The organism is Sphingobium sp. TA15 (genome assembly GCF_037101235.1).
In the GTDB taxonomy this organism is placed as follows: Bacteria; Pseudomonadota; Alphaproteobacteria; order Sphingomonadales; family Sphingomonadaceae; genus Sphingobium; species Sphingobium indicum.
Genome location: NZ_AP025355.1, coordinates 1287609 through 1400888 on the forward strand (window position 1 = coordinate 1287609; position 113280 = coordinate 1400888).

Here is a 113280-nt window from a genome sequence, read left to right on the forward strand (position 1 = left end):
CGGGCTGTCCGCCGGCGCGCGGCGCGAGATCGACGACGCCGGTCTCATGTCCGTCACGGACAAGCTGGCGATCGAGCTGGGTCCAGCGCTCGGCCCCGATCTGGCGCTCAAGCGTGCGGCGAATGTCGAGATCGGTGCGCGGCCCCAGCTCCTGGGTGATGAGGTCGCGCGCCCGATCGCGCATGCCTTCCTTGATGTAGTCCCGCGCGATGACGAGATCCTGGCCGTCGTCGCGCACACCGCGCACGATCAGATGGATATGCGGGTGTTCGGTGTTCCAATGATCGACGGCGACCCAATCGAGCCGGGTGCCGAGATCCTTCTCCATCTGCGCGGCGAGATCTCGGGTGAAGGATTTGAGGTCCGCCATCTCCAGGGCGTCGTCGGGCGAGACGATGAAGCGGAAATGATGTCGATCATCGCTGCACCGTTCGGCGAAAGCGCCGGCGTCCGCATTCTCGGTCTCCGGCCCGAACAGCAGGGCCTTTTCTCCGTCACGGGTCACGCCCTCGCGGCGCAGATAACTCAGGTGGGTGCCGAGCGGCGCAACCCGCGCTGTGTGGCGAACGACACGAGCCTTGATGACGGCGCCGCGAGAGCGCGAGGTGATGAAGCGGTTCGCCTGAATACTGGCGCGCTGGCCGTGCCCGAAGCGCGAGCGGTTTCCGGGCACGACCCGGCCTGAGCGCGATACGCCCCCACCCGCCTTCTTCGCGGCCGCCAGGGCCTGGGCGATGAACGGCCTGGCGCGCTGTGCGCTGGAGGATCGGATGCGGCCCGGTCGGACGCGGAAGTCGCGCTCATCGCTCATGACGCGCCCTTGCAATGTGCGAAAGGTCTTTGCGATACAGAGGCTTGAGCCCCCGGAGCACATTGCCGCTGAAGAGCGCAATGTGAGAAAATCGCCAAAAAACCCAGTAAAAACAACCGACCGACCGACGCACAATGTGCGCGCTTTTATCCTGCCCTCGATCGGTCGTGTTGCTTGTTCCCCACCTGCCAGCACTCCAAACTGCGCCAGTGCCCGCTATCGTGCGATCAGGAACCTGCGCGCTCATCGCATGGTCCCTTCACCGGCACGGGCGACGAAGAGGCCACCCGACTGCGGCACGATGGCGGAAACATCGCGCACCATCGGCGCCGAGATCGCATCGTCCGGCGCGGGCCTCGAGGTCACGGGATCGGTAGCCGGTTTGCGGTCGGCCTGCGCGATGAACAGCGGCGCGCGGGTCCATGCCAGTGGATCGGCCACCGCAACCAAGACGGGGTTTGCGACGTCACCGCTGTCGATCGCGGGCGCCACTGTCGCGACATAGGCGCGCGTTTCAGACGGTAGCGGACGGCCCTTCAGCGATGCTTCGTAGCGGCCGGGACCGGCATTGTAGGCCGCGATCCAGCCGGGAGATCCATAGCGATCGAACAGCTCGCGCATATAAGCCGCGCCCGCGATGATGTTGTCATGCGGATCGTAAGGGTCGCTGCCCAGCGACAAGCGAACGCGCAGGAGCACCCATGTGCTGGGCATGATCTGCATCAACCCCATCGCACCTTTGGGTGAGATCGCGCGTGCATCGCCGGCACTTTCGGCGCGCAGAACCGCCCTGATCCATGCCGCCGGCAACTCGAAGCGCCGCGCCGCCTCGGCGATATGGTCTGCATAGGGCGCACCCGGCGACGACCGTGTGATCGGCGCTGGCTGTGCAAGGACGCAGACCGGCGCGAGCGCGGCGAAGGACAGGCCGGAAAGGAGGAGGAGAACGGTTCTGCGCATCGGATCAGTCCTTCCCGTCGCGCTTGGCCGGGCGGCTCCAGTGCAGCGACCAGTCCTTTCCGGTATCGTCATCGCGGAACAGGTTGGCGCGGATCGAGTGCGAGAAGCTCGGGTCGTCGAACAGGATCGCGATGTATTCGCCGGCCTTCTCGCCGGTGTGTTTCCATCCGGCGCCGATTTCGGCGGCGGTTTCATTGTTGATCGCGTCGAAGAGGTGGACGCGATAGTCAGGGGCGTTGTCGGCGTCGGACGGTTCGGCGCCGACGATGATAATGTCCTGGTTCAGTTTCAGGGTCGTCAGGTGCCCGATGAAGCCGCTTTCGTCGCGGATGAACGTACCGATCTGTGGCATGGTGGTTTCCTTGGCGGTGGCGTTGGGAACCCCATCGGCGAGCACCGCTCCCGCCGATGGGGATGCGGTCAGCGCGTGGCGGCTCGCCAGACGAAGCGGCCGTCGTCGGCTTCGTCGGTGTAAAGCGGCGTCGCCCTGCCAATGACGGCGCGCACCGGGATTGGGCCGAAATAGCGGCCATCCAAACTGTCCGGCACGGACGGATTCATGAGAAAGACCTGGCCGGCGCCGATGCGCTGGCAGCCCTGCCAGACCGGCAGCGGACGGCCTCGTTTGTCATGGTCGAGCGCGTCGCCGAGCGGCACGGCATCTACGGTCACGGCGTTGCCCTTACGGCAAACTTCCTGTCCCGGAAGTGCGGCCACACGCTTCATCAGTGGCACGCCGCGACCGATATAGCCGCGCTCGACCATGAAATCGGCGAGCGGCTTGTCCGGCATGACGGCGACCAGATCTCCTTCATGGAGAGCACGCGGCGGATCGATGTCGTAGAGGCCGATCGGCACACTGGCCGAGGCGTTCCAGACAAGACGCAGCGGTGTCGGAATGAACGAGGCGATGGCGACGCCCATCACCGAGAGATACGTCGCCATGACGTAGCCGAAGCGGGTCATTGCTCGATCTCCCGCCGCTTGAGCCACGCCTGATGGCGCTCCATCGTGTACGCACGAGGCTCGTGGCCGACGCTCATCCGGTTGGCGACATGCCGCCAGTGATCGGGAGCGGTGTCGCAGGCGTCGATACCGGCGGCCTCCACCGCGTCGATGTGGCGAAGCACCTGCTCCACCTTCGGCCAGCCTTCGACCTTGAGAAGGATGTCGCCGCCGGGACGCACGAAAGGCAGCGTCTGGTAAGATTGACCTGGCTTGACGGCGCGCACGATGTCGATGCACGAGATGATCGTGCCGAAATCATTCGCCGCCCAGCGGACGAAGGCGAAGACGCTGTCCGGACGATAGGACAAGACCCGCCGCCGGCGATCGAGCATCTGTTCGTGGGCTTCGCGACCGAACCTGATCCAGTTCTCGATCCGCTTCTCGATGTGCGTCAACTCGACATGCGTGAGGTTGTCGGTCTGTTGTGCGAGCGGCACAGGGCCGCGCGCGCGGTGAACTGCGGCGCTGGTCATGACTGGTCTCCTTCGGTGCTCGGGGGAAATTCGCGCGCAAGCAGGTCGCGCAGCATGTCGGCGACGGTCTGCCCGCGCCGGAAGGCTGCAATCTTGATGCGGGCGCGCTGGTCGGGCGTCACGTCGATCGTGAGCCGCGCGGTGAAGCCGGCGGCATCGCCTTCGCGCGACGGGCTATTGGCGGCCTTGATCCAGCGTTCGGGATCGGCTGGACGGGCAGCGAAACTCTTGCGGGTCGGGTGCTCGCTCATCGGCGCGTTTCCCCGAAGCCGAGAGCGTCAATCTCATCCGTCAGCGCCGCGATCTCGCGGGCGGCGGGTGTGTCGTCGTTCAGCTCGGACACCAGCCGGCCTGACTGTGCGGCAACCGCGAATGCGACCCGCTGGCCGATGGTGGCGCCGAGTACCGGCGGATCGTGCTCCGCCAGCGTCTCGGCTGTCTCGCGAGCGAGCACGGTGCGCGCGCCGCAGCGGTTCAGCACGAAGCGTGCGGCCAATTCCGGCCGGTAGATGCGCGCCTCGGCAAGGAGCGCCAGCATCTCGGCCGAAGCCCAGCCGTCGAACGGCGAAGGCTGTACGGGGATCAGCACCAGGTCGGCGGCGAGCAGCGCCGAGCGCATGAGGCTGGCGACGCGCGGCGGGCCGTCGATGACGATATGATCGGCGTCGCGGGCCAGTTCGGGAGCTTCCCGGTGGAGCGTGTCGCGAGCCAGGCCGACGACACCGAACGCGCGGGCAAAGCCTTCGCGGCTGCGTTGCTGCGACCAGTCCAGTGCGGAACCTTGCGGGTCAGCGTCGATCAGGGTGACGCGCCGTCCCCGCCGCGCCCATTCTCCGGCGAGATTCAGCGCCAGCGTCGTCTTGCCCACGCCGCCCTTCTGATTGAGGAGCGCCACGATCATCGCGCACCTCCCGAACTGTCGTCGAAAGGAAGTTTTGGAGTATCGGATGCCGCCCGCTTCGAGGCATTCGCGGTGCCGAAAGCCGGACGACGCCGGTGCGTTTTCGATGAGACACTGAGGGCATCGGCCGCCCCTCGAATGAGGTTCTCCACCTCGCGCGCGCGCTCTTCAAAGTTAGATTCTTGGTTAGACTCTAAGTTAAGGGCGCGAATTCTTGTTTTGGCACCGTGGGTTAGACCGTGTTTCGGTTCCCGATGGCACGAGGGGCCGGTTCCTGATGGCACGCGCTTGACGGTTCCCGATGGCACGACGCCATCCACAGCTTGTCCACAGGGCGGCGTTGGCTCGAAAGCAAGCAGCGTCCGCCCGCCGATTTCGACCTCGAGGAAGAGCGTATAGCCAGGCAGGGGCTGACGGCGGATGATGTCGCGGAGTTCAAAAGCGAAGCGCTTGAACGGCGACAGGCTGCCTGATTTCTGATGCAGATGGCGGAAGTCGAACCGCCAGCCATTGCGCTGACGACCGCCGTGCTTGCGCACGAGACGGTAAAGCCACCGATCGAGCCCGCCTGTGAGATCGAAATAGGCGCGGTCGATGGTCAGCACGAGCGCGTTGTCGAGGACCGCCCTGTAAAACCAGTCGGGCACGATCATCTCGATGCCGTCGGGCTTGCCGTTCCGGTCGGTGCGCTCCTTCCACTCGTTGATCCATGAAAAGCGGTGTCGCCGGCCCTCGGCCGGCTGGCGGATCGATGTTGCGACGGTCGTGGACTGGAGGCGGTCGAGCGCGGCTTTCAGGCGCTGGTAGTCGCGCATGCTGGTGCCGCGACCGATGAACTTCAGGATTTCATAGGGCGTGGCGACCATGAGACGGGACGTGAGGAGTCCTGTGTCGCGCGCCTCGACGATCTGGCTCGCCGCCCAGATCAGGATGTCGGCGTCCCATATGGTCGCCATGCCGTGATCCGGCACGGCTTCGACGCGGATCGTCACATTGCCGGAGACGAAATCGATCGGCGCGATGCGATGGGATTTGGAGAGGGAGAAGAACGGATAGGCCATGAGATCCTGCGCGTCTCTTGGCGCGAAATCGCCGGGGAGCGCCCGGAACAGATCGAGTTGTCCGCGCTCTGAAGGGGACCGATGCCGCGCCGCCATTTGGAAGCCGCCCGCGATCAGCGCGCGTGGCGGCCGGGTTGCGGCACGGCGGGCAGTGTCTGCCGTTTGGCCGGCAGGACGGCGCCGCGCGGATCGGAGGTCGAGGTGACGGCGCCGCGCGCGGCCCAGGCTTCGAGGTCGTCCACCGCATAGACGACACGCCCACCGAGCTTGCGATAGGCAGGGCCGGTTCCGTAAGTGCGGTGTTTCTCCAGTGTGCGTGCGGAAAGGCTTAGAAACTCGGCGGCTTCCTTGGTGCGCAGGAAGCGCGGCGGCAAAACGGCAAGATCGGGTCGCATGGATCGGCCTTTCGTGGGGTTGCGGGCGACCGCTGCTGGTCAGCGGCGGACGAGGGCCACGATGGCGAAGGGGAGCCTGCGAGTTGCCGTGCGAAGTTGGGGGGCGCCAAAATCCCACACCATCACCAAGAGGGACGGGTCAGCGAGAACGGCGATGGCGGAGGAGTTTGCGATAGTCCCCGGCGATCATGGCGCGGGCATCGCGCAAGAGGGACATGACGGTGTGGCGAACCGACGAGACCTGCCACTCGTCTCGTGTGACGCGGCCGATGCGGAAGATGACCTGCGCAATTTCTAGTTGGGTAGCGCCGTCGCGCGCACCGTCAATGGCTTGCAGCATACGGCGCGCTCGCGCCCGTTGCTGACGGGTCAGGCGTGTGTCCGGCGGAATGGCCCGGTCATGCAGTGCGGCGAGGAGACGGCCGACCGCCTCCAGGCGATCAAAGCCGGCAATGCCGAGCGGCACAATGGCGGCGAGCGGAACGTCACCCGCAGCTGCGTCAATGCGTAGAATTTGGATTTTCTGGGAATTGCCGAGGTCATGAAGGCTGTGGGCGTCTTGCCCATCAGAATCTGACCTGACTTCTGAAACGCCTCGGCTGTTGTCAGTTTCCCTGGCCAGAACATCGGGCGCGGATGCCAGAATGACAACGCTCGTATCTTCTTGGGGCAGCCAGAAGACCGGCGCTGTTGCGGGAGCCTGGAGCGGGTCCACCGGGAAATCGTAACCCCCAGCGCTGCTGGATCATGTCCGCCAGCGGTGTCGGGTCGGCAATATTTTGAGTCACCGCCTCGAAGTCCTTGTCATAGGCTTCGTTGCGGCGAAGCCATTCCCAGGCCAGGCTGGATGCGGTCAGATCCTCGACATGGTCATAGCTTGCCGAGAAGCGCCACTGGGATGAATCGGGCGTCACGCTCTCCTCCGTCGCCTTGTTGCAAAGACTTGCGGAGGATCGAGAATTCCCGGTTAGGTTGCTTTTCGGAAGACCGGCTCCGGGCAACAGGTGATGCCCTTGCGGCATCACGGAGGTCAGGAGCGCTGACTCTCCCGAACCAGTTCGCGATAGCCCTGCTGTGTCATCCAGCGCGCGCGCGCCAGGTGGGTCTCATGGATATGCTGGCATCGCGCGGGATCGTTGCGAGGGTCGAGGCCGAATAGAATCTGGACAGCCTCCCGCCAGTCCGCGCCATCACGCGCAGAGTCGAGCAACCGCAGATAAAGGACCATATGTTCGCGATCATAGGGCGTGAGCGTCTGGCCTAACGGCGGTTCATCCAGAAACTGTGGGGTCATTTGTCCCATTTCGGCACCTTATACCTCCTGTTAACTATTTCGATCACCAGCACGACACAATGGCATGACGGGAACGAAAATAGTCGGGTCAGGCGGGCCGCGCCATATGGTTACTATCGTCTCGATGGATGAGACCGCTCATGTAGCAGCAGCACGCCTTCGCCCTTATCCGTGGACAGCAGAACGATACCCGCAGCTTCAAGCACCCGGCGGACCTGATCGCGCGTAGACTCATACACCTCGAAGCCATTTTCTGATTCGAGGCGCTTAAGCGCAGTCAATGATACTCGGGCCTTGTCTGCGAGCGTCTCCTGTGTCCAAGCCAGCAAGGCGCGCGCGGCCCGCGATTGTCGGGCGGTGATCATCCATGACCAGCTCCCACACGGACCTACGTGAACGCCAAAACTACGACTATAATAGTCGTTCTTACATCAATTGGCCAGCCACAACAGGCCATTGGCGGGAGGGCAGAGCGCAAATGGAAGGTTGCGAGTCGCATCGGGGGTACCTGCCGATGGCGGCCTTCACCCCGTTATGGGGCGAAGGGATCGACCTCGTGGACGATCTGCGAAGTATCGCCATCATATTCGGTGGCAAGCATCACGCTGATGGTGCCGTCCCCGGCGCGGAAGATGACGATCGAAACCATCAGGGTGGCGGCAAGGCTGAAAGCGAAAGCGTGAGCATCTGCAAGGGACATTTTCCGGCTCCTGTTTGGAGGCGGGGACCACTCCCCGCTCGACAGGCGCAGATGTGTTTCGGTCTCGACCGCGATCACCGCGCAGGCGCAGCCTCGCGCGGCGGCATGCTCCGCATAGTCCGACCCTTTATGGGTTGATCGTGGAAGGTCGGGATTGAAACCAAGGATGAGCCTCCAAGAGCGGGGTGGTGCCCGGATCTCCGAAGCCGAAATCCGTTGCCATGCCTCGCGCGGAAGTCTGCTGCCACGCAGTTGGTCTCATCTCCCCCCTGGTGCTGTGGAAAGCCGCCGCGATGCCAGCCGTGAACATGAGGGACGGACAGATTGCGGCCTGCCATGTCCTGAATTTGAGGGAGCCTCCGGCAATATCGAATAGGCGCGGTGTGCGAAGCTCTGTCTGCGAACATGAGAAAACCCGGCGGCCGGAACCGCCGGGCCTTCGATCTCCCGCTCAGAACGGGATCTCTTCGTCTTCGACGAACTTGCCGTCGTCGTTTTCGGTCTGCTTCGCCCGGCTCAGGAAGTCCACGGTCTCGGCGATGATCTCGCAACCGTAGCGGTCATTGCCCTGCTGGTCGGTCCATTTCGTGTAGTGGATGCGGCCGCGAACCAGAACCTTCATCCCCTTCTCGCAATACTGCTGGATCGTCTTGCCGAGGCCGTTGAAGGCGGTGATCCGGTGCCATTCCGTATCTTGGACCCGGTGGCCGTTTTCGTTCCGCACGACCCGGCCTTCCGAGTAGCGGGGGCGCGAGGTCGCCAGGGTGAAGTGGGTGATGCCGGTGCCGCCGTTCGTGGTGCGGGTTTCAGGGGCCTGACCGATGTTGCCGGCGAGAATGACGATGTTCTGCATTGCAGGTCTCCGTTGCTTCTCGGAGGGACCATCCCTCCGACGAGACCCGGCCAAGGCCGTCGGGAGACGCCTGCACTGACGCTTCGGCGTCAGCTCGACCCCCAAGGTCGGAGTGGTGCGGGCAGGCGCTTAGCGCCAACTCGGTCCGAAACCGCGGGGGTTGCGGTCGGAAACCGAACGGACTTAGGGGATCAGTCAGTCGGAGGGATTGGTGCCTCGGGGAGCTTCGACGGAGATACACAGCCGAACCCCCGTCCTTGCAGGCAACCATGTTTCTCAGACCCGATCTGAAAACTCGCCACGCCGGGCGCGTCCGCAAGGCTCCCGCATTGGCCACACTCTCGCATCTCGGGTCGGAAAGCGCGGAGTGAGACAGAAACAGCTATCGGCTCCAGCCAATGGCAACGTGTCCGGCCCAAGGCCGAACGCGCGGCCAAAGCCATTGCGAGAATGCAAAGCGAAGGCGTGCGCCGCCGCCCCGATACGAATTGACGCCATAGTTGGGCGCGCTGATTGCGTCGCAGTTTGCCGGATCGTCGTCCGATGCCGCCCTGCCAAGCCGGGCGGAGCGATCAAAGACACCGGGCATCCCGACGCGACGTGCTCGTCCTATGGCTGAGCCGGGTGCCGAAGGTCCGGCGGCTCTGGCCACCGTGGATTTTCATGGGAGCAGCGCATCACGGCGGCAATCTCAGCGCGACAGGGCAGCCGTGCCAAGAGCGTTGAGATTGAGCATCGCCGCAACGCCGATGAGCAAACCGCCCAGGCCGCCGAGCAGGTTCAACGCAATCGTCGAGTCGACGAAATTCTTCGTGACACCATGAACGAGCGCGTAGCCGGCGATGGTCGCCGGCACAGCGAAAATGGCGAGCGCGAGCAGCCGCCAAGCCGGGTTCTTCGCAAAGCCCAGGACGGCGATGACGACGACCACGCAAAGTAATGCCGCAGCGATGGCGGCAAGCCCCGACATCAGAAAACCACCACCCGTTCCATAGACATATTGGAATGCGGTCAGCCCAACCATGAACGGCAATGCGTAGATGGCGAAGTTATAGGCGATGACGCAGAGCGCTATCGTCAAAGTGATGGCAAGCAGGATCAGCGTCATGAAAGCCTCCGCATGAACGGTTGAGGATCACGACAGGCTACGGGATGATACGCTCCGCCTGCGACTATGCTTCTGTGCCGTTTCTGCAAGGATGCTTCAGTTGAGCCAGACTCTCTGGCCGCAGTCAAGTAATAGCGGCTGGAACAGCGGCCTGACGGCGGCGCTTCACGCGCCGCCGTCGAACTTCATTACCGGGATGCCGAGCTTACGAGCCTTGTCGCCGAGGTTCTCCTGAATCCCGGTGCCGGGGAAGACCAGGACGCCGACCGGCAGGACGTCGAGCATGGCGTCGTTGCGCTTGAAGGGTGCAGCTTTGCCGTGCTTCGTCCAGTCGGGCTTGAAGGCGACCTGCGGCACCTTTCGGGTGTCGGCCCAGCGGGAGGCAATCAGCTCGGCGCCTTTCGGCGTGCCACCGTGCAAGAGCACCATGTCGGAGTGCTTGGCATGGACCTGATCGAGCTTCGCCCAGATCAGGCGATGGTCGTTGAAGTCCGCACCCCCGGTCACGGCGACCTTGGGGCCGGCGGGCAACATCACTTGCGTCTCAGCCCGGCGTTTTGCGGCAAGGAAGTCGCGGCTGTCGATCATCGCCGAGGTCAGATGGCGATGGTTGACCTTCGAGCCGGTGCGCTGCCGCCAGGGTGTGCCGGTGTGGTGCTCGAAGGCGTCGGCGGAGAGATCGCGGAAGAGTTCCATGCTGTCGCGCCGCTCCAGAAAGGTCTGCCCCTCGGCGGTGAGGCGCTCGAGTTCGACCGACTTCACCTCGCTGCCATCCTGCTCCCGCTGAAGGCGGCGCTGCGCCTGCTCATTGTCGTCCAGTTCGCGCTCCACCCTTTCGGCGGCGCGGTGGAAGAGATTGACGGCACCCCAGAGCAGATCGTCGAGGTCGGGTTCAAGGCGGGTGTCGCCGAGTGTGGCGATGAGGGCGTCAAAGATGTCGGAGACGGCGGCGGCAACCATGTTGCCTTCGGGCAGCGGTCTCGGATCGGGTTCGTCCTGAAACGGGCGCCAGCCATAGAGCTGGAGTTCGTTGAGGACATGATCGGTGGGAGATGAGGTGTGGTCCGGCTCGTAACCTGCATCGTCATGGTCGTTCGTCATCGGGAGCGTCCTTCTGTTCAGGAGACCGCGCCCATCGCGGCCTTCACAGGCGACGAAAGCCCATGGGCGGAACGGACCTGCATCCGCAGCGAAGCGAAGGGCCGAAGCGTCAGCGCAGGATGGCGGAGGCCAGCGATTTTGCTTCGCGATGCAAAGCACGGCTCGACCGTGCGGCGGAAAATCGTTGGCCGCAGCCATTGCCGGGTCGGGCCGCCTATGGGCCGATCGCCCTCTCAGAAGGCCGTGGACGCGGGACTCTCCGACATCAAAGGTTGCTCCCGATACTGGATGAACAAGGCAGGAGAAGAGGCACCGGGTGGCACCTTGTCCCCCCAATGCCCTCACATTGCCATGAAGCGGCTGACATCTTCAGGGCGAAGCTGATCCCGTAGGGCCACCCCCAGAGCGGCCTTGCCGCGCCGGCGCAGATCGTCGTTGAAGTCCTCTTCGACGGGCGACACCGAAACCGCCTCGATCCCGGCGCTCTCCGCTCGGGCGATCAGGTTGTCTCTTGCTCCATCGCCCGCCGGATCGCGATCACGAAGGACATAGAGTCTTCGCAGCGTCGCCGGGAACAGGATGGCGGCGAGGTGCGCGGCCGAGAGCGCCGCCAGCATCGGCATCCGGGGCAGCGCCATGCGCACCGACAGCACGGTCTCGATGCCTTCGCCCGCCGCCAGCACCTCGCCGGCCACGCCGAAACGGACGCCGTGCCCGAGAAGGTTGCCCATCGCTCGCCTCGGCGTCTCGACAGGCGCTTTGCCCGAACCATCCGGGGCAAGCCAGGTGCGGTGCGCGCCGGTCTGCCGTCCGGCGAGATCAGTGACGGACGCGACCATCGCCGGCCAGATCTCGGTGGGCGAATGCTCGTCGGGCCGATAGTAGCAGCGCGGGTGATAGCGCAGGGCCGTGACGCCGGAGAGTGGCGTGATCGCCCGCCCGCGAAGATAGGTCGCCGCGAGTGTGCCGCCGATCGGCTGCGACATGGCGAACAGCCGGAGTGCCGCTTCGGGTGAACCGACGCTGCCGCCGATCTCCCTGCCGGACGGCACCCTCGTTCTTTCCGGTTCGGGATGCGGGAGCGACAGAAATCGACGCGCTTCTGCGGCCACATCCTTGAAGTCGATCAGGCCCTGCGTCTCGCGGATGACGTCAAGCAGATCGCCATGCTCGCCATTGGCCGCGTCGGTCCATTTCCCCGCTGCACCCTTGCCGGTTTCCGGCCCGTTGAGGCGCACGAACATGGAGCGGCCGGGCGAGTTCTGCGCGTCACCCACCAGCCAATATCGTCCGGCGCGGTGGCCGCACGACAGATAGTGGCGGCAGACCGCCTCGGCATTGCGGCCGAGACGGATTGCCAGATCGGAAGCATCGTGACGGGACATCAGGCGGCCTCCCGCTCGCCGATCCGCACGATCGGATAGGTTTCAAGCAGCTTGCCGAGCATGGTCACGCCGGCAGAATCGACGGATAAGAAGAAGCGCAGCTTCCACGAAATGATCTCGGTGAAGAGACCGTAGGCGCGCAGGCGTTCGCGCATGGCTTCGGTAAAGCCGGACAGCTCGATCCGGTTGGCGCCCATGACGCGGACCCGGCGAAGCTGGAGGCCCTCGGCGAGGTCGAGGATGGTCTTGCCGTCGATCAGCGCGGCATGGGCTTCCGCCGCCGACAGGCTGGTTGTTCCAGCCACGGTGGCGTTCGCCGCCCAGGCCGGCGAGACGCGGCGGCCGATGATGCGCTCGCCGCCATCGGTCTGAAGCCGATAAACGCGCGTCGATTCATTTGGCAGGCGCTTCCACACCGGCAGAAGAAGGCCCGCGACGATGTGGATGGTGCTGTCGGCGAAGGCCGGGACCTCGGAGATTTCACGGTCCCAAACAGCGGCGAAGGTTCCGCGGTCGGTTTCCTCCCAGTGGCTTTCCGCCATCATCTTCAGTGAAGCGTGATGATGCTCCATCGGCCGGATCAATCGCACGCGCCGCTCGATCTCGCCGTCGTCCAGCATCAAGGAAGGCGCAGCGACCCGCACGGCGGCACGGCCTGACTTGGTGTTGACCAGCAGCTTGCCGAGGTCATCCTTGGCATAGGCAAGAGCGTCCGCCAACGCCATCGGCCGGTTGCGCCGCCGCTCGGTGATGGTGAGCAGCCGTGTTTCCGCGCCCGTTGCTGGATGGGTGTAGATCGTCTTGCGGTCGCTGACGACGAAGCTCTCCGCCGTCAGCGTCTCCAGTCCGACATCATAGATGCCACTGGCAATAGCCCCTTGCACCTTGGCGTCGAGGAGTTGCTCGAAGGCGGTAAAGAGGATGCCCTGAAGCTCGATTGTAAGCGCCAGAAGGCGGTTCAGGAAGGTTGTGATGGGCGGCAATTCATCCTTGATGCCATTGCTGTCCATCAGCTTGAGGCCGGTCGCCGTCTCGAAGCGTTCCAGCGAGCAGCCCTCGATCCTGCCGCGAACGAGCAAGAGATAGAGCTGGCGCAGCGCGTCACGGGCGTAGCTGCTCTCCAGATTGTCCTCGGGTCGGAACAGGCCCTGGCCGCCGGTCTGGCGTTGCCCGCGCGTGATCGCGCCCAACGTGTCGAGACGCCGGGCGATCGTGCTCAGAAAGCGCTTTTCCGCCTTCACGTTGGTCGCGATCGGCCTGAACAAAGGCGGCTGCGCCTGGTTCGTCCGGTTGGTGCGACCGAGTCCCTGAATGGCGGCGTCGGCCTTCCAGCCCGGCTCAAGCAGATAATGGACACGCAGGCGCTGGTTCCGCGCCGAGAGTTCGGCATGGTAGCTGCGCCCGGTGCCACCGGCGTCGCTGAACACCAGCACGCGCTTCAGGTCGTCCATGAAGGCGGCTGTCTCACCCAGGTTCGCCGACGGCGCGCGGTTCTCGACACTGAGGCGTTCGCCCTTGCGCACGATGCGGCGCGAGCGGCCTGTCACCTCAGCCACCATGTCGGTTCCGAAGCGCTGGACGATCTGGTCGAGCGCGCCGGGCACAGGCGGAAGCGCGGCAAGATGCTCGATCAGCTCGTCGCGCCGGGCGACGGCTTCCCGGCTCTCGACGGGTTGGCCGTCGCAAAAGACCGGGCGTGAGGAGAGATTGCCCTCGCCATCGCTGAATGGCTCGTAGAGCTGGACCGGGAAGGAATGGGCGAGGTAATCCAGAACATATTCGCGCGGCGTTATATCCACGCGGACGTCGTTCCATTCCTCGGTCGGGATTTCGGCGAGACGCCGTTCCATCAGGGCTTCGCCGGTTGAGACGATCTGGATTACGGCGGCATGGCCATCCTGAAGATCGCGGTCGATAGAACGGATCAGGGTCGGCGTTTTCATGCTGGTGAGCAGATGGCCGAAAAAGCGCTGCTTCGCCGACTCGAAGGCTGAGCGGGCGGCGGACTTGGCCTGCCTGTTCAGCGTGCCTTCGCTGCCGGTGATGTTGGCCGCCTGCATCGCCGCGTCGAGGTGGTTGTGAATGATCGCGAACGCCCCGGCATAGGCGTCGTAGATGCGGTGCTGTTCGTCCGTGAGCCGGTGCTCGATAAGCTCGTATTCGACCCCGTCATAGGACAACGAGCGCGCGGTATAGAGGCCGAGCGAGCGCAGATCGCGCGCCAGCACCTCCATCGCCGCGACGCCGCCGCCCTCGATGGCCTCCACGAATTCGGCACGGGTCGCGAACGGGAAATCCTCACCGCCCCATAGACCGAGCCGCTGGGCGTAAGCGAGATTGTGAACGGTTGTGGCGCCGGTCGCAGAGACATAGACGACGCGGGCATCAGGAAGAGCATGTTGCAGCCGAAGGCCCGCGCGCCCCTGCTGCGAGGGGGCGGCATCGCCTCGTTCTCCCTTGCCGCCGCCGGCATTCTGCATCGCATGGCTCTCGTCGAAGATCAGCACTCCGTCCCAATCGGAGCCCAACCATTCGACGATCTGCCGGACGCGCGAAACCTTCTCGCCACGATCGTCGGAGCGTAGCGTGGCATAGGTTGTAAATAGGACGCCTTCCAACAGCGTGATCGGGCGTCCTTGCGGGAAGCGCGACAGCGGCGTGACCAACAAGCGCTCCATACCGAGCGCCGACCAGTCGCGCTGAGCGTCCTCGATCAGCTTGTCGGACTTGCTGATCCATACGGCCTTGCGACGGCCCCGCAGCCAGTTGTCGAGAATAATGCCAGCCGACTGGCGGCCCTTGCCCGCGCCGGTCCCGTCGCCAAGCATGAAACCGCGGCGGAAACGAACGGCGCCCGTGGCGTCATCGGCAGCGGCCTGGACGAGATCGAAGGTCTCATCGACCGCCCACGAACCGGCGAGATGGTCGGAATGCGCCTCGCCAGCATAGATGACGGTTTCAAGCTGCGCGTCGGATAGCAGGCCAAGGACGTTCGCCGGCAGCATCGGCCGATAGCTTGGCTTCGGCGGCGCGATGCTGGCCATGGCCGCCGACTGTACCAGCTTGGTGGGATGAGGCACCGATCCGGGAATGCGGATCGACTGCAACCAATATTCTTCATAGATGACGTCGGTCAGGCGTGTGCCCTCGGCCGGCGTCCAGTCCATCGTCTCATAGGTCAGTTCGACACCCTCGGGATCGGCCGCGACGGCGGCAATCGGGCGTGAGGCAGCCGAGCGCGCGAGATAACCGCGCACGGCTCGCGGCATCGCCATCGGACGCGGCGCCGAAAACTCCGGCAGCATTACCGGCAACCGCGGCGGCACCTGCGCCCCGATCCAGTCGAGCAGTGTGCCAACATTCGGCGCGATGCCCGGCGAGACCGGGAACGCGGCCGGATCGGCAGCGGACAACTTGTCGATGATTGTGAGGCGCGTTGAAACGGTCGTCCCGTGCTTGGCATAGACAGCACCGTCGATAGCGGCGGAGAACACGACGCGGCCACGCTCTTGCAACCGGGCGAAAGCGTCGCGCCAGTCGGGAAGTTCGGGACCTACATTGGCGCCGGTGATCGCCACCAGCCGTCCGCCTGGCGCGAGGCGGTTCAGTGCCGAGGCGATATGACGGAAGCCGGCGTCGGCCACATGGCCGGAGACGTTCGCCAGCGTCGAAAACGGCGGATTCATCAGCACGACGGAAGGCACTGCGTCCGGCGCGAGATGATCGTCGATCTGGGCCGCATCGACGCGCGTGACATTGATGGCCGGAAAGAGAGAGGCGAGCAGATCGGCGCGGACCCCGGCCAGTTCATTGAGGAGGAGCGTGCCGCCGCTGATCTCGGCCAGGATGGCGAGGAGGCCCGTGCCGGCCGAAGGCTCCAGCACGACGTCGCCGGGCATGATGGCTGCCGCGGTCATCGCGGCAAGACCAAGGGGAATGGGTGTCGAAAATTGTTGGAGCGCCTGGCTCTCCTCCGAACGGCGCGTGTGCGTCGGCAGGAGACCGGCGATTTTGGCCAAGGCGGAAAGCCGTGCAGCCGGAGACGCGGCTTTACGGAAAAGCGCAGGTCCATATTTGCGCAAGAACAGAACCGTCGCGACCTCACAGGCGTCGTAGCCGGATTTCCAGTCCCAGGCGCCGACGGAATCCGTAGCGCCGAAGGCTGTCTCCATGGCCGAGCGCAGCGCGGCGGCGTCGATGCGTTCGCCGCGTTCGAGAGACCCGAAAAGATGGTGGGCGGCCGCGAAGATGACGGGGGCATGGGAAACGGGCGTGACCGGATTGGCCACAGGCAACATGATGGTCATGGGAGAAACCCTCGGGAGAGCGGGAACGGAAAAGCCCGATCAGCGCTCTCTCTCGACCGCCCGGACTCAACCCGTCCCGGCGGCCCTCTCCCTCTCAAGGCGTCGCGATAGCCAACATGAAAAAAGCGCCCGGCCGAAAGGCGGGGCGCTTGTCAGGATCAGCCAAATCGACGGCCGGTGTCGGTGAAGGTGTAGTCGTTGGCCATAATCGACTCGTCCACCGCCTCGTCCGACGTCTGCGATTTGTATTCGCGTTCGAGTTGCCGGTAGAGCCAGCGAGCCAGGTCGCGCAGCACCTCGCTCACGGCGTTCTCAGCGTCGGCACTCATATCCTGACCGGTTGGACTGTCGCGCTCGACCGAAATCGCCATGCTATATTCGTGATAGTAGTGACCGCGATGACTGGCCTCCGCGCGAAGCTGGTAGAAGTTGCGGCGCTGGATCGCCTGAAGCGCATCGGCGATGCGGTGAAGCTCGGTGTCATGGGGCGCATGGTCCCTGATGCGGCGCGCAGCTTCCTTCCGGTAGGAATAGAAGGTGTCGAAGAAGGCGCCATCCCCCTGGCCCCAGAAACCGCGAAACCAGATGCAAGGTTCCTGGCGGATGCCACCGCCGTAGAGGCGCACGGCACGGGTCTTGAGGCGAAGACCGAGGATTTCGGCGATGCGCTGGAAATCCTCATAAACGAACTCAAACCAGTCGTGGTCGAAGCCGCCTTCGCGATACCAGGCGCGAGCCTTCTCCTTGGCCGTGCCCGACAGCTCGTCGAGCTGATAAACCGTGGTTTCGACGACCTTACTCATCGGGGTCGCCTCCATCCAGAACCTGGGCGAGCCAGCCGCCTGTATAGGTCCATGCCACCGTCTCGCCGGTGGCAAGATCGAGGACATGCGCGCCTCCACCGAAACCGTCGAGACGCGGACGCGAGCAAGTATTGGCGTATTGGAAACCCCACCTGCCCTTCAGGCTGAACTCGGCGGCGCAGCGCTTCACGAACTCGATCAGCCGCTCGGGGTCTCCGGTGACGTCATCGCGCATCCAGAGCTGGCTGCCGCCATGCTCGGGCTGGATCGAGAGAAGGAACCCCTCCGAGGGCGGTTCCTCCGAGGGCGGTTCCTCCGAGGTGCCTTCTTCCGAGAGCGCGTTGTAGAGGGCGAGTGCGCGGGCTGCATGGTCGGGGGTGCCGACATCAAGCAGGCAAGAAAAGTGAGTGAAATAGTCGGCCATGTCAGGCTCCTGAAACGAAGAAGCCCGGCCCGCGCGGCATAGCCGCGCAGACTTTTGACCATGGGGCCGGGCTGATTTGGGTGAATGGCGGTGATCAGGCCGCAGCTGGATCGAGGGCGGGCTGCGGTGGAGGATCTGGGTCCGGTTCTGCTTCCGGCGGCGTCGCGAAAGGATCGACCAATTTGTGAATGGGCTGGGCGCGTCCCATCCAGGGCTGGGGCCGGATGCAGCGCACCCAATCGGCAAAGCTCGGAATGAAACCGAGATCTTCCAGCACATGCTGCTCGCCGATCAGCCGAACCGGCACGACGCGGCCGGTCGAGATGGTGATGGTCGCACCGAAGGTCCGTTCCAGCTCGAATATGCCCTGCGCATGATGGCGCAGCGCACGATGCCGGAAGTCGGCGGTGATCTCCTTCGATTCGTCGAACCATTGGTGCAGAGGGAGGTAGTCTTCCGCCGTACCGCCCCATTTGCGCGCCGAGGACAGCGCGTGGTGATAGCAATGTCCCATCGCGACCTCCTCAAAAGCTGTGGGTGTGGTTTTCGGTCGCGGTGTAACGCTCGTTATAGTCGAGCGTGATCGTGTGAGCCGCGATGTCGAAGACGATGTTGCCATACGCGCCATCGTTGTTTTCCCAGCCGCAATGCGTTCGTTCGAGAACGTCATAGGCCAGGCTTTCAACGGCTGCGGCGATGCTGACGGTTGAACGCTCCGGCTCAGTCTGGCCCCAGACGGCTGCCATGATTTCAATCACGGAGCCGGGCATCGTTACGTCGCCGTCGCCGGCTTGGGCCTGCACATCCTCGATCTGGCCGGAGTCGCCATAACCGTCAAAGGTGACGACGATCTTGGTGACGCCGGCGACGTCCAGGGCTTGGAACAACGTCGCCTTGTTGGTCTGGAAAAGATCGGCTTCGAGTTGGGTCCGCAGGGCGGACAGCGTTTCCCATTCCGAGAGCTGCGGCTTGGGAACGGCATTGGCATCGGATGTCGCGGACATCGTGATCTCCTGAAACGAAAACGCCCGACGCGATGGCCGGGCTGATGGATGGATTGAGGAAAGGTGCGGGGCGGCCGAAACCGCCCCGCGTCGAGGGGCTATTCGGCGGCGATGGTGTGCTGAGCTTCGTCCTCTTCGTCCGAAAGCTCGTCTTCGTCGTCGGCGAGGAAAGCCGGAAGCGCCTCGTCGCGTTCGCCATCCGCCACCTCGTCGGACTCGATCAGGCGCAGCGGTTCGGGCAGCCAGCCGGTATCAGCCAGCAGGCGCTCGGCTTCTTTTGCCATGTCGCCCTTCTTCAGATGGCCGATGAGCTGGGCGGAGCGCTCGCCGGCGCCTTCGCGAACGGCTTCGAGAATGCGGGGTTTGGTGACACGGCCGAGATAGTTGCCGACGGTCGGCTTCCAGCCCGCCGCCACCATGTCGAGGCCGGTCGTGCGCGCCAGCCGGTCGGCCTGCGACAACCGCACGTCCAGCCCATGCTGGCTGACGCCTGAGCCGTAAGGGTTCGGGCGCTCGAACAGCGCGTTCACGCCGTAGCTGACGCAATGGGCGAGCAGATCCAGGCGTGTGCCATCGTCGAGATTGGTCAGCCAGTCCCACAGCGCCTGGTCGTCGGCCGGAACATGATCGCCCCAGCGCTCATGCCGCTCGGCCACCTCACGCGCGGACACGCTGTCCTTCAGCTCCTCCGACTGGGCGGAAAAGAAGACATGGCGGACGCACGCCTCGAGGCAGCCGGCCGGTGCGGTGTGCCGGAAGGTGTCGCTGACCAGCTTGTGCAGCAACATGGTCATGGCGACATCGGGATGTTCCGCGACCGCATTGCGCAGCGCCAGGGTGCGATGTGCGGTCAGCTCAATGACGAGGCGCTCCGGCAGCGGCTTGATTCCGTCATCCTCGTCGTCTTCCGGCTCCGCGGTCTGGCCGCCGATGGTGACGACGGTGCGTTGAACGGCGGGCGCGGCCGGGTGGTCGGTGCCGCTCTCGGCCTTCGGCGCATCGTCACCTTCGGGCTTGGCCGGGCGCTCGTCGTCAGGGCGGACATAGCCGCGATCCACCGACAGCGAGCCGTCGGCATCAAGGCTGACAAAGACGCCAGCGATGGCGATGTCGGCCGGATCGTAGACCGTCGGGCGCTGCTCGAAGGCGTCGAGCGCCTGTTCGATCTCGCCGAGACGCGCATCAATCTCGTCCGGCAGTTCGTCGGCTTCGGCATATTCAGCTTCGAGCCGGTCATATTCGTTACGCAGCGCTTCGCGTGTGGCGTGTTCCTCGTCGGTCAGATTGACCGTGACGCCAGCCAGTTCGCGAAACCCGTGCTGGTGGCCGTATGGAAAGCTCAAGGCGGCCTCGACCCATTTCCAGCCTTCGCCCGCGATCTCGTCAGCGACAACCTTGAGCTTCTCAGCCACCAGGCGGTCGAGCAGAGCCAGGTCTTGCAGCCAGCCGCCATCGTCGGACTGAAAAAGGTCGCGCAGAATGATGCCGCCGGCCGCCTCGTAAGCCTCGACGCCGACGAACATGGCCCGCTTGTCGGAGGCGCGCACCGTGGTCTCGGTCAGCATCCGGCGGATGTGATAGGGTTCCTTCTGCCAGCCATCCTTGATCGTCTCCCAGACCTGTTGCTGACGGGCATGGTCGGCGCTGACAGTGAAGGCCATGAGCTGTTCGAGCGTCATGCCGTCGTCGGCATAGATTTCCAGCAACGCCGGCGAGACCGCGACGAGGCGCAGGCGCTGCTTCACGACGTTGACGCCGACGAAGAAGGCGGCGGCGATGGCCTCCTCGGTCATGCCCTTATCGCGCATGGCCCGAAAGGCGCGGAACTGATCGAGCGGATGGAGCGGCGCGCGTTCCATGTTTTCGACCAGGGAGACCTCGTCGACGAGGATGCCGCTATTGGCATCACCGACCACGCAGGGCACCGGCGCGGTCTTCGCCAGGCGCTTTTGCTTCACCAGCAGTTCGAGCGCGCGATAGCGGCGGCCGCCGGCGGGCACCTCGAACATGCCGGTCTCGGCGCCATCGCCATCGAGGACCGGACGAACGTGGAGGGATTGAATGAGGCCGCGCCGGGCGATGGACTCGGCCAGTTCCTCGATCGAGATGCCAGCCTTCACGCGCCGGACATTGAACTGGCTCAGCACCAGCTTGTTGAAGGGGATGTCGCGCGCCGACGACAGGATGATCTTCTGAACGGCAGTTGCCATGTTCATTACTCCGCGACGGGCGCCGAGAGCCTCTCTCTCGACCTCAAACCCGTCACGAAGCGAAGCGCCGCCCTCTCACTCTATGAGGGCAGCGCCAGAAAACCGATGAAACGGAAAAGCACGAACGCGCAAAGCCGGAGATACGGAAATCCGCATCCCCGGCTTCACGGCTTTCAGGCCGCCCGATCGAGCAGCTTCTTGGCCTTTGCCTCCATGTCGAGGCGGGCATCCTGATGGGACTTATCGCGGGCGACGGCGGTGATGCCCTGCACGAAATCGAAGATGCTTTCTGGTGCCCGGCCTTCCTCCGCCAACACCGTGTCGATGATCTTGCCCGTCTCCGCCTTCGAGAATCCGCGCCGCCGCAGGAAGTCGGTGCGATCCTCATCGGTCCTTGCCACGATCCGCTCGCGGGCGGCCTTGATGCCGTTGACGAAGGGCATCGGTGAGGAGTTTGCGAAGTTCAGCAGCGCCGGCGCCGCCTCGTGAGCGAAGCGATTGGCGGCATATTTGGAGTGGCGGATGGTGATCTCCTCGAAATCCTCCACGCCCCACAGGTTTCGATTTTGGCATACCGCTCGCAGATAGAAGCTCGCCATACCGAGCGTCCGGGCGCCGACTTCCGAATTCCAGACATAGAAGCCCCGGAAATAGAGGTCCGGCGAACCATCGGGCAGGCGACCGGCCTCGATGGGGTTGAGGTCATCGACGAGGAACAGGAACACATCGCGGTCGGAGGCGTAGAGCGTCGTTGTGTCCTTGGAAATATCGACGCGGGGATTGTAGATCCCGGTCGACCAATCGAGAACGCCCGGCACCTTCCAGCGGGTGTCGCCGGTGCCGTTGCCTGCGATGCGCTGCACGGCCTCGACCAGTTCGTAGTCGAAGATCCGGCCATAGTCGGGGCCGGTGACGGCGCGCAGCTCGACGCGGCCATCGTCGGTCTCCAGCGTCTTGATCTGTTCGGCGCGATTGGATGTCAGACCGTATTGCAGGTTGATGCCGGCGAGCGCCGCCGGGAGCTGGCGTAGATAGGCAGCCGGTGCGCCGACTTGGGCAGCCAGTTGGCCGAAGCTCCAGTGCGTTGGTGCGGCTGGCGTGTCGGAGCCAGGCAACATCAAGGCAAGTCGCTCGGGATCGGTGCGACTCGCCTCGACATGGATGAGCGCGCTCTCAACCACCCGCGTCCGGCTGCGGTCGGCACGATCTCGCACCGAGCGGGCCAGCTCGTTCAAAGACAGATAGCGCTCATCCGCTGGGCGCGAGAACCACTCCGACGACACGCGGCCGATCCGCTCGCCACGGGTCACATCCACCTTGTAGCCGCCGCTCGCGTCACGGCGGCCATCCAGAACCTGTACATTCATGGGACCAATCTCCACGACGGGCGCCGGAGACCTCTTCTCCAGCCCTCAACCCGTCACGGAAAACCCTCCGCCCTCTTACTCTCAGGGGGCGTTGCGGGGTCTCCCCGCAGAAGGGGTCGGCAGAGACGCAAGACTCGGCCGCAGGGGAAGGCTTTCCCCCTGCCCAGCCTTCCAATCAGCGGGCCATTGACTCCCAATCAGCCGAGCCTGATCGGGATTAATTTCTGTCAGAAACTCGTATATATTTCTGACAGAAGAATGATGATGACACGGCTGACCCAACAGGTTCTGGCGCATGCAACGGGGTTGCCCGAAGGCGTACCTGTGTCTGCCAAAGGGTTGCTCCACCTCGGAAATCGGGCGGCCGTGGATCAGGCATTGTCGCGCCTGACCGAGCGCGGGCAGCTTATCCGCGCCGGCCGCGGCGTCTATCTGCGCCCCGTCGCCAGCCGCTTCGGCACGCGAACACCCTCGGTCGAGCTGGCCGTCAAGGCCCTCGCAACCCAACGGGGGGAGATCATCGTCTCGAACGGCGCCGCTGCGGCAAACGCTCTTGGCTTGATGACGCAGGTGCCTGTCCGGTCGGTCTATCTGACGTCCGGGCGCAGCCGAAAGATGCACCTCGGCAAGCAGGTCGTGGAATTGCGGCACGCGCCGCGCTGGCAATTGGCCCTGGCCAACCGGCCGGCCGGCGAGGCTGTCAGGGCATTGGCCTGGCTCGGCCCCGAGAAAGCGGAAGCTGCGCTCACGACATTGAAGCGGAAGATGGCGCCTGGCGAATTCGGTGAACTGGTCGCCGCCGCGCCGCAGCTTCCGACATGGCTCGCGCAGAGCGTCGTCAGGGCAGCCTATGGCTGATGCCTTTCTTCAGGCGGTGAAGATACGCTCGGTGGCGATCGAAAACTTTCGCGGCATCCAGTCGGTTAGGCTGGTGCTGCCTTAACACTTCGTACTGTTTGGCTAATTGGCTCGGCAGTAGGGATGCTTGCCCGAATTGGGGAAAACCCGCTTCGGGGATTCAGCGAAGCCAGCAGCTCGGCCTGAAGGACGACCGTTGCAAGAGAGGCAATCTCGGGCGCGGTTTGATATGCTCCGTTTTATGCCTACGAAAGATAGGTGAGATGGGCACAATCATAAACTTGCCGCCGGTTTGCGAATCTGCTATATTTACCTACTTATGGTAGCTCAAAAGAATGAAAAGATAAACCAACTGAACCGTCTGCTCCCCGAGGGGTTGGTGGTCGATACGCCTTGGCTTGAAGGCCATGGATACCGGCGCCAGTGGCGTGAGAAATATGTTGCCCAGGGACGGCTCGAAAGCGTCGTCAGAGGTGTCTATCGACGCCCATCGGCAAGTCTTGAAACGACGGTCCCTTGGCAACGGATAGTCATATCGCTCCAGCGGCTGCTCGAAAAGTCGGTGCATGTGGGCGGTCGGTCGGCTCTGGAGTTGCACGGGCTGGCCCATTACCTCAGGCTTTCCGGAACTGCGACTATCCATCTTTACGCTTTTGAGGCCTTGCCCGGCTGGGTGCAGCGCATCGCGAGCGATGCCCGACTGGTCGAGCATAAGGGGGGACGGCTTTTCGAGCGCGGCGCTCCGGGTCTCGCACAAATCGAATGGGGACATTGGGGCTGGAAGCTTGACGTGTCCGCGCCGGAGCGCGCGCTTTGCGAGCTTCTCGATGAACTGCCTGATCGTGACACCTTCCATCAGGCCGATGTGCTGATGGAATCGGCGAGAACGCTCAGTCCCCGGCGAGTTCAGGCGGTTCTGGAGGCGTGCAAGAGCGTCAAGGTAAAACGGTTGTTTTTGTGGTTCGCGGAGCGCCAGGGACATTCGTGGTTTGGCCGACTGGATCTCAGTCGGATCGAGCTTGGCCATGGCAAGCGCCAGATCGTCCCGGGTGGCCGGTATGATCCAAAATATCAGATCACGGTGCCGGAGAATCTCGATGCCGGCGGCTGAAGGTTATCAAACACAAGTCGGTCTGCTCGTTCAGACGCTACCGTTCGTCGCCGCGGAGGGCGCATTCGCGCTTAAGGGCGGAACCGCAATCAACCTGTTCATCCGCGACTTACCCCGGCTGTCGGTCGATATCGATCTGACCTACTTGCCGGTCGAGGACAGGGCGGCTTCGCTTTCGAACATTGACGCAGCCATGCGTCGGATCGCCCGGACCATTGAAGCCGGTATCCCGCGCAGTCGCACACAACTCGTGCCGCTCCACCGTGAAGGGAGCATCGCCAAGATCCTGGTCGGTGCTTCGGGCGTTCAGATCAAGATTGAAGTAACGCCGGTCATGCGCGGCTGTGTCTATCCACCCGAGAAGCGCGGCGTGCGCGAGCATGTCGAAGACGCATTCGGCTATGCCGAAATTGCGGTCGTATCCTTCCCGGATCTCTACGCGGGCAAGATAGTGGCCGCGCTCGACCGGCAGCATCCCCGCGACCTGTTCGACGTGCAAGGCTTGCTGGCCAATGAGGGAATCTCCGACGAACTGCGCCGCGCCTTCATCGTCTACATGCTGAGCCACAATCGGCCGATGGCCGAAGTCCTCGCGCCACGGCGGAAGGATTTGCAGCATGAGTTCGACACTGGCTTTGTCGGAATGACGCAGGACGAGGTCGCTCTTGATGGGCTTTATGCAGTCCGTGAGGAACTGATTTCCCGGATCGTTGGCGAAATGCCCGAACCTCACCGCCGCTTTCTTCTCTCCTTCAAGGCTGGTGAACCGGATTGGGCGCTTTTGGGCGTGCCGGGAGCCGACACGCTGCCGGCGGTTCGATGGAAAGTCGATAATCTGGCCAAGCTCCCCGACGCCAGGCGCGCGGCGCTTCTGGCCGATCTCGAAAAGGTATTCGCGCGATGATGTGGGCTGATGTTGGACAGCGCATTGGATCGGTGCGGCATGAAGGATGGAGGGGCAATTGGTAACGCCACTCAGAAAAAAGAGGCTCCGCACAGAGGAACTCTATACGCGCGTTCCGGAGATCGAAGCCAAGTTGGTCGAGTTGGAAGGCCTATCGCGGGATGATCTCCTGGCCCGCATTCAAATTCTCCGCCGCGATGATCCCGGCTATGTACCAAGCGAATGCTTGGTCTATTTCGTGCGGGCCAGCCGCGCGGACAATTCCACTGCCGGGTTCGACCGGCTGTACAAGGTTCTAGCCGAGCGGGTTTTGCGATCTCTGCCGAGGGCTGAGAGTGCGGACGGCACGACAACGTCACTGACCAACAGCGTCATTCGTGACAGGGTGTTCGGGCGATTTATTGAGCTTTTGTCGGCTGATCGCAGCGAATATTCTGAAAAACTGGACTATTTTGAAGTGCGCTTCGATGGCGCGCTGGCAAGCTTGCGACGCGATGCCCAGGAGCAGGCTTGGCGCGACGAAAACCGGTCAACTTCACTGGAATTCGACGAGGAGACAGGTGAGCCTTCTGAAGAGGTTGAGAGGGCGGCGGGCAGTTTCGATTGGTCCTCGGATTCGGAAATCGACGGCGCGGATTACCGGTTTCGTCTGGATGCGGCGATTGATGCTCTACCACCGGAACAAATGAGGATCATCGAAATGTTGCGAAAGGGCGTCCCCATCGACTCCAAGGAGGCCGATGCTGTCACTATCGCCAAGGCGCTCGGCAAATCGGAGAAAACTATCCGGACACATAGAGACAAGGCCTTTGCGGCAATTCGAGCGGCCATGTCAGGAGAAGAGCCATGAATCCCAACGCTCATCAACCATCGCGGGAAGATGTGCTCGACGCTTTTGCGGTCGAACCCAACCATGGCCGCGAAATCCTTGAGCGCTACCTGCGTGAGTACCCGCATTTTTCGAACGAGTTGGTGGACTTATCGAGAGAGTTATCTCGCGTTCCTCATGGAGCCGAGAGGCCGATGTCTCTCCAAGAGCAGGCCATGGTTGAAGCGGCATGGCAGCAGCATATGCCGATCGAAACGAAATCTGCGAAAGATCCTCTGGCAGATTTGTCGGTTGCCCAACTTCGCGAGATCGCCGTGCAATTGGATGTGCCCCGGCAAGTGGTGACAGCCTTTCGGGAGCGTCGCGTTGTGGCAACTTCTGTCCCAAGGCGCTTCCTCACGCGCATGGCAGCTGCTCTGAATTGTACGGTTGATTTGTTGGTGAGCACGCTCACCCTGCCATCAGGGGCTGTGCTTGCGCGCAGCTACAAGTCAGACGGAAAGCCGTCGGCGGAAACTGCTGCAACATTTGAGCGGCTGCTGATCGACGCTGGCGTGTCTGAAGAAAAGCGGACGGCCCTGCTGGCGGACGGCAACTAGGATGGACGCGGTCGAGCTGGCGAGACAGATTGCAGCCGACCTTCACCGGCAGGCCGTTGTGAAGGGCCATGATCCTTGGCAACCTTATGAATTTGCCATTGCCGAAGCTCAGCGGCGCGGATTGGATGTCGAACCGACCGCTGCGGGTTCGGTAATGCTTGACGGCGGCCGGGCAACCGTCGTTGCCGCAGACTGCCTCATCCTGCATGAAAATATTGGGACGGTGTTCGAGCGGGCATTTCTCGTCGCCCATGAAATAGGCCACATCGAACTTGGTGACGATGTTGCCGATGAGCCGGCGCGCGACATCGATCTGGCAAGGGCGGCAGAACCTTCGCCCGTCGGCGTTGATCGGGTTGTTGACTATGGACGCCGGCAGAGGCGCGAGGTCCAGATGGATCTGTTCGCGCGCGAGTTTCTTCTGCCGCGCGGACTCGTCCGCAAACTTCACCTTGAAGATGGTCAGACCGCGACCGAGATTGCAGCGCGGATTGGGGCACCGTTCGATCTGGTTGCCCAGCAGCTCTTCGACGCTCTCTTGCTGCCAGAAATAGTAGCTGCGGCCGAAACTGAAACCATCGAACGTCCCCTGAATCCGCTTCAGGCGTCCGCAGCCGCGCATCGTGGCGAGGCATTTCTGCTCGAAGCAGGACCAGGCACCGGCAAGACCCAGACGCTGACTGCCCGTGTCGAGGGACTGCTGGCAGAAGGCGTCGATCCACGACGGATATTGCTCCTCACTTTCTCCAACAAGGCCGCCGGTGAGATGGCGGAACGGATTGGCCGCAAGCACAAGGTTGCCGCCGCGGCGATGTGGATCGGCACGTTTCATGCCTTCGGTCTCGATATTATCAGACGGTTTCACATCGAACTGGGCCTGCCAAAAGATCCTCGGATGATGGATCGGACCGAGGCGGTCGAGCTTCTTGAAGCCGAATTTCCGCGTCTTGGCCTCAACCATTATCGCAACCTTTATGATCCGACACAGATCATCGCCGACATGCTGGCGGCGATCTCCCGCGCCAAGGACGAGGTAGTCAACGAAGTACGCTATGCCGAACTGGCAGAAGCGATGTTTGTGAGCGCAGTAACGCCAGAGGATCGCGAGGCCGCTGAGCGGGCAGAGGAGGTCGCCCGCGTCTACGCGGCCTATGAGGGATTGAAGCGGCAGGCGCATTGTGTCGATTTTGGCGACCTTGTCTCGATGCCCGTGCGCCTGCTCGAAGGGAATCTGGAGATCCGCGCGCATCTTCAAGCGCAATATGACCATGTGCTGGTCGACGAATATCAGGACGTGAATCGCAGCAGTGTCCGCCTGATTACGGCCCTGCGAAGTGATGGACGCAATCTCTGGGTGGTCGGAGACGCCAAGCAGTCAATTTATCGGTTTCGCGGTGCGTCATCGTTCAACATGACGCGCTTCGGAACGTCCGATTTTCCCGGTGGTGCGCGTGGCCGCCTGAAGCGCAATTATCGTTCGGCCGATGAAGTGGTGCAGGCATTCTCAGCCTTCGCCATTCGCATGAAGGCTGGAGACCAAGATAGCGGCCTCGAATCCGAACGTGGCCGGTGCGGGGCATCTCCTCAACTCCGCACGGTCGATCAATCGCCACAGCAGACGGTGGCGCTTGCCGATGCAATCGAGGAAATGCGCCAGGCCGGGCACACCTATCGTGACCAGGCTGTGCTTTGCACAGGAAATGAAAAGCTCTCAGAGCTTGGGCAGGATTTGGAACGGCTTGGCGTTCCGGTTCTTTTTCTGGGCAGTCTTTTCGAGCGGCCAGAAATCAAAGAGCTTTTGTCGTTGCTGACAATTCTCACCGATCGGCGAGCGATGGGTTTGGTTCGTGCAGCGTGCATGTCCGAGTTCGCGATGCCGCTTTCCGATGTTGACGCGCTATTTGATCACCTGCGCGCGGTGGACTCTATTCCGGGGGCATGGCTGGGCGAATTAGGTGGGATCACCGGCCTGTCAGAGACGGGGAGCGTGGCATTGGGGGCTGTTGCAGCCGCGATGCGCGGCTTCGACCAGAGCGCCTCGCCCTGGACGGTGTTGGCCACGCTGTTGCTCGATCGGACCCGTATCACGGCACGTATCGGTGGTTCGAATGACATCGCCGAGCGCACCCGTGGCCTTGCGATCTGGCAGTTCATGAATTTCCTGCGCGTGCAGCCCGGTGGTCAGGGACTCCCCATTGTTCGGCTCCTTGATCGGGTGCGCAGGCTTGTGCGGTTGGGCGACGATCGTGATCTGCGGCAGCTGCCTGCCGCCGCACAGGGGCTTGATGCTGTAAGGCTGATGACCATTCACGGGGCAAAGGGACTTGAGTTTCCCGTCGTGCATGTGCCTGGTCTCAATGGCGATACCATTCCCAGGACGCCACAAGCACCGCCGTGCCCGCCGCCAGATGGAATGGTCGAAGGAGCTGAGGGCCGTGCGCTCGATGTTTTCCGCGCAGGTCATGCCGAGGAACAGGAGTGTCTGTTCTATGTCGCGCTGTCTCGTGCGCGCGACCGCCTGTTTCTGTACGCACCGACCCAGAAATCAAATGGCCATAACCGGCCGTTGTCGAGTTTTCTTGATAGGGTGGGATCGGGGCTGGCGCGAACGAAGGTCAACCCGGCAAAAACCTTGCCGCCCGCACCTGAGGCAGGTGACGTCACGCTTGTCGTCGATGGTGCCCTTCGATTTACCGGGGCGCAGATTGCGCTCTACGAACGCTGTCCAAGGCGATTCTTCTACACCCACGTCCTCCAGGTCGGCGGGCGTCGGACGGCAACGGCCTTCATGCAGATGCACGAAGCGGTCAGAACCGTCTTCCAGACCGTGATTGCTGACGCGCGCATCATCGGCGGAGAAGGCGACTTGGAAAGGCAGATCGCCAATGCGTTTGCTGCGCATGGACTGGCGGATCACGGTTATGTCTCGGAGTATAAGGGGTTCGCCACCTCAATGATCCAGTATTTCCTCGCGGCGCGCGAGGGCCACACGCCAGAGGCGCCTGCGGCTCTCAGCATTGCGTTTGGCACCGAGGAAATTATCGTGCGCCCAGATGAGGTTTTGGTGCAGTCTGATGGCAGCCGCACGCTTCGGCGGGTTCAAACAGGACATTTTCGCGCCGCCGAAATGGATGACGTGGGCGTTGCTGCCTTCCTCCTGGCGGCACAAAGGGCTTTTCCCGGCGCCAGTGTCGAACTCGTCCATCTATCCGATCAGACCATTCGCGCCGTCGATCTAACGGCCAAGAAGCTTCAGAATCGGCAAGAGAAGCTCTCTGGATTTCTGGGACGAATTCGTGCTGGTAATTTCCCGGCCGCCCCCTCCGGCCGGACATGCCCGGGTTGCCCGGCATTTTTCATATGCGGCCCAACACCGGCGGGTACTCTCAGAAAAAATTTCGGCTGACCTTACCGGTCGGCCATTGTCGCACCGATTGATCCCTTAGAGGCCGGCGCCGCCAGGCCAAACTCTAAGGAATAACGACAATGAATACCGAAGAACCTCTCGATTTTGACGACCTGGGCGAAGCCCTGCGCGAAGGCCGGGCACTGCGCCCGGCGCGGGGCTATCGCATCCGCTTCGCACAGGACGGCCTCAACTTCCGCGACCTCGATGTTGCCGATCCCGTGCCGCTGGGCCGTCAGATTCTGGCTGCTGCCGGGCGCGATCCGCATGATGGCTACAGTCTTTTTGCTATCCTGCCGTCCGGTGATTTCGAGGATGTCCGGCTTGATGAGCCGTTTGATCTGCGCGAGCGGGGTGCCGAACGGTTCGTCGCCTTCCAGACCGACCGCGACTTCAAACTGACGCTGAACGATCATCAGCTCGAGTGGGGCAAGCCGGCGATCGGGGGCGTTATTCTCTATACGCTGGCGAATATCGGCGAAGATGAAGCGGTCTTCCTGGAGGTGCGTGGAGGCGAAGATCGGCTGATCGAGCCCGCCGATCTCATTGATCTCACTGCTCCTGGCATCGAACGGTTCATTACCGCGCCCCGGCCTCCTAAGACGTTCGAGATCATCGTCAATTCGCGGCCACGCGAAGTCGACGAGAAGCAGGTGACGTTCGAGCAAGTTGTGCAGTTGGCCTTTCCCGGTCCGCACGAAACCAACGTCGTTTTTCGATGACCTACCGCCACGCCGCCTCGACGCCGCATGCCGGCGAACTTGGTGCCGGGGGCAGTGTCGAAGTGAAAAAGAAGGGAACCGTGTTCAATGTCACCCGCACCGTTCAGTCGTAACGCCGACCTCAAGCGTCTTCGCGACGAGGGCTACTTCGTGCAGATCCGGGGCGGGTTCCTGGTGATGCGGGAGGTGCCCTACGTCAATGCTCAACGGGAGGTGCGAACCGGAACGCTCATCTCCAGCCTGACGATGGCTGGAGATGAGACTCGCACCCCCGATACCCATGTGATCCATTTTGACGGCGACTTTCCCTGCCGTGCCGATGGGACGCCCATCCAGCAGATTTCTCACCAGTCTGGGGATTTCAATCTCGGGCACGGACTGAAGGCGAAGCATTCGTTTTCGAGCAAGCCGGAAGGCGGCTACACTGACTACTTCCACAAGATGGCCACTTATGCCGCGATCCTGTCGGGGCCTGCGGAGGTTCTGAAGCCGGAGACATCACCGCGGACATTCAGGACGCCAGAGGCGGAGGACGACAGTGTCTTCAACTACACCGAAACAGCCTCGGACCGCGTGGGCATCGGCGCTCTGACCGAGAAGCTGGAGGACGAGATTGTAGCGATTATCGGCCTCGGTGGCACTGGGTCCTACATTCTGGATTTTGTCGCCAAGACCCCGGCTCGTGAGATCCGGCTCATTGATGGCGATGAATTCCTGCAACACAACGCCTTCAGAGCCCCTGGTGCACCGAGTATCGAGGAACTTCGCGAAGCCCCCAAAAAGGTCGATTACTTGAAGGGTATCTATTCAAGGATGCGCCGAGGGATCATCGCCCATGCCGAGGCGCTGAGCGCAGACAATCTGCATTTGCTCGACGGTATTACCTTCGCATTTCTCAGCATGGATGCAGGCGAGGAGAAGCGTCTGGTTGTCGAAAAGCTGGAGACTTTGGGCGTGCCCTTTGTCGATGTGGGCATGGGGCTGGAACTCGACGAAGGTTCATTGGGCGGCATTCTGCGGGTCACTACCAGCACGCCGGAAAAGCGTGATCACGTCCATCAGGGTCGCATTTCCTTCGTCGGCGGCGGCGAAAAGGATATTTATGCGTCAAACATTCAGGTCGCCGACTTGAATGCGCTCAATGCGGTGCTGGCGGTAGTCAAGTGGAAGAAGCTGCGCGGATTCTACCGTGACCTGGAGCAGGAACATCACTGCACCTATACGACGGACGGCAATATGCTGCTCAATGGTGACGTCCCATGATGCGGCACGGCCATCTCGAACATCGGTTCGTGCAACACATTCCCGATAGGCTTGAACCCGGCGTACTCTATATTTCGATGGAATATGGAACGGCCGCTCATAGCTGTTGTTGCGGCTGCGGCGAGGAGGTGGTGACGCCATTCACGCCGACCGACTGGAAGATGACGTTTGACGGCGAAACGGTGTCACTCAATCCGTCCATCGGAAATTGGACACTCGCTTGCCGCTCTCACTATGTAATCAAGCGGGGGCGGGTGATTGAGGCAGGGCCATGGACGGACGAACAGGTCGAAGCCGAACGCCACCGGGATCGCGCGGCCAAGGCGCGCTTCTACGGCGTGACTGAGCCGCATGCACCAGTTGCGACATCGCTTGAAGCAAAGCGATCCAAAGCGCCAGAGGGCGTTGTGGGTCGCATTGTGCGCTGGCTGACAGGGGCCAGACGCTGAAGCCGACAATGCGCCAAAGAGAACCTCGGGATTTAAGCTCAAATTTCGAGGTTCTCCCATAACGCTCAATGATTATTGGGCATGACACTCACACATGACGTATTTCATGCCGCGACGCGCTCATCGTTATTTCCGTTGATTGCCCGCGAGAGGAACCGCTCAAGCGCCGCCTTCCTGGAATCGCGATCGAGCGCATAGGCGGTTTGTTTGAATGCCTTTCCGTCGAGCAAGCCTTGGATGTAGCCTGCGATAGTATCGGCCGCCATGACGAGGGCGGTGTCGAGCGAATGAATATATTTGCTCGTGACCGACCCTTTTGCGTGCCCGACTAACGCTGCGATCGTGACCTCGGTGAAGCCGAGGTCGTTTGCGATGCTGGCAAAGCTGTGGCGCAAGACGTGCGGCGTGACGTCGGCGAGCGCCGAATTCCTGAAAATCTGCTCCCAGTGGTTCGGGAAGCCTCCGAAGGCGCCGTCTTCCGCGCGAGGACCGGGGAAGACATAGGTTCCCACGCTACCATCCAGCACCTTGCGCCGTTCATCGAGAAATTCGACGACGGGAAGCCCGATTGGTCGAACAGATTCGCCTTCCTTGCTGTCGGATAGGCGAAGGCAACTGGATGCCGTATCCGCCTCTGCCCATTTCAGACCGATGATCTCGCTTCTCCGGCACCCGGTTAGCGCGATCTGGCGAATGATTTCCACGGTCGTCGCGTATTTCTCGGTCTTTACGGCCTCCCGCAGCATTTCTCCGAGCGTGCGATACTCATCCTCGGTGAGCCGCCGGGTTCGGATTGCGTACTTTGGCTTTTTCACCCCATGGGTCGGATTGGTCTCGATGATACCAGCATCGACAGCATAGGTGAGGATGCCGCCGAGCAGACCGATCGTGCGTGTGGCCGTGCCAGGACCGCCGCGAACGATCGCGCGGCCACGCAACTTCTTCGTTTTCACCGAGATTCGGCTTTTGCCAGCGATGATGTCCTTCATGAGCTTGTTCACATCCGCCTTGGTCAGGTCTTTCACCCTCCGCGCCCCGAGAAGCGGGATAATGTGGCGTTCTATGCGCCCTGAATCGGTGACGATGGTTGTCTGCTTCTTTGGCCTCCCGCCCTTGCCGAGAATCAGGCCGGCATTCAGGTCCGCGACGTAGAGGGCGCAGAGTTCCTTGATAGTAAGCGCCTTGTGATCAAGCTGACGTTCCTCGGCGGGATTATCGCCGTGTGCGATCCGGCCGAGTTGCACTTTGGCTTCCTGACGGGCCGTCTCTGCCGTCCATACCCCGTGCAGTCCGATCGTGTAGCGTCTGCTGCGTCCACCGGCGCGGTACTGGACGAGGTAACTGCGTTTGCCGGAAGCAAAGACGCGAAGCCCGAAACCAGGCAGATCGTCGTCCCAGATGAAATAGTCCTTGTCGCTAACCTTGGCGGCATCGACGGTCCGTTTTGTGAGCTTCACCATCACCCAATCCTTCGCTATCGGACTGCTTCCGCGGAAGCACCACGGAAGCAGTCAAGGGGAAATCGCAGCGAAATTGCGGATATAGGTTTCGGCGCAAATTCGAGAAACATCTAGTGGTTTCAGATGCTTATCGTAGTGTGGCGTGCCCTATCGCATTTTTCGGATGCTTGGGTTAAATTGCTCCGAAGGCAAAGGCCAGAGGTTCGAATCCTCTTGGGTGCGCCATTTTCCCGCCATTTCCCCGATGGATCTCACGGAAATCTTCTTTCCAGGCCAAGCAGATAGCGCTTGGCCTTCAGACCGCCAGCAAAGCCGGTCAGCGCGCCATCGGCGCCGACCACCCTGTGGCAGGGCGCAATGATGGAAATCGGGTTTCGTCCATTGGCGGCTCCCACGGCGCGGCAGGCGGACGGCTTGCCGATCTGGCGGGCGATGTCGGCATAGCTGCGGGTCTCCCCGAAGGGGATGGTCAGCAGGGCAGCCCAGACGCTTTTCTGGAAATCCGTGCCGCTGAAATGGAGCGGCAGGTCGAACGCTTCCCGCTGTCCGGAGAAATATTCGCCGAGTTGCCGCCCGGCTTCCTCCAGCACCGGATGATCGCCCCGCTCGATCCGCGGCCCCAGGCGCACCCGCCGGGGATCGTCATCCTGCCACAGCACCGCCGCCAACCCCGCCTCGCCCGCCACCAGCGTCAATTCGCCGACAGGGGAATCCATCGTCCGATATGCGTAGGTCATGCCTGTCCTTCCACCCTTGGGCGCGCTGAGTTGAGGGCGCGCGCTCCAGGATTTGCTATCGCACCCTTCTAAGCGGATGCTCCAGAAAGGCACCATGGACCATGCCCGCATGGCCGCCTTCCCGCCGCTTGCGGCCAAAAAGTTATTTCAGGCCGCCACCCATAGCGCGATAAAGTTCGACCATGTTCGCGGCGCGGCTCAGCCTTGTCGCCAGCAGGCTCCGCTCCGCATTGTAGAGCGTCCGCTGCGCGTCGAGCGTGGTCAGGAAAGGGTCGATGCCGGCGCGGAACCGCGCTTCGGACAGGCGATAGCTCACCCGCGCCGCATCCCGCAGCGATGTCTGCGCCTCCAGTTGCTGCGTCATCGTGCCGCGCCGGGCAAGCGCGTCGGCGACTTCGCGAAAGCCCGTCTGCACGCTTTTCTCATAGGTCGCGACCATCGCGTCATAGGTCGCCCGCGCATAGCGCAGATTGCCCCTGTTGCGGCCGAAGTCGAAGATCGGCAGGCTGGCGGAAGGCGCCACGGACCAGGTGTCGCTGCCGGATTTGAACAGATTGGATAGGCCGAGGCTCAATGTTCCGAACGCAGCGGTCAGCGAGATGTTCGGGAAGAAAGCTGCCCGCGCCGCGCCGATATTGGCGTTGGCGGCCAGCAACTGATGCTCCGCCGCCATGATGTCCGGACGGCGCAGCAAGGCCGTGGAAGGCAGGTCGGCCGGAAGGCCGGAGAGCGTGACGTCGCCTTCCGGCATCGCCGCCGGCAAGTCCTCCCCCGCCACGGTCGCGCCGGCCAGCAGGTTCAGCGCATTCTGGTCCTGCACCACCAATGTCGTCGCCTCGGCAATGTCCGACCGCGCCTGGTCATGGCTGGTCTGCGCCTGCCGCACTTCCAGTTCCGACGCGATTCCCTTGGCGAAGCGCGCCCTGGTGAGGTCAAGCGTCTGTCCGAAGGCCTTTTCCAGATCCCGCGCTATCCTCAACCGCTCCTGATCCGCCGCCATCGTCAGCCAGGCATTGGCGACCTCCGCGATCAGAGCGGTCTGCGCCGCGTTGCGGTTCTCGACCGATGCGAAATATTGCTCCTGCGCAGCCCTGCTCAGGTTGCGCAACCGCCCGAACAGGTCGATTTCCCAGGCGGACACGCCGACCGACGCCGAATAGATGTCCGTCCGGCCCGTCCCGACCTGGGAGAAGGGCGTATCCTGATAGGTGGCGCTGCCGTTGGCGCTCAGCGTCGGGAAAATATCCGCCCGCCGCACCCGATATTGCGCCCGCGCCTGCTCCACATTGGCCAGCGCCACGCGCAGGTCGCGATTATGCGCCAGCGACGTTTCGATCACCCGCGCCAACCGGGGATCGACGAAGAAATCCCTCCAGCCCGTGTCCGCCGGGACGATCGCCTGCCCCTGCCCAGCCGGATAGGCGGGCCCCTGCGGGCTCGCCCCCGCCACCGGCAGGGCCGGCCGCACATATCGGGGCGCCATGTCGCAGGCCGCGAGCGTCAGCGCCAGGGCAGCGGCGGAGAACGGCTTGATCTTGTTCATCGTCCTCATGCCTCCTGCGGACCCGGCAAGGCGCTGCCCTGATGCCCGCTTCCCTTGCCATGATGTTCGCGGAACAGGCGCTTCACGAAGGTGAAGAAGACCGGCACGAAGAAGATGGCGAGCACCGTCGCGGACAGCATGCCGCCGACCACAGCCCAGCCGATGGCGTTCTGGCCACCCGCCCCTGCACCCTTCGCCAGCGCCAGCGGCAGAACGCCGAAGACGAAGGCGAAGCTGGTCATCAGGATCGGCCGCAGGCGCAGCTTGCCCGCCTCCAGCGCCGCCCGCGCGGGCGGCAGGCCTTCGCGCATCTTCTCCTCGGCGAATTCGACGATCAGGATGGCGTTCTTGGCCGACACGCCGATGGTCGTGATCAGCCCGACCTGAAGGTAGATGTCGTTGTTCAGCCCGACCAGCATCGCCGCCAGCACCGCGCCGAACACGCCCAGCGGCACCACCAGCATGACCGCGATCGGCACCGACCAGCTTTCATACAGCGCGGCCAGGCAAAGGAACACGATCAGCATGGACAGCGCATAGAGCGCCGGCGCCTGCCCGCCGGAGGTCTGCTCCTCATAGGAAATGCCGTTCCATTCATAGCCGACGCCGGCCGGCAGCTTGGCCGCGATTTCCTCCATCGCCTTCATCGCCTCGCCGGTCGAAACCCCCGGCGCGGGCGCGCCCATGATCTGCATCGACGGCACGCCGTTGAAGCGTTCCAGCTTGGCCGGACCACGCGTCCATTCGGTCGTCGCGAAGGAGGAGATCGGCGCCATCGCGCCGCTGCTGCCCCGAACATGCAGCACGCCGATCGAATCCGGCGTGGTGCGGAACGGCGCATCGGCCTGCACATAGACGCGCTTCACCCTGTCGCGGTCGATGAAGTCGTTGATATAGCTGCTGCCCATCGCCGTGCTGATCGTATCGTTGACGTCGGACTGGGCGATGCCCAGCGCGCCCGCAGCCGCCTGATCAACGTTCAGCTTGAGCTGCGGCGTGTCCTCCAGGCCGTTGGGGCGCACCTGCGCCAGCCGCTTGTCGGCCATGGCCATGCCCAGCAACTGGTTGCGCGCTTCCAGCATCCTGTCATGGCCCAGGCCGCCCACGTCGACAAGCTGGAAGTCGAAGCCGGTGGCATTGCCCAATTCCTGCACGGCCGGCGGCACGAAGGCGATCGCCATGCCCGCCGCAATCTTGCGGAAGGCGCCATTGGCGCGCAGGGCGATGGCTGAGGCCCTGTTCCGGGCGCCCTCGCGCTTCGACCAATGCTTCAGCCGGACGAAGGTGATGCCGACATTCTGCCCCTGTCCCACGAAGCCGAAACCAGGGACGGTGAAGACGGCGGCGACGTTCCCCTTCTCCCCGATCATATAATGATCGCGGACCTTGGCCAGCGTGCGTTCGGTTTCCTCCAGCGTCGATCCCGTGGGAAGCGAAACCTGGTTGATGATGACCCCCTGATCCTCATCGGGCAGGAAACCGCCGGGCAGGCGCAGGAAGATCAGCCCCATGCCGAAGACGATCAGCGCATAGACCAGCATCGTCCGCCCCCAGTGGCGTTCGACCTTCTCCACGGTCGCGCCATAACGCGCGACATTGCGGTCGAAGGTCCGGTTGAACCAGTCGAAGAAGCGGCCGAAGCGCGACCCCAAAGGGCCGGTCCAGACATGGCTTTGCCCCTTGGGCCGAAGGATCGTCGCGCAGAGCGCCGGAGTCAGGATCAACGCGATCAGCACCGACAGCACCATCGCGGACACGATCGTGATGGAAAATTGGCGGAAGATCACGCCGGTCGACCCGCCGAAGAAGGCCATGGGCAGGAACACAGCCGACAGCACCAGGCCGATGCCGACCAGCGCCCCGCTGATCTCGTCCATCGACTTCCTGGCCGCCTCCCGCGGACTGAGCCCCTCCTCCTGGATGATGCGCTCCACATTTTCGACCACGACGATGGCGTCGTCGACCAGCAGGCCGATGGCCAGCACCATGCCGAACAGCGTCAGCGTGTTGATAGTGAAGCCCGCCGCATAGAGGATCGCGAGCGACCCCAGCAGCACCACCGGCACCGCGATGGTGGGGATCAGCGTGGCGCGCCAGTTCTGCAGGAACAGGAACATCACCACGAAGACCAGCAGGATCGCCTCGAACAGGGTGTGGATGACCTGTTCCACCGACAGCTTCACGAAGGTCGAATTGTCCACCGGGAAATCATATCTGACCCAGGCCGGAAAGGTTTTGGACAGTTCCTTCACCCGGCTCTTTACGCCCTCGACCGTATCCAGCGCATTGGCGCCGGGAGCCAGCTTGATGGCGAAGCCGGCGGCGGGATGGCCGTTGAACCTGGATCGGAAGCTGTAATTTTCCGCGCCCAGTTCCACCTTGGCGACGTCCGACAGATAAACGACGGACCCGTTGCCGTTGCTGCGCAAGCGGATCTGGCGGAACTCTTCGGGCGTCTTGAGCCGCGACTGCGCCGTCACGGTGGCGTTCATCGCCTGGCCGCGGGGCGATGGCGCGCCGCCGATCTGCCCAGCCGAAACCTGCGCATTCTGCGCGCGGATGGCCGATTTCACATCGCCGGCGGTGATGCCCAGATTGGCCATCTTATAGGGGTCGAGCCAGATGCGCATCGCATATTGCGACCCGAATAGCTGGGTGTCGCCCACGCCGTCGACGCGGCTGATCGGATCCTGGAGCGAGGAGGCGATGAAGTCGCCCGCATCCAGTTGGTCGTGAATGCCGTCATCGGAATAGACCGCCATCACCATCAGGAATGTGGCGGTCGATTTGGTGACGCGAAGCCCCTGCTGCTGCACTTCCTGCGGCAGCAGGGGGGTGGCCTGGGCCAGCTTGTTCTGCACCTGGACCTGCGCGATGTTGGGGTCCGTGCCCTGCTCGAATGTCAGGGTGATGGTCAGATTGCCGGCCGAATCGCTGCTGGAAGAGAAATAGCGGAGATGGTCGAGCCCCTTGAGCTGCTGCTCGATCACCTGCGTCGTCGTGCTTTCCAGCGTTTGGGCGTTCGCGCCGGGATAGCTGGTGGACACGGTCACCGCGGGCGGCGCGATCTCCGGGAATTGCGCCACGGACAAGGACCGCAGCGCCAAGGCACCGGCCAGCATGATGACGATGGCGATGACCCATGCGAAGATGGGCCTGTCGATGAAATAGCGCGCCATCGCTCAGTTCGCCCCGCCGGCATTCGCCTGCTTGTCGACGGCCGTCACCTGCTGCGGCGCGCCCGGCTTCACGACCGTTCCGGGCCGCAGGTTCACCAGGCCCTCGACGATCAGCCTGTCTCCCGCCTTCAGCCCCTTGGTGACGATCCACCTGTCGCCCACGGCCCGGTCGGTTTCGACCTGGCGAAGCTCCACCTTGTTGCCCGCGCCCACGACCATGGCGGTGGCCCGGCCCCGCGCGTCGCGCGCAATGCCCTGCTGCGGCGCCAGGATCGCCTGCCTGCGCTGGCCCTCGACCAGCCTGGCGCGCACATACATGCCCGGCAGCAACAGCCCGTCCGGATTGGCGAAGGTCGCCCGCAAAGTCACCGCGCCGGAACTGGGATCGACCGTCACTTCGGAAAATTGCAGGCGCCCCTCGATCGGATAGACGCTGCCGTTGGGAAGCAGCAATTGCACCCGCGCCCCATCGGCCGCACTGACGCCGCCCGCCTGCATCGCCTGCTTGAGGTCGATGATCTGCGCGGCCGACTGGGTCAGGTCGACATGGACAATGTCGGTCCGCTGGATCGTCGCCAACGGGTCCGCCTGCCCCGCCTGCACCAGCGCGCCCGGCGTGAACAGCGAACGGCCGATCCGTCCGGAGATCGGCGCCCTTATGCGCGTGAAATCCTGGTTCACCTGCGCCGCCTGCACCGCCGCCCGTTGCGCCGCGACATCGGCGCGGGCCTGCTGGGCGGCGGCGGCGGCATTGTCGGCCTCCTGCCGGCTGACGGCGTTGATGCCCACCAGGCCCTGATAGCGCTGCGCCTGAAGGGCGGTCGCCCGGATCGATGCCTGCGCCCGCGCCAAGGCGCCCTGCGCCTGGGCCACAGCCGCGCGATAGGGTGCGTCCTCGATCTCGTAGAGCAATTGGCCGGCACGCACCAAGGCGCCCTCGGTAAACAGGCGACGGCGGATGACGCCATTGATCTGCGGCCGGACCTCCGCCGTTTCCACCGCCGCGATGCGACCGGGAAGCTCGGCCGTGAGAGGCGCGTTTTCCACCGAAAGTTTCACCACGCCAACCGCAGGCGGCGGCGGCGCGGGCGGCTGCTGCTCACCACAGCCGCCCAGCCTCAGCACAGACGCGCAGACGAGCAGTCCGACAAATATCCCCTTTTGCATCGGTCGGCGCTCCGTTTCCAATGATGGCATTCTTTTTGGAATGAACGTTCATTCCAGTTGCGGCGCAGGTAGGAACATGCCACAATTTGTTCAAGGGTAAAAAAGGGCCAGGGTGAATATTTTTGGTTGCATTGCAACATGAAGGCGGCGCCAGGGACCGCATATTGAATGCGGCCCGCGAGCTGTTCGCCGCCAAGGGCTTTCATCAGAGCGCGGTGGCCGAACTGGCGGCCGCGGCCCATGTGTCGATCGGCCAGATCTATCGCCTGTTCAAGGGCAAGGAAGACATCATCGAGGCGATCGTGAAAGGCGATGCGCGGGAACGGGAAGCCACGATATTGAGCTTGCGCAAGCGGCTCGACGCCGGCGAGATCAGCATAGAGCGGACCTTCGAACTGCTGCTGCTGGACGTGATGGACAATCCGCATGAAGCCCTGTCCTTCGACATCATGGCTGAGGGATTCCGCAATGCACGGGTCGCGGACATGATTACGGACATGTGCCAGGGCTTTCGCGATTCCCTGGCCGATTTCGCCTGCGCCGCCAATCCCAGGCTATCGGGCGAAGCGCTGAAAAGCGCGGAGGAAATGATGCTCGCCTGCCTGTTCGGCCTGGGTCATCGCAGCCTGTCCGGGCCGGTCATCAGCGCCGAGCGCACCGCCAAATGCACGGCCGTCATGATCGTCGCAGCGCTTCGCGCCATGGATTGAAGGCGCTCCCTTCGGTCCGGCTCGGCCTGGGCTCATTCCGCCGCGTTGCAACAGATATGCCGATGCAGCGCGGCAACTTTCGGCACCCAAGAACATTCTCGCCTCCAAATCGCTTCGGGAGGCAGAAAATGAACATCGACACGGCATTCAACCGCAGCTATTTCGAGGCGCGGCTGGATCGCAATCGCAGGCTCGCGGCCCGTTCCCGCAATCCGGAGATTCGCGCGATCCACATGGAATATGTGCGCCTCTACAGCCAGTTGCTGGAACAATCGGGACGCGCCCAGGCCCCGGCCTGAGCCTTTATTCAGCGCGAACGCCGTCGGGCAGCACGACCGCCGACCAGCTTCTGCCCGGCACCAGATATTTGGCCGCAAGCGCCTGAATATCGGCCGGCGTGACGGTCAGCATGTCCTGCGCCATGGTCTGCATCGCCTGCACATAACGCGGATCGTGGGTGGCGCCCTCCATCTGGTTCATCCAGAAGGCGTTGCCTGTCCCGGCCCGCATCAGCAACTGCCGCATCGGCGCGACGGCGCGCTGCAATTCGTCCTCGCTCACCGGGTTCGCGGCGAGGTCCGCCGCCGTGTCCTTCACCACGCCGTAGAAATAATTGACCCGATCCGGACGCACCTGACTCGTCACCAGGATGTAGCCGCCGCTCTCATAGGAGAAGGGCCAGCTATTCTGGACGCTGGGCGAATAGGCCGCGCCCTCGGTCGAGCGCAGCTTGTCGAACAGCCGATCGTTGAATATCTGCGTCAGGATTTCCAATTGCCGCGCTTCCTTCGTCAGCTCGAAACCGCCCGCCGTGGGCCAGGCCATGACCGCCGCCGCCTGTTCCTTGTCGCCCTTGTGCCGCAGGATCACCGGCGTCTCCACATGGGCGGGAAAGCGCATGAGCTTGTTCGCGGCAGGCACCGGCAGGTCGGTCCGCTGCGGCAGCGCGCCGAAGGTCGCCGCCACCGCGGCGATGGCGTCGTCCGCCTTGACCTGGCCGAAAATCTGGATTTCGATGGGGCCGGACGCCAGCAGCGGTTCCCATGTGGCGCGAAAGGCCTGCGGCGTCAGCGCGTCGATCTCTGCCCGCGACGGGGTGCGGAACCGCACGTCCTTGTCATGCAGCAACCAGTTGAGGTCGCGCGCCAGCACGGAATCCGGCGCCCGCTCCATGGCGTCATAGGCGACCCCCGCCCCCGTCTTGACCCGCGCGATCGGCGCCGGATCCCATCCGGGCGCGAACAGCTTGGTCGCGAACAGCAGCAACTGGTCCTTATAGTCCGCCGGCCGAGTCACGGCCTGCATTTCGAAGGCATCGTCGTCGATGGAGAAATCCATGCCCATGCGACGCCCATTGGTCAGGTCGTCCAGTTCCCGCTGGCCGAGCTTTCCGATCCCGCTCGCCACCAGCGCATAATCGGCCGCCCAGCCCGGCGCGGGCCGGGTCGGGGAGAAGGCCTGCTGGCCATGGCCGAAGCGGACGTTGATCCGCACCTTCTCCGTCTCTGCGTCATTGGCGAACAGGGTCAGCTTGACGCCGTTGGAAAAGGCGATGCTTTCCATCCCCGGCAGGCCGATGGGCGCGCGCGACACGACCTTGCCCGGCGCGCCTAGCTTCGGCAGGTCGGCCATGGTCACGGCCTTGTCCGCCAGCCGGGCATTGGTCGCCGCCTTTACCGGCGCGGCGACGGCGGCGGCCAGCTTCGCGTCCACGCCCGGCTGAACCTTGCCGCTGATCAGGTGGGCGCGGAAGACGCCGGCGGAAAAGAGCCGCCGCGTCGAATCCCATATCTTCTGCGGCGTCATGCCCGGCTTGCCGGATCGGAAGATGTCCAGCGCGGCCTGCGGGCTGACCGTGGTTTCGCGAATGTCGACCGCGCTCACCAGGTCGCTCGCCTGCTTGGCGCCCGCCTCCGTATCGGCATTTTCGACCTGGATCGCGAGCGCGGTGTCCATCTGGGCATATTCGCGGTCGATTTCGACCTGGCTGGGCGGCGCGGCCTTGGCGTCCTCTATGATCGCGCGGACGTCGCCCAGCGCCCTTTCCCAATTATCCCCCGTGGGCACGATGGTGACGAAGGTACCGTCGGCGGACCGGCTGACGTCCTGCTGATCCGCGTTGGCCTGAAGGAAACTGCCGCCGCTGCGCGCCGCCTGTTCCAGGCGGCGGCTGATGATCTGCAGCGCCAGCATGTCGGTCAGCTTGTCCTGATTGTAGACGATGGTGTCGGCACGCGGCCTCCACGGGCGCAGCCAGGCCATGGTGAGGCCTGTCGGCGCGCCCGGCTCCACCGTCACCCTGGTGGCGGGCGCGCTGGGATCTGGCTCCCCGAAATTGGGCAGCGGCGCGCCCTTTCCGGGCACTGTCCAGGAACCGAAATTATCCTTGATCAACTGTTCGGCCATAGCCGGATCGATGTCGCCCGCGATGGAGATCACCGCATTTTCCGGGCGATACCAGCGCTGGTGAAACGCCTCCATCTTCGCCGCCGTGACCGCGTTCAGCGTCGCCACCGTGCCGATGGGGCTGTGGTCCGCCAGCGGCTGGCCGGCGAAGAAATGCTGTCTGGTCGCATCGGAAATCCGCATCTGCGGCCCGTCGCTTTCCCGCTTTTCCGCCAGCACCACGGCCCTCTCGGCATTGACGGCGCCCTCGACGATATTGGGATCGGCCATCATGCCGGCCAGGATCTTCATGCTTTCGCCCAGGCTGGCCTGCGTCGCCTGCGGCAGGTCGAGCGCATAGGTAGTGCCGGTCGGCGTCGTCTGCGCATTGCTGTCGCTGCCGAAGGTGACGCCCAGCCGCTGCCAGATGCGCTTGGACTCGCCGTCCGGCACGTGTCGGGAGCCGCGGAAGGTCAGATGCTCCATGAAATGGGCATATCCCAGCTCGTCGGATTGCTCCATCAACGAGCCGGCGTCTATCCGCAGCCGGACCGACACCTGCCCGGGAGGCACGCCGTTGCGCCGCACCGCATAGCGCACGCCGTTGGAGAGCGTGCCGAAACGCCAGGCCGGATCGATCGGCACATCGCTGTTCTCATAGAGCCATGGCCTGACCTGCGCCTGGCTGGAACCCGGCGTCGGGGACGCGGCAGTCGGGTCCGTCCTCGCCCCGAGGGGCGCAGACATTCCCGAAAGCAGCAGGGCAAGGACGGACAGCGAAGCGGCGGAACGCCGGAAAGGAAAGCTCATGGCCGGGCAGCCTAAAGAGATTTTCCTGAATGGCCACTGACAAAGAGCAGACCGACCCTGTGAAGAGAGGCCGGTGTTCCTGCGCAGGCAGGAACAGTTCGAACGATAGAGCGGCAGGTCAACGGCGGGACTGGGTTCCTGCCTGCGCAGGAACACATCGGATGTCATTCAACCAGCGGTCCTTTCAGCCAACCCGCCGGTTTTCACCTCACCGTCCGCCGGTCTTCTGGACCGCGCCCTTGTGCGCGCCGACAGCGCTGCCGCCGCGGCGGCGGCGAAAATTCTTCCTGGCAGGGTTCGCCGCCTCGCCGTCCGGCCGATGCGCCCGTTCGGCATTGCCGCGCGGCTGCTTCTGCTGGTCCTGATAGCGGCGCTGGCCCTCGGCGCGTCGCGTCTTCTGTTCCGGCGTCTGTTCCCGGCCCTTGCGCTGCGGCGCGGCCTTGGGAAGGTTGCGCACCGCCTCCACGAAATTCTCCGGCAGCGGCACGACGTCGAGCTTCACCTTGGTCGTCCGCTCGATGGCCTTCAGATAAGGCCGCTCGTCGTCCGCCACGAAGCTGATCGCGACGCCCTCCGCCCCGGCCCTCGCCGTGCGGCCGATGCGGTGGACATATTGTTCCGGCACATTGGGCAGTTCGAAATTGATGACGTGGGACACGCCCGAAACGTCGATCCCCCGCGCCGCGATGTCGGTCGCCACCAGCAGCTTCACATGGCCGTGGCGGAAAGCCTGGAGCGCCGTGGTCCGCTGCGCCTGGCTCTTGTTGCCGTGGATCGCGACGGCCTGAATCCCCGCCCCTTCCAGGAATCGCACGACCCGGTCGGCGCCATGCTTGGTCCGGGTGAAGATCAGCGCGCGGTCGATATCCTCGCTCCGGATCGTCAGGTTCAGCAGAGCCTGCTTCTCCATCTGGTTGACGAAGGTAGCCTGCTGCCGGACCCGCTCCGCCGTGGTCGACTGCGGCGCGACGCTCACCTTGACCGGATCGTGCAGGAACTGGCTGGCCAGCGCCTCGATCTCGCCCGGCATGGTGGCGGAGAAGAAGAGGTTCTGCCGCTCCTTCGGCAGCAGCTTGGCGATGCGCTTCAACGGGTGGATGAAGCCCATGTCCATCATCTGGTCGGCTTCGTCGAGGACGAATATCTCGGTGTCCTTGATGGTGAAGGCGCGCTGGTCGATCAGGTCGAGCAGACGGCCCGGCGTCGCCACGACGATGTCGACGCCGCGCCCCAGCGCCCGGATCTGCCGGTTGATCGGCACGCCGCCGAACACGACCTCCACGGACAGCTTCAGGAAGCGGCCATAGTCGCGGAAGCTCTGCGCGATCTGCGCGGCGAGTTCGCGCGTCGGCGACAGCACCAGCATGCGGCAGCCCTGGAGCGGCGTCGGCTTGGGATTGCGGGCGAAATGGTCAAGGCTGGGCAGCGCGAAGGCAGCGGTCTTGCCGGTGCCGGTCTGCGCGATGCCGCACAGGTCCTTGCCCTTCAGCAGCACGGGGATGGCCTGCGCCTGGATCGGCGTCGGCGAGGCATATTTCTTGGCGGCCAGCGCCTTCAGGATCGGCTCGGCAAGGCCAAGGTCGGTAAATTGCATGGATGATAACTCACGAATGGGCCCCGGCGTCTTCCGGCACGGCCGGGACGCAAGGCGGGTTACGAAACGACCCGCGTGAAAAGGGAAGCCTCAAAGCTTGGCGCAGACTTTCATTGGCCGGCCCCGATGCCCGTTCGGGCCGAAGCGATCACGCTGCCAATCGCTGGAAGGGGCGTGAAGCCCACTGCTGCGTTGCAGCGCATATGGCGGGAATGCCGGGAAAAAGCAAGGGGCGCCTTTCGCCTCTTCGCTACAGCGTCAACTCCACATGCTTGCTTCGCATTTCCTCGCGCACGTCTCCGCCGAACATCTGCCGGAACATGCCGCGCAGCGACATGTCCGCGCGCCAGATTTCCGCGCGGCCAAGATCGAAGCGAAGCATCATCAGATGCGGGTCCTGCCGTCCGCCGGGGTACCAGCTCGCCACGTCACGGGTCCAATATCGGTCGATCACCGCCGGGTCCGTCTCCTCGACCAGGGTGCCGTCGATGCAGGCGAACAGGAAATGCCCCTTGCCCACGAACTGCGCCATGGCGGGTCCGCCCCTTGCCAGCCGGTTCTCCCGCGTCGTGTAGAACCAGAAACAGTGGTTCGCGCCGGGGTCGAGCTGCGCCGTCATGGGCATGCCGTGATCCGGCGACCCTTTCAGCTCCACCATCAGGAACGGGCTTTGCGACAATTCCGTCCAGAAGCGGTGGCGAATGTCGGCTTCATTGTTCATCTTCTCTCTCCCTTCGATCTCAGGCGGGACTCAATCGAGGGCGCCAAGGGATTTGCGCGAGTCAATTTAGCACGAATGCTTGATCTTGCGCAGTCTTCTCTCCACATAGCGCGCATGTTGATCGAGACAGAAGCGACGCCCAATCCGGCCACCGTCAAGTTCATCCCCGGCCGCGTGGTCATGGGCATGGGCACCCGCGATTTCGCCACGCCCGAAGAGGCGGAGGCTTCGCCGCTGGCCGATGCCCTGTTCGGCCTGGGCGACGTGACCGGCGTCTTCTTCGGCGGAGACTTCATTTCCGTCACCATCGCGCCCGGCGCGCAGTGGAGCGATGTGAAGCCCGACATACTTTCCATCCTGCTCGAACATTTTTCCGCCAACATGCCGCTGTTCAGGCCCGGTTCCGCCGGTGAAATCTTCGTCCCGCAGGAGGAGGAGTTCGCCGACGACCCGGAGGATGAGGAGATCGTCGCGCAGATCCGCGAGCTGATCGACACCCGCGTCCGCCCGGCCGTGGCCAATGACGGCGGCGACATCATCTATCGCGGCTTCGACAAGGGCACCGTCTATCTGCGCATGCAGGGCGCCTGCTCGGGCTGCCCGTCCTCCACGGCGACGCTGAAGAACGGGATCGAACAACTGCTCAAGCATTATGTGCCCGAAGTGACGGAGGTTCGCGCCGTCTGAGCGGCGAACAGTTGGCCGGGAAGAATTGGCAAAGCCGTGCCGATCGATTAACCGCAGAACCGGGCATCGCGTCGGGCGAGCGGTCTACAGGGGTTTTCTTTGCGCATATTGGTCATCGACACCGCGACACAGGCGCTGTCCGTGGCGCTGCTCGATGACGGCGCGCCCATAGGCCATTTTCATGAAATCGTCGGGCGCGGCCATGCCGAAGCGCTGCTGCCCGCCATCGCCGCCTTGCCCGACGGCGGCCGGGCGGATGCGATCGCGGTGGATGTCGGCCCCGGCAGCTTCACGGGCGTGCGCATCGGCATCGCGGCCGCGCGGGCGCTGGCGCTGGCCTGGGGCATTCCGCTGCACGGCTATGGCGCGCTCGCCATGATCGCGGCCAGGGCCATGGCCGGGAATCATGAGGGCGGGCCGGTGACCGTCACCATCACGGGCGGCCACGGCGAACTGTTCTGGCAGGTCTTCTCAGCGGAACTCGCGCCGCTCACCCCGCCCGCCTCCACGCCGATTGCGGAACTGGCGCAGCAACTCGCGCAGCCCACGCTCTACGGCACCGGCGCCGAAACGCTGGTGACGGCGCGCGGGCATGGCGCGGCGATCAGCCTCTATCCCGATGCCGCCGACTATCCGCTGGTCGCCGGGCTTCCCCCGCTCCCGCCCTCCCCCATTTATTGCCGCGGCGCCGATGCGCGGCCGATGACGGAACGGTCCGCGTCATGACGCCGGGCCTGACGCTCAAGACCTATGAGGAGGGAGAGCGCAACGCGATGAGCGACGCCATGGAGATCATGGGGCGCGCCTTCGACCCGGCCTTCGGCGAAGCATGGACCCTGCCGCAGCTCGCCGGGGTGATGACGATGCCGGGAACCTGGCTCACCATCGCAAGGATCGACGCCGCGCCCGTGGGTTTCGCGCTCGTGCGGTCGGTGCTCGACGAATGCGAATTGCTGCTGCTGGCCGTCAGCCCGCTGTGGCGCGGACGGGGCATTGGGGAGGCCCTGCTGCTCGACAGCCTCAGGACAGCGCGCAGGCGGGGCATTACGTCGATGAATCTGGAAGTTCGCGCGTCGAATACGGCAATAAGGCTATATGAAAAAGCCGGGTTCGAATATGTACATCGCCGCCCTGGTTACTATCGCGGCAACGATGGACAACTTCATGATGCGCTCAGCTTTCGTATCGACATGCTCAGATGATTTAAATCCGCCCTTGCAAAACAGAAACCATCGGTATAGCTGACCTGTACCGCTCCTGAAATGATTTTCCTTGGGCGGGTCGCGCAACCAATAGCCTCCGCAGGGAAAAGAAATGGAAATCGAATCAGCGCAGAGCGAACTGCTCATTACTTTGACGTCGGATATTGTCGCGGCCCATGTCTCGAACAACAGCGTCGCCGTCTCAGACGTATCTACCTTGATCCAGAATGTCCACGCAGCGCTTTCAGGCCTGGCGACGCCGGCGGCCGCCCCGGAAGTGAAGCCCGAACCCGCCGTTTCGGTCCGTTCTTCGATCAAGCCCGACTACATCATCTGCCTGGAAGACGGCAAGAAGCTGAAGATGCTCAAGCGCCACCTGATGACTCATTATCAGATGACGCCGGAAGATTATCGGGCCAAATGGGGCCTGCCGGCGGACTATCCGATGGTGGCGCCCAACTATGCCGAACAGCGCCGCAGCCTGGCCAAGAAGATCGGCCTGGGCACCAAGCGCCGCCGCGTCCGCGCGCCAAAATAAGCGCTCCGGATACAATCAAAAGTCCATGAAAGGGGTGCGCCGGCTGCGCGCCCCTTTTATAGTGGGAGGAAAGCCGCTAGGTTCTTTCCGGTCCACATGAATTCCAGCCAAGTGAGCCTGCATGAACCGCAAGATCGACGTCGAAGCCCTTTGCCATGAAAAGGGCCTGCGCATCACCGAACAGCGCCGCGTCATCGCCCAGGTGCTGAGCGATTCCACCGATCACCCGGACGTGGAGGAACTGCACAGGCGCTCCGCGGCCATCGATCCGGGCATTTCGATCGCCACCGTGTACCGCACCGTCCGCCTGTTCGAGGAAGCGGGCATATTGGACCGGCACGATTTCGGGGACGGCCGCGCCCGTTATGAGGCGGCGCCCGAATCCCATCACGACCATCTGATCGATGTCGAAACCGGCAATGTCATCGAATTCGTCGATCCCGAACTGGAGCAGCTTCAGAAGCAGATCGCCGAAAAGCTCGGCTTCCGGCTGGTCGACCACCGGATGGAATTGTACGGCGTGGCGCTCGACCGCAAGAGCTGAGACAGCTTGGCCGCACTTCGCCGCATCATGCGCCTGGCGGCCCTGGGCGCCAGCCTGCTGCTCTGTCTGATCCCGCATCTGCTGTGGCGCGCGGCCGGCCGCCGTTCGCCCTGGCCGCCGCGCTTTCTGGCGCTGGCGGCACGTTCCGTCGGCGCCCGAGTGCGGATAGACGGCCATCCTTTTGAAGGCGACAGCTTCATCATCGCCAATCACGTCAGTTGGGTGGACATATTGGCGCTTGGGGGCGCGACCGGAGCAGCCTTCGTCGCGCATGACGGCATTGCGCGCTGGCCGGTCATCGGCTGGCTTGCCGCGCAGAACTACACGCTTTTCATCGCCCGCGACCGCCGCGGCGCGCTCTCTTCGCAGCTCGACGCCCTGCGGGCCGCCTTGGCCGGGCATCAACCCGTGGCGCTTTTTCCGGAAGGCACCACCAGCGACGGCGCCGGCGTCCTGCCGTTCAAGCCGTCCCTGCTCGCCGTCCTCCTGCCCCCTCCGCGATCGGTGCGAATCCAGCCCGTCCATATCGACTATGGCCCGGCGACCGCCGAAATCAGTTGGCACAGCGACGAACCGGCGGGCGCGAACGTGAAAAGATTGCTGGAACGCAAGGGCAGGCTGGACCTAACCTTGCGCTTCCTGGAGCCGTTCGATCCGGCAATCTGCCCTGATCGCAAGGCTTTGGCCGCGATGAGCCGGGAAAGAATAGCTGCCAGCATCGCCGCCCACCTGCCGCCTTTTACTTGAGGCGCGCGCCTTGTATAGCTGGATCGCATGAATCGGTACGACGCCCAAAAGACTCCAGCGACATTCCACGTCAAATCCTTCGGCTGCCAGATGAACGTCTATGATGGCGAGCGCATGGCCGAACTGCTGGGCGAGCGCGGCATGACAGCCGCGGCCGACGGGGCCGAGGCGGATCTGGTCATCCTCAACACCTGCCACATCCGCGAAAAGGCGGTGGACAAGGTCTATTCCGACATCGGCCGAATGACCCGCGAGGACGGCAGCCGCCCGATGATCGCGGTCGCCGGCTGCGTCGCGCAGGCGGAGGGCGGCGAAATCCAGCGCCGCGCCCGCAATGTCGACATCGTCGTCGGACCGCAGGCCTATCACCGCCTGCCCGACCTGATCGACCGGGCGGGTCGCGGCGAGCAGGCCGTCGACACCGACATGCCGCTGGCATCCAAGTTCGGCGCCCTGCCCTCGCGGTCCAGGCAGGCGCGGCCCACCGCTTTCCTGACGATCATGGAGGGCTGCGACAAATTCTGCACCTATTGCGTGGTGCCCTATACGCGCGGCGCGGAGATCAGCCGAAGCTGGTCCGCCATCCTGGACGAAGCGAAGGCGCTGGTCGACGGCGGCGTGGGGGAGATCACGCTGCTGGGCCAGAACGTCAACGCCTGGACCGGCGAGGACGACAAGGGCCGGATGCAGGGCATGGACGGCCTGGTCCGCGAACTGGCGAAGATCGACGCGCTCAAACGCATCCGCTACACCACCAGCCATCCCAACGACATGAGCGACGGGCTGATCGCCGCCCATGGCGACGAGGCCAAGCTGATGCCCTTCCTCCATTTGCCGGTGCAATCGGGCAACGACCGGGTGCTGAAGGCAATGAACCGCAGCCACAGCGCCGACAGCTATCTGCGCATCATCGAACGCGTGCGCGCGGCGCGGCCGGACATCGCGCTCTCCGGCGACTTCATCGTCGGCTTTCCCGGCGAAACCGACGCCGAGTTCGAGGATACGCTGAAGATCGTGGAGCAGGTCCGCTACGCGCAATGCTACAGCTTCAAATACAGCCCGCGTCCCGGCACGCCCGCCGCCGACATGGACGGGCAGATCCCGGCGGAGGTCATGGACGAGCGGCTCGCCCGGCTCCAGTCGCTGATCAACCGCCACCAGGCGGAATTCAACGCGGCCACCGTCGGCCGCCGCACGGACATCCTGCTGGAGCGCAAGGGCCGCCATCCCGGCCAGCTCATCGGCAAGACGCCCTGGCTCCAGTCCGTCCACGTCACCGCCCCGGAACTTTCCATCGGGGACATGGTAGAAGTCGATATCATCAGCGCCGGTCCGAACAGTCTGGCCGGCCAACCCAGCAGGAGGAAGGCCGCTTGAACCCAAACCCAGTCGTTCCCGTGGCAACGGGAACCCATCTCCGAACCTGTCCGCCAGGCTGGAAGAAGAGGAGATGGATACCCGATCACACGGGTAGGACGCATGGAAAGGGAGGCTGCTGAATGTCGAAAAAACCCCATCATAACCACCGCGCCGATGTCGCCGAACGCGCGCGGCTGGAAGTAACCTTTGACCGCCCCCATCTGCTGGGCGCGCTTTTCGGCCAATATGACCAGAATCTGGTGGCCATCGAAAACCGCCTGGGCGTCTATATCGCGGCGCGCGGCAACAAGCTGCAGATCGAGGGCGAGGCGGAAGCCGCCGCCAGGGCCCGCGACGTCATGACCGGCCTCTACAACCGCATCGTCGCCGGCCAGGAAATCGACGCCGGCGCGGTGGACGCGGTGATCGCCATGTCCGCCGAACCCACGCTGGACGGCATCATCCGCCATGACGTGGCCGAACCGCCCAAGGTCATGATCCGCACGCGCAAGAAAACCATCGTCCCGCGTTCCGCGACGCAGGTGACGTACATGGAGGCGCTGACCCGCAACGACATCATCTTCGCGCTTGGCCCGGCGGGCACCGGCAAGACCTATCTGGCAGTCGCGCAGGCGGTGAGCCAGCTCATCACCGGCAGCGTCGACCGCCTGATCCTCTCCCGCCCCGCCGTGGAAGCGGGCGAGCGCCTCGGCTTCCTGCCGGGCGACATGAAGGAGAAGGTCGACCCCTATCTCCGCCCGATCTACGACGCGCTCTACGACACGCTGCCGGCCGAGCAGGTCGAACGCCGCATCGCATCGGGCGAGATAGAGATCGCTCCCCTCGCCTTCATGCGCGGCCGAACCCTGTCCAACGCCTTCATCGTGCTGGATGAGGCGCAGAACACCACCGTCGCCCAGATGAAGATGTTTCTGACCCGCTTCGGCGAGGGCAGCCGCATGGTCATTTGCGGCGACCCGCGTCAGGTCGACCTGCCGCAGCCTGGCATTTCCGGCCTGGCGGACGCCGTCGCGCGGCTGGAGGGGGTGGAAGGCATTTCCGTCGTGCCCTTCGGCATCGGCGATGTGGTGCGTCACCCGGTCGTGGGCCGCATCGTCCAGGCCTATGAAGGCCCGGATGCCTGAAATGCACGTCCGACACGAACGGAAACCGCTATAATGATCGAAGTCGCCGTCCTCCACGAACAGGGGTGGCCAGATACCGACTGGGAATTGCTGGCCCAGCGGGCCGTCGTCGCCGCGATCACGCACAGTCCCTATGCCGCGTTCGCCGCGGATGAAGCGTTGTACGAGGTCGCGGTCAAACTCACCACCGACGAGGAAGTCCACCAGCTCAACCGCGCCTATCGGGACAAGGACAAGCCGACCAACGTCCTGTCCTTCCCCATGGTGCAGTCCGACCTGCTGGAAACCACCGCCAACACCGACGATGGAGAGGTGCTGCTGGGCGACATCGTGCTGGCGGAGGGAGTCTGCGCCAGGGAAGCCGCCGAAAAGGGCGTCTCCGTCGCCGATCACGCCACGCACCTGATCGTCCATGGGACTTTTCATTTGCTGGGATATGATCATATGGAGGACGCGGAGGCGGAAGCGATGGAAGCGCTGGAGACGCAATCGCTGATCAGCCTCGGCATTTCCGACCCCTATGGGGATCGGTGACATATTGTGGCATCGCTTTTAGCGGAAGGCCGGCGCCTGCCCTTCCAGGGCATCAGGACAGGCTGCTCGACGCGATGCCCTGAACAGGGAAACAGGAAGTACGATGGCGGAAGGCAGTCCCAAGGACGGCAACGGTTCGAAGGAATCGGACAGTAGCAGCCACGAGGGCGGGTTATGGAACGGCCTCAAATCGCTGCTCTTTGGAGACGAGGAGAGCCACAGCCTCCGCCGCGAGCTGGAGGATGCGCTCGACGAATATGATGAGGAGGAGCAGGAGGAAGGCGCCAGCCCTCCCGCCAAGGGCGACCTGTCCGCCATCGAACGCCAGATGGTCCGCAACCTCCTGCATTTTTCCGAACATACGGTCGATGACGTGGCCGTTCCCCGCGCGGACATCATCGCCATAGAGGAAAATGCCAGTTTCGCCGATCTTGCCGCCTTGTTCGCGGAGGCGGGGCATAGCCGCATCCCCGTCTATCGCGAAAATCTGGACACCATCGTGGGCATGATCCACATCCGCGACGCCTTCGCCATCTTGGCGGGCAAGGCGCCGGTGCCCGACAGGCTGGAGCCGCTGATCCGCCAGCCGCTCTATGTTCCCGAAAGCATGGGCGCGCTGGACTTGCTCGCGGAAATGCGCGCCAAGCGCACCCATCTCGCCATCGTGCTCGACGAATATTCGGGCACCGAAGGGCTGCTCACCTTCGAGGATCTGGTCGAGGAGATCGTCGGCGAGGTCGAGGACGAGCATGACGAGGAGCCGGAAGCGATGCTGGTTCCGCTGGATGGCGGCCTGTGGGAGGCCGACGCCCGCGCCGAACTGGAGGATGTCGCCAAGGAGATCGACGAAAAGCTGGCGGAGGTCGAGGAGGATGTCGACACGCTGGGCGGCCTGGCCTTCGTGATTGCGGGCCGCGTTCCCGAACCGGGCGAAATCGTCGAGCATGCGCAAAGCGGCTGGAAACTTGAAATCCTGGACAGCGACGGACGCCGCGTCAGCCGCCTGCGCCTGCACCCGCCCGCGGAACGGGAAATGGAGGAAGAGGGCTGATCCTGATTTGGGCCGGGGCCGAGCGGGCGGAGCCGCCAAATCGACCGGCCGCCTCCACTTTCCAAAAACGCGCCCAATGCGCCTTCAACGGAAGGGCGCCGGCTCATCGCCCGGCGCGCCTGCGTCCATCCGCCCGTCCACCCCTCTTCCTGCCGGCAGCCAGATGCCGCACAGCGCAAGCCATCCCAGCCCTTCGATCCATCCCGCCAGCACATCGCTCGGCCAATGCACGCCCAGCCAGACCCGGCTGATCCCGATCAGCGCGATCGCCAGCCCCATGCCGACATAGACGGAGCGCCGCCCGGCCAGCATCGCCAAGGCCCCGAAGAAGATCATGTTTCCCGCCGCATGACCGCTCGGAAACCCATAGCTGCGCACAAGGTCGAGATGCGGCAGCAGATCGGGGCGAGGCGCGGCAAAGACCTGCTTGAGCGAGAGGTTGAGCAAAGTCCCGCCGACCGTCACCCACAGCAGCCAGAGGGCACGCCTGCGCGCAATGCCCCAAAGCGCGATGACGCAGGCCACAAGCAGCGCGAAGCGGGCCGCCGTCCCCCCGACCGCCGACGCCAGTTGCATGATCCAGGTGACGGCGGTTCCAGCCCCGCTGTCCCGCGCCCGCCCGGCCATTCCCATCAGCCCGGCGTTCAGCCCGTCCAGCCATCCCTGCCGCTGGACCAGCGCAATCCCCAAAACGCAGAAAAGCGCGAGGACAAGGGCCCCCGCGCCTTTCGCCACGGCTATGCGCCGATCAGATATGGAGCGCGCGCCCATAAGCCGCGAGCACGCTTTCATGCATCGATTCGGAGATGGTCGGATGCGGGAAGACGGTGTGCATCAGTTCCGCCTCGGTCGTTTCCAGCGTCTTGCCGATGGTATAGCCCTGTATCATCTCGGTCACTTCCGCGCCGACCATGTGCGCGCCCAGCAATTCGTCCGTCTTCGCGTCGAACACCGTCTTGGTGAAGCCTTCCGCTTCGCCCAGCGCGATGGCCTTGCCGTTGCCGATGAAGGGGAACATGCCGACCTTCACCTCATAGCCGGCTTCCTTCGCCTTGGCTTCGGTCAGGCCCACAGACGCGATCTGCGGATGGCAATAGGTGCAACCGGGAATATTTCGCGGGTCCATGGCATGGGGATGCTTGCCGGCAATGGCTTCGGCCGCGATCACGCCCTCATGGCTGGCCTTGTGCGCCAGCCATGGCGGCGCGGTGATGTCGCCGATGGCCCACAGGCCCTCGACATTGGTGCGGCACATTTCGTCGGTCTTCAGGAAACCGCGCTCGTCCATGGCGACGCCCAGTTCCTTGAGGCCGATATTCTCCGTATTGGGGACGATGCCGATGGCGACGATCATATGGCTGAATTCGGCGGCGCTTTCCTTGCCGGCCTTGTCCTTCAACTTGACCTTGATACCGTTGGCGCCGACCTGGATGTCGCTGACGCCGCCCCCGGTCAGGATGGTCATGCCCTGCTTCTTGAGCGCTTTTTCCAGGAACGCCGAAACATCGGCGTCCTCGACCGGCACGATGCGGTCCATCATCTCGACCACGGTCACGTCGGCGCCCATATCGTTATAGAAGCTGGCAAACTCGATGCCGATGGCGCCCGATCCGATGACCAGCAGCTTGCTCGGCATTTCGGGCGGCGTCATGGCGTGGCGGTAGGTCCAGACGCGCTTGCCGTCGGTCGGCGTGCCCGGCAGGTCGCGCGCCCGCGCCCCGGTGGCGATGATGATGTTCTTCGCCGTCAGTTCATCGGTCTTTCCATCCTTGGTGACGCTGAGCCTGCCCTTCGCGACCAGCTTGCCCTCGCCCATATGGACGGCGATCTTGTTCTTCTTCATCAGGTGCGTGACGCCCTGATTAAGCTGCTTGGCAACGCCGCGCGAACGCTTCACCACCGCCGCGATGTCGGCGCTGATCTGGGTCGCGGCCAGGCCATAGTCCCCGGCATGCTGCATGTAATGATAGATTTCCGCCGAACGCAGCAACGCCTTGGTCGGGATGCAGCCCCAGTTGAGGCAGATGCCGCCCAGATTCTCCCGCTCGACAATGGCGGTCTTCAGGCCCAGTTGGGCGGCGCGGATTGCGGCCACATAGCCGCCGGGGCCGGAGCCCAGAACGATGACATCGTAATTCTCAGCCATGATCAAACTCGCTTTTATATGATTTCGTCACGCCGCCGGCGCGGTGAAGGGCGGCACGGAACGGGGCTGGCGATCCTCTCCGATCGCCACGAAGGCGAAGGTCGCCTTGGTCACGCGATAGGATCTGTCGTCATGGCGGGTCCGCCGCCACGCCTCGACCTCTATCTTCATGGAGGTGCGGCCCACCGAAACCAGCTTGGCGAACACCGAAACCTCGTCGCCGACCACCACCGGGCGCAGGAAGGTCATGCCCTCGACGGCGATCGTCACCGCGCGGCCGTGGCTGTGGCGGGCGGCGACGGAACCCGCCGCGGAATCCATCAGGCTCATCAGCCAGCCGCCGAAAATATCCCCATAGGGATTGGTGTCGGCGGGCATGGCGATGACGCGCACGGCGGGGCTGTCCACCGGCGGCTGCTCATCCACCCGGGCCATCAGGCGAGCATCCCGATCGGATTTTCGACCAGTTCCTTGAAGACCTGCATCAGGCGGGCGCCGTCAGCGCCGTCGATGGCGCGGTGGTCGAAACTGCCGGTGGCGGACATGACGGTCGCGATCTGGAGCGAGTCATCGATGACGAAGGGCCGCTTCTCGCCCGCGCCGATGGCCAGGATCATGCCCTGAGGCGGGTTGATGACGGCCTCGAACTGCTTGATGCCGAACATGCCCATGTTGGAGAGCGAGGCGGTGCCGCCCTGATATTCCTCCGGCTTTAGCTTGCCGTCCTTGGCGCGGGCGGCGAGATCCTTCATCGCGGTGGAGATGGCGGCGACGCCCTTGCTGTCCGCCTCCGTCACGATGGGGGTGATGAGGCCGCCGGGGATGGACACGGCCACCGAAATGTCCGCTCGCTGGAATTTCAGCATCTGGTCGCCAGCGAACTGGACGTTGCATTCCGGCACCTGGATCAGCGCCACGCCCAGCGCCTTGATCAGCAGGTCGTTGACCGACAGCTTGACGCCCCGCGAGGCCAGGCCCGCATTCAGTTCGCCGCGCAGTTTCAGCAGCTTGTCGAGCTGCACGTCCACGGTCAGGTAGATGTGCGGCACCTGCTGCTTGGATTCGGTCAGGCGGCGCGCGATGGTCTTGCGCATGCCGCTGAGCTTGATGACCTCGTGCGGGATGCCGAAATCCTGCGCGGCGGCAGGCGCGGCGGCGAGCGGAGCGGCAGGCGCGGCGGCCGGAACGGCAGTCTTGGCGACGGGCGCGGCGCCCTCCAGGTCGGCTTTCACGATGCGGCCATTGGGACCGGAGCCGGTGACGGCGGCAAGATCCAGCCCCTTGGCTTCGGCCAGGCGACGGGCGAGCGGGCTGGCCTTCACCCTGCCGTCCGTCGCCTTGGCCGGCGCGGGATCGGCCTTCGGCGCGGGCGCCGGGGCCTTGGCGGGCACCGGATCGGCCTGGGGCGCAGGGCCTGCTGCGGGGGCCGCTGCGCTGGGAGCGGCATTACCGGCGGCGGCTTGCGACAGATCCTCGCCCTCCTCCGCGATGATGGCGATGACGGTGCCCACCTTCACCCCCTCCGACCCTTCGGCCACCAGTATCTTGGCCACGGTGCCTTCGTCTACGGCTTCGAATTCCATCGTCGCCTTGTCGGTCTCGATCTCCGCCAGCAGATCGCCGGAGGAGACGGTGTCGCCCTCCTTCACCAGCCATTTCGCCAGCGTCCCTTCTTCCATCGTTGGAGAAAGGGCGGGCATCTGGATCGTTTTGCTCATGGGTGGAAGGCCTCTCGTCTTATCGGGCGTGGGGGCAATGAGGTTCGTTTCGGCGCTTTGGCCGGAACGGTCAAGGCCAAGCCTTGCGCGCCCGCGCATAATCGGCCACATTTCACCACACTGGTTCACAGCGAACCATATGGGTTCAGCGCGGACTTGTGAGACCGAAGGCCAAATGGTCGTTACCCCTTAGGGATTCAGCGGATGCGGACATATCTGGTGGTCGTGGACGAATCGCCCGAGGCGGAGACGGCGCTCCGTTTCGCGGCGCGGCGCGCCGCCAAGACGGCGGGCGCGATCCGCATCCTGGCCCTTATCCCGCCCGCCGAGTTCGTCCAGTGGGGCGGCGTGCAGGCGACGATGGAGGATGAGGCGCTGCAACGCGCCGAAGCGCTGGTGACAAGCGCGGCGGGCACGTTGACCGACGAATCCGGCATAAGGCCCAGCATCACCGTGCGGCAGGGCGATCCGGTGGCGGTGGTGCGCCATACGCTGGAGGAGATGGACGACGTCGCGGCGCTGGTGCTGGGCGCGGCGGCCAGCGGGCATCCGGGGGTTCTGGTGTCGCACTTCGCGGGCGCAGATGCGGGCAAGCTGCCCTGCCCGATCATGATCATTCCCGGCGGGTTGGACGCGGATGCGATCGATCGGTTGAGTTGAGATGGGGGATGGCCGTCATTAAATCCTCCCTGCGCGAAGCGTGGGGAGGGGGACCGCCGCCGAAGGCGGTGGTGGAGGGGAAATTCGGATGTCGCGCCCCATTCCCCTCCACCAGCCTGCGGCTGGTCCCCCTCCCCATCTTTCGATGGGGAGGAATAGGATTACGCCGCCTGCGCTTATTTCTTGAGACGATAGCCCGTCCGGAACATCCAGCCGATGATGCCCAGGCACAGGGCCAGCATACCTGCGACGAAGATCAGGCTGAATTCTATCCCCACGTCGCCGCGTCCGAAGAAGGTCCAGCGGAAGCCGGAGATCAGGTAGACGATAGGGTTGAACAGGGTGATCGTCCGCCAGGGTTCGGCCAGCATGTGGATGGAATAGAAGGCCCCGCCCAGGAAGGTCATCGGCATGACGATCAGCAGCGGGATCACCTGCAACTGTTCGAAACTCTGCGCCCATATGCCGAGGATGAAGCCGAACAGGCAGAAGCTGATCGCGATCAGCAGCATGAACCCCACCATCGCCAGCGGATGGGCGACGGGCAGGTCCACGAACAGATGCGCGGTCAGGAAGATGATCGTGCCGACGATCAGCGACTTTGTGGCCGCCGCCCCGACATAGGCGATGATCGTTTCCGCAGCCGATACCGGCGCGGACAGCAGTTCATAGATGGTGCCGGTGAATTTGGGCATGTAGATGCCGAAGCTGGCGTTGAAGATGCTTTCGGTGAACATCGACATCATGATCAGGCCGGGCACGATGAAGGCGGCGTAGGGAATGCCGTCGATCTGCGTCATGCGCGAACCGATGGCGCCGCCGAACACTACGAAATAGAGCGAGGTAGTGATCACCGGCACCAGCAGGCCGGTCAGCAGCGTGCGGCGGAAACGATGCAGTTCGAACCTGTAGATCGACCAGATGGCGCGGTAATTGAAACGGCTCGCGCCCGGGGAATTGAAGCCGCTCATGCCGCCTTCTCCTGATGGACCAGGCTGACGAAGATGTCCTCCAGGCTGCTCTGCTGCGTGTTGAGATCCTTGTAGCCGATGCCGAGGTCGCCCAGCCTGCGCAGCAGCGACGACACGCCGGTCCGTTCCGCCCGGGTGTCGAATTCATATTCGATCTCATGCCCGTCGGCCTTCAGCGCGACCTGCCATTCGGCCAGTTCCGGCGGCACGGCGGCAAGCGGTTCGGCCAGCACGACGGTCAGCGTCTTCCGGCCCAGCTTCTTCATGAGCACGGTCTTTTCCTCGACCAGGATCAGTTCGCCCTTGTCGATGACGCCGACCCGGTCGGCCATCTCCTCCGCCTCCTCTATATAATGGGTGGTGAGGATGATGGTGACGCCGGTCTGGCGCAGTTCGCCGATCAGTTTCCACATGTCGCGGCGCAGTTCGACGTCGACCCCGGCGGTCGGTTCGTCCAGGAATAGCACGCGGGGTTCGTGGGACAGCGCCTTGGCGATCATCACGCGGCGCTTCATGCCGCCGGACAGTTCCAATATCTTGCTATGGCGCTTGTCCCACAGCGACAGGTCGCGCAATATCTTCTCGATATAGGCGTCGTTGCGCGGCTTGCCGAACAGGCCGCGGGAGAAGGTGACGGTGTCGATCACCCGCTCGAACGCATCGGTGTGCAATTCCTGCGGCACGAGGCCGATGGCGGAGCGCGACCCGCGATAGTCGCGGACGATGTCATGCCCCGCCACGGTGACGCTGCCGCCGGTCGCCCTGACATTGCCGCAGATGATGGAGATCATGGTGGTCTTGCCCGCGCCATTGGGACCGAGCAGCGCGAAAATCTCGCCCTCCTCGATCTCCAGGTCGACGCCCTTGAGCGCCTGAAAACCCGAAGCATAGCTCTTGGTCAGGCCGGAAACAGTGATGATGGATGCCATGCGCGGCATTGCCCCCTTTTGCTGAAGCGCAAAGATAGGGCGCCGTCCGCGCCGCGCAACCGCCCTCCAGGCCGCGTGAACAAATTCAAGCCTCGCCGGACTGAGATTTGGGTGGGGAGCGGACGTTTCCCATTTCGTCACCCCGGACTTGATCCGGGGTCCCGCTGCCTTGGGCTGGGCGCGGACTCAGAAAGAAAGCGGGACCCCGGATCAAGTCCGGGGTGACGGTAAATGATGTCCGCTCATGGCCATTTCCAGGCATTTCCTGATTTGTCCACGCGGCCTAGTCGCCTTTGCGGAAAAAGCGGAAGACGGTCGCTGGCGGGAAGTTTCGGACGGTCTGGCCGACGCGGACGACGTCCAGGTCCAGCGCATCCAATATCTCGCGGTTGACCGGCGGGCGCAGGGAATAGGTGAACTGGATGAACGCCCCGCCCGGCCGCAGCATGCGGAAGCTTTCGGACAAGATGTCGGCGTGCATCTGGCGGTCCATGGCCAGCAGCGGCAGGCCGCTGATCACCGACTGATATTCGCCCGCTTCGCCCGCCGTCGCCGTGGAGACGATCTGCGCGGGGGTTTCGAGGACGGAGACATGGGGGAAATGCCGCCGCAGCCCGCGGGCGAAGGCCGGGTTGATCTCCACCACCTCCAGCTTTTCGGGGGGCAGGCCGGTGCCCAATATGGCGCGGGTGAAGACGCCCGTGCCGCCGCCCAGTTCGATAACCCGGCCATCGTCCGGGACGATATGTTCGACCATCAGGCGGGCGAGATAGCGGCTGCTGGGCACGACCGAGGCGGTCTGGCGCGGCTTTTTCACCCAGGCGGCCAGAAAGTCCAGATATTCGGTCGCCCGCGTGCGAAACTCGCTGTTGGGCAGGGCCATCGCCCGGCTGCACTTCGACTTATGCTGCATGAGCGAGATGCGACCATTTTGCTGTCATGGAGACTCCCTTAGCGGGCCGGATGGACGGCGTCGATGGGTTTTAGGAACGCTTTCCCGCCATTTGGCGAAGGGCGATCACGCTTTCAAGGTTTCGATACGTTCCTGCAACCATGTCGCCACCGCTGCGATGCGGGGCAGTTTCTTGAGGTCGCCATGGGTGACGAGCCAGAAGCTGCGCATGATCTCCACCCGGTCGGCCATCACCGGCATCAGGGCGGGATCGCGCCCGGCGATGAAATCGGGCAGCACGCCGATGCCCGCCCCTTCCGCGATCATGCGATGCTGCATGTTGATGCTGGTGGCGCGCAGGCTGGCCTCCAGCCCCGCCTCCACCTCGTCCAGATAATCCAGTTCGGGCGAGAAGATGAATTCGGGCACATAGCCGACCAGCACATGGCCGCGCAGGTCGGCGGTGCTGCCCGGCGTGCCGGCCTGCGCCAGATAGGCGGGGGATGCGTAGAGGTGCAGCCGATAGTCGCCCATGCGCCGGACCGACAGCCGCCCCCGCTGCGGCCGGGCCAGCATGACCGCCATGTCCGCTTCCCGCTTGGACGGGTTGAGGAAGCCCGACGCGGTGATGAGGTCCAGCCGGATGCCGGGATGGCGGCGGCTGAAATCGGCGAGGCCCGGCGCCAGCACCCAGGTGCCGAAGCCTTCGGCCACCGACAGGCGCACCTGTCCGCTCAGATGATGTTCGCGGCCGGTCGCCTCCTCCATGGCGGCCAGGGCGGCGCTTTCAATGCTTTCGGCATGGTGGAGCAGCGCCTGGCCATGGGCGGTCAGGGTGCGCTCCCCTGCCCCCAGTTCGAACAGTTCCGGGCCGAGCGCGCGCTCCAGCCGGGCGAGACGGCGGGAGATGGTGGTCGCGTCGATGCCCAGGGCGCGGGCCGCCGGGGCGATCTTGCGCGTGCGCGCCACCGCCAGAAAGACCCTGATATCGTCCCAATCGAACATCCCTCGCCGCGCCCCGTCTGCAAAATCGCTGCATCGCTATGCAGAACTGCGTTGTTGCAGGCAATTCCGCATTCTATCTAAGGGAAAGTTCAAAGCGCATGTCAGGAGAGTTTGTGGGCCAGTTCGATCTCACCGAGGACCAGTTGGCCATTCAGGAGATGGCGCGCCGGTTCACCGCCGATGCGATCACGCCCTTCGCGGCGGAGTGGGACGAAAAGCATATCTTTCCCCGCGAGACCATCCGCGCCGCGGCGGAACTGGGCTTCGGCAGCATCTATGTGTCGGAGGAAGCGGGCGGCATCGGGCTGGGGCGGCTGGAGGCTGCGCTGATCATGGAGGCGATGGCCTATGGCTGTCCGTCGACCAGCGCGTTCATCTCCATCCACAATATGGCCGCATGGATGATCGACCGTTTCGGCAGCCAGGCGGTGAAGGACAAATATCTCCCCTCCATGGTGCCGATGGAGCGGATCGGCAGCTATTGCCTGACGGAGGCGGGTTCGGGGTCCGACGCGGCGGCGCTGAAGACGCGGGCGGTTAGGCAAGGCGATCATTATGTCGTCACCGGGTCCAAGCAGTTCATCTCCGGCGGCGGCGAGAATGAAATCTATGTCGTCATGGTCCGGACCGGCGACGAGGGGCCGAAGGGCATAAGCTGCCTGGTCATCGAGAAGGATATGGCGGGCGTCAGCTTCGGCGCGCAGGAGCGCAAGCTGGGCTGGCATTCGCAGCCGACCGCGCAGGTGAATTTCGACGGCGTGCGGGTGCCGGTCGAGAATCTGGTCGGGGGCGAAGGCGAGGGATTTCGCATCGCGATGATGGGGCTGGACGGCGGGCGGCTGAATATCGGGGCCTGCTCGCTGGGCGGGGCGCAGCGCTGCATCGACGAGGCGCTGAGCTATACCAAGGATCGCAAGCAGTTCGGGCAGAGCATCGCCGATTTCCAGAATACGCAGTTCATGCTGGCGGACATGGAGACGGAATTGCAGGCGGCGCGGACGCTGCTCTATGCGGCGGCGGTCAAGGTGACGGAAAATGCGCCGGACAAGACGCGCTTTGCCGCCATGGCGAAGCGGCTGGCGACGGATACCGGTTCTTCCGTGGTCGACCGGGCGCTGCAACTGCATGGCGGCTACGGCTATCTGATGGACTATCCGGTCGAGCGTTTCTGGCGCGACCTGCGCGTGCATTCGATCCTGGAGGGCACCAATCAGGTCATGCGGATGATCATCGCCCGCGACATGCTGCGGCAGTGAGCGGGGATTTTATGACCGATCAGGTTCTGATTTCACTCGATAATGGCGTGGGGCGGATAAGGCTGAACCGGCCCAAGGCGATCCATGCGCTGACCACCGAAATGTGCGACGCGATCATTGCGGCGCTGCTGGCCTGGCGGGAGGATGAGAGCGTCGTCGCGGTGATGCTGGACCATGCCGAGGGTCGCGGTTTCTGCGCGGGCGGCGACATCGCCATGATCGCGAACAGCGCCAGGGGCGACTGTTCGGAGGCGGAGCAGTTCTTCTTCACCGAATATCGGATGAACCACCTGCTGTTCGTCTATGAAAAGCCGATCGTTGCCTTCATCGACGGCATCGTCATGGGCGGGGGCGTGGGGATTTCCGATCCGGCGCGCTATCGCGTGGCGACGGAGCGGACAACCTATGCCATGCCGGAAACGGGCATCGGGCTGTTTCCCGATGTGGGCGGCGGCTGGTTCCTGCCGCGCTTGCCGGGGCGGACCGGGGCGTGGCTGGCGACGACGGGGGCGCGGATCAAGGGCGCGGATTGCGCGGCCATCGGCATCGCGACCCATTATATGGCTTCGGACAAGCTGGAGGCGGTAAAGGCGCGGATCGTCGCCGATCCGGACGGACTGGCCGAGATATTGGACGAGATGGCCGACGTGCCGCCGCCTTCGGCCTGGGAAGCGCATCGGGGCGAGATCGACCGGCTGTTCGCTTCGGATCGGTTCGAGGATATTCTGGCGGCGCTGGAGGCTGAGGGGTCGGACTGGGCGCGGGAGCAGCTTGCCACCCTGGCCACCAAGTCGCCGCAGACGATCAAGGTCGCCCTGCGGCAGATGGCGGAGGGCGCGGCCTTCACCGACTTCGCCGACAATATGCGCAACGAATATCGCATCGGCCATCATGTCATTCGCCGTCCCGATTTCATCGAGGGCGTGCGGGCGGTGATCTTCGACAAGGATAATGCGCCGCGATGGAATCCGGCGCGGGCGGAGGATGTGACGGACGAACTGGTCGACAGCCTGTTCGCGCCCCTGCCTCCGGAAAAGGAATGGACGCCGCTGCCTCAATTGCGCGGCTGACAGGAAGAAGGAGTGCCTTGAGATGAGCCAGACCATCGCCTTTATCGGCCTGGGCAATATGGGCGGCGGCATGGCCGCCAATCTGCTGAAGAACGGCTTTGCCGTGCGGGCCTTCGACCTGTCGGAAGAGGCGCTGGCCAAGGCGGCCGAAGCGGGCGCGGTGCGCTGCTCCAGCGCGGCGGAGGCGGCGGCGGGCGCCGATGCGGTCGTCACCATGCTGCCCGCGGGCAAGCATGTGGAGAGCGTCTATCAGGGCGAGGTGTTCGGCGCGGCGAAGGCGGATGCGCTGTTCCTCGATTGCTCCACCATCGACGTCGCGACGGCGCGGCGGGTGGAGGAGGCCGCCGCGGCCAGGGGATTCGAGATGGTGGACGCGCCGGTCTCCGGCGGCATCGCGGCGGCCAATGGCGGCACGCTGACCTTCATGGTCGGCGGCACGGAGCAGGCGTTCGGCCGGGCCAGGCCGATCCTGTCGGCCATGGGCAAGGCGGTGATCCATGCGGGCGGCGCGGGCAATGGGCAAGCGGCAAAGATCTGCAACAATATGCTGCTGGGCGCGACGATGGTGGCGACCTGCGAAACCTTCGCCATGGCGAAGAAGCTGGGGCTGGACCCGCAGACTTTCTACGACATTTCCAGCGTGTCGTCGGGGCAGAGCTGGTCGATGACCAGCTATTGCCCGGTGCCGGGCGTGGGGCCGCAAAGCCCGTCCGACAATGGCTATCAGGGCGGTTTCGCCGTGGGGCTGATGCTGAAGGATCTGAAGCTGGCGAGCGAAGCGGCGGCTTCGGTCGGGGCGAGCGTGCCGATGGGGAATGCGGCGGAGTCGCTCTATCAAATGCTCGCCAATCGGGGCGAAGCTGGGCGGGATTTTTCGCTGATGATCGAGATGTTGGAGGGGAAGTGAGAGGTTTTTCCTCCCCATCGGGAGATGGGGAGGTGGCGGCGCGTAGCGCCGACGGAGGGGAATGGGGCACGACCTGCGTATTTCCCCTCCACCACCGCTTTCAGCGGCGGTCCCCCTCCCCACGCTTCGCGTAGGGAGGATTAGCGAAACCGATAATGTAGAATTCAGCGGCCCTTCCACACACCGGCGCGCTTTTCGACGAAGGCTTCCATGCCTTCCTTCTTGTCCTCGGTTGCGGTCAGGATCTGGAACAGGCGGCGTTCGGTCAATATGCCCTGAGCCAGGCCCGTCTCGAACGCCAGATTGACCATTTCCTTGTTCACCATCGCGGCCATGGGCGGCATTCCGGCAATGGTCGCGGCGGTCTTGAGCGCGTCTTCCAGCAGGTCCGCCGCCGGGACGATCCGCGCCACCAGGCCGGCGCTTTCCGCTTCCTGCGCGCCCATCATGCGGCCGGTCAGGCACATTTCCATCGCCTTCGCCTTGCCGACGGCGCGGGTCAGGCGTTGCGATCCGCCCATGCCCGGCGCCACGCCCAGCTTGATTTCGGGCTGGCCGAATTTCGCGGTGTCGGCCGCCAGGATGAAGTCCGCCATCATCGCCAGTTCGCACCCGCCGCCCAGCGCGAAACCGGCGACCGCCGCGATCCACGGCTTGCGGGTGGCGACGACCTTGCTCTGCCAGCCGGAGAAGAAATCCTCCAGGAAGAAGTCCGCCGCCTCCTTTTCCACCATCTCCTTGATGTCCGCGCCTGCCGCGAACGCCTTTTCACTGCCGGTCAGAACCAGGCAGCGCTGCGACGGATCGGCGTCATAGGCCGCGAAGGCCGCGCCCAGATCCTTCAGCACCTGGCTGTTCAGCGCATTCAGCGCCTGCGGACGGTTGAGCGTGACCAGCGTCACCGCATCGCGCTGTTCCACCAGGATGGTTTCATATGCCATTGCCGTCTCCCTTCATTGATCCGTGGCGATCCGCTCTATGCAGCGCGGCGGCCCTTGACCAGCCCTTGGGAGCCGCATCTTCGCAACCGCTATCGGCACAGATGCATGAAGTCCCGGTCATAGCTGCGCAGATGCGCGCCGCCGTCGATATAGAGGATCTGCCCGGTCACGGCACCGGCGCCTGCCAGATAAAGCACGGCTTCGACGATCTGCTCCGCCTGCGGCAGACGCCCCAGCGGCATCATCGCGGCCAGCCGTTCCATCTGGCCGTCGTCATAGTCGGGCGTCGCGATGGTGAGGCCGGGCGCGACCGCATTGACCCTGATCTGCGGCGCCAGGGTGGAGGCGGACAGACGCGTCAGCCCCGCCAGCGCCATTTTGGAGAGCGTATAGGCCAGTTGGTCGCCATGGGGATGGTCGATCCGCTGGTCCAATATGTTGACGATGCACCGATCCCCCGTGCCGGCCGGAATGGTGGCGAACGCCTTGGTCAGCAGCGTTGGCGCGGCGCAATTGACGGCATAATGGCGCATCAGGTCGTCGGCGCCGACGCTGTCAAGCCGATCCTGACCGAAGATCGCCGCGCTGTTGACGAGGACATCGGGCGGCCGGCCGAAGCGTTCCGCCACCAGCGCCACCAGTTCCTCCGCCCCTTCGGGATCGCTGAAATCGACGGTGAAGCCCTCCCATTCGGTCGCATTCTCCTCCAGCGCCAGCGCCAGATGGGAATCGAGCCGGGTATCGTGGCTGCCATGGATCGCCAGCGAATAGCCGGCCCGTGCAAAGGCGGCGGCGATGATGCCGCCCAGCCGCCGATGGCCGCCCGTCACCAGCGCCAGCCGCTTTTGCGCCAGCGGACGCGCGCCCGCCTGCTCCTCGCGCTTCCGGGGGCCTCCAAGCGGCCGATAGGCGGGGACTTCCTCTTCGTTCACGATGCTATCAGCTTCAGCACTTCTTCGCGGCTCTTTTCATCGTCGCGGAAGACGCCGAGCATGCGGCTGGTCTTCATGACGACATTGGGCGTGCGCACGCCGCGCCCGGTCATGCAGCCATGGGTCGCCTCCACCACGACGGCGACGCCCTGGGGCCTCAGATGTTCCCAGATGCAATTGGCGACCTCCGAAGTCAGCCGTTCCTGCACCTGGAGCCGATGGGCAAAGGCATGCAGCACGCGGGCCAGCTTCGATATGCCGACGACATATTGACCGGGCAGATAGGCGATATGCGCCACGCCCACGATGGGCGCCATATGATGTTCGCAATGCGACTGGAACGGAATGTCCTTCAGCAGCACGATGTCGTCATAGCCGCCGACTTCGTGAAAGATGCGCGAAAGATGATAGGCCGGATCGTCGTCATAGCCGCGGCAATATTCCTTCCACGCCCGCGCCACGCGTTCGGGCGTTTCGACCAGCCCTTCCCGTTCCGGATCGTCGCCCGACCAGCGGATCAGCGTCCGGATCGCTTCGGCCACGTCCGCCGGAACAGGAATCTTGATCGACTCGCCCGCTGTTTCGGCATCGGGATCATATTCCATGGACGTCACCACTCCTTTGTTGCTTCCGGGCATATGGCGTCAGATCGGCGGGAACGCCAGCCCCTTCGCCCCGCTGGACAGAACATGCCGGCGGTGGCACATGCGGAAGAAACCGGATCAACCGGGTCGCCTCAAATCATCATAGCGGAACCATGCGGACCGAACAGATCGCCGCCGTACTCCTTGCAGCGGGCACTTCCTCTCGTTTCGGTGAGGAGGACAAGCTGATGGCCGAATGGCGGGGCAAGCCCGTCGCTGTCCATGCGCTGGAAACCATCGCCTCCATGATCTTCGCGGAGCTGGTGGCGGTGGTGCGTCCCATTGGCCAGGCGCCGGTGCTGCATCGCCGGCTGGAGCGGCGCGGCTATTCGATCCTGGTCAACGACCGCCCGGAGGACGGCATATCGGGCAGCATTATCCGCGCCGTCGAACATGTCATGCCGATGCGGAAATGCCGCGGCATATTGATCTGCCTGGCCGACATGCCGGACGTGCCGCAGACGCATTACAACCGCATATGCCTGGCGGCGGAGGACATACGTTCCGTCGTGGCCAGCACCGACGGCTTTTCCGCATCGCCCCCGGCCTTCATCGGACGGAAGCATTTTCCCGAGCTTCTGGCGCTGCGCGGGGACCAAGGGGCGCGGGCGCTGCTTAGCCATGGCGTGCAGATCGAAACCATGGGCGCCAGCCTGCGCGACATCGACACGCCCGACGATCTGGCGGAGCGGCGGCCGGAATAGCCGATCAGCTCGACCGGGTGGGATCGGTCATGGGATCGCCCATTTCCCGCGGATCGGCCGAACGGCCCAGCGGCAGCGAACCCGTCTGACGCTCCAGCATGCGATGGACGACGGGCGGATCGGGGCCGCCGTGCAAAGCGTGGATCGCCTTGCTGTTCGCCATGTCGGCAACGGTCCGCCGGCTGTTGTGGCGGACATAGTCGAGCCAGGTCGACACATGATAGCGCTCCACCCACAGCTCCGGATCGCTGAGGTCGCGCAGCAGCGACCAGCCCTGGGCGCCGTCGCGGCGGCGGATGCGGCGGCGTTCGCTCATCGCCGCGAGGAAGGGGACGACCGATCCGGGGGCTATGCGATATTCGATGGTGACGACCACGGGGCCGCTGCGAGGCTCGATCGGCACGGTCGTCTGCGGTTCCCGCCACAGATTTTGAAGATCGAGATTCTGTTCCCCCGTCTGCACCAGCGGACGCACATAGCCGATCAGCGCCGAAGCGAACTGGACGGCCGCCGCGCCATAGAGGGCGACCAGGACGCCATGATCCTCCGCCAGGGTGCCGAACAGCCATGCGCCCCCCGCCATGCCGCCGAAGGCGACCATCTGGTACAGGGCGACGGCCCGGGCCACGACCCAGCGGGGCGCGGACATCTGGACCGACACGTTGAAGGTGGAAAGCGCGATCACCCAGCCCGCGCCGGCCAGCAGCAGCCCGGCCAACGCCACGATCAGCCAGTCGCTGACCGCCATCAGCACCGTCCCGGCCGCAAGCGCCAGGGCGGCCGAGCGCACGATGGCCTCCACCGCGAAACGGCGGCGCAACTGCCCCGTCGACAGCGCCCCCAGCACCGCGCCGATGCCGAAGGCGCCGCTGAGCGCGCCGAAGGTCAACGCGCCCCCGCCCAGCAGGTCGCGCGCCACCAGCGGCATCATCGCCGAAACGGCGCTCGCCCCGATGCCGAACGCCGCGCTTCGCAACAGCACGACCTGGATGTGCGGCGACATCGCGATATAGCGGACACCCGCGCGCATCGCGTGGCCGATGCGTTCGCGCGGGAGCAACTGGGGCGGCAGTTCCGGACGCCAGCGGGCGAGCACCGCGACCAGGCCCACATAGCTGACGGCGTTGACCAGGAAGGCCGCCGCCGCGCCGGCCGCCGCGACGATGACGCCGCCCAGCGCCGGGCCGATGCTGCGCGCCATGTTGAAGCCCATGGAATTGAGCGAGACGGCATGGGGCAAGGCCGCCCTGGGCACCATATCCCCCACCGCCGCCTGCCAGGCCGGTCCGTTGATCGCGGTGGCGCATCCCACCAGGAAGGTGAAGCCCAGCAAGGCCCAGGGCGTCACCCACCCCATCCAGGCGAACAGCGCCAGCAGGGCGGAAACGACGAGCATGAACAATTGGCAGGCCAGCATCACCAATCGCCGGTCGCTATTGTCCGCCACCGCGCCTGCCCAGAGCGACAGCAGCATGATCGGCAGGGTCGTCGCCGCCGGAACCAGCGCGATCATCTGGGGCGAGGCGGAAAGCGAGGTCATCATCCACTGCGCGCCCACGGACTGGATCAGCCCGCCGAAATTGGAGGCGAGGCTGGCCCACCAGATCGCGCGGAAGATCGGGATCGACAGGGGCGACGGCGCTTCGGTGGGGTCCGACTCAGACACGCTCTCCATCAAGCGGAATAAGGCGGTCGGGTCAAATCCGCGAATCATGGAAGGACGGGAAGCATCCGGGAAGCCAGACGGAATGCCAGAGGGAATGGAGGCATGCGTCGGGATGACGTTACGGTTCGGCGGTTTGACGATTGAGACTTGCACTTTACGTAAACGTAAATACATTCGCAGCGATCATCCGGCACCCCAACGGAGAGGAATGGACAGCCATGGAAGCCTATATCTACGATGCCGTCAGGACACCCCGGGGCCGGGGCAAGGCCGACGGCTCGCTGCACGAAATCACCCCCATCCAACTGGCGACGCAGGTGCTGGAAGCGGTGCGGGACCGGACGGAGATCGACACCGCCGATGTCGACGACGTGATCCTGGGCTGCGTCAGCCCGGTCGGGGAACAGGGCGCGGACATCGCGCGCGTCGCGGTGTTGAACGCCGATTATGACCAGACCGTGCCGGGGGTGCAGATCAACCGCTTCTGCGCTTCGGGCCTGGAGGCCGTGAACATGGCGGCCGCGAAGGTCTATTCGGGCGAAGCGGGCCTTGCCATCGGCGGCGGCGTCGAATCGATGAGCCGGGTGCCGATGGCTTCCGACGGCGGCGCCTGGGCGATGGATCCGGCGGTGGCCTACAAGACCTATTTCGCGCCGCAGGGCATCGGCGCCGACGTGATCGCGACCAAGTTCGGGATCAGCCGCGACGATGTCGACGCCTATGCGGTGGAAAGCCAGAAGCGGGCCAAGCGGGCGTGGGACGAAGGGCGCTTCGGCAGGTCGATCGTTCCGGTGAAGGACGTCATCGGCCAGGTCGTCCTGGACCATGACGAACATATGCGGCCCGACGCGACGATGCAGTCGCTGGCCTCCCTGAAACCCAGCTTCGCCGCGATGGGCGAGGAAATGCCGGGCTTCGACGCCATCGCCCTGCTCCGCTATCCGGAACTGGAGAAGGTCAATCACGTCCACCATGCCGGAAACAGCAGCGGCATCGTCGACGGCGCGGCCGCCGTGCTGGTCGGCAACAAGGCGATGGGCGAGAAATACGGCCTCACGCCCCGCGCGCGGATCAAGGCCATGGCTTCCATCGGGTCGGAGCCGCTGATCATGCTGACCGGGCCGGAATATGTCGCCGACAAGCTGTTGAAGCGGGCGGGCATGAGCAAGTCCGACATCGACATCTGGGAATTGAACGAGGCCTTCGCCAGCGTCGTGCTGCGCTACATGCAGGCGATGGACCTCGACCATGACAGGATCAACGTCAATGGCGGCGCCATCGCCATGGGCCATCCGCTGGGCGCGACCGGGGCGATGGTGCTGGGCACCGCGCTGGACGAGCTGGAACGGTCCGGCAAGGGCACCGCGCTCATCAACCTGTGCGTCGGCGCGGGCATGGGCACGGGGATCATCATCGAGCGCGTTTGAACATTGGAGCCGGTCGTCCTGAGCAGCCATTGAGCGAAGTCGAAATGGCGTATCGAAGGATCAATGCTTCGATACGGGTCTTCGACAAGCTCAGCCCCTACTCAGCACGAACGGCGGCAGGAAAGGTTGCCCAAAATGCAGAGCATCAATTTCGACATCGACCGCGACGGCATCGCCACGCTGACCATCGACGTTCCCGGCCAGTCCATGAACGTCATCGGGCCGGATTTCATGGCCGATCTGGACGCGGCGATCACGCGCATCGCTTCCGAGGAGGCGATCAGGGGCGCGGTGATCGCGTCGGGCAAGGACAGCGGGTTCATGGCGGGCATGGACCTGAAATATTTCGGGTCGATGCTGGGCGGCGAGAGCGGGAAGCGCCCCTCCCCCGCCGCGATCTTCGACAAGGTCTTCGTGCTGAACCAGTTGCTCCGGCGGCTGGAGACATGCGGCAAGCCGGTGGCCTGCGCCATAGAGGGCACCTGCGTCGGCGGCGGGTTCGAACTGGCGCTGGCCTGTCACCGCCGCGTGGTGGGCGACAGCCCGAAGACGCAGCTTGGCCTGCCGGAAATATTGATCGGCCTGTTCCCCGGCGGCGGCGGGTCGCAGCGCCTGCCGCGCATCATGGGCGTGCAGGCGTCGCTGATGTATATGTTGCAGGGCAAGCTGTTCCGTCCCGCCGAAGCGGCGATGATGAAGGTCGTCGATGAGGTCGTGCCGCAGGGCATGGCGGTCGAAAAGGCGAAGGACTGTGTGAAGGCGAACCCCAACGCATCGGTGCAGCCGTGGGACGTCAAGGGATTCAAGGTGCCGGGCGGCGCGGGCGGGTTCAACCCCGGCTTCGCGCAGACCATGGCGGGCGCCCTGCCGATGACGCTGAAGCAGACCCAGCGCAACATGAACGCGCCGATCGCGCTGCTGTCCGCCGTCTATGAAGGCATCACCCTGCCCATGGATCGCGCCGTCCGGATCGAGAGCAAATATTTCGCCAAGGTCGCGGCCGACCCGCAGGCGGCGAACATGGTCCGCAGCCTGTTCGTCAACAAGCAGGCGGCCGAGCGCGGGGCGCGGCGGCCCAAGGACCAGCCCAAGGCGCCGACGAAGAAGCTGGCCATGCTGGGCGCGGGCATGATGGGCGCGGGCATCGCCACCGTCGCCGCGCAGGCGGGCATGGAGGTCGTGCTGTTCGACCGCGACCAGGCCTATGCCGAAAAGGGCAAGGCGCATGTCGAGGAGGTGCTGAAGAAGCGGCTGGGCAAGGGTCTGACGCCGGAGAAGATGGCGGAGACGCTGGCCCGCGTGACGCCGACCACCGACTATGCGGCGCTGGCCGGGGCGGACTTCGTGATCGAGGCGGTGTTCGAGGATGTCGCCATCAAGGCGGAGGTGACGAAGAAGGTGGAGGAAGTGCTGGGCGCGGACATCATCTTCGGGTCCAACACCTCCACTTTGCCGATCACCAAGCTGGCCAGGGCATGGTCGAAGCCGGAGAATTTCATCGGCGTCCATTTCTTCTCTCCGGTCGAGAAGATGCCGCTGGTGGAGATCATCCTGGGCAAGGAAACCGGCCCGGCCGCCATCGCCAAGGCGCTGGATTTCGTCAGCCAGATCCGCAAGACGCCCATCGTCGTCAATGATGCGCGCGGCTTCTACACCTCGCGCTGCTTCGCCACCTATGTGCAGGAAGGCGTGGAGATGGTGGCGGAGGGGATCAACCCGGCGCTGATCGAAAATGCCGGGCGGCAACTGGGCATGCCCGTGGGGCCGCTGGCCGTGGGGGACGAGGTTTCGCTGGAGCTGGCCCACAAGATCATCGTCGCGGCGCGCAAGGAACTGGGCGACGCCTATGTCGCGCAGCCGTCCGACGCGGTGATGGAACGGATGGTCGGACTGGGACGGCTGGGCCGCAAGAGCGCCAAGGGCTGGTATGACTATCCCGAAGGCGGGAAGAAGCATCTGTGGCCGGGCCTGGCGGAGATGTTCCCGCCCGCCGCCGTGCAGCCCGGCGTGGAGGCGGTTAAGGAGCGGCTGCTCTATCGCCAGTTGATCGAATGCGCCCGCTGTTTTGAAGAAGGCGTGCTGGAGACGCCGGAGGACGGCGACATCGGCGCGATCTTCGGCTGGGGCTTCGCGCCCTATACCGGCGGGCCGTTCAGCCATATGGATACGGTCGGCATCGCTGCTGTCGTGGCGGTGCTGGACCGGCTGGCGGCGGCGCATGGGGGACGGTTCGCCCCCACCGCGCAGTTGCGGGAGATGGCGGCCAGCGGCGCGACCTTCTATCGGCCCGTTTCGTCCCGCGCCGCCGCATGAATGGGGTGGGAATCCCTGAATGAGTGGTTTAGGCCTTCCCGGACATCTCCGGGGAGGCCTTTTTTCTTGAAGGTTTCCTGTCGAAAATGAGTAACGTGCTCCTGCGAAGGCAGGAGCCCAGTTCGGACGTTGCAACTGGGCTCCTGCCTTCGCAGGAGCACGTTGCAGCTATCACAGGGCGGAATATATGAACGACAAGCCGACGGTTCTGGTCACGGGCGGGGCCGGCTATATTGGCAGCCACGCCGTGTTGGCGCTGCGCGACGCGGGTTATGGCGTCGTGGTGATCGACAATCTGGTGACGGGTTTCCGCTGGGCGGTGCCTGATGATGTGGCCTTCGTTCAGGGGGATATTTCCGACCAGCCGCTGGTGCAGCGGACTTTGCGCGACCATGGCGTGAAGGCGGTGATGCATTTCGCCGGGTCGGTCGTCGTGCCGGAATCGGTCGAAAATCCGCTGAAATATTATCATAACAACAGCGCCAAGACCCGCGACCTGATCGAGAGCGTCGTGACGGTCGGCGTGCCGCATTTCATCTTTTCCTCGACGGCGGCGACTTACGGAATTCCGGAGGAAAGTCCGGTCAGGGAAACGACGCCGCAGCGGCCGATCAATCCCTATGGCATGTCGAAGCTGATGACCGAATATATGCTGCGCGACGTCAGCGCGGCGCATGCGATGAACTTCTGCGCGCTGCGTTATTTCAACGTCGCCGGGGCCGATCCGGCGGGGCGGACCGGGCAGTCGACGGCGGGCGCGACCCATCTGATCAAGGTGGCGGTGGAAGCGGCGCTGGGCAAGCGGAGCCATGTTTCGGTGTTCGGGACGGATTTCGACACGCCGGACGGGACCGGGGTGCGCGACTATATCCATGTCACCGATCTGGCGGCGGCGCATGTGCTGGCGCTGGAGGCCTTGATGGCCCGGCCGGAGCAGAATTACCTGCTCAATTGCGGCTATGGGCGCGGCTTTTCGGTGCTGGAGGTGCTGGACGCCGTCGACCGGGTGACGAACCTGAAGATCGACCGGCGGATGGAGGGGCGGCGCGCGGGCGATCCGGACGCGCTGATCTCCGACAATCGGGCGATCATGGCCGAATTTCCGTGGAAGCCGCAATATGCCGATCTGGACCAGATCGTGACCCATGCCCTGGCCTGGGAGCGCAGGCTGACGGAGATCCGGGGGGAGTGACGCCATGCCGACCGAACATCTTTTCGTAGATGGGGCGCTGGCGGCGGCGGACATGGCGCGGCGGATCGCCATGATATTGGGCGACGCCGTCGCGCAGCGGGGGGTGGCGGCCATCGCCCTGTCGGGCGGGCGGTCGCCGAGGCCGGTGCTGGAGGCTCTGGCAGGCGCGGCGCTGGATTGGGACAAGGTGATCGTGACGCTGGTCGATGAGCGTTGGGTCGCGCCGGACCATGCGGACAGCAATGAGCGGCTGGTGCGCGAGACCTTGTTGCAGGGGAAGGCGGCGGCGGCGCGGTTCGTGCCGATGAAGAATAAGGCGGTGGACGCCTATGCCGGGCAGGCGGAATGCGAGGCGGCCTTTGCCGCCCTGCCCTGGCCGCTGGACATCGTGCTGCTGGGCATGGGGGAGGATGGGCATACCGCTTCGCTGTTTCCGGGGGCTGCGGAATTGGCCGAGGGGCTTTCGACCGGGGCGCTGACGCTGGCGGTGACGCCGCCCGCCGCGCCGCACCAGCGCATGTCGATGAGCGCCGGGGCGATATTGGCGAGCCGTCATATATTCCTGCAGATCGGGGGGGCGGCGAAGAAGGCGGTTTATGACCGGGCTTTGGCGGGAGGGCCGGTGGAGGAATTGCCAGTCCGGCTGGCGCTTTGCCAGCATGCGGTGTCGGTGGAGGTGTGGATTTCGGAATGAGGCTTTGAGGCTGCTTCTGAATCGTCATTCCCGCGGAGGCGGGAAACGCCAGTATGGCAAAGCCAATCCATCTCACATCAGTTGAGTAAGGCGGGACGGTCAGGAGATGGATTCCCGCCTTCGCGGGAATGACGAAAGAAGGGAAATGCCGGGGAATTAGTCGCGCGGCTTGTGTTTGGAGAAAAGGTAGCGCCAGACGCCGACGATGTTGATGCCGAGCAGGGCTATATTCTGAAAGCCGATGCCTTCGCTGTCTTCGGACAGGAAACCCCAGGCGATCAGGGCTATCGAGGATGTCACGAACAGCACGAACGCCCAGCCGGTGATGCGGCGGCCCAGGTTCAGCGAGACGATGAGGGCGGCGACGGTCGCGGCGGCGGCGCCATAATATTGCAGGGCGTCGAGGATGGTTTCGTTCACCCACGTCCAACGCAGCAATTGTGACAAGGTTGCGGGGCGGGTAAGAGGCGGCGCATGGTTGCCAATATCGATCCTTTTCACGCCATCGCCATCAGCCGGGAAGCCCACAGGCTGGAGGCGGAGGGGCGGTCCATCCTCCATATGGAGTTCGGCCAGCCTTCGACCGGGGCGCCGTCCGCCGCCATTGCGGAGGCGCATGCGGTGCTGGACCGCGATCCGATGGGCTATTGGGAAAGCCCGGCGCTGAAGGAGCGGATCGCGCTGCATTATCGGGAACGCTATGGCGTGGCCGTGGAGGCGGAGCAGATATTGCTGACCTGCGGGGCTTCGCCGGGGCTGGTGCTGGCGCTGAGCAGCCTGTTCGCGCCGGGAGCGAGGGTGGCGACGGCGCGGCCGGGCTATGTGGCCTATCGCAACACGTTGAAGGCGCTCTATCTGGAGCCGGTGGAGATCGGTTGCGGGCCTGCCGAGCGCTACCAGATCGGGGCGGCGGCTTTGGAGGCGCTGGACCCGGCGCCCGATGGCGCGATCATCGCCAGCCCCGCCAATCCCACGGGAACCATCATTCCCGCAGAGGAAATGGCGCATATCGCGCAGGTTTGCCGGACGCGAAATATTCGGATCGTGTCGGACGAGATCTATCACGGGCTAAGCTATGGCGAGCCGGCGCGGTCGATGCTGGAATTCGCGCCGGACGCCGTCGTCGTGAACAGCTTTTCCAAATATTTTTCCATGGCCGGCTGGCGGCTGGGCTGGGTGGTCTTTCCGCCCGACCTGATTGAAACGGCGCGGGCGCGCATGGGCAACCTGTTCCTGACGCCCCCTTCCCTGGCGCAGCATGCGGGGTTGAAGGCGTTCGACTGCATCGATGAGCTGGAGGAGCATGTCGCCACCTACCGGCGCAACCGGGAACTGCTGCTGGCCGCCCTGCCCGCCTTGGGACTGAAGGAGATCGCGCCGCCCGACGGCGCCTTCTACATCTATGCGGATGTCGGCCATCTGACCGATGACAGCCTGGCCTTTTGCCGCAAACTGCTGCGCGAAACCGGCGTGGCCACGGCGCCGGGAATCGATTTCGATCCGGTTGACGGGCACCGGCACATCCGTTTCAGCTTCGCGGTCTCCACCGATCGGGTGGAGGATGCCATCGCCCGGATGATCCCTTGGTTCGGGCAGCAGGGCGCGGCAAGCGATTGACCGGCACGATCAAGGCAGAAATTCGGTCAAGCGGGAGGATGGAAAGCCGCATCCGGCAGGCCCTTCGATGCGGATGATCGAAAAGGATGGTGCGGGCGGTCGGAATCGAACCGACACTCCTTTCGGAACCGGATTTTGAGTCCGGCGCGTCTACCAGTTTCACCACGCCCGCATGTCATGGCCGTGCGCCAAATGGCAAAATCGGCGGCCAGCGTCCAGCCAAAAATCAACGTTTCCGCCCTCTCGCGGTTGCGAGATGAATGTCGCGGCGATAGCCTGCTTGCGTAACGAGGGCCGCAGGCTATAAGGGCGGCTTCGTGCAGACCTGAAAACACCAAACGGAAAAGGGGTATCCTTTGACCGAACCGTCTGCCACGTTCCTGTTGTTCGGCGCCACCGGCGACCTGGCGCACAGGATGATCTTTCCTTCGCTCTACAATCTGCTGGCCGACGGGCTGTTGCCGGACGATTTCCTGATCATCGCGTCGGGGCGGTCGGAATTCACCGATGAAGAATTTCGCGCCGACATCGACAAGGCGCTGCGGAAATTTTTGGCCGCCGACCGCTATGATGCGGAGATTGCGGAGCGGCTGCGCGCCATCATCGTCTATCAGCCGGTGGAGGCGGGCAATGCCGCGCAGTTCAAGGCGCTGGGCGAGCGGCTGGACGGGCGGCTGGACAAGGGCGTGTCCGTCTATCTGTCGACGCCCCCTTCCCTCTTCGCGCCGACCGCGCAGGGGCTGGCCGAGGCGGGGCTGATCACGCCGAAGACGCGAATCGCGATGGAAAAGCCCATCGGCAAGGATCTGGCCTCCTCCAAAGAAGTGAATGACGGCATCGGCGCGCTGTTCGCGGAGGAGCAGATTTTCCGCGTCGACCATTATCTGGGCAAGGAGACGGTCCAGAACCTGCTGGCGCTGCGCTTCGGCAATGTGATGTTCGAGCCGCTGTGGAACGCCACCGCCATCGACCATGTGCAGATCACCGTGGGCGAGACGGTGGGGCTGGAGGGCCGGGTTTCCTATTATGACGGGGTCGGCGCGCTGCGCGACATGGTGCAGAACCATGTGCTGCAAATATTGTCGATCATCGCCATGGAGCCGCCCGCGCGGATGGACCCGACCGCCGTGCGCGACGAGAAGGTGAAGGCGCTGCGTTCGCTGCGCCCGATGACCGCCGAGACGGTCAAGACGCACAGTGTGCGCGGCCAATATACGCCCGGCGCGGTCGGGGGGCAGATCGTCACCGGCTATGCCGACGAACTGGGCAAGCCGTCCGAAACCGAAACCTTCGTGGCGTTGAAGGCCCATATCGACAATTGGCGCTGGCAGGGCGTGCCCTTCTATCTGCGCACCGGCAAGCGGCTGCCCGCGCGTCAGTCGGAAATATTGATCCAGTTCAAGCCGGTGCGCCATTCGATCTTCGGGCGGAATGGCGGGTCGGGGCTGGAGCCGAACACCCTGATCATCCGGTTGCAGCCGGAGGAATATATCCGCCTGCTGATCATGAGCAAAAGGCCGGGGCTGGAGCGCGAGGTGCATCTGGAGGAGGTGACGCTGGACGTGTCGCTGACCGCCGCCTTCGCCGGGCAGCGCCGCCGGATCGCCTATGAACGGCTGATCCTGGACCTGCTGGCGGGCGACGCCACCCTGTTCGTGCGGCGCGACGAGGTGGAGGCGCAATGGACCTGGATCGATTCGATCATCGACGGGTGGAAGGAGGCGGGCGTGAAGCCTTCGCCCTATTCTTCGGGGAACTGGGGGCCGTCCTCAGCCATTGCCCTGATCGAAAGAGACGGAGCAAGCTGGAATGACTGATCTTCATCCGGTGATCGCCAGGGTCACCGAACGCATCGTGAAGCGCAGCGCCGCTTCGCGCCTGAAATATCTGAGCCTGATCGAGCGCGGACGGGACGCGGGCACCAACCGCGACCAGCTTTCGTGCGGGAACCTGGCGCATGGCTTTGCCGCGAGCGGCGAAGACAAGGCTGTCATCCGCGCCGGGGCGGCGATGAATTTCGGCATCGTCACCGCCTATAACGACATGCTGTCGGCGCATCAGCCCTATGGCCGCTATCCGGAGCAGATCAAGCTGGCGGCGCGGGAGGTCGGCTGCACCGCGCAGGTGGCGGGCGGCGTTCCGGCCATGTGCGACGGCGTGACCCAGGGTCAGGCAGGCATGGACCTGTCGCTCTTTTCCCGCGACACGATTGCGCTGGGGACGGCCATCGCCCTGTCCCATGCGATGTTCGAGGGCGCGCTGCTGCTGGGCATTTGCGACAAGATCGTGCCGGGGCTGCTGATCGGGGCGCTGCGCTTCGGGCATCTGCCGACCATATTGATCCCCGCCGGGCCGATGCCTTCGGGGCTGGCGAACAAGGAAAAGGTGCGCATCCGGCAGCTTTATGCCGAGGGCAAGGTGGGCCGGGAGGAATTGCTGGAGTCCGAAAGCGCCAGCTATCACGGCGCGGGCACCTGCACCTTCTATGGCACGGCCAACAGCAACCAGATGATGATGGAGATGATGGGGCTGCACATGCCCGCCGCTTCCTTCGTGCATCCGGGCACGAAGCTGCGGCAGGAATTGACGCGGGCGGCGGTGCATCAATTGTCGCGCATCGGGTGGAACGGCGACGATTACCGGCCCCTGGGCCATTGCGTCGATGAGAAGGCCATCGTCAACGCGATCATCGGCCTGATGGCGACCGGCGGGTCGACCAACCATGCGATCCACCTGCCCGCCATTGCGCGGGCGGCGGGGATCGTCATCGACTGGACCGATTTCGCGGAGATTTCCGATGTCGTGCCGTTGCTGGCGCGGGTTTACCCGAACGGATCGGGCGACGTGAACAATTTTCATGCGGCGGGCGGCATGTCCTATGTGATCCGGGAATTGCTGGGCAACGGCCTGCTGCATGGCGACATTCCGACCGTCGCGCGCCGGGGGCTGGCCGATTATGGGCAGGAGCCGGTGCTGGAGAATGACGCGCTGGCGTGGAAGGAGGTGCCGGAATCGCGGGATGAGAGCATCCTGCGGCCCGTGGCCCGTCCGTTCAGCCCGGATGGCGGCATGAAGCTGCTGTCCGGCAATCTGGGCCGCTGCGTCATGAAGGTGAGCGCGGTCGACAGAGAGCGCTGGACCATCGAGGCTCCGGCAGCGGTGTTCCACGATCAGGACGATGTGCTGCGGGCGTTCAAGGCGGGCGAACTGGAACGGGACGTCGTGGTGGTGGTGCGCTTCCAGGGGCCGAGGGCGAACGGCATGCCCGAACTGCACAAGCTGACCCCGGCGCTGGGCGTGTTGCAGGATCGCGGGTTCCGCGTGGCGCTGGTGACGGACGGGCGCATGTCGGGGGCTTCGGGCAAGGTGCCGGCGGCGATCCATCTGTCGCCGGAGGCTTTGGGCGGCGGTCCCATCGGCAGGCTGCGCGATGGCGACGTGGTGCGGGTCTGCGCGGAGGCGGGCCGGATCGAGGCGCTGGTGGACGCGGAGGAATGGGAGGCGCGGGACGTTCCGGCGGCTCCCCCTGCCCCCTATGATACCGGGCGCGAACTGTTCGCGCTGTTCCGGCATCATAGCGATCTGGCGGAAAGCGGCGCCTCGCCCATTCTGGCGGCGATGGAAAGCGAACTGTGAGGGGTTGCGCCTGAACGAACCTGTCATTCCCGCGAAGGCGGGAATCCATCTCCAAACCTGGCGGTTGGTGCGATGGCAGGAGATGGATTCCCGCCTTCGCGGGAATGACGACTGATATATTCAAGGCACGAAATATGACCGAGATCATCGCCGCCGACATCGGCGGCACCAATGCCCGCTTCGCCCGCGCCAAACTGGATGCGCGCAATGTTCCGACTTTGGGCAAGGTGCGCAAATATAAGGTCGCGGATTATCCCAGCCTTCAGGCCTGCTGGGCCGCGTTCGTGGAGGATGAGGGCGGCAAGCTGCCCAATGCCGCCTCCATCGCCTTCGCCACCGCCATCGGGCGGGAGGTGATCAAGCTGACCAACAGCGCATGGGTGATCCGGCCCGATGCGCTGGACGAGGAACTGGGGCTGAAGCATCTGCGGCTGGTCAATGATTTCGAGGCGGTGGCCCATGCCGTGGCGCGCCTGCCCAAGGAGAATCTGCCGCTGCTGTTCGGGGAGGACAGGCCCTTTCCGCGGGACGGCGGGGTGACGATATTGGGGCCGGGCACCGGGCTGGGCGTGGCGATGATCGCCTTCGACGATGGCGAGCCGCATGTCATCGCGACCGAGGGCGGGCATCTGGACTTCGCGCCGCTCGATCCGCTGGAGGAGAAGATACTCGCCTATCTGCGCGACAAGTTCCTGCGCGTGTCGACGGAGCGGATCGTGTCGGGGCCGGGCCTGAACAATATCTACAAGGCGATGGCGACCATCGGCCATGATCGGGTCGTGCTGATGGAGGATGCCGAATTGTGGCAGGCGGCCATCGACGGCACGGACGAATTCGCGCGGGCGGCGTTCGATCGTTTCTGCATGTCCTACGGGTCGGTCGCGGGCGATCTGGCGCTGGCGCAGGGACCGCACACGGTGGTGCTGGCGGGCGGGCTGACGCAGCGGATGCGGGCCTTGCTGCCGCAGAGCGGGTTCCATCAGCGCTTCACCGCCAAGGGGCGGTTCGAGAGCCTGATGAAGGCGGTGCCGATCCGGCTCGCCTTGCATGACGAAATCGGGCTGTACGGCGCGGCCGCCGCCTTTCGGGAGAAGAGATGATGACGCTGAGCGTAGAAGGGGTGATGGAACTGGCGCCGGTGATTCCGGTGCTGGTGGTCGACCGGGTCGAGGATGCGCTGCCGATTGCGCGGGCGCTGGTGAAGGGCGGCCTGCCCGCGCTGGAGGTGACGTTGCGGACGCCCGCCGCACTGGACGTGATCCGGGAGATGGCGCAGGTCGAAGGCGCGGTGGTCGGCGCGGGGACGGTGCTGAATCCCGCGCAACTGGATGCGGCGATGGCGGCCGGGGCGCGCTTCATCGTCAGCCCCGGCCTGACCGAGCCTCTGGGCAAGGCGGCGATTGCGGCGGGCATTCCCTTCCTGCCCGGCACGGCGACGGCGGGCGACATCATGCGCGGGCTGGACATGGGGCTGTCGCATTTCAAATTCTTCCCGGCGGAGACTTCGGGCGGGCTGCCAGCGCTGAAGGCGCTGGCGGCGCCGTTGCAGGAGGCGCGATTCTGCCCGACCGGCGGGATCACGGCGGAAAGCGCGCCCCAATGGCTGGCGGAACCCTTCGTCAAATGCGTGGGCGGAAGCTGGGTGGTGCCCAAGGGGCCGGTCGACGCGGCGAGGATCGAGGCTCTGGCGCGGGAGGCGGCGGCGTTGCCGCGCTGATCTTGCGTCCGGGCGCGCTCCATCCTAGATGCGGGCGATGATCCCGCGTCGGCTGCTTCCCTCCCTGGTCCTGTTCCTGTCCGGTTGCGCCAGCACCTTTCAGGGCTATCCGTCGCTCGCCAAGCGGGCGATAGAGGATGCGCCGATTGCCGAGGCGGCGCCTGCCCCCTCCCCGGTCGCGCCGGAGCCGGAGCTGGTCCGCGATGTGGACCGGCTGAAGGCGCAGGCCGAGGCGGGCGGCGCGGCGTTCGACCAGGCCTGGCCTGCGGCGGACACGGCCACGCGGGCGGCGGCGGGGTCGGCGGTTTCCAGCGAGGCCTGGGTGGCGGCGCAGACGGCGCTGAGCGCGCTGGAAACGGCGCGGAACGGCAGCGTGTCGGCCTTGGCCAGTCTGGACGTGCTGTATGTGGAGCGCAGCAATGCGGTGGCCGAGGGCAAGGTCAGCGGCGGGATCGACGCCATCGACGCGGCGCGGGGGGCTGCGCTGGCGATTGTCGATGGGCAGAATGACCGGCTGGATGCGCTCAAGGGGCGGTTGGCGCAGCCTTAGGCTATAGAAATTACGCGACGTGCTCCTGCGAAGGCAGGAGCCCAGTCTTACCCTCCGAACTGGGCTCCTGCCTTCGCAGGAGCACGCCGGTTTAATTCGGAAAAGTTCTCAATCCGACGACGCCGCTTTCACCGCGCCCTTATGGGCCTTTCCATTGTGCACATAATGGTCGACGCCTTCGCGCATGTCGATCAGCGCTTCGTCGGACAGGTCGCGCATATATTTGGCGGGGCGGCCCGCCCATAGCTGGCGGTGCAGCACCGTCTTGCCCGGCGAGAGCAGCGCTCCGGCGGCCAGCATGGCGTCGCTTTCGACCGTGCAGCCGCTCATGACGATGGCGCCCAGGCCGACGAAGGCGCGGTCCTTCAGCACGCAGCCATGGACCATCGCCATATGGCCGATCAGCACGTCTTCGCCGATGATCGTCGGCCAGCCTTCGGACGGGCGGCCGTCGATATGGTCGCCGGGGCTGTCGCAATGGACCACCGTGCCGTCCTGGATATTGGTGCGCGCGCCGATGTGGATGAAGTTCACGTCGGCGCGGATCACGCAATTATACCAGATGCTGACGTCGGGGCCGATCTCCACATCGCCGATGATCCGGCAGCCGGGGGCGATGAAGGCGCTGGGGTGGATTTTCGGGGTCTTGCCGTTGAAGGGAATGATGGAGACGTCGGGATAGTCGGTCATTTCAGGCTCCGAGCAATCGGGCAGCGTGGAGGGCGTGGTAAGTGAGGACGCCTGAGCAGCCCGCCCGCTTGAACGCCAGCAGCGTTTCCAGCACCAGCGCGTCGCGGTCCCCCGCGCCTACGGCTGCGGCGGCCTCCAGCATCGCATATTCGCCCGACACCTGATAGGCGAAGACAGGGACTTCGAACCGGTCCTTCACCCGCGCGATGATGTCGAGATAGGGCAGGCCCGGCTTCACCATCACGCTGTCGGCGCCTTCGGCGATGTCGAGGGCGACTTCGCGCAGCGCTTCCTGGCTGTTGGCGGGGTCCATCTGATAGCTTTTCTTGTTGCCCTTCAGCAGGCCGCCGGAGCCGACCGCGTCGCGGAACGGGCCGTAGAAGGCGCTGGCATATTTGGCGGCATAGGCCATGATCTGGACATTGGCGTGGCCTTCCTCCTCAAGCGCTTCGCGGATGGCGCCGACGCGGCCGTCCATCATGTCGCTGGGCGCGATGATGTCCGCGCCCGCCGCCGCCTGGTTGAGCGACTGGCCGATGAGGACGTCGATGGTGGCGTCGTTGACGACATAGCCCGTCTCGTCCAGCAGTCCGTCCTGACCGTGGGCGGTGTAGGGGTCGAGCGCCACGTCGGTCAGGACGCCGATGTCGGGCACCGCGTCCTTGATGGCGCGGATGGCGCGGCACATGAGATTGTCGGGGTTGAGCGCCTCCGCCCCGTCGTCGCTGCGTCGATCGGGCTGGGTATTGGGGAAGAGGGCGAGGCAGGGAATGCCCGCCGCCTGCGCCTCCCTGGCGCGCTCGACGATCAGGTCGACCGACCAGCGGGAGACGCCGGGGAGCGACTTGATGGGTTCCTCCGCCCGGCTCCCTTCGGTGACGAACAGCGGCCAGATGAAGTCGCTGGGGGTCAGGCGGTTTTCGGCGTGCATCGCCCGGCTCCAGGCCGAGGCGCGGGTGCGGCGCAGGCGAAGCGCCGGATAGGAGGCTTGGGTCATGGCCGGGGGTTTAGGCCCCTGCCCCGGCCGGATCAAGCAGCACGAAGGCTATTTGGCGAAGCGGCGGAAGAAGCTGTCCTCATTCCATTGCGGGCGGCCGGGGGCGTTTGCGACGCGCAGGGTCACGGCGGCGACATAATCGTTCAGCTTCACCGATTCGGCGGGCATCACCGGCTGGTTCGCGTCGTCCTTGGGCGAATGGTAGATGTTGGCGCGCCACGCCCTTTCCACCGTCGCCTCCGGCGTGCCCGCCTTGAAGCCATATTTGAAGAACAGCGCGGGAATGCCCGCCCGGATGAAGCTGTACTGGTCGGACCGGATGAAGACATTGCGGTCCGGAAAGGGATCGGGCGTGATGGGCAGGTTCATGGCCGCGCTGACCGCTTCGGCATCCTTGCCCAGGCTGCTCTGGTCGTAACCCACGGGCGTCACGCTGGTCAGCGGGAATATCGGCAGCGCCATGTCGAAATTGAGGTCGGCCACCATCGCCTTCTGCGGCACGGTCGGCCTCCGCGCGAAATAGCTGGAGCCGAGCAGACCCTTCTCCTCCGCCGTGACGATGGCGAAGAGGATCGATCGCCTGGGCTTCACCTTGCCCTCGCGCAGGGTCCGGGCGATTTCCAGCAGGCTGGCCACGCCCGACGCATTGTCGAGAGCGCCGTTGTAGATCGCATCCCCGTTGATCGGCGTGCCCATCCCATATCCGTCCAGATGCGCGGAGAGGACGACATATTCCTTGCCGAGCAGCGGGTCCGTGCCCGGCATCACCGCGATGATGTTGGGAGAATTCAGATCGGCGCGCCTCGCCGCCACCTTCGCGTTCAGTCGCTGGGCCAGCGGGAAGGACGGCACCGGGCCGGAACTGTCGGCGGCGGCGGCGACCTGCGCGAAATCATGGCCCGACCCGGCAAAGAGCAGAGCGGATTTGGCCGGGTCGAACTGGGCGGAGAGGAAGGGCGTCAGCGTCTCCCGCAGGGTTGCGTCGCGAAAGTACAGCGCCGGCTGGCTGGCCAGCGCCATGCGCCGGTCCCAGGGAATTTCCACCTGCTTGGGCGTCACGAGCTGGATCAGCCCCAAAGCCCCCTGCCTTGCCAGCCACGCCGCCCGTTCCGAACGGGCATGGGACTTGAGGGCGCCGGAGATGGTCGCGGGACCGCCCGAAACCACCACCACGATCTTGCCCTTGAGGTCGAGCCCGGCGAAATCGTCATGCCCCACCTCCGGCAGGTGCAGGCCGTAACCGGCGAAGACCAGAGGCGCGCTCACATTTTCAGGGGCCGGGCCGCCTCCCCCGGAAAAGATGATGTCGGCGGGCGCCGCCAGCGCGGTATCGCCGCCCGGCCCCGTCAGCGAAGCGCTGCTCTCCTGCGACAGGATCACCTGCTCGGTAAAGGCGACGGGCTGTTTATAGCCGTCGATCCCTGCCGGTTTCAGCCCGAGCGCCCGAAGCTGCCCGATCACATAATCAGCCGCCCTCTCATGGCCGGGCTTGCCCGTCCCGCGCCCTTCATAGCCATCGTCGGCAAGGGTGCGGACATGTTTCCACCAGGCTTCGCCCCGATCTTCGGGCGCAGCGGGGGCCGTGGTGCTGATCAAGCCCAGGAGAAGTCCGGAAATCCATTTGCGCATCCGCCGCATGTCCCTTTTGAAAACCTGACGATCTTGCCTGATCCGGTGCGACGAACAAGGGGCTTGGAACCGCTACGGCCGACCCCTATCAGATCGACATGGCCTGGGAGATTTTCATGCCGCTGCCCCGCTCGTTCGCCCTGCTGAGCGCCATGATGCTGTCTGCCGTCCCGGCGGCGGCGGCCACGCGCGGATTCACCATCACCGGCTTCGACGCCATCCGCGTGGATGCGCCGGTGGAGGTCGTCATCACCACAGGCGCGGGCGCTTCAGCGCGGGCGGAAGGCGACCAGGCGATGCTGGACCGGCTGAAGGTGGACGTATCCGGCCGCCTGCTCGCGGTGACGTTGGAGCGGGCGCGATCGGGCGAGAAGTCGGGCGGGCGCGCGGTGCTGCGGCTGTCGACCGGCGACCTCAACCGCGTGGTGCTGACCGGCGGCGGATCGGTGTCGGTCAGCCGGATGAAGGGCCTGCGCGGCGAGATCGTGCTGGGCGGCAATGGCGATGTCAGCGTGGCGGCGGTGGATCTGGACCAGCTCAGCCTGGGGGTGGCCGGAGCCGGCCGGGCGAACCTGTCCGGCCGGGCAGGCGTGGCGGCGATCCGCGTCACCGGCCCCGGAGCGGTGATGGCGGAAGGCCTGCGGGTGCGGCAAGCCACGGTGGTGAATGATGGCCCGGGAAATGTGGCGGTGACGGCGGAGGTCTCGGCCAGGGTTTCGGCATCCGGATCGGGCGATGTGACGGTGGCGGGGAAAGCCGCCTGCAGCGTCGATAATCGCGGGACGGGGCGGATCAGTTGCGGCGGGGAAGCCTATTAGGCGGCGCGGAAAATTCGGAATGTGGGGAAAGGCCAGTTGCGGACGTTCTGCTCCCCTCCCGTAAACGGGAGCGGCTGGGGGTGGGCGCGAGCGTAGCGAGCTTCCAACTTGGCCGCTGCAACACAACCCTGATGTCGCGCCAGACCACCCCCTGCCCCCTTCAAACGAGTCACGTGCCTCGGGAGGGGGAATGATGGGAAACCGCTCAAATCACCACGCTGCCGTGGACATCGCCGTCTGGCGGCAAACGATCAGGGTTAGGCAAGTCTTTACCTCGCCTGCGTTACGACGGCCCGGATATGGATTGCCGGATCACCTGATGCATCGCCTCCTTGCCATTCTCCTTCTCCTGCTGTCGGCAACGCCGCGGCCCGCCATGGCGCAAGTGGCTGTAGCGGACAGCGGCGACACGGCATGGATGATGCTGTGTGGCCTGCTGGTGCTGCTGGCGGCGCTGCCGGGACTCGCCTTGCGCCATGCGGGCCTCGTCCATGTGCGCAGCGCGCTGTCGATCGGCGTGCAGGGGGTGGCGGTGGCTGCAGGGGTTTCGCTGCTCTGGGGGCTTGTCGGCTATAGCCTCGCCTATGCGCCGGGAAGCGGGTGGCTGGGCGGCCGGGCGCATCTGTTGCTGGCCGATCTGGGCGCGCTGCGCGATGGGCTGACCGTGCCGGAATCGGCCTTCGTGCTGTTCCAAATGGCGCTGGCGATGCTTGCCGCCGGCCTGTTGCCGGGCGCGGTCGCGGAACGGGTGCGCCTGGGGTGGATGGCGGCCTTTGCCCTGCTCTGGCTGCTGCTGGTCTATGCGCCGGTGGTGCATTGGGTCTGGGGCGGCGGGTGGCTCGCCACCATGGGCGTCATGGATTTTGCAGGGGCGCTGGTCGTTCATCTGAGCGCCGGCTTTTCCGCGTTCGCGCTGGTGCTGGTGGTTGGCAGGCGGCGCGCCGCCTCTGCCGGACATGCGCCTGTGCTGGGCATTGCGGGCGGACTTCTGCTGTGGATCGGCTGGGTCGGCATATTGGGCGGATGGTCCTTCGGCGCGACGGACAACGCCGCGACCGCCATACTGAACGGCCATTTCGCCGCCTGCGCGGGCCTGTTCGGATGGATGCTGGTGGAGAGGATCGACAAGGGGCATGTCACCGCCAATGGCCTGGTTTCGGGCGCGCTCGCCGGGCTGGTGGCGATCTCCGCCTCCGGCGCGCTGGTGGGACCGGGCGGGGCGATGGCCATCGGGCTGATCGCGGCCATGGCCTGCCGACTGGCGAAGGGATTATTGGGCGACCGTATCGACGACGCGGCGGATATTTTCGTGATCCACGGACTGGGCGGGCTGACGGGCGCGCTGATGCTGCTCCCCTTCGTGCTGCCGGCGCTGGGCGGGGTCGGATTCGCGGCGGGAATCAGCCTTGCCGGCGCCTTCATCGCGCAGTGCATCGGCATCGCGGCGGTGGCGATCTGGGCGATGGCGGGAACGGCCATCATCGCGCTGATGCTGTCGGTCGTGACGCCCGCGCGGATCGGCGCGCGGGAAGAAGCCGAGGGGCTGGACCTCGCCCGCCATGGACAGCAGGGCTGGGATTTCCGCTAGGCATGGGCGTCGCGGTCGGCATATTCGCGCATCAGGAGGAACGGCGGATCGGCCCTTGCCTCGCGTCGCTGCCGCTCGACCGCGCGGACAGCGTCTTCCATGTGCTGGTCAACGGATCGACCGACGCCACGGCAGATCGCGCGCGGAAGGCGGCCGGCGGGCGGGCGAATGTCATGGTTCACGATCTCGCCGCCGGGGGCAAGGCGCGGACCTGGAACCATTTTGTCCACCACCTGCTGACCGGCGGAGAAGATGCCGTCATCTTCATGGACGGCGATGCGGAGATCCTGCCCGGATCGATCGACGCGCTGGTGTCGGATCTCGCCGCGCAGCCAGGCGCCAATGCAGCGGCGGGGATGCCGGCAAATGGGCGATCCGCGGCAGCCTATCGCCGCAGCCTGCGCGAGGAACGGGGATTGTTCGGCGATCTCTACGCGCTGTCGGGGCGCTTCGTCGCGGCGATCCGGATGAAGGGCCTGCGGCTGCCCGAAGACCTGATCGGAGACGACGGGCTGGTCGCGGCATGGGCGCATACCGATCTGGGACGCGACGTCGACTGGCGGCGGGAGCGCATCCTGGCCTGCGAGGAAGCCAGCTTCCGCTGCGAGGCGGTCAGCCTGTTGCGGCCCTCGACCCTGCGCATGCAATATCGGCGGATGATCAACTATTCGGTTCGCTTTTATCAGAACAGGATCATTTCGGAGATCATGGGCCGGGAGGGAGTGGGCGGGCTGCCGGCGCGGATGGATGCGCTTTATGGAGATTGGCTGCCGCGCTTCGCGCCGCGAGCGCTGCCCGCGGGATGGTTCGACCGGAAAGCGCTGGCGCGGATGCGGGCTTCCGCGCAGGGGGATTAGAGCTTGATGTAGCGTGGAGAAAAAGGCCCAAGAAGAAATCTCTCTCCGGTCCCTTTTTGAAGATGACGGCGGATGACGCCTTATCTATCCCGCGCCGCCAGTTCCTTGTTGATGTAGAGCGCCACCATCGTCGCCACCGCGCCCGACAACAGGTAGATGCCAGAGGCGGCCAGCCCGAATTTCACGGACAGCAGCAAGGCCACCAGCGGCGCGAAACCAGCGCCGACCAGCCAGGCCAGGTCGGACGTCAGCGCCGATCCGGTATAGCGCGTTTCCGTCGCGAAATTGGACGCGACCACGCCGGACGACTGGCCGAAAGCCAGCCCCAGCAGCATGAAGCCCAGGATCATGAAGGCCACTTCGCCCAGGTCGCCGCCGTTCAGCAGCAGCGGCGCCATGACGCTGAATATCGCTATGCCTAGCGCCGACCATGCCAGCAGCGAACGACGACCGATCTGGTCCGCGATGAAACCCGAAACGACGATCGCCAGCAGGCCGACCGACGCGCCGATCATCTCGATGATCAGGAAGCGCTCCAGCGGCTGGTTGGTGAAGAGTGCGACCCAGCTCAGCGGGAACACCGTCACCATGTGGAACAGCGCGAAGCTGGCCAGCGGGGCGAAGGCGCCGATGACGATGTTGCGTCCTTCCGCCTTGACCGTCGGCAGGATTTCGGACGGCTGGAGATCCCTTTGTTCGAACAGGCGTTCAAACTCATGCGTCACCACGATGCGCAGGCGGGCGAACAGCGCGACCACGTTGATCGCGAAGGCGACGAAGAAGGGATAGCGCCAGCCCCAGTCGAGGAAGTCCGCCCGCGACAGGGTCATCAGGAAGAAGGCGAACAGCCCGCTCGCCACCAGCAGGGCCAACGGCGCGCCGAGTTGCGGCACCATGGCGTACCAGCCGCGCTGATGCCGCGGCGCGTTGAGCGACAGCAGCGACGCCAGCCCGTCCCAGGTGCCGCCCAGCGCGACGCCCTGCGCGGCGCGCAAGATGATCAGGACTAACGCAGCATAATGGCCAATCGTGGCATAACCGGGCATGAAAGCGATGGAGGCAGTCGAACCGCCGAGCAGGAACAAGGCGACCGTCAGCTTCGTTCCGCGCCCGAAGTGGCGGTCGATCGCCATGAAGATCAACGAACCGATCGGCCGCGTAATGAAGGCGACAGCGAAGATCGCGAAGGAATAGAGCGTGCCCGTCAGCGCATCCACATAGGGGAACACCAGGCTCGGAAACACGATGACAGAGGCGATGGCGTAAACGAAGAAATCGAAGAATTCGGAGGTGCGACCAATGATCACGCCAATGGAAATATCACCCGGCGCGATCTTGTGGTCCCGCGCATTGATCAGGCGCGCATCATCCTCCAGCGAGCGGGAGGTGAAGGTCATGGCCGGTGAACTCATAGGCATCCGCTCCTTGGGCAAGCCTCCTCAAACGTCTTCTGTTCCGCCGGCGGCCATGGACAGGCAACATAGCAGAAAACCCGCAGAGTCTAAGCGGTATCCCGCAATTCATGCATTTTTTGCACCCGCGTACAATAGGACAAACTGTCCACTGTTCGACTCCTCGCGGAAGCGGTAGGCGCGGCCCATGCCACATCCCACCTTCCTGGGCTGGACCCCGACTTTCCGAAGGTCCGCTCCGCTCCTGGCGCTGCCGCTGACGGCCTGCGACTGGGTCGTGATGAACCCGTCTGGCGACATTGCGATGCAGCAGCGCGACCTGATCCTGATCTCGACCGCGCTGATGCTGCTGATCGTCGTTCCGGTCATGGCGCTGGTCGTCTTCTTCGCCTGGCGCTACCGGGCGGCGAACGAGGCGGCGGACAAGGATTACGATCCGGACTGGGACCATTCCACCAAGCTGGAACTGCTGATCTGGTCCGCGCCGCTGCTGATCATTATCTGCCTGGGCGCGCTGACCTGGGTCAGCACGCACAAGCTGGACCCCTACAGGCCGCTCGACCGCATCGACGCGAAGACGGCGGTCGACCCCCGTATCAAGCCGCTGACGGTCGAGGTCGTGGCGCTCGACTGGAAATGGCTGTTCATCTACCCCGAACTGGGCATCGCCACGGTCAATGAACTGGCGCTGCCGGTCAATGTGCCGGTGCGGTTCGACATCACCGCCTCGACGGTCATGAACAGCTTTTACGTGCCTGAACTGGCCGGCCAGATCTATGCCATGCCCGGCATGAAGACGCAGTTGCACGCCGTCGCCAACCGGCCTGTCGCGGGCACCGGCATTTCCGCCAATTATTCGGGCGCCGGCTTCACCCACATGCGTTTTACCTACCGTGCGCTGGACAGGGCCGGGTTCGATGCCTGGGCCGCCAGGGCGAAGGCGAGCCGCGCCCGTCTTGACCGCGACGCCTATCTGGCCCTGGCCAAGCCGAGCGAGAAGGCGCCCGTCGCCTATTTCTCCGCTGTCGACCCCAAGCTGTTCGATGCCATCGTCAATCTGTGCCCGCGGCCCGGCCAGCGCTGCATGGGCGAGCTGATGCACGTCAACATGATGGGCGGCGCGGGCAAGGAGTCGGCGCGCGACACAAAGGGTCTGCGCTACGATTTCCCCAACAGCCATGTGATCGAACAGTCGGACGAGAATAAGGGGCAGGAAACCGCACCCGACGCTCCCGCGGCTTCGAACGCCCCTCTCGATCACTCTTCCCACGGCGGCGCTGAGGCGCACGCGCAGCATCGGTAAGGCCCATGACCGGCACAATGACAACCGCACAGATGATCTTCGGTCGCCTGACATGGGACAGCTTCCCATGGCATGAGCCCATCATCGTCGCGACCTTCGTCGCGGTGGTGCTGGGCGGCGTCGCCCTGGTCGCGGCGCTCAGTTATTTCCGGCTCTGGGGCTATCTCTGGAAGGAATGGTTCACCAGCGTCGATCACAAGAAGATCGGCATCATGTACATGGTGCTGGGCCTCGTCATGTTCCTGCGCGGCTTTGCGGACGCGATCATGATGCGCATCCAGCAGGCCTGGGCCTTCAACGGTTCCGAAGGCTATCTGAACGCCCATCACTATGACCAGGTGTTCACCGCGCACGGCGTCATCATGATCTTCTTCGTGGCGATGCCGTTCATCACCGGCCTGATGAACTATATCGTCCCGCTTCAGATCGGCGCGCGCGACGTCAGCTTTCCCTTCCTCAACAATTTCAGCTTCTGGATGACGACGGGCGGCGCCGTGCTGGTCATGATGTCGCTGTTCCTGGGCGAGTTCGCGCAGACCGGCTGGCTGGCCTATCCGCCGCTGTCGGGCATCGCCTACAGCCCGGCCACGGGCGTCGATTACTATATCTGGGCGTTGCAGGTGGCGGGCGTCGGCACGACATTATCCGGCATCAACCTGATCGCGACCATCGTGAAGATGCGCGCGCCGGGCATGTCCCTCATGAAGATGCCGGTGTTCACCTGGACCTCGCTCTGCGCCAACGTCCTGATCGTCGCCTCCTTCCCGATCCTGACCGCCACGCTCGTCCTGCTCTCGCTGGACCGCTATGCCGGCACCGCCTTCTTCACCAATGATTTCGGCGGCAATCCGATGATGTACGTCAACCTCATCTGGATCTGGGGCCATCCGGAGGTCTATATCCTCATCCTACCGCTGTTCGGCGTCTTCTCCGAAGTGGTGTCGACCTTCTGCGGCAAGCGCCTCTTCGGCTACACCTCCATGGTCTATGCGACCTGCACCATCATGGTGCTGTCCTATCTGGTGTGGCTGCACCATTTCTTCACCATGGGTTCGGGCGCCAGCGTCAACAGCTTCTTCGGCATCACGACGATGATCATCTCGATCCCCACGGGCGCCAAGCTGTTCAACTGGCTGTTCACCATGTATCGCGGCAAGATCCGGTTCGAGCTGCCGATGATGTGGGCCGTCGCCTTCATGCTGACCTTCACGGTCGGGGGCATGACCGGCGTGCTCCTTGCGGTTCCGCCTGCGGACTTCGTGCTGCACAACTCGCTGTTCCTGATCGCGCATTTCCATAATGTGATCATCGGCGGCGTGCTGTTCGGCCTGTTCGCGGCGATCAACTACTGGTGGCCCAAGGCCTTCGGCTTTAGGCTGAACGTCTTTTGGGGCAAGGTCAGCTTCTGGTGCTGGAACATCGGTTTCTGGCTGGCCTTCGGTCCGCTCTACGTGCTCGGCCTGATGGGCGTCACGCGCCGCCTGCGCGTGCTGGACGATCCGTCGCTGCAACCCTGGTTCGTCGTCGCCGCGATCGGCGCCGCCGTCATCGCCCTGGGCATCGGCGCCATGCTGATCCAGTTCGCCCTGTCCATCTGGAAGCGCGACGAGCTTCGCGATCCGACCGGCGATCCCTGGGACGGCCGCACCCTGGAATGGGCGACCAGTTCGCCCCCGCCGGACTATAATTTCGCCTTCACCCCCGTCGTGTACGACGGCGACACCTGGGCGGACATGAAGAAGAACGGCTATCAGCGCCCGCTGAGCGGCTATCAGCCGATCCACATGCCGAGCAGCACGGGCGCGGGCGTGATCCTGGCCGGGCTGGCGACGCTGTGCGGCTTCGCGCTCATCTGGTACATCTGGTGGCTTGCGGGGCTGAGCTTCATCGGCATCGTCGCCGTCGCCATCGGCCATAGCTTCAACTACAAGCGCGACTTCCATATCCCGGCGGATGTCGTCACGCGCACCGAGGAAGATCGCACGCGCACCCTCGCGGCGTTGGGAGCCTGACACGCATGAGCAGCGCAACTGCACCTATGGAACCCAGGGCCTATCACCTGGCCGAGGAACCGCACCTCCACGAAGGCCACAGCACCATGCTGGGCTTCTGGATGTATCTGATGAGCGACTGCCTCATCTTCGCCATCCTCTTCGCCACCTATGCGGTGCTGGGCGGCAGCTATGCAGGCGGGCCGGGGCCGAAAGACCTGTTCGACCTGCCGCTGATCGCGCTCAACACCGCGATGCTGCTCTTCTCCTCCATCACCTACGGCTTCGCCATGCTGGCGATGGAGAAGAACCGGGTCAGCGCCACCCAGGGCTGGCTGTTCGTCACCCTGCTGTTCGGCGGGGCGTTCCTGTTCATCGAACTCTACGAATTCTCGCATCTCATCCATGAGGGCGCGGGGCCGTGGCGTTCCGCCTTCCTCTCCTCCTTCTTCACGCTGGTCGGCACCCACGGGCTGCACGTCACCTTCGGTTCGATCTGGCTGGTGACTCTGATGGCGCAGGTCGCGAAAAAGGGCCTGATCCCCGCCAACAAGCGCCGCCTGTTGTGCCTTTCCATGTTCTGGCACTTCCTGGACGTCATCTGGATCGGCGTCTTCACCTTCGTCTATCTGATGGGAGTCCTGCGGTGAGCGACGCTGTCCATTCCCACGATCACGGCCATCATGAAGAAGGCGCGCACGGCAGCTTCGGCAGCTACATGATCGGCTTCGGCCTGTCGGCGATCCTGACGGCCATTCCATTCTGGCTGGTGATGAGCGGCGCGCTGAACGATCCGCAACTGACCGGCGTCGTCATCATGGGCTTCGCCGCGGTGCAGGTGGTGGTCCACATGATCTACTTCCTGCACATGAACACCCGCGTGGAAGGCGGCTGGTCGTTCATGGCGATGATGCTGACCGTGGTGCTGGTCGTCATCGTCCTGTCGGGATCCCTGTGGGTCATGTATCATCTGAACGCCAACATGATGCCGCACGCGCAGATGGAGATGGACATGGGTCCGACCCAGGAAATGCGCGCCATGCACAATATGAGCGAGATGCCGTGACAACGGCCCGCGACGGGGAGCGCTCCCGGCGCTCCCCGGCCTTTCCCATCGGCCCGACGCTGATCGCCCTCCTCCTTTTCGCCGGATTTTGCGCGCTGGGCGCCTGGCAGGTCCAGCGCCTCGCTTGGAAGCGCGACCTGATCGCCCGCGTCGACGCCCGCATCCACGCGCTCCCCATTCCCGCCCCCCGCGCCGCCGGCAGGGCCGACGAATATCGCCGCGCGCGGATTTCGGGCCATTTCCTCCATGACAAGGCCGCGCTGGTGCAGGCCGTGACGGTGCGCGGACCCGGTTTCTGGGTGCTGACCCCCCTCGTCACCGACCAGGGCTTCACCCTGATCGTCAATCGCGGCTTCGTGCCGCCCGACAGGCGGCGGGATTATGCAAGACCGCCGGGCGAGGTGCATGTGACGGGCCTGCTCCGCCTCAGCGAGCCGGGCGGCGGCTTCCTGCGCTCCAACGACCCGGCGGCCGACCGCTGGTATTCCCGCGACGTCGCCGCCATCGCCGCGACGCAGAGGATCAGCGGACCAGTGCCGGATTATTTCATCGACGCCGACGCCGCCCGCGACCCCGACAGCTTGCCCGTCGGCGGTCTTACCGTCGTCAAATTCCCCAACAGCCACCTGCAATATGCGATCACATGGTTCGCACTGGCGGCGATGGTCGCGGGCGCGTACATATTCGTCATGCGCCAGGAGCGGAAAGACCGCCGGGGATGAACCGGACCCTGCCGATCAGCACCCTCTGGCAACCCAGCCAGTGGCCCGCCGACGCCGCCGGGCGCAAGAATCTGGCGCTGCTGGTGCAATTGCGCTGGCTGGCGATCGCGGGCCAACTCATCACCATAGTGGCAGTGCATTTCGTCATGGGCATCCGCCTGCCGCTGGCGCCGATGCTGCTGCTCGCGGGCATGGCAATGGCGATGAACGGCCTCAGCCTGGGCGTGCTGCGCAGGCGAACGGACGTGTCCCATGCCGAACTGTTCCTGTCGCTGCTGTTCGACGTGCTGCTGCTGACGGCGCAGCTTTATCTTTCCGGCGGGGCGACCAATCCCTTCATCTCCCTCTATCTGGTGCAGGTGGCGCTGGGCGCGGTGCTGCTTGATCGCTGGAGCATCTGGGGCATCGTCTTCGTCTCGGCGCTGTGCGCGGGGCTGCTGGCGCTGCATTACCGGCCGCTGGATCTCAACGGCGCGCTGGAAGGCCATCTGTTCGACCTGCATATCGTCGGCACCTGGATCTGCCTCACCATGGTCGCCGTGCTGCTGGTGTTGTTCATGCTGCCGGTGACGCGCAACCTCCAGGCGCGGGAGGCCTATCTCGCCCGGCTGCGGCAACAGGCGGCGGAGGAGGAGCATATCGTCCGCATGGGCCTGCTGGCGTCGGGCGCGGCGCATGAACTGGGCACGCCCCTTTCCCAGCTTGCGGTGGTGCTGGGCGACTGGAAACATATGCCGGAGGTGACGGAACACGCCGCCCTGGTCGAGGAAGTGGAGGAGATGCAGGCCGCCGTGCAGCGCTGCAAGCAGATCGTCACCGGCATCCTCCTTTCCTCCGGAGAGGCGCGGGGCGAGGCGCCGGAAGTCACCAATGTGCGCGATTTCATCGAGGGCATCGCCATGGAGTGGCGCAGGGCCAATCCCGGCATGCCGCTGCGCTGCGATTTCGGGCCGCACGACTATCCCCGCATCGTCGCCGATCCGGTGATCCGCCAGGCGATCGGCAACCTGCTCGACAATGCGCGGGAGGCAGGCGCGACCTATATCGACCTGCTCGTCGGGCGCGACTGCAGCTCGCTCAACATCGCGGTCCGCGACAATGGCAGCGGCTTTTCGCAGGCGATGCTGGAGGATTTCGGCAAGCCCTATCGATCGAGCAAGGGCAAGGAAGGCCACGGCCTGGGCCTGTTCCTTGTGGTCAATGTCGTGCGCAAGCTGGGCGGCAGCGTCAGCGCGAGCAACGGCGCCGACGGCGGGGCGCTGATCCTGCTGCGGCTGCCGCTGGGCACGGTGGCGCTGGAGGAGACGACTGCATGACGGATCGCCTGCTGGTGATTGTAGAAGATGACGAGGCCTTCGCGAAGACGCTGAAGCGCTCCTTCGAACGGCGCGGCTATATGGTGCTGACGGCGGACAGCCACGCGGCGCTGGAAAGGGTGCTGGCGGGCAACAGGCCGGGCTTCGCCGTGGTCGACCTGAAGCTGGGCGCGGAGTCGGGGCTGGTGTGCGTGCGGACCTTGCATGCCCATGATCCCGCGATGGTGATCGTCGTGCTGACCGGCTTCGCCAGCATCGCGACGGCGGTGGAGGCCATCAAGCTCGGCGCGTCCAACTATCTGGCCAAGCCGTCCAACACCGACGACATAGAGGCGGCGTTCGCCCGATCGGCCGGCGATCCGTCCACGCCGCTGGCGCCGCGTCCGACATCGATCAAGACGCTGGAATGGGAACATATCCATGAAGTGCTGAAGGACAGCGACTTCAATATCTCCGAAGCGGCGCGGCGATTGGGCATGCACCGGCGAACGCTGGCAAGGAAGCTGGCGAAACGGCAGGTGGGTTGAAGGAGATTTCAGCTAGGGAGTGAACGGGCCGGAGCGCACTCTTTCTTTTGGGTAGCTGCTCCCGCGCAGGCACTGGAGCGAGACGCACCGCTCGCAGGAATCTGGTCCGGCCGCAGTGATGCCCATTCACGGCGGGACTGGGCTCCTGCCGGCGCGCGAAGGGAACGAGGGCATGGCCAAGCGGAAAACCGATTCCTACCCTTGGACAGGCAGGCTTTTCCGCACGATCTTCTAAGCCCCGAATCCCACGGAGAGGAATTCCGGAACCGGCCCGTTCCAGCCGTCGTCCGGGCCATCGTCCACCTGTTCCGGCCGCCGCGGCCGGGCGCCATTGCCTTCGGGCCGCGCAGCGCGGGGTTCTTCGCGGCGGCGGTCGTCGCGCCGCTTGTCGCTCTTGCGCTCCTTGTCCGGACGGCGCGGCTCCTGCTTCTCCCTTTCGGCGGGGGCAGCGGCCGCCGGCGCGTCGATCGTCTCGATCTTCTGCTTGATCAGCTTCTGGATATTGTCGATCGCCTCGGCATCGTCCGCCGTCACGAAGGTATAGGCGACGCCCTTCGCCCCGGCGCGGCCGGTGCGGCCGATGCGGTGGACATAATCGTCCGGATGCCAGGGCGCGTCGAAGTTGAACACATGGCTGACGCCCTTGATGTCCAACCCGCGGGCCGCCACGTCCGACGCCACCAGGATGTTCACCGTCCCCGCACGGAACCGCTCCAGTTCCGCGATGCGCGCCGACTGGTCTATGTCGCCGTGGATCTCGCCCGACCTGAAGCCGTGGCGCTGAAGGCTCTTGTTGAGTTCCCGCACCGTTGTCTTGCGGTTGCAGAAGATCACCGCGCTCAGCACATCCTCCGCTTCCAGCATCGCGCGCAGCGCTTCCCGCTTCTTGCGCGAATCCACCTTCACCAGCCGCTGGGTAATGTTGGTGGAGGCGGTCGCGGGCCGCGCCACCTCGATCGACTTGGGATTGCTGAGGAAGCGGTCGGCCAGCTTCTTGATCGGCGCGGGCATGGTCGCGGAAAACAGCAAAGTCTGCCGCTGGGCAGGCAGCTTGGTGCAAATTTCTTCGATGTCAGGGATGAAACCCATGTCGAGCATGCGGTCCGCTTCGTCGATCACCAGCATGCTGCAACCGTTGAGCAATATCTTGCCCCGCTGGAACAGGTCCATCAGGCGACCTGGCGTTGCGATCAGCACGTCCACGCCCTTTTCCAGGGCTTTGAGCTGGTCGCCCATCTGCACGCCGCCGATCAGCAGCGCCATGTTGAGCTTGTGATACTTCCCGTATTTCTCGAAATTCTCCGCCACCTGGGCGGCCAGTTCCCGCGTCGGCTCCAGGATCAGCGAACGCGGCATCAGCGCGCGGGCGCGGCCATGGGCAAGGATGTCGATCATCGGCAGCACGAAGCTGGCTGTCTTGCCCGTCCCGGTCTGCGCGATGCCGATGATGTCCTTCATCATCAGCACGGGGGGAATCGCCTGCGCCTGGATCGGCGTGGGCGTGTCATATCCGGCCTCGCTAACGGCCTTCAATAATTCGTCGGATAGGCCGAGATCGGCAAAGGTCATTCAGATGTCCGGGACAGGAGGCTCTCCCCCCGCGTTGGAACACGCAGGGGAAATCGGGCGCGCCTTGCGGAAATATCGGCCTCTTGTCAAGAAAATCGCGAAGGGGATGGCGCTAATCGTCGGGTTCGGCCTGCTCCAGCCGGCGAAAACTGTCGATCGCGCAACTTGCCCCGCTGCGCGCCTGCAACTCGTCCCGCCCGGAACAGAGCGAGCCATCCTCATCGGGTTCGACATAGAAGCCGGAATAGAACCCCATGCTGTTGCACCCGCGCTCCAGCCTGGCGCGGTAGCGATGATTGTCCGCCAGCAGCAGGTCTATGGCATTGTCCATCAATATGCTTGCGGAGCGAATCGAGCGCAGCGCGATGCAGCGCGGCCCCTTCCTTTCCTTCCAGTCGTCCCGCGCCTGGGGGACGGGACGAGCGGGCGCGCGTCCCTTCCTTGCCATCGGAACGCGGATGATGACGCGCTGCTCTATCGTCAGTTGCGCCCACTGCACGGGCTCGGCGGCTGACGCGGTGAACAGCAGCAGGACAGAATGAAACAAGTCGAACCCCTTTTGGGACGCAGACGCTATGGGCCAAAGGTTGAACCGTCGATGAATTCCAAGGCATAGGACAGTCCCATGACAGGACAAGATGTTATCGCCCGATTCACGGCCCTGCTGGGGGAAAAGCGCGTCGTGACCGATGCGGACGACATCGCGCCGTGGCTCAGCGACTGGCGCGGACGCTATCATGGCGCGGCGTCCGCCATTCTTCAGCCCGAAACGACGGAGCAGGTCGCCGCCGCCGTCCGCCTTGCCGCCGACCTTTCCGTGCCGCTGGTGCCGCAGGGCGGCAACACGTCCATGGTGGGCGGCGCCACGCCCCCGGCGGACGGCTCCGCGCTGATCCTGTCGCTCCGCAGGATGAACCATATCCGCAGCCTGTCGCCGGACGACAATCTTGCCGTCTGCGAAGCGGGCGTGATTCTCTCCAACCTCCACGATGCCGCCGCCGCCGCCGGCCGTCGCTTTCCCCTGAGCCTCGGGGCCAAGGGTTCGGCCACCATCGGCGGCCTCATCTCCACCAATGCCGGCGGCACGCAGGTGCTGCGCCACGGCACGATGCGGGCTTTGGTCGAAGGCTTGGAGGCTGTCCTGCCCGACGGCGGCATCTTCCACGGCCTGGATGCCCTCAGGAAAGACAATCGCGGCTATGACATCAAGCAGTTGCTGATCGGCGCTGAGGGGACTTTGGGGATCGTCACCGCCGCTTCGCTGCGCCTTGTCCCCGCCATTGCGGCGCGCGCGGTCGGCTGGATCGGCGTCCCCTCCCCCGCCGACGCGCTCGCGCTGCTCCGGCTGTGCGAAGCGCATCTGGGCGACAGCGTCGAGGGGTTCGAGGTGATCGCCGACGATGGCCTCGGCCATGTCCTCTCGCACATCCCCGGCACCCGCTGCCCCATCGCGACCCGCACTCCCTGGCACGTGCTGATCGAGGTCGATCATGGCGACCTGCGCGATCCCGGACCGGCCGAGCAACTGGAAGGCGCGCTGGCCGAGGCGCTGGAACGGGGCATCGCCGTCGACGCCGCCATCGCCGCCAATGAAGCGCAGGCGGAGGCCTTCTGGCGCATCCGCGAATCGCTGTCCGAATCCGAGCGGGCGCAGGGGCCGGCGCTGCAATATGACGTCAGCGTGCCGGTCGCCCGCATGCCCGCCTTCATGGTGGATGCGGCGGCAGCGGCGGAAAGGGCCTTCCCTGGGACCACCGCCTCCTCCTTCGGCCATCTGGGCGACGGCAACGTCCATTTCCATGTCCGCGCCCCCAGGGGCACGACCGATGGGCCGGGCTGGATCGCGGCGCATGGGCAGGCGATCAACGCCTTCGTTCATGACGCAGTGGTCGCGGCTGGCGGCTCCATCTCCGCCGAGCATGGCATCGGCCAGATGAAACGCGCCGAACTGGGCCGCCTCGCCAGTCCCGCGCGCCTCCACGCCCTGCGCGCGATCAAGGCCGCCTTCGACCCGCAGGGCATCATGAACCCCGACAAGCTGATCCCCAGGCCGGAGGAAGGCTGAAACCCGGCCCGCCCGCCGCGCCGGGCGTCGAAAGCGATTGCCTCCCGCATGCAAGGGCCTTATCCTGCCCGGCCCAGTATCATGCTCGCGGCGCAAGGCAAAATGCGCCGCTTTTTGTTGGAAATGGACTAGCACATCATGGCAAGCGCGCCCGCGAACGGCCTTCCCGTCTTCTACAACGACCTCATCCCGCTGAGCAGCGTCGATCATGCCGCCTGGCGCAGCCGCACCGTCGATTCGGCGCCGTTCCTGACGACCCAGCACGCCATTCCCCTGACGGTCGACGAATTCGTCGCCGCCCAGCGCTTCGTGCCGATCATCTTCTCCGCCGGGGACGAGCCGGTTCCGCTGGCGCTGATGGGCCTCAACGAAGGCGTCAACACCTTCCTCGACGACGAGGGCAAGCTGCGCGGACCGGCCTATGTGCCCGCCTATGTCCGCCGCTATCCCTGGATGCTGGCGAAGCTGCGTTCCGACAGCGACGAACTCTCGCTCTGCTTCGATCCGACCAGCGACGCGCTCGGCACGTTCGAGGAAGGCCAGGCGCTGTTCGAGGATGGCAAGCCCAGCGAACTGACGCAGGGCGTGCTCAAATTCTGCGAGGATTTCGAGCAGGCGGCGGCGCGCACCGGCCAGTTCATGAAGGATCTGAAGGATCTCGACCTGCTGATGGACGGCGAAGTCGCCATCCAGGTGCCCGGCAATGAACAGCCCTTCGTCTATCGCGGATTCCGCATGGTGAACGAGGAAAAGCTGCGGGACATGCGCGGCGACCAGCTTCGCAAGATCAGCCAGAACGGCATGCTGCCGCTGATCCATGCGCACCTCTTCTCGTTGCAGCTCATGCGTGAGCTGTTCGAGGCGCAGGTGTCCCAGGGCAAGGGGCCGATCGCGGTTCCGGCAGCGCCCCAGACAGCGGATGCTTAACCAAATTAAGCATTCATGACAGGCATTTAAGGAAAAAGGTTGCGCGGCGCCACTTGAAACTCCGCGCGATTTTCTCTATTTACCGAACATACGGCGCACCTGCCCCCCTTTCGGGTGTGTCGTATGGGCGCCTCCCCCTTTTGGAGGCGTCTCCTCCCTGAACCTTGGCCACCCCATGCGAATCGCATGGGGTGGTTTTTTCTGGGTGGAGGGAAATTGCGCGAGTTTCCCTTGACGGCGCCGACGCGCTTTCCTAAACGCGGCCCCCTACTCGCCGCCCCACGCGGCCTGTGGCCCCTTCGTCTAGCGGTCAGGACGCGGCCCTCTCACGGCTGAAACACGGGTTCGATTCCCGTAGGGGTCACCACCTTCCTCTCTCGGAAGGTGCCATTTCATCTCGTAAATGGCTGTTTTCCGTGGGTTTTCTGTGATATACTCCGCTCATACGGAGTAGCTGGATATCACTGCATACCAACAATCCGATGGTAGATATGATGGTGTCCACCACTCCCTGATCGGGAGATACCATCATGGCACTTTCGGCGGTGGCGATCAAAGCCGCCAAGGGGCGGGAGAGCCCTACAAGCTCACCCACGGGGACGGACTGTGCGGAGAAAGCCGCCGCTCCGCAGACGACCAAAGCCGGTCATTCATTCGGGAATGTGTGATGCTCTGAAGCGGACGCTGACGGAAAAACACCTGATTACCGTGCATCTACATCAGACTTTGCATCACAGATGATAGCGAATTCCAGATCGGCGGACACAGATGAGCCTGAACAATCGATATATCGTACTCTTTGCCGATTTTATTTAGAATGGCCGCTGCAATGCAAGTTCCAGTCGTGTTCGACGATATTCAAAAAAACTAATTGTAGATTTCGACTGTGCAAAACTCAGCCGCGTGACAGGCGAGAATCCTAACAAAATCCAGTTCCGATTGAGAACAGAAATGGTTGTTGCGGCTCTCCAGTCGCGGCGTGTCTTTGCAAAGCCGAAGAGTGGAGCATCGAATACCGTCCGCGCTGCCTCGATACTTCCTCCTACAGTAATTCCATTTCCAAGTTCAGCAAATGCACTCACACCTAGCCCTGCTTCTCGATAAGCGTAGCCAGGAGCGCGAGCAGACTGTCGCGACGCGAGAAAATCGATTTGCCCTAAGGCATGACTTCCGAGGGAGCGGCTAATCTGACCGTTCAAGCTCATAAAAGGCCCGTTTTGGCTTGGGTTTTGGAGATAATTGACTGATCTGAATTGAGGCTTCAGATCGACCTGCCATTGCGTTGAGATGGGCAGTTCAACGCGTAGCGCTGCTCCTAGAGCTCGCGAGTATATCTCTCGGCCATACCACCGAAACAGACCTGTTCCCGCAACGGTCACTTGCGCGTTGCCAAACCGAAATTGTGGTCCGATTTCGATGCCCGCGACCTCATCATTAAAAGCCGAACGACGGTATTCCCGAGCGTTTCCGAATGCGCGGATGGACAATCCCACTGCTTCAGAGCGCCGCAACCGAAGTTCAACATCGGCATTTGCAAAAACACCGACCCCTGATTTTTCGCGAGCATCGTTGTCCACGTTAAAGGGCAACCCGAACAAATCGACAATTCGGTCACGACCTGCTGAGTTCACGTTGGTATCCGGGGCAATTCCCCCTTCCACCGAAACACGCCATGTTCGTTGTGCCTGTATTGCGCGGCGGAAAAGTGAAATATTATGTTGCACAGACTTTGGGCTTCGCGCAGCGCTGAGCCTAAAATGATAATCTGCAGCTGCATATCGGTGCAGCAAAAAAAGTACCCGTGCAAGTTCGAGCCGGACTCTGGTGTCGTGAGGATCCCGCAATAGGAGGGTTCGGAAGCCCGCTTCAGCCAAAGACAAATTACCTTGAGCCACCGCAATGATGCCTGCGAGCAGAATTTGCTCGCGCGAGCCTTCATCATTTTGCTTGAGAGCATCGAGAATCAGGTTCGCATCGCCGATTTTGCCTGCAACCGCGAGATGCTCCCCAAGATCAAGCATCTGGCTCGCTGAAACCCCCTCAGTCGAAAGCATTGGTGCCGCTTGTTTTTCTGGCGCAGCATTGACGGCGGACGCAGATATTGCGAACGCGACCGAGAGCAAGCTGGGGAGGAAGCCAGCGTGTTTTTTGCATATGCGTGGGCGAGGCAAAATGAAACTAGTCTTTCGTAATGTTGTGATTCTGATGATGGGGCTGACGGTTGCATCTTGTGGGGGAGGCGGCAGCGGAGGTGTAGCATCGATGCCGACACCCACACCCACGCCTTCCCAGCCAGCTGCCGTCACCGCCCCCGTTTCATATCTTGCATCTTCACCTTCGGGAGGCAATCTGGATGCTCTGCCCGTTCATTACAAAACCGCGGATGCTAACAATCGCATTACCGGGACGGTAATTACGACGGCGGCGGAGGTAAGGATAACCGATATTCGCTACGATGGGTCATCCTATACAATTACTGCGAGAGATCAGGCGGGCAGTCAAAATGTCACTAATTTCCAATATGCCTCGGGCAACCGGACCGCATCAACACCTACCAATTTCGACACATTCCAACGCAGTTTAACTTATGGTGATCTTGGGACGGTCGACAGCGGTCTCACCATCTTTCGTTCGACTGATTCATCCTCACATTTGGGCTACGTCAGCTATGGCATGTGGGAGGTAAAACAGAATACGGGAGCATCAAGAACTGGCTACCAGACATGGTTCCTGTTCGGCTCGCGCACGCCTGACGCTGCCCGCTTGAATGCAGGAACTGTCACGTACAATGGCATTGCTGATGGTACGGCATATATCGGCGGAACCGCGCGGCGGTTAAGCGGAACAGGACAGGTCACGCGTAACTTTGCAAACGACATGACCACTACAAACATTGATCTTAGAGTAAATAATGGGTCGGGCGGAACAAATACGTTTGGGACGCTCCAACAGAGCAATACGTTTGGTAGTGATGCAACCACCACAAATGGTTTCTCTGGCAGGATCTTATTTGTTCCGTATGGACCAAATGCCGAAGAGATTGGCGGAATTTTCTCACTGTCTAACCAAGTTAATGACACTGCCGTTGGAGTATTTGTCGGAAAAAGGTGATCAATTCGGGCGAACTTTGGGGGCTATATCACACCCCGATCCGGGCCTCGGCGGTGCTGCGCCGACGCAAGATGGCGGCGATATGGCGCTCGGCCACGCGAAATCGGTTAAAGGCGCGGGCCGCGACGCGCCCGCAGCGCACCGCATGTCCGGACCGCTCGTCAAAACAGCTTCTTGAGCGTGATAGACCACTCGCGGCTGCGCCCGATCAGATTTTCCTGTACACCGAAGGTCTCGTTGAAAACCCCCGAATTATAATAGGCCTTGTCGAACAGATTGGTGATCTGGGCGCTGAAGGTCCAACCGTCCGACAAGGATGCCGCGGTCAAGCTCGCATTGACCAGCGAATAGGCCGGCTGGGCGATCGCCTGGGTGTTGATCGAGTCGAAATAGACCTTGGAGCGATACGACCAGTCCACGCGCGGCGTCAGTTCAACGTCGCCGATGCTCATCGACTTCGACAGCGAAGCGTTGATCGACCAGTCCGGCACCTGCTCGAACTTGCTCGACAGGGTGACGGCATTTCGCGTCAGTCCGCCATTCACCAGCGCCGCGTCTAGGCTGGTGTAACGTGCATCGAGGTAGCCCAGGCCGCCCTCCAGCCGCCATCCGCCGCCCGGCGCGAGCGACGCTTCAAGTTCCAGGCCGCGTATCCGTGCCGAACCGACATTCTTGATCTGCGGCGCCGGACCCACGAAGACCTGGATCTGAAGATTGCTGTAGTCGGTGTTGAAGAAGGCTGCGTTGAGCCTCAGCCGGCGGCCGAAGGCATCGAGCTTGAAGCCGGCTTCGTACACCTTGACCGTTTCCGGATCGAAGCTCGGTATGCCGCCCGGCAGGATCGGAAGGGGCAGCGTGCGGTGCGTGAAGCCCCCGCCTTTGAACCCTTCCGAATAGCTGGAGTATAGGAGCAGCCCGTCGGCCGCCTTGTAGGCAAGGTTCACCATCGGCGTGAGGTCGCTATATTGGGTCGACGCCTGGCCCTGCTGAACCAGTTGGCCGGGCGCGAAAGCCGTGCCTTTGGTCGGGCCAAGCGGGCAGACCACCGAAGGGTTCAGAACGCCGCAGGCGGGCAGCCCGCCCGGATATTGGGTGCGCGGATCGACGATGCCGATGCGGTTCGCGATGATGCCGCCCGCGGTCGCGTCGTAAAATTTCCGGTCGCGCGTCCATCGCAGCCCAGGGGTCAGCGAAAGACGGTCGGTGATGTCGAAGGTGAGCTGGCCGAAGCCGGCTATGCTCGTGTTCCTGAAATAGCCGCCGACCTCGAACGAAAGCGGCGTGAAGGAGACCTGGTTGAGGTTGACCCCCGTTTCCCTGAAATAATAGGCGCCGAATATCCATTTGAGCCGATCGCCGAACGCGCTCCCCAACAGTTGCACCTCCTGGCTCACCTGTTCCTGATCGACCGGATCATTGCCGTACCGGACGATTTCCAGCGGCGAATGGTCCCCGTCGCGATCGGATGCGCTTTTCAGCTTGCGATAGGCGCTTATCGATTTCAGGTCGATGCTGTCGGAAAGCTCCAGGTCGATATTGAGGGCGGTGCCCCATATGTCGATCCTCGAAAAATCGGCGCCTGTCCCCTGGTTCGTCCGCGTCACATATTGGTTGTTGTAGCAGGCGCCATTGGCCGGATCTCCCGAAGGATCATAGAGCGCCGACCCGTTCGGCGGCGACAGGCACGGCTGTCCGCCGAGGAAGGTCGCGACATAATTGTTGAGAAGCGCGAAATTGTCGGTCGGGGCGTCGCCGCTTTGGGAGGGGTAGATCTGCCCGCCCGGCGCACTGCCGTTAAGGTCGATGACCGGAAAATTGAGCGTGCTGCGGTAGCCTCCCGTCGCCGCGACGACAGCCGGCGGGAAAGCGCCGTCCGGCGGCGCGATGACATGCACCATGCCGTTTTGCGGCGTTCCGAACGCCACGCCGGGAGGAAGCGGCGTACCGCCCGCGGTCAGCGCCAGCGGCAGATTGTCGGGATTGAAAATCCGCGACCGATAGTCGATGCCGGTCAGGCGGAATGCGGGGCCATGTTCCCGCACGCGGGTGCCGTCCACCGACCAGTTCAGGGTCATGCGGCTCGACGCCTTCCAGCGCAGGGCGAAGCGCCCGACGAGGCGCTGTTCATTGCCAAGATCGCGCCCGTCGCTACGGCGGACATTGCCGTCGCGATTGATCGTCGCGCCGGACAAGGTGACGGCGAGGCTATCGGTCAGCGGCAGGTTCAACGATGCCTTGAAGTCCCGCCGCCGATAGTTGCCGATCGTGAGCGCCGCGCTTCCCGAAATATGGTCGAAGTCGGGCTGTCGGGAAGTGATGCTGACCGCGCCGCCGATCGTGTTGCGGCCGAAAAGCGTTCCCTGCGGACCGCGCAGAACTTCGACGCGATCGATGTCCACCAGGTCGAGCAGCCCGCCGACCGACCGCGCGATATAGACGCCGTCGAGATAAAGGCCGACGCCCGGTTCGGTGAAAGGCGAAAAATCCTTTTGCCCGATGCCGCGGACATAGATGGCCGGCGAACTCTGCGCGCCGAAGCCCGGACTGTTCGACAAGGTCAGGTTGGGCGTCGATCCCGCAATCGCATCCACGCGCGTCGCCCCCCGCGCTTCGAGCGTCTCGTTGCCGAAGGCCGATATGGCGATGGGGGTTTCCTGAAGATTCTCTTCCCGCTTTCGCGCCGTCACGACGATGTCGGCGATCACGTCGGCGGGCAGCCCGGCCTTTGCCTGCGGCTCCGCCAAAGGCGCGGTCTGGGCGGAAGCGGCGGATGCGGCCGCCAGCGCGGCGAGCGCGCCGCCGCAATATAGTCCTTTCATCATTTTCCTCTCCCCCAATCGTCGACCGCATCCTTTGCGGCCCCTATTTTCTCTGGAATCGCGCCAGCTTCTCGCGATCGATCTCGATTCCGAGTCCCGGCCCTTCGGGCAGCCAGAGCGCATGATCGTGATAGTCGGCAGGCGCGACGCAGATGTCCTCGCCGATCAACATCGGTCCGATCGTCTCTCCGCCGAGCGGCAGGGCCGGAAGGCTCGCGGCAAGATGCATGTTCGCCGCAGTCCCGATCGAGGATTCGAGGAAGGTGCCCATATAGACGGGAATGCCCCCCGCATTCGCAATGTCGGCCATGGCGCGGGCATTGCGCAGCCCGCCGGATTTCATGATCTTGAGCGACAGCAGGCTGGCGGCGGCGCGCTTGACCACCTCCACCGTGTCGTGGACCGACAGGACGCCCTCGTCGATCATGATCGTGGTGCCGCTGGACCGGGTGAGGCGCGCCATCGCGTCGAGGTTCCAGCGCGCCACAGGCTGTTCGACCATCTCGACGCCGGCCTCGCGCAGCTCGGCGATCGCCCGGACGGCAGTCGCCTCTTCCCAGCCTTCATTGGGATCGACCCGCAGCTTCGCCCGCCCTTCAAGGGCGCGCGCCAGCCGCTTTGCGCGGGCGAGGTCTTCCGCGATGGGCAGCGCGGCCATCTTCAGCTTGAAGGCGCCGGCGCGTCCGAGCGCCAGCATCTCTTCGGCCTCGTCGATTTCCTGCGCGACATCGCCCGTCGCCAGCGGCCAGGCCACGGGGAGCGAATCGCGCATCTTGCCCCCGAACAGGATATGCAGCGGCACGTCGAGGATCTTTCCCGCGCCGTCGAGCAACGCCATCTCGATCCCCGCCTTCGCAAAGCTGTTGTTGCGGACCTTCTGGTCCAGCTTCGCCATCAGTCGGGTCGGCGCGAGCAGGTTCTCGCCCACGAGCAGCGGCGCCAGATAGCGGTCGATCGTCGCCTTGATCGCCTCGACGCTGTCGCCGCTCCACCAGGGGCCGCAGGGCGTGACGGCCTCGCCGATGCCCGTTACCCCGTCTTCGGTCAGTATCTCGACAAGGACGATGCTCTGAAGGTGAGTGCCGAACCGCGCGAACTGCTGGAGCCGACGCAGCGGCAGGTCGACGATCCGCGTTTCGATGCTCCGTATCCTCGCCGTTTCGATGGGCGTCCGGCCGAAGACCAGCGCATCGCGCCCGCCGGCCGCTCCTTCCGACGCACGCCCTTGCGAAACCGCTGCCTTATCCATTCCCACCACATCCCTACGGCCCATATGTTCGGCAGCGATAGGAGGGCTGTCGCCTTACTGTAAAATACTATATCGACCACTATTCGATACGCTTGCCGCATAGCATGGGAGATGGACATGGAATTTCGTCAGCTTCGCTACTTCGTCGCGGCGGCGGAATATGGCAATATCGGCACGGCGGCGCAGCGGCTGAACGTGTCCCAGCCGCCCGTGAGCCGACAGATCCAGGCACTGGAAGACGAGCTTGGCGTGCAGTTGCTGGTCCGGACGACCAAGGGGGTCAGCCTGACCGCGGCGGGACGGAGCTTCCTGGAAGACGCCAGGGTCATCCTGACGCGAAGCCGGGATTCGCGCGACCGCTGCCGCGCCGCGGGGCGAGGCGATGTGGGCCGCCTGGCCATCGGCTATCTCGGCTCTGTCATCTACCAGGTTCTCCCCGCGCTGCTCCGGGATTTCCGCCGCGAGGTTCCCGAAGCGGACATTTCCCTCGCCCAGCTCAGCAAGCACGACATGGTCCAGGCGCTGCGCGACGGGGTGATCCATGTCGGGTTCGGGCGCTATTTTCCGGGCGAACCGGACATCATATTCGAAAAGATCCAGGACGAGCCGCTCTATGTCGCGACCGCCGACGAGCGGGCCGGAGCGCCCGACCGGCCAGTCGCGCTGGCGAGCTACAAGGATCGGCCCTTCGTGCTGTTCCCCAAGGGCGACCGGCCCAGCTTCGCCGACGAAATCATCGCGCTGCTCAAGGCGCGGGGCATTCAGCCGCGCATCGAGCATTTCGCCGAAGACGCGACCGCCGCCCTGGCGCTGACCGCGATGGGCGCGGGAGTCTGCGTGGTGCCCGCATCGCTCGCGGCCATCCATTGGCCCGGCGTCCGCTTCACGCCCCTGCTCGACGATGCGGTCGGTTCCCCGATCGTTTGCGCCTATGCCCAGCATTGCGACGAACCGATCCTGCATCGTTTCCTGGGCGCGATCCGGCGCTGACCGATGGCATACGCTATTCGTATCGAGTAGCGGCATAATCAGTATTGGCGCGTATACCATCTTCGCTCTACTTTTTCCGAACTGCACAACAGAGCGAAGTGGGAGATGCCGATGGAGTCCGAACAGCTTGAGGCCGTAGTGATGGATATCGTCGCGGGAATACGCGACGCCATCATAAAGCATCATGTGACGGTCGATCAGTACCGCTTCGCCGTCGACTATCTCGGCCGGCTGGCGGACGCCAGGGAACTGCCGCTGCTCCTCGACGTCTTCCTGAACGTGGCCGCGGTCGACGCGGAAAACGAGGTGACGAAGGGTTCTCCGCAGGCGATCCAGGGGCCCTATTACAGGGAGGATGCGCCCGCCGTCACCGACCGGCTCAAGACCCTCGATCATGACAATGAGCGTCCGCTCGTCGTCCGGGGCCAGGTGCGCGACATCGATGGGTCCGTCCTGCCCGGAGCGGAGGTCGACATCTGGCACTCGACCCCGACCGGAAAATATAGCGGGTTCCACGACAATATCCCCGTCGATTATTATCGGGGCAAGCTGACGTCGGACAGCGAAGGCGCCTATCGCGTCGCGACCACGGCGCCGGTTCCCTACCAGATCCCCAACCAGGGCTATACCGGCGCGCTGCTGGAGGCGATGGGACGCCATAGCTGGCGCCCCGCGCACGTCCACTTCAAGGTGCGCAAGCCCGGGTTCAAGACGGTCACGACCCAGGTCTATTTCGAGGGCGGACAATGGGTCGACAGCGATTGCTGCAGCGGCGTGCGCGACGATCTGGTCCGCCGGACGACGCAGGAGGACGGCGTCGATACGCTGACGGTCGACTTCGTTCTCGACCGCGCGGCCTGACCGACTTCCCGGAGAAATCCGATGTGCCATACGCAGCCGAGCGCGCGTTTTCCGGTCGATCCGCAAGGCGAGCCCTACTCCGCCCCCGCAGGGTTCGGGCTCGAAGGCCTCGTCTTCGGGGCAGGGCATCGCGCTCCCCCCGCGCTCCTCATCCCCGACATCTACGGGATGACGCCCTTCTATCGCGGCCTTGCAGCGCATCTTGCCCGGCAGGCGCCGGTTATCCTGCTCGATCCCTTTGCCTCCTTCGGTCCGCTCGCGCAATCAACGCGCGAGGCCGCGTTCGAGCGGCGCCACCGGCTTGACGACAGGCACTATGCCGATGCGCTCGAACGGCTGGTTCGGCGCATCGGGGCGCGAGGGGTCATGGGCTTCTGCCTAGGCGGCAATTTCGTTCTCGAACTGGCGCGGCGCGGAAGCGATCGCGCGCTGCTTGCCGTCTATCCGTTTCCGCAGGGGCTTCCCAATGTCGCCCCGCTCGCGCCGCCGATCGATTATCTGCCGAAGATCGAAACGCCGGTGACGATCCTGCTGGGCGATACGGACGCATCGGTCGGGGCCGAAAATGTGGAGGCGCTGGCGGCCTGCGTCGAGGGAAATCCGGCCGTTTCCCTGCATATATTTCGCGGCGTGGGGCACGGGTTCGTCACCGGCCTCGATTCGGACGAGGGTCCGCTTCGCGCCGCCGCGGAGGAGGCGCTCGCCATAGCCGAGCGGCTTTTCGATCCCAATCAGCCCGCGGAACCGGATTTCGGCCCGTCGGCATA

106 protein-coding genes, 2 tRNA genes and 1 pseudogene (2 of these 109 running past the window's edge) are annotated in these 113280 nt (G+C 64.2%); 53 read left to right on the plus strand and 56 right to left on the minus strand.

Features of this window, described 5'->3' with window-relative positions; translation table 11 throughout:
• The 25 genes from Sj15T_RS06515 to Sj15T_RS06635 form a co-directional block, all read right to left on the minus strand.
• A protein-coding gene (locus Sj15T_RS06515; protein ID WP_013040300.1) for a VirD2 family relaxase/mobilization nuclease crosses the window boundary here: on the minus strand, positions 1–811 show its start. It extends 944 nt beyond the left edge of the window; only the first 811 of its 1755 coding nucleotides appear in the window; its start codon is at positions 809–811; its stop codon lies beyond the left edge, outside the window.
• Positions 812–1054: 243 nt separating this feature from the next.
• Positions 1055–1771 carry a lytic transglycosylase domain-containing protein gene (locus Sj15T_RS06520; RefSeq protein ID WP_013040301.1) on the minus strand — a complete coding sequence of 239 codons (717 nt, stop codon included), beginning with the start codon at positions 1769–1771 and terminating at the stop codon, positions 1055–1057.
• Positions 1772–1775: 4 nt separating this feature from the next.
• Positions 1776–2123 (minus strand): DUF736 domain-containing protein, encoded by a 348-nt coding sequence (locus Sj15T_RS06525; protein ID WP_041386441.1) that lies wholly within the window; start codon positions 2121–2123, stop codon positions 1776–1778.
• A 68-nt stretch (positions 2124–2191) separates the two neighbouring features.
• Positions 2192–2737: a conjugative transfer signal peptidase TraF gene (traF, locus tag Sj15T_RS06530; RefSeq protein ID WP_013040303.1), complete on the minus strand. Its 546-nt coding sequence runs from the start codon at positions 2735–2737 to the stop codon at positions 2192–2194.
• Entirely contained in the window at positions 2734–3252 is a 519-nt protein-coding gene (locus tag Sj15T_RS06535) for a DUF2840 domain-containing protein (protein ID WP_013040304.1), read from the minus strand. Before Sj15T_RS06535 ends, traF begins: the two co-directional genes overlap by 4 nt.
• Entirely contained in the window at positions 3249–3503 is a 255-nt protein-coding gene (locus Sj15T_RS06540) for a hypothetical protein (RefSeq protein WP_013040305.1), read from the minus strand. The genes Sj15T_RS06535 and Sj15T_RS06540 overlap by 4 nt, the downstream gene beginning before the upstream one ends.
• Positions 3500–4153 (minus strand): ParA family partition ATPase, encoded by a 654-nt coding sequence (parA, locus tag Sj15T_RS06545; protein ID WP_013040306.1) that lies wholly within the window; start codon positions 4151–4153, stop codon positions 3500–3502. The genes Sj15T_RS06540 and parA overlap by 4 nt, the downstream gene beginning before the upstream one ends.
• The gene (locus Sj15T_RS06550; RefSeq protein ID WP_013040307.1) at positions 4150–5310 is read right to left on the minus strand and encodes a replication initiator protein A; all 1161 of its coding nucleotides are present in this window, start codon (positions 5308–5310) and stop codon (positions 4150–4152) included. Before Sj15T_RS06550 ends, parA begins: the two co-directional genes overlap by 4 nt.
• Positions 5311–5327: 17 nt before the next feature.
• Positions 5328–5609 carry a helix-turn-helix domain-containing protein gene (locus tag Sj15T_RS06555; RefSeq protein WP_013040308.1) on the minus strand — a complete coding sequence of 94 codons (282 nt, stop codon included), beginning with the start codon at positions 5607–5609 and terminating at the stop codon, positions 5328–5330.
• Between the two features lie 139 nt (positions 5610–5748).
• Positions 5749–6324, minus strand: a complete 576-nt coding sequence (locus Sj15T_RS06560) for a DUF2285 domain-containing protein (RefSeq protein ID WP_253720642.1) — start codon at positions 6322–6324, stop codon at positions 5749–5751.
• Positions 6215–6631, minus strand: coding sequence for a DUF6499 domain-containing protein (locus tag Sj15T_RS06565; protein ID WP_253720643.1), 417 nt, complete (start codon positions 6629–6631; stop codon positions 6215–6217). Before Sj15T_RS06565 ends, Sj15T_RS06560 begins: the two co-directional genes overlap by 110 nt.
• 8 nt (positions 6632–6639) lie before the next feature.
• Complete coding sequence (locus tag Sj15T_RS06570; RefSeq protein WP_041386445.1) at positions 6640–6903, minus strand: DUF2285 domain-containing protein; 264 nt, start codon at positions 6901–6903, stop codon at positions 6640–6642.
• 113 nt (positions 6904–7016) lie between these two features.
• On the minus strand, positions 7017–7268 hold the full coding sequence (locus tag Sj15T_RS06575) for an XRE family transcriptional regulator (protein WP_013040312.1): 252 nt from the start codon (positions 7266–7268) through the stop codon (positions 7017–7019).
• Positions 7269–7435: 167 nt separating this feature from the next.
• Positions 7436–7603: a hypothetical protein gene (locus tag Sj15T_RS06580; protein ID WP_013040313.1), complete on the minus strand. Its 168-nt coding sequence runs from the start codon at positions 7601–7603 to the stop codon at positions 7436–7438.
• 451 nt (positions 7604–8054) lie between these two features.
• On the minus strand, positions 8055–8456 hold the full coding sequence (locus Sj15T_RS06585) for a single-stranded DNA-binding protein (RefSeq protein ID WP_013040315.1): 402 nt from the start codon (positions 8454–8456) through the stop codon (positions 8055–8057).
• Between the two features lie 691 nt (positions 8457–9147).
• The gene (locus Sj15T_RS06590; RefSeq protein WP_013040317.1) at positions 9148–9564 is read right to left on the minus strand and encodes a hypothetical protein; all 417 of its coding nucleotides are present in this window, start codon (positions 9562–9564) and stop codon (positions 9148–9150) included.
• 165 nt (positions 9565–9729) lie between these two features.
• A complete protein-coding gene (locus Sj15T_RS06595; protein ID WP_013040318.1) occupies positions 9730–10665 on the minus strand; it encodes a DUF2493 domain-containing protein in 936 nt (311 codons plus the stop codon).
• Positions 10666–11006: 341 nt separating this feature from the next.
• Positions 11007–12050, minus strand: a complete 1044-nt coding sequence (locus Sj15T_RS06600) for a toprim domain-containing protein (protein ID WP_013040319.1) — start codon at positions 12048–12050, stop codon at positions 11007–11009.
• Complete coding sequence (locus Sj15T_RS06605) at positions 12050–16357, minus strand: strawberry notch family protein (RefSeq protein WP_013040320.1); 4308 nt, start codon at positions 16355–16357, stop codon at positions 12050–12052. The genes Sj15T_RS06600 and Sj15T_RS06605 overlap by 1 nt, the downstream gene beginning before the upstream one ends.
• 158 nt (positions 16358–16515) lie before the next feature.
• The gene (locus Sj15T_RS06610) at positions 16516–17160 is read right to left on the minus strand and encodes a hypothetical protein (RefSeq protein ID WP_013040321.1); all 645 of its coding nucleotides are present in this window, start codon (positions 17158–17160) and stop codon (positions 16516–16518) included.
• Positions 17153–17584, minus strand: a complete 432-nt coding sequence (locus tag Sj15T_RS06615; protein ID WP_013040322.1) for a hypothetical protein — start codon at positions 17582–17584, stop codon at positions 17153–17155. The genes Sj15T_RS06610 and Sj15T_RS06615 overlap by 8 nt, the downstream gene beginning before the upstream one ends.
• Before the next feature lie 94 nt (positions 17585–17678).
• Complete coding sequence (locus Sj15T_RS06620) at positions 17679–18098, minus strand: hypothetical protein (protein WP_013040323.1); 420 nt, start codon at positions 18096–18098, stop codon at positions 17679–17681.
• Positions 18099–18108: 10 nt separating this feature from the next.
• Positions 18109–18588: a DUF6878 family protein gene (locus tag Sj15T_RS06625; protein WP_013040324.1), complete on the minus strand. Its 480-nt coding sequence runs from the start codon at positions 18586–18588 to the stop codon at positions 18109–18111.
• 98 nt (positions 18589–18686) lie between these two features.
• Complete coding sequence (locus tag Sj15T_RS06630) at positions 18687–20798, minus strand: ParB/RepB/Spo0J family partition protein (protein ID WP_041385927.1); 2112 nt, start codon at positions 20796–20798, stop codon at positions 18687–18689.
• A 173-nt stretch (positions 20799–20971) separates the two neighbouring features.
• Positions 20972–22165, minus strand: a complete 1194-nt coding sequence (locus Sj15T_RS06635) for a hypothetical protein (RefSeq protein WP_013040326.1) — start codon at positions 22163–22165, stop codon at positions 20972–20974.
• Positions 22166–22429: 264 nt separating this feature from the next.
• On the opposite strand from Sj15T_RS06635, the gene Sj15T_RS06640 reads away from it, so the two are divergent.
• From Sj15T_RS06640 to Sj15T_RS06680, 9 genes and pseudogenes are all read left to right on the plus strand, one after another.
• Positions 22430–23023 carry a DUF6088 family protein gene (locus Sj15T_RS06640; RefSeq protein ID WP_013040327.1) on the plus strand — a complete coding sequence of 198 codons (594 nt, stop codon included), beginning with the start codon at positions 22430–22432 and terminating at the stop codon, positions 23021–23023.
• Positions 23024–23342: 319 nt separating this feature from the next.
• On the plus strand, positions 23343–24134 hold the full coding sequence (locus Sj15T_RS06645) for a type IV toxin-antitoxin system AbiEi family antitoxin domain-containing protein (RefSeq protein WP_013040329.1): 792 nt from the start codon (positions 23343–23345) through the stop codon (positions 24132–24134).
• Positions 24121–25038, plus strand: a complete 918-nt coding sequence (locus Sj15T_RS06650; RefSeq protein WP_013040330.1) for a nucleotidyl transferase AbiEii/AbiGii toxin family protein — start codon at positions 24121–24123, stop codon at positions 25036–25038. The genes Sj15T_RS06645 and Sj15T_RS06650 overlap by 14 nt, the downstream gene beginning before the upstream one ends.
• 58 nt (positions 25039–25096) lie before the next feature.
• Positions 25097–25888: a DNA-binding response regulator gene (locus Sj15T_RS06655; RefSeq protein WP_197532064.1), complete on the plus strand. Its 792-nt coding sequence runs from the start codon at positions 25097–25099 to the stop codon at positions 25886–25888.
• Positions 25885–26466 (plus strand): hypothetical protein, encoded by a 582-nt coding sequence (locus Sj15T_RS06660; protein ID WP_013040332.1) that lies wholly within the window; start codon positions 25885–25887, stop codon positions 26464–26466. Before Sj15T_RS06655 ends, Sj15T_RS06660 begins: the two co-directional genes overlap by 4 nt.
• Before the next feature lies 1 nt (position 26467).
• Positions 26468–29872: a UvrD-helicase domain-containing protein gene (locus tag Sj15T_RS06665; RefSeq protein WP_013040333.1), complete on the plus strand. Its 3405-nt coding sequence runs from the start codon at positions 26468–26470 to the stop codon at positions 29870–29872.
• 80 nt (positions 29873–29952) lie between these two features.
• Positions 29953–30707, plus strand: a pseudogene (locus Sj15T_RS06670) (multiubiquitin domain-containing protein).
• Positions 30682–31857, plus strand: coding sequence for a ThiF family adenylyltransferase (locus Sj15T_RS06675; RefSeq protein ID WP_013040335.1), 1176 nt, complete (start codon positions 30682–30684; stop codon positions 31855–31857). Before Sj15T_RS06670 ends, Sj15T_RS06675 begins: the two are co-directional and overlap by 26 nt.
• Complete coding sequence (locus Sj15T_RS06680; RefSeq protein ID WP_013040336.1) at positions 31854–32306, plus strand: DUF6527 family protein; 453 nt, start codon at positions 31854–31856, stop codon at positions 32304–32306. The genes Sj15T_RS06675 and Sj15T_RS06680 overlap by 4 nt, the downstream gene beginning before the upstream one ends.
• A 104-nt stretch (positions 32307–32410) precedes the next feature.
• Here the strand turns inward: Sj15T_RS06680 and Sj15T_RS06685 are convergent, their stop codons facing one another.
• The 5 genes from Sj15T_RS06685 to Sj15T_RS06705 form a co-directional block, all read right to left on the minus strand.
• A complete protein-coding gene (locus Sj15T_RS06685; RefSeq protein WP_013040337.1) occupies positions 32411–33766 on the minus strand; it encodes a site-specific integrase in 1356 nt (451 codons plus the stop codon).
• 251 nt (positions 33767–34017) lie between these two features.
• Positions 34018–34503, minus strand: a complete 486-nt coding sequence (locus Sj15T_RS06690; protein ID WP_013040338.1) for a methylated-DNA--[protein]-cysteine S-methyltransferase — start codon at positions 34501–34503, stop codon at positions 34018–34020.
• Between the two features lie 142 nt (positions 34504–34645).
• Positions 34646–36046 carry an efflux transporter outer membrane subunit gene (locus Sj15T_RS06695; RefSeq protein WP_041386447.1) on the minus strand — a complete coding sequence of 467 codons (1401 nt, stop codon included), beginning with the start codon at positions 36044–36046 and terminating at the stop codon, positions 34646–34648.
• A 5-nt stretch (positions 36047–36051) separates the two neighbouring features.
• Positions 36052–39225: an efflux RND transporter permease subunit gene (locus tag Sj15T_RS06700; protein ID WP_013040340.1), complete on the minus strand. Its 3174-nt coding sequence runs from the start codon at positions 39223–39225 to the stop codon at positions 36052–36054.
• A 3-nt stretch (positions 39226–39228) separates the two neighbouring features.
• Positions 39229–40392: an efflux RND transporter periplasmic adaptor subunit gene (locus tag Sj15T_RS06705; protein ID WP_013040341.1), complete on the minus strand. Its 1164-nt coding sequence runs from the start codon at positions 40390–40392 to the stop codon at positions 39229–39231.
• A 122-nt stretch (positions 40393–40514) separates the two neighbouring features.
• On the opposite strand from Sj15T_RS06705, the gene Sj15T_RS06710 reads away from it, so the two are divergent.
• Both Sj15T_RS06710 and Sj15T_RS06715 read left to right on the plus strand, forming a co-directional pair.
• Entirely contained in the window at positions 40515–41102 is a 588-nt protein-coding gene (locus tag Sj15T_RS06710; RefSeq protein ID WP_338756216.1) for a helix-turn-helix domain-containing protein, read from the plus strand.
• A 128-nt stretch (positions 41103–41230) separates the two neighbouring features.
• Positions 41231–41401, plus strand: coding sequence for a hypothetical protein (locus tag Sj15T_RS06715; protein ID WP_007685038.1), 171 nt, complete (start codon positions 41231–41233; stop codon positions 41399–41401).
• A gap of 4 nt (positions 41402–41405) precedes the next feature.
• Here the strand turns inward: Sj15T_RS06715 and Sj15T_RS06720 are convergent, their stop codons facing one another.
• From Sj15T_RS06720 to Sj15T_RS06730, 3 genes are all read right to left on the minus strand, one after another.
• Positions 41406–44297 (minus strand): M16 family metallopeptidase, encoded by a 2892-nt coding sequence (locus Sj15T_RS06720; RefSeq protein WP_013040343.1) that lies wholly within the window; start codon positions 44295–44297, stop codon positions 41406–41408.
• A 208-nt stretch (positions 44298–44505) separates the two neighbouring features.
• Positions 44506–45891: a DEAD/DEAH box helicase gene (locus Sj15T_RS06725; RefSeq protein WP_013040344.1), complete on the minus strand. Its 1386-nt coding sequence runs from the start codon at positions 45889–45891 to the stop codon at positions 44506–44508.
• A gap of 250 nt (positions 45892–46141) precedes the next feature.
• Positions 46142–46612, minus strand: a complete 471-nt coding sequence (locus Sj15T_RS06730; RefSeq protein WP_013040345.1) for a pyridoxamine 5'-phosphate oxidase family protein — start codon at positions 46610–46612, stop codon at positions 46142–46144.
• Positions 46613–46726: 114 nt separating this feature from the next.
• On the opposite strand from Sj15T_RS06730, the gene Sj15T_RS06735 reads away from it, so the two are divergent.
• The 10 genes from Sj15T_RS06735 to Sj15T_RS06780 all read left to right on the plus strand — a co-directional run bounded on the left by Sj15T_RS06735 (position 46727) and on the right by Sj15T_RS06780 (position 54419).
• A complete protein-coding gene (locus tag Sj15T_RS06735) occupies positions 46727–47299 on the plus strand; it encodes a NifU family protein (protein WP_007685030.1) in 573 nt (190 codons plus the stop codon).
• A 99-nt stretch (positions 47300–47398) separates the two neighbouring features.
• Positions 47399–48025 (plus strand): tRNA (adenosine(37)-N6)-threonylcarbamoyltransferase complex dimerization subunit type 1 TsaB, encoded by a 627-nt coding sequence (gene tsaB / locus Sj15T_RS06740; protein ID WP_013040346.1) that lies wholly within the window; start codon positions 47399–47401, stop codon positions 48023–48025.
• Positions 48022–48501: a ribosomal protein S18-alanine N-acetyltransferase gene (gene rimI / locus Sj15T_RS06745; protein ID WP_013040347.1), complete on the plus strand. Its 480-nt coding sequence runs from the start codon at positions 48022–48024 to the stop codon at positions 48499–48501. Before tsaB ends, rimI begins: the two co-directional genes overlap by 4 nt.
• A gap of 112 nt (positions 48502–48613) precedes the next feature.
• The gene (locus Sj15T_RS06750) at positions 48614–49039 is read left to right on the plus strand and encodes a MucR family transcriptional regulator (RefSeq protein ID WP_007685024.1); all 426 of its coding nucleotides are present in this window, start codon (positions 48614–48616) and stop codon (positions 49037–49039) included.
• Positions 49040–49160: 121 nt separating this feature from the next.
• The gene (locus Sj15T_RS06755) at positions 49161–49583 is read left to right on the plus strand and encodes a Fur family transcriptional regulator (protein WP_007685023.1); all 423 of its coding nucleotides are present in this window, start codon (positions 49161–49163) and stop codon (positions 49581–49583) included.
• A gap of 6 nt (positions 49584–49589) precedes the next feature.
• A complete protein-coding gene (locus Sj15T_RS06760) occupies positions 49590–50330 on the plus strand; it encodes a lysophospholipid acyltransferase family protein (protein WP_013040348.1) in 741 nt (246 codons plus the stop codon).
• A gap of 27 nt (positions 50331–50357) precedes the next feature.
• A complete protein-coding gene (miaB, locus tag Sj15T_RS06765) occupies positions 50358–51707 on the plus strand; it encodes a tRNA (N6-isopentenyl adenosine(37)-C2)-methylthiotransferase MiaB (protein ID WP_013040349.1) in 1350 nt (449 codons plus the stop codon).
• Positions 51708–51829: 122 nt separating this feature from the next.
• Entirely contained in the window at positions 51830–52834 is a 1005-nt protein-coding gene (locus Sj15T_RS06770) for a PhoH family protein (RefSeq protein WP_007685017.1), read from the plus strand.
• A 33-nt stretch (positions 52835–52867) separates the two neighbouring features.
• Positions 52868–53368 (plus strand): rRNA maturation RNase YbeY, encoded by a 501-nt coding sequence (ybeY, locus tag Sj15T_RS06775; protein ID WP_007685015.1) that lies wholly within the window; start codon positions 52868–52870, stop codon positions 53366–53368.
• A 103-nt stretch (positions 53369–53471) separates the two neighbouring features.
• On the plus strand, positions 53472–54419 hold the full coding sequence (locus Sj15T_RS06780; RefSeq protein ID WP_007685013.1) for a hemolysin family protein: 948 nt from the start codon (positions 53472–53474) through the stop codon (positions 54417–54419).
• 84 nt (positions 54420–54503) lie between these two features.
• Here Sj15T_RS06780 and Sj15T_RS06785 read toward each other — a convergent pair whose 3' ends face one another.
• The 4 genes from Sj15T_RS06785 to Sj15T_RS06800 are packed head-to-tail and all read right to left on the minus strand — an operon-like array spanning position 54504 to position 58283.
• The gene (locus Sj15T_RS06785) at positions 54504–55190 is read right to left on the minus strand and encodes a phosphatase PAP2 family protein (protein WP_041385931.1); all 687 of its coding nucleotides are present in this window, start codon (positions 55188–55190) and stop codon (positions 54504–54506) included.
• Positions 55168–56565 (minus strand): dihydrolipoyl dehydrogenase, encoded by a 1398-nt coding sequence (lpdA, locus tag Sj15T_RS06790; RefSeq protein ID WP_041385932.1) that lies wholly within the window; start codon positions 56563–56565, stop codon positions 55168–55170. Before lpdA ends, Sj15T_RS06785 begins: the two co-directional genes overlap by 23 nt.
• A gap of 27 nt (positions 56566–56592) precedes the next feature.
• A complete protein-coding gene (locus Sj15T_RS06795; RefSeq protein WP_007685008.1) occupies positions 56593–57000 on the minus strand; it encodes an acyl-CoA thioesterase in 408 nt (135 codons plus the stop codon).
• Complete coding sequence (locus tag Sj15T_RS06800) at positions 57000–58283, minus strand: pyruvate dehydrogenase complex dihydrolipoamide acetyltransferase (protein WP_013040353.1); 1284 nt, start codon at positions 58281–58283, stop codon at positions 57000–57002. Before Sj15T_RS06800 ends, Sj15T_RS06795 begins: the two co-directional genes overlap by 1 nt.
• 204 nt (positions 58284–58487) lie before the next feature.
• On the opposite strand from Sj15T_RS06800, the gene Sj15T_RS06805 reads away from it, so the two are divergent.
• A complete protein-coding gene (locus tag Sj15T_RS06805; RefSeq protein WP_007685004.1) occupies positions 58488–58943 on the plus strand; it encodes a universal stress protein in 456 nt (151 codons plus the stop codon).
• A gap of 176 nt (positions 58944–59119) precedes the next feature.
• On the opposite strand, the gene Sj15T_RS06810 is transcribed toward Sj15T_RS06805, so the two are convergent.
• From Sj15T_RS06810 to Sj15T_RS06825, 4 genes are all read right to left on the minus strand, one after another.
• Positions 59120–59914 (minus strand): ABC transporter permease, encoded by a 795-nt coding sequence (locus tag Sj15T_RS06810; RefSeq protein ID WP_013040354.1) that lies wholly within the window; start codon positions 59912–59914, stop codon positions 59120–59122.
• On the minus strand, positions 59911–60843 hold the full coding sequence (locus tag Sj15T_RS06815; protein WP_013040355.1) for an ABC transporter ATP-binding protein: 933 nt from the start codon (positions 60841–60843) through the stop codon (positions 59911–59913). The genes Sj15T_RS06810 and Sj15T_RS06815 overlap by 4 nt, the downstream gene beginning before the upstream one ends.
• Before the next feature lie 283 nt (positions 60844–61126).
• Positions 61127–61756 (minus strand): methyltransferase domain-containing protein, encoded by a 630-nt coding sequence (locus tag Sj15T_RS06820; protein WP_007684998.1) that lies wholly within the window; start codon positions 61754–61756, stop codon positions 61127–61129.
• 105 nt (positions 61757–61861) lie between these two features.
• Positions 61862–62740 carry a LysR family transcriptional regulator gene (locus Sj15T_RS06825; RefSeq protein WP_013040356.1) on the minus strand — a complete coding sequence of 293 codons (879 nt, stop codon included), beginning with the start codon at positions 62738–62740 and terminating at the stop codon, positions 61862–61864.
• A gap of 98 nt (positions 62741–62838) precedes the next feature.
• Between Sj15T_RS06825 and Sj15T_RS06830 the strand changes: the two genes are divergently transcribed.
• Genes Sj15T_RS06830 through mmsB form a run of 3 tightly spaced genes read left to right on the plus strand, consistent with a single transcriptional unit; the run spans position 62839 to position 65973 of the window.
• Positions 62839–63996 carry an acyl-CoA dehydrogenase family protein gene (locus Sj15T_RS06830; RefSeq protein ID WP_041385934.1) on the plus strand — a complete coding sequence of 386 codons (1158 nt, stop codon included), beginning with the start codon at positions 62839–62841 and terminating at the stop codon, positions 63994–63996.
• A gap of 11 nt (positions 63997–64007) precedes the next feature.
• On the plus strand, positions 64008–65066 hold the full coding sequence (locus Sj15T_RS06835) for an enoyl-CoA hydratase/isomerase family protein (protein WP_013040358.1): 1059 nt from the start codon (positions 64008–64010) through the stop codon (positions 65064–65066).
• A gap of 22 nt (positions 65067–65088) precedes the next feature.
• The gene (gene mmsB, locus Sj15T_RS06840) at positions 65089–65973 is read left to right on the plus strand and encodes a 3-hydroxyisobutyrate dehydrogenase (protein ID WP_013040359.1); all 885 of its coding nucleotides are present in this window, start codon (positions 65089–65091) and stop codon (positions 65971–65973) included.
• Positions 65974–66137: 164 nt separating this feature from the next.
• Here mmsB and Sj15T_RS06845 read toward each other — a convergent pair whose 3' ends face one another.
• From Sj15T_RS06845 to folE, 3 genes are all read right to left on the minus strand, one after another.
• A complete protein-coding gene (locus Sj15T_RS06845) occupies positions 66138–66914 on the minus strand; it encodes an enoyl-CoA hydratase-related protein (protein ID WP_013040360.1) in 777 nt (258 codons plus the stop codon).
• 89 nt (positions 66915–67003) lie between these two features.
• Positions 67004–67846, minus strand: a complete 843-nt coding sequence (locus Sj15T_RS06850; protein WP_013040361.1) for an SDR family oxidoreductase — start codon at positions 67844–67846, stop codon at positions 67004–67006.
• Entirely contained in the window at positions 67843–68451 is a 609-nt protein-coding gene (gene folE / locus Sj15T_RS06855) for a GTP cyclohydrolase I FolE (RefSeq protein ID WP_013040362.1), read from the minus strand. Before folE ends, Sj15T_RS06850 begins: the two co-directional genes overlap by 4 nt.
• 152 nt (positions 68452–68603) lie before the next feature.
• Between folE and Sj15T_RS06860 the strand changes: the two genes are divergently transcribed.
• Entirely contained in the window at positions 68604–69194 is a 591-nt protein-coding gene (locus tag Sj15T_RS06860) for a nucleotidyltransferase family protein (protein WP_007684980.1), read from the plus strand.
• Positions 69195–69198: 4 nt separating this feature from the next.
• Here the strand turns inward: Sj15T_RS06860 and Sj15T_RS06865 are convergent, their stop codons facing one another.
• Positions 69199–70869: an MFS transporter gene (locus Sj15T_RS06865; RefSeq protein WP_041386451.1), complete on the minus strand. Its 1671-nt coding sequence runs from the start codon at positions 70867–70869 to the stop codon at positions 69199–69201.
• Positions 70870–71078: 209 nt separating this feature from the next.
• Here Sj15T_RS06865 and Sj15T_RS06870 point away from each other — a divergent pair, with 209 nt between their 5' ends.
• From Sj15T_RS06870 to pgl, 4 genes are all read left to right on the plus strand, one after another.
• The gene (locus tag Sj15T_RS06870) at positions 71079–72287 is read left to right on the plus strand and encodes an acetyl-CoA C-acetyltransferase (RefSeq protein WP_013040365.1); all 1209 of its coding nucleotides are present in this window, start codon (positions 71079–71081) and stop codon (positions 72285–72287) included.
• A 135-nt stretch (positions 72288–72422) separates the two neighbouring features.
• Positions 72423–74600 (plus strand): 3-hydroxyacyl-CoA dehydrogenase NAD-binding domain-containing protein, encoded by a 2178-nt coding sequence (locus Sj15T_RS06875; RefSeq protein WP_013040366.1) that lies wholly within the window; start codon positions 72423–72425, stop codon positions 74598–74600.
• A gap of 187 nt (positions 74601–74787) precedes the next feature.
• A complete protein-coding gene (gene galE, locus Sj15T_RS06880; RefSeq protein WP_013040368.1) occupies positions 74788–75792 on the plus strand; it encodes a UDP-glucose 4-epimerase GalE in 1005 nt (334 codons plus the stop codon).
• A gap of 4 nt (positions 75793–75796) precedes the next feature.
• Positions 75797–76486 carry a 6-phosphogluconolactonase gene (pgl, locus tag Sj15T_RS06885; protein WP_013040369.1) on the plus strand — a complete coding sequence of 230 codons (690 nt, stop codon included), beginning with the start codon at positions 75797–75799 and terminating at the stop codon, positions 76484–76486.
• A 156-nt stretch (positions 76487–76642) separates the two neighbouring features.
• Here pgl and Sj15T_RS06890 read toward each other — a convergent pair whose 3' ends face one another.
• On the minus strand, positions 76643–76906 hold the full coding sequence (locus Sj15T_RS06890; RefSeq protein WP_013040370.1) for a hypothetical protein: 264 nt from the start codon (positions 76904–76906) through the stop codon (positions 76643–76645).
• 54 nt (positions 76907–76960) lie between these two features.
• Between Sj15T_RS06890 and Sj15T_RS06895 the strand changes: the two genes are divergently transcribed.
• Entirely contained in the window at positions 76961–78103 is a 1143-nt protein-coding gene (locus tag Sj15T_RS06895; RefSeq protein WP_013040371.1) for an aminotransferase class I/II-fold pyridoxal phosphate-dependent enzyme, read from the plus strand.
• Between the two features lie 87 nt (positions 78104–78190).
• Here the strand turns inward: Sj15T_RS06895 and Sj15T_RS06900 are convergent.
• Positions 78191–78275, minus strand: a tRNA-Leu gene (locus tag Sj15T_RS06900).
• 184 nt (positions 78276–78459) lie between these two features.
• Here Sj15T_RS06900 and zwf point away from each other — a divergent pair.
• The 5 genes from zwf (at position 78460) to Sj15T_RS06925 (ending at position 84006) form a co-directional block, all read left to right on the plus strand.
• Complete coding sequence (gene zwf, locus Sj15T_RS06905; RefSeq protein WP_013040372.1) at positions 78460–79920, plus strand: glucose-6-phosphate dehydrogenase; 1461 nt, start codon at positions 78460–78462, stop codon at positions 79918–79920.
• Complete coding sequence (edd, locus tag Sj15T_RS06910) at positions 79913–81739, plus strand: phosphogluconate dehydratase (protein WP_013040373.1); 1827 nt, start codon at positions 79913–79915, stop codon at positions 81737–81739. The genes zwf and edd overlap by 8 nt, the downstream gene beginning before the upstream one ends.
• 134 nt (positions 81740–81873) lie before the next feature.
• Positions 81874–82839, plus strand: coding sequence for a glucokinase (gene glk / locus Sj15T_RS06915; protein ID WP_007684960.1), 966 nt, complete (start codon positions 81874–81876; stop codon positions 82837–82839).
• On the plus strand, positions 82839–83456 hold the full coding sequence (gene eda / locus Sj15T_RS06920; protein ID WP_041385937.1) for a bifunctional 4-hydroxy-2-oxoglutarate aldolase/2-dehydro-3-deoxy-phosphogluconate aldolase: 618 nt from the start codon (positions 82839–82841) through the stop codon (positions 83454–83456). The genes glk and eda overlap by 1 nt, the downstream gene beginning before the upstream one ends.
• Positions 83457–83493: 37 nt before the next feature.
• Positions 83494–84006, plus strand: coding sequence for a hypothetical protein (locus Sj15T_RS06925; RefSeq protein WP_041386453.1), 513 nt, complete (start codon positions 83494–83496; stop codon positions 84004–84006).
• Positions 84007–84114: 108 nt separating this feature from the next.
• On the opposite strand, the gene Sj15T_RS06930 is transcribed toward Sj15T_RS06925, so the two are convergent.
• Genes Sj15T_RS06930 through Sj15T_RS06940 form a run of 3 tightly spaced genes read right to left on the minus strand, consistent with a single transcriptional unit; the run spans position 84115 to position 87322 of the window.
• Positions 84115–84696 (minus strand): gamma carbonic anhydrase family protein, encoded by a 582-nt coding sequence (locus Sj15T_RS06930; RefSeq protein ID WP_007684954.1) that lies wholly within the window; start codon positions 84694–84696, stop codon positions 84115–84117.
• Between the two features lies 1 nt (position 84697).
• A complete protein-coding gene (hemB, locus tag Sj15T_RS06935) occupies positions 84698–85693 on the minus strand; it encodes a porphobilinogen synthase (RefSeq protein WP_013040376.1) in 996 nt (331 codons plus the stop codon).
• Between the two features lie 48 nt (positions 85694–85741).
• Positions 85742–87322, minus strand: coding sequence for a M28 family metallopeptidase (locus Sj15T_RS06940; protein ID WP_013040377.1), 1581 nt, complete (start codon positions 87320–87322; stop codon positions 85742–85744).
• A 98-nt stretch (positions 87323–87420) separates the two neighbouring features.
• Here Sj15T_RS06940 and Sj15T_RS06945 point away from each other — a divergent pair, with 98 nt between their 5' ends.
• From Sj15T_RS06945 to Sj15T_RS06955, 3 genes are all read left to right on the plus strand, one after another.
• Positions 87421–88140, plus strand: a complete 720-nt coding sequence (locus Sj15T_RS06945) for a DUF2807 domain-containing protein (RefSeq protein WP_013040378.1) — start codon at positions 87421–87423, stop codon at positions 88138–88140.
• 319 nt (positions 88141–88459) lie between these two features.
• Positions 88460–89728 carry an ammonium transporter gene (locus tag Sj15T_RS06950; RefSeq protein ID WP_013040379.1) on the plus strand — a complete coding sequence of 423 codons (1269 nt, stop codon included), beginning with the start codon at positions 88460–88462 and terminating at the stop codon, positions 89726–89728.
• A gap of 2 nt (positions 89729–89730) precedes the next feature.
• Entirely contained in the window at positions 89731–90585 is an 855-nt protein-coding gene (locus Sj15T_RS06955) for a glycosyltransferase family A protein (protein ID WP_013040380.1), read from the plus strand.
• Between the two features lie 80 nt (positions 90586–90665).
• On the opposite strand, the gene Sj15T_RS06960 is transcribed toward Sj15T_RS06955, so the two are convergent.
• Positions 90666–91997 (minus strand): MFS transporter, encoded by a 1332-nt coding sequence (locus tag Sj15T_RS06960; RefSeq protein WP_013040381.1) that lies wholly within the window; start codon positions 91995–91997, stop codon positions 90666–90668.
• 187 nt (positions 91998–92184) lie between these two features.
• Here Sj15T_RS06960 and cyoA point away from each other — a divergent pair, with 187 nt between their 5' ends.
• The 7 genes from cyoA to Sj15T_RS06995 are packed head-to-tail and all read left to right on the plus strand — an operon-like array spanning position 92185 to position 98922.
• Positions 92185–93300, plus strand: coding sequence for a ubiquinol oxidase subunit II (gene cyoA / locus Sj15T_RS06965; RefSeq protein ID WP_013040382.1), 1116 nt, complete (start codon positions 92185–92187; stop codon positions 93298–93300).
• 5 nt (positions 93301–93305) lie between these two features.
• The gene (gene cyoB, locus Sj15T_RS06970) at positions 93306–95312 is read left to right on the plus strand and encodes a cytochrome o ubiquinol oxidase subunit I (RefSeq protein ID WP_013040383.1); all 2007 of its coding nucleotides are present in this window, start codon (positions 93306–93308) and stop codon (positions 95310–95312) included.
• A 5-nt stretch (positions 95313–95317) separates the two neighbouring features.
• A complete protein-coding gene (cyoC, locus tag Sj15T_RS06975; protein ID WP_041385939.1) occupies positions 95318–95941 on the plus strand; it encodes a cytochrome o ubiquinol oxidase subunit III in 624 nt (207 codons plus the stop codon).
• The gene (cyoD, locus tag Sj15T_RS06980; RefSeq protein ID WP_013040385.1) at positions 95938–96357 is read left to right on the plus strand and encodes a cytochrome o ubiquinol oxidase subunit IV; all 420 of its coding nucleotides are present in this window, start codon (positions 95938–95940) and stop codon (positions 96355–96357) included. Before cyoC ends, cyoD begins: the two co-directional genes overlap by 4 nt.
• Positions 96354–97079, plus strand: a complete 726-nt coding sequence (locus Sj15T_RS06985; protein ID WP_013040386.1) for an SURF1 family protein — start codon at positions 96354–96356, stop codon at positions 97077–97079. Before cyoD ends, Sj15T_RS06985 begins: the two co-directional genes overlap by 4 nt.
• The gene (locus tag Sj15T_RS06990; protein WP_013040387.1) at positions 97076–98395 is read left to right on the plus strand and encodes an ATP-binding protein; all 1320 of its coding nucleotides are present in this window, start codon (positions 97076–97078) and stop codon (positions 98393–98395) included. Before Sj15T_RS06985 ends, Sj15T_RS06990 begins: the two co-directional genes overlap by 4 nt.
• A complete protein-coding gene (locus Sj15T_RS06995) occupies positions 98392–98922 on the plus strand; it encodes a response regulator transcription factor (RefSeq protein WP_007687793.1) in 531 nt (176 codons plus the stop codon). The genes Sj15T_RS06990 and Sj15T_RS06995 overlap by 4 nt, the downstream gene beginning before the upstream one ends.
• Before the next feature lie 231 nt (positions 98923–99153).
• Here Sj15T_RS06995 and Sj15T_RS07000 read toward each other — a convergent pair whose 3' ends face one another.
• Together Sj15T_RS07000 and Sj15T_RS07005 are read right to left on the minus strand one after the other, a co-directional pair.
• Positions 99154–100491: a DEAD/DEAH box helicase gene (locus tag Sj15T_RS07000; RefSeq protein WP_007687794.1), complete on the minus strand. Its 1338-nt coding sequence runs from the start codon at positions 100489–100491 to the stop codon at positions 99154–99156.
• A gap of 112 nt (positions 100492–100603) precedes the next feature.
• The gene (locus tag Sj15T_RS07005) at positions 100604–101038 is read right to left on the minus strand and encodes a hypothetical protein (RefSeq protein ID WP_007687796.1); all 435 of its coding nucleotides are present in this window, start codon (positions 101036–101038) and stop codon (positions 100604–100606) included.
• A gap of 78 nt (positions 101039–101116) precedes the next feature.
• Between Sj15T_RS07005 and Sj15T_RS07010 the strand changes: the two genes are divergently transcribed.
• The 3 genes from Sj15T_RS07010 (at position 101117) to Sj15T_RS07020 (ending at position 103850) form a co-directional block, all read left to right on the plus strand.
• Positions 101117–102556, plus strand: coding sequence for an FAD-binding oxidoreductase (locus Sj15T_RS07010; protein ID WP_013040390.1), 1440 nt, complete (start codon positions 101117–101119; stop codon positions 102554–102556).
• Positions 102557–102694: 138 nt separating this feature from the next.
• Positions 102695–103483 (plus strand): SapC family protein, encoded by a 789-nt coding sequence (locus Sj15T_RS07015; protein ID WP_007687800.1) that lies wholly within the window; start codon positions 102695–102697, stop codon positions 103481–103483.
• Positions 103484–103775: 292 nt separating this feature from the next.
• Positions 103776–103850, plus strand: a tRNA-Glu gene (locus Sj15T_RS07020).
• Positions 103851–104295: 445 nt separating this feature from the next.
• Here the strand turns inward: Sj15T_RS07020 and Sj15T_RS07025 are convergent.
• Positions 104296–105537: a surface lipoprotein assembly modifier gene (locus tag Sj15T_RS07025; protein ID WP_013040391.1), complete on the minus strand. Its 1242-nt coding sequence runs from the start codon at positions 105535–105537 to the stop codon at positions 104296–104298.
• Positions 105538–105655: 118 nt separating this feature from the next.
• On the opposite strand from Sj15T_RS07025, the gene Sj15T_RS07030 reads away from it, so the two are divergent.
• A complete protein-coding gene (locus tag Sj15T_RS07030; protein WP_148225553.1) occupies positions 105656–106594 on the plus strand; it encodes a transferrin-binding protein-like solute binding protein in 939 nt (312 codons plus the stop codon).
• A 161-nt stretch (positions 106595–106755) separates the two neighbouring features.
• Here Sj15T_RS07030 and Sj15T_RS07035 read toward each other — a convergent pair whose 3' ends face one another.
• Together Sj15T_RS07035 and Sj15T_RS07040 are read right to left on the minus strand one after the other, a co-directional pair.
• On the minus strand, positions 106756–109416 hold the full coding sequence (locus Sj15T_RS07035) for a TonB-dependent receptor (RefSeq protein WP_041385941.1): 2661 nt from the start codon (positions 109414–109416) through the stop codon (positions 106756–106758).
• Between the two features lie 40 nt (positions 109417–109456).
• Positions 109457–110662, minus strand: coding sequence for a muconate cycloisomerase family protein (locus tag Sj15T_RS07040; protein WP_013040394.1), 1206 nt, complete (start codon positions 110660–110662; stop codon positions 109457–109459).
• A gap of 117 nt (positions 110663–110779) precedes the next feature.
• On the opposite strand from Sj15T_RS07040, the gene Sj15T_RS07045 reads away from it, so the two are divergent.
• The 3 genes from Sj15T_RS07045 to Sj15T_RS07055 all read left to right on the plus strand — a co-directional run.
• Positions 110780–111652, plus strand: coding sequence for a LysR family transcriptional regulator (locus tag Sj15T_RS07045; RefSeq protein WP_013040395.1), 873 nt, complete (start codon positions 110780–110782; stop codon positions 111650–111652).
• Between the two features lie 105 nt (positions 111653–111757).
• Positions 111758–112513, plus strand: a complete 756-nt coding sequence (locus Sj15T_RS07050) for a dioxygenase (RefSeq protein WP_013040396.1) — start codon at positions 111758–111760, stop codon at positions 112511–112513.
• A 21-nt stretch (positions 112514–112534) separates the two neighbouring features.
• On the plus strand, positions 112535–113280 hold the 5' portion of the coding sequence (locus Sj15T_RS07055; RefSeq protein ID WP_013040397.1) for a dienelactone hydrolase family protein. 1 nt of this gene lie beyond the right edge of the window; only the first 746 of its 747 coding nucleotides appear in the window; the start codon lies at positions 112535–112537; only part of the stop codon is in view: it crosses the right edge, with 2 bases visible at positions 113279–113280.

Excerpts from the sequence above, each read along its gene's own strand:
- Sj15T_RS06580 (WP_013040313.1), bottom strand. The coding sequence starts at position 7,603 with ATGTCCCTTGCAGATGCTCACGCTTTCGCTTTCAGCCTTGCCGCCACC.
- cyoB (WP_013040383.1), top strand. The coding sequence starts at position 93,306 with ATGACCGGCACAATGACAACCGCACAGATGATCTTCGGTCGCCTGACA.
- Sj15T_RS06605 (WP_013040320.1), bottom strand. The coding sequence starts at position 16,357 with ATGACCATCATGTTGCCTGTGGCCAATCCGGTCACGCCCGTTTCCCAT.
- Sj15T_RS06630 (WP_041385927.1), bottom strand. The coding sequence starts at position 20,798 with ATGGCAACTGCCGTTCAGAAGATCATCCTGTCGTCGGCGCGCGACATC.
- Sj15T_RS06525 (WP_041386441.1), bottom strand. The coding sequence starts at position 2,123 with ATGCCACAGATCGGTACGTTCATCCGCGACGAAAGCGGCTTCATCGGG.
- Sj15T_RS06875 (WP_013040366.1), top strand. The coding sequence starts at position 72,423 with ATGCAGAGCATCAATTTCGACATCGACCGCGACGGCATCGCCACGCTG.
- Sj15T_RS06620 (WP_013040323.1), bottom strand. The coding sequence starts at position 18,098 with ATGGGACATTGCTATCACCACGCGCTGTCCTCGGCGCGCAAATGGGGC.
- Sj15T_RS06665 (WP_013040333.1), top strand. The coding sequence starts at position 26,468 with ATGGACGCGGTCGAGCTGGCGAGACAGATTGCAGCCGACCTTCACCGG.
- Sj15T_RS06995 (WP_007687793.1), top strand. The coding sequence starts at position 98,392 with ATGACGGATCGCCTGCTGGTGATTGTAGAAGATGACGAGGCCTTCGCG.
- Sj15T_RS06810 (WP_013040354.1), bottom strand. The coding sequence starts at position 59,914 with ATGAGCGGCTTCAATTCCCCGGGCGCGAGCCGTTTCAATTACCGCGCC.
- parA (WP_013040306.1), bottom strand. The coding sequence starts at position 4,153 with ATGATCGTGGCGCTCCTCAATCAGAAGGGCGGCGTGGGCAAGACGACG.
- Sj15T_RS07015 (WP_007687800.1), top strand. The coding sequence starts at position 102,695 with ATGGCAAGCGCGCCCGCGAACGGCCTTCCCGTCTTCTACAACGACCTC.
- Sj15T_RS06730 (WP_013040345.1), bottom strand. The coding sequence starts at position 46,612 with ATGAACAATGAAGCCGACATTCGCCACCGCTTCTGGACGGAATTGTCG.
- Sj15T_RS06955 (WP_013040380.1), top strand. The coding sequence starts at position 89,731 with ATGGGCGTCGCGGTCGGCATATTCGCGCATCAGGAGGAACGGCGGATC.
- Sj15T_RS06925 (WP_041386453.1), top strand. The coding sequence starts at position 83,494 with ATGATCCCGCGTCGGCTGCTTCCCTCCCTGGTCCTGTTCCTGTCCGGT.
- Sj15T_RS07025 (WP_013040391.1), bottom strand. The coding sequence starts at position 105,537 with ATGCTTTCGACTGAGGGGGTTTCAGCGAGCCAGATGCTTGATCTTGGG.
- Sj15T_RS06720 (WP_013040343.1), bottom strand. The coding sequence starts at position 44,297 with ATGAGCTTTCCTTTCCGGCGTTCCGCCGCTTCGCTGTCCGTCCTTGCC.
- Sj15T_RS06800 (WP_013040353.1), bottom strand. The coding sequence starts at position 58,283 with ATGAGCAAAACGATCCAGATGCCCGCCCTTTCTCCAACGATGGAAGAA.
- Sj15T_RS06820 (WP_007684998.1), bottom strand. The coding sequence starts at position 61,756 with ATGCAGCATAAGTCGAAGTGCAGCCGGGCGATGGCCCTGCCCAACAGC.
- Sj15T_RS06690 (WP_013040338.1), bottom strand. The coding sequence starts at position 34,503 with ATGACCTACGCATATCGGACGATGGATTCCCCTGTCGGCGAATTGACG.
- Sj15T_RS06750 (WP_007685024.1), top strand. The coding sequence starts at position 48,614 with ATGGAAATCGAATCAGCGCAGAGCGAACTGCTCATTACTTTGACGTCG.
- Sj15T_RS06540 (WP_013040305.1), bottom strand. The coding sequence starts at position 3,503 with ATGAGCGAGCACCCGACCCGCAAGAGTTTCGCTGCCCGTCCAGCCGAT.
- Sj15T_RS06755 (WP_007685023.1), top strand. The coding sequence starts at position 49,161 with ATGAACCGCAAGATCGACGTCGAAGCCCTTTGCCATGAAAAGGGCCTG.
- hemB (WP_013040376.1), bottom strand. The coding sequence starts at position 85,693 with ATGACCCAAGCCTCCTATCCGGCGCTTCGCCTGCGCCGCACCCGCGCC.
- eda (WP_041385937.1), top strand. The coding sequence starts at position 82,839 with ATGACGCTGAGCGTAGAAGGGGTGATGGAACTGGCGCCGGTGATTCCG.
- Sj15T_RS06895 (WP_013040371.1), top strand. The coding sequence starts at position 76,961 with ATGGTTGCCAATATCGATCCTTTTCACGCCATCGCCATCAGCCGGGAA.
- Sj15T_RS06555 (WP_013040308.1), bottom strand. The coding sequence starts at position 5,609 with ATGCGACCCGATCTTGCCGTTTTGCCGCCGCGCTTCCTGCGCACCAAG.
- Sj15T_RS06860 (WP_007684980.1), top strand. The coding sequence starts at position 68,604 with ATGCGGACCGAACAGATCGCCGCCGTACTCCTTGCAGCGGGCACTTCC.
- Sj15T_RS06795 (WP_007685008.1), bottom strand. The coding sequence starts at position 57,000 with ATGGCCCGGGTGGATGAGCAGCCGCCGGTGGACAGCCCCGCCGTGCGC.
- mmsB (WP_013040359.1), top strand. The coding sequence starts at position 65,089 with ATGAGCCAGACCATCGCCTTTATCGGCCTGGGCAATATGGGCGGCGGC.
- pgl (WP_013040369.1), top strand. The coding sequence starts at position 75,797 with ATGCCGACCGAACATCTTTTCGTAGATGGGGCGCTGGCGGCGGCGGAC.
- Sj15T_RS07000 (WP_007687794.1), bottom strand. The coding sequence starts at position 100,491 with ATGACCTTTGCCGATCTCGGCCTATCCGACGAATTATTGAAGGCCGTT.
- edd (WP_013040373.1), top strand. The coding sequence starts at position 79,913 with ATGACTGATCTTCATCCGGTGATCGCCAGGGTCACCGAACGCATCGTG.
- Sj15T_RS07010 (WP_013040390.1), top strand. The coding sequence starts at position 101,117 with ATGACAGGACAAGATGTTATCGCCCGATTCACGGCCCTGCTGGGGGAA.
- Sj15T_RS06715 (WP_007685038.1), top strand. The coding sequence starts at position 41,231 with ATGAACATCGACACGGCATTCAACCGCAGCTATTTCGAGGCGCGGCTG.
- cyoC (WP_041385939.1), top strand. The coding sequence starts at position 95,318 with ATGAGCAGCGCAACTGCACCTATGGAACCCAGGGCCTATCACCTGGCC.
- Sj15T_RS06865 (WP_041386451.1), bottom strand. The coding sequence starts at position 70,869 with ATGGAGAGCGTGTCTGAGTCGGACCCCACCGAAGCGCCGTCGCCCCTG.
- Sj15T_RS06660 (WP_013040332.1), top strand. The coding sequence starts at position 25,885 with ATGAATCCCAACGCTCATCAACCATCGCGGGAAGATGTGCTCGACGCT.
- Sj15T_RS06835 (WP_013040358.1), top strand. The coding sequence starts at position 64,008 with ATGACCGATCAGGTTCTGATTTCACTCGATAATGGCGTGGGGCGGATA.
- cyoA (WP_013040382.1), top strand. The coding sequence starts at position 92,185 with ATGCCACATCCCACCTTCCTGGGCTGGACCCCGACTTTCCGAAGGTCC.
- Sj15T_RS06585 (WP_013040315.1), bottom strand. The coding sequence starts at position 8,456 with ATGCAGAACATCGTCATTCTCGCCGGCAACATCGGTCAGGCCCCTGAA.
- traF (WP_013040303.1), bottom strand. The coding sequence starts at position 2,737 with ATGACCCGCTTCGGCTACGTCATGGCGACGTATCTCTCGGTGATGGGC.
- Sj15T_RS06940 (WP_013040377.1), bottom strand. The coding sequence starts at position 87,322 with ATGCGCAAATGGATTTCCGGACTTCTCCTGGGCTTGATCAGCACCACG.
- Sj15T_RS06635 (WP_013040326.1), bottom strand. The coding sequence starts at position 22,165 with ATGAATGTACAGGTTCTGGATGGCCGCCGTGACGCGAGCGGCGGCTAC.
- Sj15T_RS07050 (WP_013040396.1), top strand. The coding sequence starts at position 111,758 with ATGCCGATGGAGTCCGAACAGCTTGAGGCCGTAGTGATGGATATCGTC.
- Sj15T_RS06610 (WP_013040321.1), bottom strand. The coding sequence starts at position 17,160 with ATGAGTAAGGTCGTCGAAACCACGGTTTATCAGCTCGACGAGCTGTCG.
- Sj15T_RS06615 (WP_013040322.1), bottom strand. The coding sequence starts at position 17,584 with ATGGCCGACTATTTCACTCACTTTTCTTGCCTGCTTGATGTCGGCACC.
- Sj15T_RS06805 (WP_007685004.1), top strand. The coding sequence starts at position 58,488 with ATGCGGACATATCTGGTGGTCGTGGACGAATCGCCCGAGGCGGAGACG.
- Sj15T_RS06600 (WP_013040319.1), bottom strand. The coding sequence starts at position 12,050 with ATGTCCCGTCACGATGCTTCCGATCTGGCAATCCGTCTCGGCCGCAAT.
- Sj15T_RS06785 (WP_041385931.1), bottom strand. The coding sequence starts at position 55,190 with ATGGGCGCGCGCTCCATATCTGATCGGCGCATAGCCGTGGCGAAAGGC.
- Sj15T_RS06650 (WP_013040330.1), top strand. The coding sequence starts at position 24,121 with ATGCCGGCGGCTGAAGGTTATCAAACACAAGTCGGTCTGCTCGTTCAG.
- Sj15T_RS07035 (WP_041385941.1), bottom strand. The coding sequence starts at position 109,416 with ATGATGAAAGGACTATATTGCGGCGGCGCGCTCGCCGCGCTGGCGGCC.
- Sj15T_RS06990 (WP_013040387.1), top strand. The coding sequence starts at position 97,076 with ATGAACCGGACCCTGCCGATCAGCACCCTCTGGCAACCCAGCCAGTGG.
- Sj15T_RS06675 (WP_013040335.1), top strand. The coding sequence starts at position 30,682 with ATGTCACCCGCACCGTTCAGTCGTAACGCCGACCTCAAGCGTCTTCGC.
- lpdA (WP_041385932.1), bottom strand. The coding sequence starts at position 56,565 with ATGGCTGAGAATTACGATGTCATCGTTCTGGGCTCCGGCCCCGGCGGC.
- Sj15T_RS06825 (WP_013040356.1), bottom strand. The coding sequence starts at position 62,740 with ATGTTCGATTGGGACGATATCAGGGTCTTTCTGGCGGTGGCGCGCACG.
- Sj15T_RS06550 (WP_013040307.1), bottom strand. The coding sequence starts at position 5,310 with ATGGCGGCGCGGCATCGGTCCCCTTCAGAGCGCGGACAACTCGATCTG.
- ybeY (WP_007685015.1), top strand. The coding sequence starts at position 52,868 with ATGATCGAAGTCGCCGTCCTCCACGAACAGGGGTGGCCAGATACCGAC.
- Sj15T_RS06680 (WP_013040336.1), top strand. The coding sequence starts at position 31,854 with ATGATGCGGCACGGCCATCTCGAACATCGGTTCGTGCAACACATTCCC.
- Sj15T_RS06570 (WP_041386445.1), bottom strand. The coding sequence starts at position 6,903 with ATGACCCCACAGTTTCTGGATGAACCGCCGTTAGGCCAGACGCTCACG.
- rimI (WP_013040347.1), top strand. The coding sequence starts at position 48,022 with ATGACGCCGGGCCTGACGCTCAAGACCTATGAGGAGGGAGAGCGCAAC.
- Sj15T_RS06520 (WP_013040301.1), bottom strand. The coding sequence starts at position 1,771 with ATGCGCAGAACCGTTCTCCTCCTCCTTTCCGGCCTGTCCTTCGCCGCG.
- Sj15T_RS06535 (WP_013040304.1), bottom strand. The coding sequence starts at position 3,252 with ATGACCAGCGCCGCAGTTCACCGCGCGCGCGGCCCTGTGCCGCTCGCA.
- Sj15T_RS06870 (WP_013040365.1), top strand. The coding sequence starts at position 71,079 with ATGGAAGCCTATATCTACGATGCCGTCAGGACACCCCGGGGCCGGGGC.
- Sj15T_RS06960 (WP_013040381.1), bottom strand. The coding sequence starts at position 91,997 with ATGAGTTCACCGGCCATGACCTTCACCTCCCGCTCGCTGGAGGATGAT.
- Sj15T_RS07030 (WP_148225553.1), top strand. The coding sequence starts at position 105,656 with ATGAAACTAGTCTTTCGTAATGTTGTGATTCTGATGATGGGGCTGACG.
- Sj15T_RS06595 (WP_013040318.1), bottom strand. The coding sequence starts at position 10,665 with ATGACGAACGACCATGACGATGCAGGTTACGAGCCGGACCACACCTCA.
- Sj15T_RS06845 (WP_013040360.1), bottom strand. The coding sequence starts at position 66,914 with ATGGCATATGAAACCATCCTGGTGGAACAGCGCGATGCGGTGACGCTG.
- Sj15T_RS06695 (WP_041386447.1), bottom strand. The coding sequence starts at position 36,046 with ATGAACAAGATCAAGCCGTTCTCCGCCGCTGCCCTGGCGCTGACGCTC.
- Sj15T_RS06815 (WP_013040355.1), bottom strand. The coding sequence starts at position 60,843 with ATGGCATCCATCATCACTGTTTCCGGCCTGACCAAGAGCTATGCTTCG.
- miaB (WP_013040349.1), top strand. The coding sequence starts at position 50,358 with ATGAATCGGTACGACGCCCAAAAGACTCCAGCGACATTCCACGTCAAA.
- Sj15T_RS06780 (WP_007685013.1), top strand. The coding sequence starts at position 53,472 with ATGGCGGAAGGCAGTCCCAAGGACGGCAACGGTTCGAAGGAATCGGAC.
- Sj15T_RS06590 (WP_013040317.1), bottom strand. The coding sequence starts at position 9,564 with ATGACGCTGATCCTGCTTGCCATCACTTTGACGATAGCGCTCTGCGTC.
- Sj15T_RS07040 (WP_013040394.1), bottom strand. The coding sequence starts at position 110,662 with ATGGATAAGGCAGCGGTTTCGCAAGGGCGTGCGTCGGAAGGAGCGGCC.
- Sj15T_RS06565 (WP_253720643.1), bottom strand. The coding sequence starts at position 6,631 with ATGCCGCAAGGGCATCACCTGTTGCCCGGAGCCGGTCTTCCGAAAAGC.
- Sj15T_RS06950 (WP_013040379.1), top strand. The coding sequence starts at position 88,460 with ATGCATCGCCTCCTTGCCATTCTCCTTCTCCTGCTGTCGGCAACGCCG.
- glk (WP_007684960.1), top strand. The coding sequence starts at position 81,874 with ATGACCGAGATCATCGCCGCCGACATCGGCGGCACCAATGCCCGCTTC.
- Sj15T_RS06705 (WP_013040341.1), bottom strand. The coding sequence starts at position 40,392 with ATGCAAAAGGGGATATTTGTCGGACTGCTCGTCTGCGCGTCTGTGCTG.
- Sj15T_RS06640 (WP_013040327.1), top strand. The coding sequence starts at position 22,430 with ATGACACGGCTGACCCAACAGGTTCTGGCGCATGCAACGGGGTTGCCC.
- Sj15T_RS06930 (WP_007684954.1), bottom strand. The coding sequence starts at position 84,696 with ATGACCGACTATCCCGACGTCTCCATCATTCCCTTCAACGGCAAGACC.
- Sj15T_RS06700 (WP_013040340.1), bottom strand. The coding sequence starts at position 39,225 with ATGGCGCGCTATTTCATCGACAGGCCCATCTTCGCATGGGTCATCGCC.
- Sj15T_RS06685 (WP_013040337.1), bottom strand. The coding sequence starts at position 33,766 with ATGGTGAAGCTCACAAAACGGACCGTCGATGCCGCCAAGGTTAGCGAC.
- Sj15T_RS06830 (WP_041385934.1), top strand. The coding sequence starts at position 62,839 with ATGTCAGGAGAGTTTGTGGGCCAGTTCGATCTCACCGAGGACCAGTTG.
- Sj15T_RS07045 (WP_013040395.1), top strand. The coding sequence starts at position 110,780 with ATGGAATTTCGTCAGCTTCGCTACTTCGTCGCGGCGGCGGAATATGGC.
- Sj15T_RS06735 (WP_007685030.1), top strand. The coding sequence starts at position 46,727 with ATGTTGATCGAGACAGAAGCGACGCCCAATCCGGCCACCGTCAAGTTC.
- Sj15T_RS06725 (WP_013040344.1), bottom strand. The coding sequence starts at position 45,891 with ATGCAATTTACCGACCTTGGCCTTGCCGAGCCGATCCTGAAGGCGCTG.
- Sj15T_RS06945 (WP_013040378.1), top strand. The coding sequence starts at position 87,421 with ATGGCCTGGGAGATTTTCATGCCGCTGCCCCGCTCGTTCGCCCTGCTG.
- Sj15T_RS06575 (WP_013040312.1), bottom strand. The coding sequence starts at position 7,268 with ATGATCACCGCCCGACAATCGCGGGCCGCGCGCGCCTTGCTGGCTTGG.
- Sj15T_RS06645 (WP_013040329.1), top strand. The coding sequence starts at position 23,343 with ATGGTAGCTCAAAAGAATGAAAAGATAAACCAACTGAACCGTCTGCTC.
- Sj15T_RS06770 (WP_007685017.1), top strand. The coding sequence starts at position 51,830 with ATGTCGAAAAAACCCCATCATAACCACCGCGCCGATGTCGCCGAACGC.
- galE (WP_013040368.1), top strand. The coding sequence starts at position 74,788 with ATGAACGACAAGCCGACGGTTCTGGTCACGGGCGGGGCCGGCTATATT.
- Sj15T_RS06625 (WP_013040324.1), bottom strand. The coding sequence starts at position 18,588 with ATGTCCGCGACATCCGATGCCAATGCCGTTCCCAAGCCGCAGCTCTCG.
- folE (WP_013040362.1), bottom strand. The coding sequence starts at position 68,451 with ATGGAATATGATCCCGATGCCGAAACAGCGGGCGAGTCGATCAAGATT.